The organism is Streptomyces zaomyceticus, from assembly GCF_014656215.1.
In the GTDB taxonomy this organism is placed as follows: Bacteria; Actinomycetota; Actinomycetes; order Streptomycetales; family Streptomycetaceae; genus Streptomyces; species Streptomyces zaomyceticus.
On record NZ_BNBZ01000010.1, the window covers coordinates 115,344 to 228,274 of the forward strand.

Here is a 112,931-nt window from a genome sequence, read left to right on the forward strand (position 1 = left end):
TCGCTCAGCTTGCGCACGATCGTGGCGTTGATGCCGTTGCGCTTGAGGACCTCGGCGGTGCCGGAGGTGGCGAGCAGCTCGAAGCCGTGGGCGACGAGCTCGCGCGCCGGGAAGATCATCGAGCGCTTGTCGCGGTTGGCGACCGAGATGAACGCGCGGCCCTTGGTGGGCAGCGGGCCGTAGGCGCCGGCCTGCGACTTGGCGTACGCCGTGCCGAAGACCGCGTCGATGCCCATGACCTCGCCAGTGGAGCGCATCTCCGGGCCGAGGACGGTGTCGACGCCGCGGCCGTGCACGTCGCGGAAGCGCGACCACGGCATCACGGCCTCCTTGACGGAGATCGGCGCGTCGAGCGGCAGGGTGCCGCCGTCGCCGGTCTTCGGCAGCAGGCCCTCGGCGCGCAGCTCGGCGATGGTGGCGCCGAGCGAGATGCGGGCGGCGGCCTTCGCGAGCGGGACGGCGGTCGCCTTCGAGGTGAAGGGGACGGTCCGGGAGGCGCGCGGGTTGGCCTCCAGGACGTAGAGGATGTCGCCGGCCATCGCGAACTGGATGTTGATCAGACCGCGCACGCCGACGCCCTTGGCGATGGCCTCGGTGGAGGCGCGCAGGCGCTTGATGTCGAAGCCGCCGAGGGTGATCGGGGGCAGGGCGCAGGCCGAGTCGCCGGAGTGGATGCCGGCCTCCTCGATGTGCTCCATGACGCCGCCGAGGTACAGCTCGTGGCCGTCGTAGAGCGCGTCGACGTCGATCTCGATGGCGTCGTCGAGGAAGCGGTCGACCAGGACCGGCCGGGTAGGGCTGATCTCGGTGGACTCGGCGATGTACGACTCCAGGCGGGTCTCGTCGTAGACGATCTCCATGCCGCGGCCGCCGAGCACGTACGAGGGGCGCACGAGGACGGGGTAGCCGATCTCGTCGGCGATGGCCTTGGCGCCGGCGAAGGTGGTCGCGGTGCCGTGCTTGGGGGCGGGGAGGCCGGCCTCGGCGAGGACCTGGCCGAAGGCGCCGCGGTCCTCGGCGGCGTGGATGGCCTCCGGGGAGGTGCCGACGACCGGTACGCCGTTGTCCTTGAGCGCCTGCGACAGACCCAGCGGGGTCTGGCCGCCGAGCTGGACGACGACACCGGCGACGGGGCCGGCCAGCGTCTCGGCGTGCACGATCTCCAGCACGTCTTCCAGCGTCAGCGGCTCGAAGTACAGGCGGTCGGAGGTGTCGTAGTCCGTGGAGACGGTCTCCGGGTTGCAGTTGACCATCACGGTCTCGTAGCCGGCCTCGCTGAGGGCGAAGGAGGCGTGGACGCAGGAGTAGTCGAACTCGATGCCCTGGCCGATGCGGTTCGGGCCGGAGCCCAGGATGATCACCGCGGGCTTGGTGCGGGGCGCGACCTCGCTCTCCTCGTCGTACGAGGAGTAGAAGTACGGGGTCTTGGCGGCGAACTCGGCGGCGCAGGTGTCGACCGTCTTGTAGACCGGGCGGACGCCGAGGGCGTGCCGGACCTCGCGGACGACGTCCTCGCGCAGCCCGCGGATCTCGGCGATCTGGGCGTCGGAGAAGCCGTGGCGCTTGGCTTCGGCGAGGATGCCGGGCTCGAGCTTCTCGGCGGCGGCCAGCTCGTCGGCGATCTCCTTGATCAGGAAGAGCTGGTCGACGAACCACGGGTCGATCTTCGTGGCGTCGAAGACCTCCTGCGGGGTGGCACCGGCGCGGATGGACTGCATGACCGTGTTGATGCGGCCGTCGGTCGGACGGACCGACTCGCGCAGCAGCTCGGCCTTGTCACCGGGCTCTCCGACGAAGGTGAACTGCGAGCCCTTCTTCTCCAGGGAGCGCAGGGCCTTCTGGAGCGCCTCGGTGAAGTTGCGGCCGATCGCCATCGCCTCGCCGACCGACTTCATGGTCGTGGTGAGGGTGGAGTCGGCCTGCGGGAACTTCTCGAAGGCGAAGCGCGGGGCCTTGACGACGACGTAGTCGAGCGTGGGCTCGAAGGACGCCGGGGTCTTCTCCGTGATGTCGTTCGGGATCTCGTCCAGCGTGTAGCCGACGGCGAGACGGGCCGCGATCTTGGCGATCGGGAAGCCGGTCGCCTTGGAGGCGAGCGCCGAGGAGCGGGAGACGCGCGGGTTCATCTCGATGACGATGATGCGGCCGTCGACCGGGTCGATCGCGAACTGGATGTTGCAGCCGCCGGTGTCGACGCCGACCTCGCGGATGATCGCGATGCCGATGTCGCGGAGCCGCTGGTACTCGCGGTCGGTGAGGGTCATCGCCGGGGCGACGGTGATCGAGTCACCGGTGTGGACGCCCATCGGGTCGAAGTTCTCGATGGAGCAGACGACCACGACGTTGTCGTTCTTGTCGCGCATCAGCTCCAGCTCGTACTCCTTCCAGCCGAGGATGGACTCCTCGAGGAGCACCTCGGTGGTGGGCGAGAGCGTCAGGCCCTGGCCGGCGATGCGGCGCAGCTCCTCCTCGTCGTGGGCGAAGCCGGAGCCGGCGCCGCCCATGGTGAAGGAGGGGCGGACGACGACGGGGTAGCCGCCGAGGGTGTCGACGCCCTTGATGACGTCGTCCATGGTGTGGCAGATGACCGAGCGGGCGGACTCGCCGTACCCGATCTTGGCCTTGACGGCCTCGACGACGCCCTTGAAGAGGTCGCGGTCCTCGCCCTTGTTGATGGCCTCGACGTTGGCGCCGATGAGCTCGACGCCGTACTTCTCGAGGACGCCCTGCTCGTGCATGGAGATCGCGGTGTTGAGCGCGGTCTGGCCGCCGAGGGTGGGCAGGAGGGCGTCGGGGCGCTCCTTGGCGATGATCTTCTCGACGAACTCGGGGGTGATCGGCTCGACGTAGGTGGCGTCGGCGATCTCCGGGTCGGTCATGATCGTGGCCGGGTTGGAGTTGACCAGGATCACCCGCAGGCCCTCGGCCTTGAGGATGCGGCAGGCCTGGGTGCCGGAGTAGTCGAACTCGGCGGCCTGGCCGATGACGATCGGGCCGGAGCCGATGACCAGGACGGACTGGATATCGGTGCGCTTAGGCACGCTCGGCCTCCATCAGGGATACGAAGCGGTCGAAGAGGTACGCGGCGTCGTGCGGGCCCGCGGCCGCCTCGGGGTGGTACTGGACGGAGAAGGCCGGCTGGTCGAGCAGCTGGAGGCCTTCGACGACCTGGTCGTTCAGGCAGACGTGGGAGACCTCGGCGCGCCCGAAGGGCGTGTCGGAGACCTTGTCGAGCGGCGCGTCGACGGCGAAGCCGTGGTTGTGCGCGGTGACCTCGACCTTGCCGGTGGTGCGGTCCTGCACCGGCTGGTTGATGCCGCGGTGGCCGTACTTCAGCTTGTACGTGCCGAAGCCGAGGGCGCGGCCGAGGATCTGGTTGCCGAAGCAGATGCCGAAGAGGGGCGTCCTGCGCTCCAGGACGGCGCGCATGACGGCGACGGGGCCGTCGGCGGTGGCCGGGTCGCCGGGGCCGTTGGAGAAGAACACGCCGTCGGGCTCGACGGCGTAGATGTCCTCGGCGGTGGCGGTGGCGGGCAGCACGTGGACCTCGATGCCGCGCTCGGCCATCCGGTGCGGGGTCATGCCCTTGATGCCGAGGTCGACGGCGGCGACGGTGAACTTCTTGGTGCCGATCGCGGGGACGACGTACGTCTCCTTGGTGGCGACCTCGGCGGAGAGGTTCGCGCCCTTCATCTGGGGCTGCGCCTTGACCTTGTCGAGCAGGGCCTCCGCGCGGACGCCCGTCCAGGCGTCGCCGGAGAAGATGCCGACGCGCATGGCGCCGCGCTCGCGCAGGTGGCGTGTGAGGGCGCGGGTGTCGATGCCGGAGATGCCGACGACGCCCTGGCGCTCCAGCTCCTCGTCCAGCGTGCGGGTGGCGCGCCAGTTGGAGGGGACGCGGGCGGGGTCGCGGACGACGTAGCCGGCGACCCAGATGCGGCCCGACTCGGGGTCGTCGTCGTTGACACCGGTGTTGCCGACGTGCGGGGCCGTCATGACGACGACCTGGCGGTGGTACGACGGGTCGGTGAGGGTCTCCTGGTAGCCGGTCATCCCGGTGGAGAACACGGCCTCGCCGAAGGTCTCCCCCACGGCCCCGTAGGCGCGGCCGCTGAAGGTGCGGCCGTCCTCCAGGACGAGTACGGCGGGAACCTTTGAGGCTCCCCTGGTGGAGGTCGTCATCGTGCGATGCCTTCCGTCGTGTTGATCATGGAGTTGATGGCTTCGACCCAGGCGGTGTGCTCGGCCGCCCGGTCGGAGCGGAAGCCCGAGTCGATCAGGGTGTCGCCGTGGGCCCAGGTGACGATCAGCAGACCGCCCTCGGCGAGGACCTTTCCGGCGATGCCCTTGTCGAGGCGGGCCTCGCGCAGGGCCCCGGCCGGGACGAAGAAGTCGTTCGCCCCGGGGCGTACGACCTCGATCCCGGCGTCGGTGAGCGTGAGCTCGACGCGGCTGCGGGTGCCCAGGCCGTGGGCGACGATCCGGTCGAGCCACTGCCCGGCGGTCGTCGAGCCGTGGTACCGGCCGGAGAGCCTCAGTGTCGCCTCGGCGCCGCTCGCGGGCACCTCCGGCAGCTCGGGCAGGTCCGACTGGAGGCTGCCCCGCCACTTCCAGCCCTGGCGCATGAGCCAGTACACGAAGGCGATGAAGAGCAGCAGTCCGGCGACCCAGCCGAGCCGCCCGGCCCAGTCGGTCACCTCCGCCGACTTCTGATCGGCAGCCTCTGCGGCGATTGCGATGAGTGGTGTCACGCCAGCTTCCCGTCCACGACCGTTGCCCGGCCCCGCAGGAGGGTGTGGGTGACGCGTCCCGGCAGCTCACGGCCCTCGTAGGGGGTGTTTCGGCTGCGGGAGGCGAAGTCCGCGGGGTCCACGACACCACGGTAAGCCGGATCGACCAGCGTCAGGTTCGCGGGCTCACCTGCCGAGACGGGTCGTCCGTGGCCCTTGGCCCGTCCGATGCGGGCGGGGGCGAAGGACATCCGGTCGGCGACGCCGGCCCAGTCGAGGAGACCGGTCTCGACCATCGTCTGCTGGACGACGGAGAGGGCGGTCTCCAGGCCGACCATGCCCATGGCCGCCGCGGCCCACTCGCAGTCCTTGTCCTCGTGCGGGTGCGGGGCGTGGTCGGTGGCGACGATGTCGATCGTGCCGTCGGCCAGCGCCTCGCGGAGCGCGAGGACGTCCTTCTCGGTGCGCAGCGGCGGGTTGACCTTGTAGACCGGGTTGTACGAGCGGACCAGCTCGTCCGTGAGGAGGAGGTGGTGGGGGGTGACCTCGGCGGTGACGTCGATCCCGCGGGACTTGGCCCAGCGGACGATCTCGACGGAGCCGGCGGTGGAGAGGTGGCAGATGTGGACGCGGGAGCCGACGTGCTCGGCGAGGAGCACGTCGCGGGCGATGATCGACTCCTCGGCGACGGCGGGCCAGCCGCCGAGTCCGAGCTCGGCCGAGACGATGCCCTCGTTCATCTGGGCGCCCTCGGTGAGGCGGGGCTCCTGGGCGTGCTGGGCGACGACGCCGTCGAAGGCCTTCACGTACTCCAGGGCGCGGCGCATGATCACGGCGTCGTCGACGCACTTGCCGTCGTCGGAGAAGACGGTGACGCCGGCGGCGGAGTCGTGCATGGCGCCGAGCTCGGCGAGCTTCTTGCCCTCCAGGCCGACGGTGACGGCGCCGATGGGCTGCACGTCGCAGTAGCCGGACTCCTTGCCGAGTCGGTAGACCTGCTCGACGACACCGGCGGTGTCGGCGACCGGGTGGGTGTTGGCCATGGCGAAGACGGCCGTGTAGCCGCCGGAGGCGGCGGCGCGGGTGCCGGTGAGGACGGTCTCGGAGTCCTCGCGGCCGGGCTCGCGCAGATGGGTGTGGAGGTCGACGAGGCCGGGCAGCAGGATCTGTCCCTCGGCCTCGATCACCGTGGCGCCCTCGGCGGACAGGCCGGTGCCCACCTCGGCGATGGTCTCGCCGTCGACGAGGACGTCCTGGATCTCGCCGCCCAGCACCTGTGCACCGCGGATAAGGATCTTGCTCATGGTTACTTGTTCTCCTCGGTACGGGTGGTGTGGGTGGCGGAGTCGTTGCCGCCCAGAAGCAGGTAGAGGACCGCCATCCGGACGGAGACGCCGTTGGCGACCTGCTCGACGACCGTGCAGCGGTCGGAGTCGGCGACCTCGGCGGTGATCTCCATGCCGCGGACCATGGGGCCGGGGTGCATCACGATGGCGTGCTCGGGCATCTTCGCCATCCGCTCGCCGTCGAGCCCGTACCGGCGCGAGTACTCGCGCTCGGTGGGGAAGAAGGCGGCGTTCATCCGCTCTCGCTGCACACGCAGCATCATGACCGCGTCGGACTTCGGCAGCACCCGGTCGATGTCGTACGAGACCTCGCAGGGCCAGGTCTCCACGCCGACGGGGACCAGGGTGGGCGGGGCCACCAGGGTGACCTCGGCGCCGAGGGTGTGCAGCAGGTCGACGTTGGAGCGGGCGACGCGGCTGTGCAGGACGTCGCCGACGAGCGTGATCCGCTTGCCCGCGAGGTCCTGGCCGAGTCCGGCGTCCCGGCCGACCAGGCGGCGGCGCATGGTGAAGGCGTCGAGGAGGGCCTGGGTGGGGTGCTGGTGGGTGCCGTCGCCGGCGTTGATGACGGGGGCGTCGATCCAGCCGGAGGTGGCGAGGCGGAACGGGGCTCCGGAGGCGCCGTGCCGGATGACGACGGCGTCGACGCCCATGGCCTCCAGGGTCTGCGCGGTGTCCTTGAGGGACTCGCCCTTGGAGACGCTGGAGCCCTTGGCCGCGAAGTTGATGACGTCGGCGGAGAGCCGCTTCTCGGCGGCCTCGAAGGAGATCCGGGTCCGGGTGGAGTCCTCGAAGAAGAGGTTGCAGACGGTCCGGCCGCGCAGCGTCGGCAGCTTCCTGATGGGCCGGTCGGCCACCCGGGCCATCTCCTCGGCGGTGTCGAGGATCAGGACGGCGTCGTCGCGGGTGAGGTCGGCGGCCGAGATGAGGTGACGCATCATCCGTGTGTCTCTCCGTGGTGGGGAGGGGTGAGGGCATGCGGGGGCGCAGGAGGGTGCCCCGACCCCGCGGGGGAAAGCCGGTCCGGCTAGGCGGAGGGCCTGGAACCGAGCAGGACGGTGTCGCGGCCGTCCTCCTCGGCGAGCTGGACCTTGACCGTCTCCCGCAGCGACGTGGGGAGGTTCTTGCCGACGTAGTCGGCGCGGATCGGGAGCTCGCGGTGGCCGCGGTCGACGAGGACGGCGAGCTGGACCGCGCGGGGGCGGCCGATGTCGCCGAGGGCGTCGAGGGCGGCGCGGATGGTGCGGCCGGAGAAGAGCACGTCGTCGACGAGGACGACCAGGCGTCCGTCGACGCCGTCACCGGGGATCTCGGTGCGGCCGAGGGCGCGCGCCGGCTTCATCCGCAGGTCGTCCCGGTACATGGTGATGTCGAGGGAGCCGACCGGGATCTTGGTGCCGGTGATCGATTCGAGCTTCTCGGCGAGCCGGCGGGCGAGATACACACCGCGGGTGGGAATGCCGAGGAGAACCACGTCGTCCGCGCCCTTGGCGCGCTCGACGATCTCGTGTGCGATGCGGGTGAGGACCCGCGCGATGTCCGGGGCCTCGAGAACGGGCCGCGCGTCGTCGCTGTACTGCAGCTGGGTGTCCATGAAGAAACGGACCTCCTTCTCCGCCTCACGGGACGGTTCTTAAAGGACGTCGGATTTGCGACGTCAACGATACCAGGGGCGGACGGGGACCTTCCTCGCACCCCGGTCGCCACTCCGGGCGCCGTCCCCCGGGAGGAGTCGGTACGGACCATTCGGCTTGACGGGAAAGAGTAACGCTGCGTAACCTCACAGTGAGTTACCAGCCGCGCGGCGCAGCCGCATGTCGTCACAGCGTCCGGGAGCGTTATGTCCAGCGAATACGCAAAGCAGCTCGGGGCCAAACTCCGTGCCATCCGCACCCAGCAGGGTCTCTCGCTCCACGGAGTGGAGGAGAAGTCCCAGGGCCGCTGGAAGGCCGTCGTGGTCGGTTCGTACGAGCGTGGCGACCGCGCGGTGACCGTGCAGCGCCTTGCCGAGCTGGCCGACTTCTACGGCGTGCCGGTGCAGGAGCTCCTGCCGGGCACGACCCCGGGCGGCGCCGCCGAGCCGCCGCCGAAGCTGGTCCTGGATCTGGAGCGCCTGGCGCACGTCCCCCAGGAGAAGGCCGGCCCGCTCCAGCGCTACGCGGCGACGATCCAGTCGCAGCGTGGCGACTACAACGGCAAGGTGCTGTCGATCCGTCAGGACGACCTGCGCACCCTCGCCGTGATCTACGACCAGTCCCCCTCGGTCCTCACCGAGCAGCTGATCAGCTGGGGCGTGCTGGACGCGGACGCGCGCCGCGCCGTCGCCCACGAGGAGAACTGACCCCTTCCGGGGACCCAGCAGAAACGTACCGCCGGGCCCGTGGACGTCATCCGACGTCCACGGGCCCTGCGCTTTTCTCCGCACCCGGCCCGGCCCGGACGGCCCGGAGGCCGGCCCAGGGGCGTCCGAGGGGGCCCGGGGCTCCCGTGTGCCGTCGCACACGCGGCAGGGAAACGCCGAAGGGGCCCGCAGCACGCGTGCTGCGGGCCCCTTCGACTGCCGGTGACGTCTACGGACTCAGGCGTCCGCGTCCCGGCGCAGACGCGGCTTCAAGTCCTTGAAGCGCGCCAGCAGACCGTTGACGAAGGTCGGGGACTCGTCCGTGGAGAACTCCTTGGCGAGCTGCACCGCCTCGTCGATCGCGACCGCGTCCGGCGTGCCGTCCTCCCAGATCAGCTCGTACGCACCGAGGCGCACGATGTTCCGGTCGGCGACGGGCATCCGGTCGAGGTCCCAGTCCACCGCGTAGGTCGCGATGAGCTCGTCGATCCGAGCCACGTGGGACGCGTAGCCCTCGACCAGCTGCATGGTGAAGTCGTTCACCGGCGGCTGGCGGTCGTCCGACCGCGCGTGCCGGACCTGGTCCGCGAGAACCTCCTGGACGGAGGCACCGCGCTGGTCCGCCTCGAAGAGGATCTGGAAGGCGCGCTTGCGGGCCTTGCTCCGAGCGGCCACGGTTACTTGTTCACCCGGCCGAGGTAGTCGCTGGTGCGGGTGTCGACCTTGACCTTCTCGCCGGTGGTGACGAAGAGCGGGACCTGGATCTCGTGGCCGGTCTCCAGCGTGGCGGGCTTGGTGCCGCCGGTGGAGCGGTCGCCCTGGACGCCCGGGTCGGTGTGCTTGATCGTCAGCTCGACGGCAGCCGGGAGCTCGACGTAGAGCACCTCGCCCTCGTGCTGGGCGACGGAGGCGGTGAAGCCCTCGATCAGGAAGTTGGCGGCGTCGCCGACGGACTTGCGGTCGACCATCAGCTGGTCGTAGGTCTGCTCGTCCATGAAGACGAAGTAGTCGCCGTCCATGTAGGAGAACTGCATGTCACGGCGGTCGATGGTGGCCGTCTCGACCTTCACGCCGGCGTTGAAGGTCTTGTCGACGACCTTGCCGGACAGCACGTTCTTGAGCTTGGTGCGCACGAAGGCCGGGCCCTTGCCGGGCTTGACGTGCTGGAACTCGACGACGGACCAGAGCTGGCCCCCGTCGAGCTTGAGCACCATGCCGTTCTTGAGGTCGTTCGTGGAAGCCACGGTTGCGGAATCTCCTGGACTGACGTGGGACCGCGGATGCGCACGCGCCCTACAGCGCGAGCAGCTCCTTGGTCGTGATGGTGAGTAGCTCGGGTCCGCCGTCCGCCTCCTGGCGCACGACGAGCGTGTCATCGATCCGGACCCCGCCCCGTCCCGGGAGGTGAACCCCCGGTTCGACGGTGACCGGCACACAAGCGTCCAGTTTACCCATGGCGGAGGGTGAGAGCTGCGGGTCCTCGTCGATTTCGAGCCCCACCCCGTGCCCGGTGAGCGGCACGGCGGCCTCCGCGTGCCCCGCAGCGTCCAGGATCTGGCGGGCCGCGCGGTCCACGTCCCGGTATTCGGCGCCGGGCGCGAGGGACTCGCGTCCGGCCCGCTGAGCGGCGAAGACGAGTTCGTACAGCTCGATCTGCCAGTCGGCGGGCGTGGTGCCGATGACGAAGGTCCGGCCGATCTCGCACCGGTAGCCGCGGTAGTCGGCGCCGAGGCAGACGGAGAGGAAATCGCCCTCCTCGACCCGGCGGTCGGTGGGCTTGTGCCCCCGGCGTCCGGAGTGCGGGCCGGTCGCCACCGAGGTGGGGAAGGCGGCCCCGTCGGCACCGTGGTCGACGAGCCGCCGTTCCAGCTCCAGGGCGAGGTGCCGTTCGGTCCGCCCGACCAGGATCGACTCCAGGAGTTCGCCGAGCGCCTGGTCGGCGATCTCCGCGGCGATCCTGAGACAGGCGATCTCGTCCTCGTCCTTGACGATCCTGAGCTGTTCCACGGCGCAGGCGAGGTCGGCCAGACGCAGTCCGGGGGCGACGGAGCCCATGGCCCGGTGCCGGGTCACGGTCAGGTCGTGTTCCTCGACGGCCAGCGCGTCGGCGCCCGCCCGGCGGGCGAGATCGACGGCGGCGACGGCCGGATCGCCGCCACCGGCGGGCAGAACCTGCCGGCGGAGCACTTCGTCGAGCCGTCCGTCGGCCGGTTCGCCGCCGGGCGCGACGGGACAGAGCAGGACGTCCGCGTCGGGTTCGGGGCCGACGAGGAGGACGGCACCCGGGGGCGAGCCGCCCGCGAGATAGCGGACGTTGGCTGGGCGGGAGACCAGGGCCGCCGGGCTGCCCGCGGCCGCGCAGCGATCGCGCAGCCGTACACGGCGGTCCGCATACACCTCAGACATGCTCCGAGCCTACGAGCAGCGCGGCGCGGTGGCCTGTTCTGCACGGCCGACCGGGCGGAAGGCCCACCGGGGCCCGCCGGGCCTTCCGGAGGACGCCCTCGCGGACCCTCGCGGTCGCCGGGCTCCCCCGGGGGTCACCAGGTGGGCGGGCTCGCGATCGCGCGGGCGAGGACGTCGTCGAGGACCCGGGCGGTGGTCTCGACGTCGTACGTGGAGTTGTCGATGATGGGCAGGCCCGAGCCGTACCAACCGGCCATCCGGCCGTGGATCGCGGCGACCTCCTCGTCCGAAAGCCGCCTGTTGCCGCTGCGCTCGGCGTTGCGCTCCAGGACGACCTCCAGACCGGGCAGGAGCACGACGGGCAGCAGACCGGGGCCGACATGGCGCTTCCAGCCGCCGAGGCCCACGACGGGCCGGTCGGGGAAGACCGCGTCGTCGACGATGCAGGAGATGCCGTTCGCGAGGAAGTTGCGCGCGGCGAAGCCGCAGGTGCGGCGGGCGAGCCGGTACTGCGCCTCGGAGTGCTCGTTCCAGCCGGACTGGGGGTCGGCGAAGCCGGAGCAGACCCATTCGCGGACGTCGTCGAGGCTGATGTGCGCGGTGGGCACCCGGCGGCGCTGCGCCCAGTGCCGGGCGACGGTCGTCTTGCCGGCGCCGGCGGGACCGATGAGCAGCACGGCGAGGGTCGCACCGCCGGTGCCCGCGCCGTGCTCCGCGGCGGGCGCGAGCGGAGCGGCGACGGGCGGCAGCGGGACATGACCGCTGAGGTCCGCGCGCTGGGGCGGACCGCTCGGGTAGGCCCCGGGGTGCGAGCCACCGGGATGCTGCGGACCGCCCGGGTGCTGCGGTACGGCGCCGGAGCGGCCCCAGCCGGGCGTCCCGGGCCCCGAGGGGGGCGCGGGATGCGGAGGCGGTGCCGCGTGCCCCGGCGCCGCCTGCGGGGGCCTGGGGGCTCCGCTCCCGACGCTCGGGTGCACACCGAGCCGGGGCCCGGCGGGCGGAGCGGGGTACGGGGCGCCCGCCGGAGGCGGGGGCACCGGCGGGTGGGCACCCTGGGGGCCGCCCCCCGCTCCCGAGGCGGAGGCGGGTACGGCGCCGGGGCCGGGCGCCTGGCCCGGTCGCTCGGGCGGTGGCAGCGGACCCCCCACTGCGTGCTGCATCCGGTCCCACTCCGTCTCGTACGCCTGATGTATCCGGTGCGCCGGAACGTTACCGCCCCCGGCCCCCACGAGGGGAACGGCCGGGGACTCCCCCTGGTGCCCCGTCGGACCGGTGACCGTTCACGGCCCCACCGGTCCCCCGGGATCCTGTCAGTCCGTCAGTTCCTCGGCCAGTGCCCGCAGGGCCAGCCGGTAGGAACCGATCCCGAAACCGGCGACCGTGCCGGTCGCCACGGCCGCGACGACCGAGGTGTGCCGGAACTCCTCGCGGGCGTACGGGTTCGAGATGTGAACCTCGATCAGCGGGGCGGTCCGCTGGGCGGCCGCGTCCCGCATCCCGTAGGAGTAGTGCGTGAACGCCCCGGGGTTGATCACCACCGGGATCGAGCCGTCCGCCGCCTCGTGCAGCCAGCGGATCATCTCGCCCTCGTCGTTCGTCTCCCGCACCTCGACGTCGAAGCCGAGCTCCGTGCCGAGGGTCCGGCAGGACTCGACGAGCCCCTTGTACGACGTGGCGCCGTAGATGTCGGGCTCGCGGGAGCCGAGCCGGCCCAGGTTGGGGCCGTTGAGCACCAGAACCGGACGCGGCTCGCTCACGCGGACACCTCGCCGTACGCCGCGATCAGGACCGCCGGGTCGGGGCCCTCCAGGACGGTCGGCCTGCCGATCCCGTCGAGGACGATGAAGCGGAGCAGGTCGCCGCGGGACTTCTTGTCCACCCGCATGGTCTCCAGGAGCTTGGGCCACTGGTCACCGCGGTAGGTGAGCGGCAGTCCGACGGACTCCAGGATCGCGCGGTGCCGGTCGGCGGTGGCGTCGTCGAGCCGCCCGGCGAGACGGCCGAGCTCGGCGGCGAAGACCATGCCGACGGAGACGGCGGCGCCGTGGCGCCACTTGTACCGCTCGTTCTTCTCGATGGCGTGGGCGAGGGTGTGGCCGTAGTTGAGGATCTCGCGCCGGCCCGCCTCCTTGAGGTCGCCGGAGACGACCTCGGCCTTGACCTTGATCGAGCGGACGAGCAGCTCGGCGGTGTGCGGACCGGCCGGGGTGCGGGCGGCCTGCGGGTCCTCCTCGATGAGGTCGAGGATCACCGGGTCGACGATGAAGCCGGCCTTGATGATCTCCGCCAGGCCGCTGACATAGTCGTGGACCGGCAGCGAGTCGAGCGCCGCGAGGTCGCACAGGACGCCGGCGGGCGGGTGGAAGGCGCCGACGAGGTTCTTGCCCTCGGCGGTGTTGATGCCCGTCTTGCCGCCGACGGCCGCGTCGACCATGGCCAGGACCGTGGTGGGGACGGCGATCCAGCGGACGCCCCGCAGCCAGGTCGCGGCCACGAAGCCGGCCAGGTCGGTGGTGGCGCCGCCGCCGACGCCCACGACGACGTCGCTGCGGGTGAAGCCGGTCTGCCCCAGCGCCTTCCAGCAGTAGGCGGCGACCTCGACGGTCTTCGCCTCCTCGGCGTTCGGCACCTGGATGGCGACCGCCTCGTAGCCCTGCTCGGCGAGGTCGGCGCGGAGCGCCTCACCCGTGTCGGCGAGCGCCTCCGGGTGGATGACGGCGACCCGCTTGGCCTGGGTGCCGATCAGCGTCGGGAGCTCACCGAGCAGCTGCCTGCCGACCAGCACCTCGTACGGATCCGTGCCGGCGCTGCCCGCGACGTGGATACGGGTGACTTCCTGGTCCGTCGTCATGCGTCCTTCTTCAGATCCAGTGCCGCGAGGACCGCGTCCGCGACCTCTTCGGGGGTGCGGTCGTCGGTGGTGACGACGGCCCGGGCGACTTCGGTGTACAGGTGGCGGCGCGCCTCCATCAGCTCGCGCCACTGGCGGCGCGGGTTGACGGCGAGCAGCGGCCGCGCAGTGTTGAGGCCGACGCGCCGGACCGCCTCTTCGACGTCCATCGAGAGGTACGCGACGGGCAGCCCGGCGAGCAGGGCACGGGTACCGGCGTCGAGGATCGCGCCGCCGCCGAGGGCGAGGACGCCCTCGTGCTCGGCGACGGCCGCGGCGACGGCGTCCCGCTCCAGGGCGCGGAAGTACTCCTCACCGTCCTCGACGAAGATGTCGGAGATCTCGCGTCCCTCGGCGACGACGATGTCGGCGTCGGTGTCCCGGTAGGGCGCGCCAAGCCGTTCGGCCAGGAGCGCGCCCACCGTGGACTTGCCGGAGCCCATGGGTCCGACGAGGACGACCAGCGGGCCGGCGGTCACCGGATGCGCAGGTTCTCGAGGTACGACCGCACGTTGCGGCGGGTCTCGGGCACGCTGTCGCCGCCGAACTTCTCGACGACGGCGTCCGCCAGGACGAGCGCGACCATGGCCTCGGCGACGATGCCGGCCGCGGGGACGGCACACACGTCGGAGCGCTGGTGGTGGGCCTGGGTGGCCTCGCCGGTGGCGACGTCGACGGTGGCGAGCGCGCGCGGCACGGTCGCGATGGGCTTCATCGCGGCGCGGACCCGCAGCAGCTCACCGGTGGTCAGACCGCCCTCGGTGCCGCCGGAGCGGCCGGAGGTGCGCCTGATGCCCTCGTCGGTGTTCACGATCTCGTCGTGGGCCTGGGAGCCGGGCACGCGGGCCAGGTCGAAGCCGTCGCCGACCTCGACACCCTTGATGGCCTGGATGCCCATGAGGGCGGCGGCGAGCCGGGCGTCGAGGCGCCGGTCCCAGTGGACGTGCGAGCCGAGGCCGACGGGCACGCCGTACGCGAGGACCTCGACGACACCGCCGAGGGTGTCGCCGTCCTTGTGGGCCTGGTCGATCTCGGCGACCATCGCCTTCGACGCGTCGGCGTCGAGGCAGCGGACCGGGTCGGCGTCGAGCTTCTCCACGTCGGCCGGGGTCGGGTAGACGCCGTACGGCGCCTTGGCGGCGGCCAGCTCGACGACGTGGGAGACGATCTCGATGCCCGCGGCCTCCTTGATGAAGGAGCGGGCGACGGCACCGAGGGCGACGCGGGCGGCGGTCTCCCGGGCGCTGGCGCGCTCCAGGATCGGCCGGGCCTCGTCGAAGCCGTACTTCTGCATGCCGGCGAGATCGGCGTGGCCGGGCCGGGGCCGGGTCAGGGGGGCGTTGCGGCCCGTCTCCTTGAGCTCCGAGGGGTCGACCGGGTCGGCCGACATGACCTTCTCCCACTTGGGCCACTCGGTGTTGCCGACCATGACGGCGATCGGGGAGCCGAGGGAGAGTCCGTGCCGGACACCGCCCAGGAAGGTGATCTCGTCCTGCTCGAACTTCATCCGGGCGCCACGCCCATAGCCGAGGCGTCGCCGCGCGAGGTGGTCCGCCACCAGCTCTGTGGTGACCGGGACGCCGGCGGGAAGGCCCTCCAACGTCGCGACCAGCGCGGGTCCGTGGGATTCCCCAGCGGTCAGCCAACGCAACCTGCTCAACGATGCTCCTCATGCTCGCGCCTGGCACTGCGACGGCGCGACCGGGTGCGCGGCCCTGGCCCGCCATCCCCGATCCTCCCACGTCCGGGGCGCTGCCTCGGCCCCCGGTCCAGCTATCGGACGCGGGTCCCGCTCGCGGGGAGCGCCTCGTCCGTCGGACCGGCCGTGTCGTCGGCCGTGTCGCCGGTCTTCTCGCCGGTCGTCCCGCCGGTCCGGGTGTCCGTCCGCGTGTCCGTCTGCCCGTCTGCCTTCGGCGCGCCGCGGAGGCGTCCGCGGAGCCGGACCACCGCGAGCCCGCCGAAGCCGGCGGCCGCGATGCCGAGCACCGTGTACCGCGCCCACGCGGGCAGGTCGCTGAAGAACCCCACATACAGAAAACGCAGGACGTCGAAGGCCGCGTCCCACTTCGACGCCAGCACCAGTTCCTCGCCCATGCCCCCGTGCTCCCCCGTACTCTCTCGTTCCCCCGTGGCCGGAATCCGGCCCGGGGCCTATCGGGCGGCCAGCGCCCGCTCCCCCGCCGCGCGCATCGCGGCCAGCGGCGCCCTCGCGACGCCCGTCATCTGTTCGACCTGCAGAACGGCCTGGTGGACGAGGAGGTCGAGGCCGCCGACCACCTTGCCGCCGCGGTCGGACCAGGCCGCGGCGAGCGCCGTCGGCCAGGGGTCGTACAGCACGTCGAAGAGAGTGCCGACCGTGTCGGGCACGGCGCCCGCCAGTTCGTTCGTCGTGCCGGCCGGGGTGGTCGCGACGACCAGCGGAGCCGCGAAGGCCTCCGCCGCGTCGTCCCAGGCGGCGGTACGGACGTCCACGCCGAGCCGCTCGCCCCAGCCCCGCATCTCCTCGGCGCGCGCCTCGCTGCGTACGTACGCGGTGACGGGCCCGGCGCAGATCCGGGCGAGCGCGGCGAGCGCGGAGGAGGCGGTGGCGCCGGCCCCGAGGACCGCCGCCGACTCCACCTTCTCGACGCCCCGCTCGCGCAGGGCGGCGATCATGCCGGGGATGTCGGTGTTGTCGCCGACCCGGCGGCCGTCCTCCCGGAAGACGACCGTGTTAACGGCCTCCACGGACGAGGCCGTGTCGCTGATCCCGTCGAGCAGCGGGATGATCGCCCGCTTGAGCGGCATGGTCAGCGAAAGGCCGGCCCAGCTGCCGTCCAGTCCGCCCACGAACCCGGGCAGTCCCGCCTCGTCGATCTCGAAACGGTCGTACGACCAGTCGTCGAGGCCGAGCTCGGCGTACGCGGCCCGGTGCAGGACCGGGGAGAGCGAGTGGGCGATCGGCGAACCGAGGACGGCCGCGCGGTGTGCTGGCGCCATCAGCTCTTCCTCGATTCGTTGAACTGGTCGACGAGCTTCTGGTGCTCGGCGTTCGTCTTCGTGAACTTGGAACTCTTTCCGTCGAGCGAGATGAAGTAGTACCACCCGTCGCTCGTCGGGTTCAGAGCACCCTGGAGGGCCTCAAGACCGGGGTTGCCGATCGGACCGGGCGGCAGGCCCTTGACGAAGTACGTGTTGTACGGGTTGTTGTACTTTCGGACCTCGGCGAGCGAGAGGTCGAGCTTGCTCTGGTTCTTGATGTAGTTGTACGTCGAGTCGAACTCGAGCCCGCCGTAGGTCTGCGGATTCGACGGCTTGAGCCGGTTGTAGACGACCTCGCCCATCTTCCGGAAGTCGTCGTGCGAGGTTCCCTCCGCCTGAACGAGGCTGGCGATGGTGACGAGCTCCCAGGGGCTGTCGACGCCGAGCTGCTTCGCCTTGGCGTCCAGTTCGAGCTTGGCGTACTCCTGGTTCGCGCGGCTCACCATCTTGCGCAGCGCGTCCTCGGGCTTGGAGCCCTTGGCCACGGGATAACTCGCGGGGAAGAGGAAGCCCTCCAGTGGGTCCTTTACGTTCTTGTGGTTGGCGGCCCATTCCGGCAGTCCGAGGGTGCTTGCCTTCGCCTTCGCGATGCCCTTGGTCGTACCGGGCTCGAGTCCGAGTTTCTTGTCGATCTGCTCGTACACCCAAACGTTCCGCCGCCCCTCGGGGATGACGAAATTACTCTGGCTCGCCGGGTCGAGCATCATGGTGACCGCGCTCTCGGCCGACATCTCCTTCTTCAGCGTGTAGACGCCGGCCTGGATCGAGATGCCCTTGGGGTTCTTCTGCTGCGCCGAGACGAAGGCGTCGACGCTCTTGACGACGCCGGCCTTCTTCAGGATGTTGCCGATCTCGTTGCCGAGCGCGCCCTTGGGGATCTCGACCTGCACGTCGCCCGAGCCCGAGCCCGCGTAGTCCTCGGCCGCGCCGAACTGACCCTGCCAGAACTGGTAGCCGAAGTAGCCGACGCCGCCGACGCCGCCCGCGAGGACGACCGCGACGACGAGGCAGGCCACGCCGTTCTTGCCTTTGCGTTTATTGGCTTTGCTCCGGCGTTCACGGTCGTCGCCGCGGGAGTCGCGGCCGCGCCCCGGCTCCTCGTCGTCGTACTCGTCCTCCGGGTCGTCCTCACCGGTGAAGAAGGGATGCTTCTCCTCCTCCGGCTCGGGGCGCGCCTCTTCCTCCGGCTCCCAGTCGATCACCGGCTCCGGCGGGTTCTGCCGGCGGCCGGGAGGCTGGGGCGGCGGGTACGCCTCGGGGGTGCCGTAGAGGTCGGGGTTCTGACCGCCGTACGGATCGGCCGGAGTCGCGCCGTACGGCATCGCCGCCTGGCCCGTCTCCCAGCTGCCGTCGTACTGCTGTCCGAGGTGCCCGGGCGTGTCGTAACCGCCCGGGTACCCCGTCCCGTACTGCTGCTGCTCGTACGACTGCTCGTATCGCTGGGGCTGCTGAGGCTGGTGGGGCTGCTGCTGCTCGTACTGCTGCTGCGGCTGCTGCTGGTACTGCTGATCGTGCTGCTGCGGCTGGTACTGCTGCTGAGCCTGCTGGTACTGCTGATACTGCGGGTCGACGTACTCCTGCGGCTGCTGCTGGTACTGCTGCTGCTGCGCATGCTGCTGCTGGTACGGGTCGCCCTCGTACCCCTGACCGGCCTGGCCGCCCTGCCCGTACGGGTCCTGGTAGCCGTGGCCGGCCTGGTCGTACTGGCTCGCCTGCTGCGGGTGCGGGTAGTGCTGCTGCTGGCCCTCCCACCCCTGGTCCCCGTAAAGCGGGTCCCCGGGGTGCCACGGTTCGGAGCCGGGGCTCCGGCCATACTCAGTCATCGATCCCCAAAACAGCCGCGAGGCTTCCGGACGATCCGCCTCTACGTAGTGCGGCAGTTGTTCGAACACCGCCGTATCGCGCGGAACGTTACCGTATCGCGATCAGATGACCACTTCGACGCCCTCGCCAGGAGGATTACCTGATACCCGTTCGGACTCAAGAGCGTTCTGAAGGATGATCACAGCGGCGGCCTGGTCGATCACGGACCGCCCCTTCTTGGCCTTCACACCGGAGGCCCGCAGCCCCTGGGTCGCGGTGACGGTGGTCATCCGCTCGTCGACCAGCCGGACCGGCACCGGGGCGATGCCCTTGGCCATCTCCCCCGCGAAGGCGCGGACCTTGGTCGCGGCCGGACCCTCCCGCCCGCTGAGCGAGCGGGGCAGGCCCACGACGACCTCGATCGGCTCGTACTCCGCGACGATCTGGCGGAGCCGCCGGTGGGCGGCCGGGACGTCACGTCCCGGCACGGTCTCCACCGGCGTGGCGAGGACCCCGTCGGGGTCGCACGAGGCGACCCCGATCCGGGCGTCCCCGACGTCCACCGCGATACGGCGGCCGCGACGCATCGTCACGCCGTCTCCACCACGAGACGCTCGACGGCGGCGATGGCCTCGCCGACGGCCTCCGGGTTCGTACCGCCGCCCTGGGCGACGTCCGGCTTGCCGCCGCCACCGCCACCGAGGGTCTTGGCGGCCGTGCGGACCAGCTCGCCGGCCTTGAGACCGCGCTCACGGGCGGCCTCGTTGGTGGCGATGACCGTGAGCGGCTTGCCATTGGCCGTGGTGAACAGGGCGACGACGACCGGACGGTCGGACGGGAAGCGGCCACGGACGTCGAGGACCAGCTTGCGCAGGTCGTCGGCGCCGGTGCCGTCCTGGACCCGGCCGGTGACCAGGGCGAGGCCGCGGACGTCCTGGGCGGAGTCGACGAGACCGGCGGCGGCCTGGAGGACCTTCTCCGCGCGGAACTTCTCGATCTCCTTCTCGGCGTCCTTCAGCTTGCCGAGCATGGAGGAGATCTTCTCCGGAAGCTCCTCCGGACGGCCCTTGACCAGCTCCTGGAGCTGGGCGACGACCGTGTGCTCCTTGGCGAGGAAGTTGTACGCGTCGACGCCGACGAGGGCCTCGATACGGCGCACACCGGAGCCGATGGAGGACTCGCCGAGCAGCTTCACCAGGCCCAGCTGGGCGGTGTTGCCGACGTGCGTGCCGCCGCACAGCTCCTTGGAGAAGTCGCCGATGGTGACGACGCGGACCTGCTCACCGTACTTCTCGCCGAACTCGGCGATGGCGCCCTGACGCTTGGCCTCGTTGATCGGCATGACCTCGGCGTGGACCTCCAGCTCGCGCGAGAGGACCTCGTTGATCTTCTGCTCGACGTCCGTGAGGACCGTGCCGGGGACGGCGTTCGGCGAACCGAAGTCGAAGCGGAAGCGACCGGGCTGGTTCTCGGAACCGGCCTGGGCGGCCGTCGGGCCGAGGGCGTCGCGCAGCGCCTGGTGGGTCAGGTGGGTGGCCGAGTGGGCGCGGGCGATGGCCCGGCGGCGGCTCACGTCGATGGTGGCGTAGGCGGTGGCGCCCACGGTCACCTCGCCGACCTGCACGGAACCCTTGTGCACGGAGACACCCGGGACCGGCTGCTGGACGTCACGGATCTCGATGACCGCGCCGCTGTGGAGCTTGATCCGGCCCTGGTCGGCGATCTGGCCGCCGCCCTCGGCGTAGAAGGGGGTCCGGTCGAGGACGACCTCGACCTCGTCGCCCTCGGAGGCGGCCGGCGAGGAGACACCGTTGACGAGGAGACCGACGACCGTGGTCTCGCCCTCCAGGTTGGTGTAGCCGGTGAACTCGGTGGCGCCGTTGCCGTCGGCGATCTCCCGGTAGGCGGTCATGTCGGCGTGACCGGTCTTCTTCGCCTTGGCGTCGGCCTTGGCGCGCTCCCGCTGCTCCTTCATCAGGCGGCGGAAGCCGTCCTCGTCCACGGAGAGGCCCTGCTCGGAGGCCATCTCCAGGGTGAGGTCGATCGGGAAGCCCCAGGTGTCGTGGAGCAGGAACGCCTTGTCGCCGGAGAGGATCGTGCCGCCGGCTGCCTTGGTCTCGGTCACGGCGGTGTCGAGGATGTTCGTGCCGCCCTTGAGGGCCTTCAGGAAGGCGGCCTCTTCGGCGAGGGCGACGGTCTCGATGCGCTTGCGGTCGGTGACCAGCTCCGGGTACTGCTCGCCCATCGTGTTGATCACGGTGTCGACGAGGTCCTGGACGACCGGACCGGTGGCGCCGAGCAGGCGCATGTTGCGGACGGCGCGGCGCATGATGCGGCGCAGCACGTAGCCGCGGCCCTCGTTGCCGGGAGTGACGCCGTCGCCGATGAGCATGACGGACGTCCGCATGTGGTCGGCGACCACGCGGAGCGAGACGTCGCTGTCCTTGGCCTTGCCGTAGGCGACGCCGGTGAGCTCGGTGGCCTTGTCGATGACGACCTGGAGGGTGTCCGTCTCGTACATGTTCTGGACGCCCTGGAGGATCATCGCCAGGCGCTCCAGGCCGAGGCCCGTGTCGATGTTCTTCGACGGCAGCTCGCCGAGGATCGGGAAGTCGTCCTTGCCGGAGCCCTCACCGCGCTCGTACTGCATGAAGACCAGGTTCCAGATCTCCACGTAGCGCTCGTCGTTGACGGCCGGGCCGCCCTCGACGCCGAACTCGGGGCCGCGGTCGTAGTTGATCTCGGAGCACGGGCCACAGGGTCCGGGGACGCCCATGGACCAGTAGTTGTCCTTCTTGCCGAGGCGCTGGATGCGCTCGGCGGGGACGCCGACGACGTCACGCCAGATCTGCTCGGCCTCGTCGTCCTCCTGGTAGACGGTGATCCAGAGCTTCTCCGGCTCCAGCCCGTAGCCGCCGTGCTCCACCGCGGTGGTCAGCAGCTCCCAGGCGAGCTTGATGGCGCCTTCCTTGAAGTAGTCGCCGAAGGAGAAGTTGCCGCACATCTGGAAGAACGTGCCGTGGCGGGTGGTCTTGCCGACCTCTTCGATGTCCGGCGTGCGCACGCACTTCTGCACGCTGGAGGCGCGCGTGAAGGGCGGCTTGACCTCGCCCAGGAAGTAGGGCTTGAACGGCACCATGCCGGCGGGGACGAGCAGCAGAGTCGGGTCGTCCGCGATGAGCGACGCCGAAGGGACGACGGTGTGCCCGCGCTCCTCGAAGAAGCTCAGCCAGCGGCGGCGGATTTCAGCCGACTCCATCAGTGGTCCTCATTCCGGTTGTACGAGATCGTGGGAATTGATTGCGTGGTCGGGTACGGGGTGGAGCCGAGCGCGGTCCTGCGGCGCGGCTCCGGCAGCTCCCGGCCCTGGGCCGGACCCGGGTCGACGGGTGCGTCGAGGCCGAGTGCCTCCTCCAGTTCGGCCTCCCGCTGGACCATGCCCGCCCTCACGTCGAGGGCGAAGTCCTTGAGGCGGTGGCCGGTCTCGATCGCCTTGTTCGTGGCCTGGGCCGCGAGGCTCTCGGGGGTCAGCTGCTTCAGCTTCCGGTTGACCTTGGTGGTGGCCCACACGCCGGCGGCTGCGCCGGCCGTGAACCAGAACGTGCGGCGGAACATCGCGGCTCAGCCCTTCTGCTTCCGGCGTCGCGAGGACGGCACGGTACGGCCGACGATCACAGTACGTCGCGCGGAGGCCCGCGGGACGTCCTCGCCGTCCCCGCCCCGGCCGAGGGCCTTGCGCACCCCGTATCCGAAGGCGGCGACCTTGACGAGGGGGCCGCCGAAGGTCGAGGCGACCGTGGAGGAGAGCGCCGAGGCGTTGGAGGTGACCTCCTGGACGTCCGAGGCGATGGCGTCGACCCGGTCGAGCTGGGTCTGCGCCGAGCGCACGGTCGCGGAGGCGTCGGCCAGCAGGGGAACGGCCTGCTCGGTCACCTCGGCCACCATTCTGGTGGTGGCCCTGAGCGTCTGCGCCAGCCTCACCAGCACCACGGCGAGGAAGGAGACGAGGATCGCCCAGAACACGGCCACCAGGATCCCGGCAACCTCTCCACCGGTCACTCTGCACCGCTCTCTGCTGTCGTTGGCCCTTGTGAAAAGTCGTCCCCCGACCCTATCGCGCCCGGGCTCTCCCGCCGTACCGCATTACCGCCCGTGGGACGGCGGTCACGGGGATCCGATTGTACGGAGCGCGTGGGGATGAGTACGCTCCGTGTCCCATGCGACGGAGCAATCTCCCGGCGGAGCTGAACCGGTTCGTCGGACGGGCCGCCGAGCAGGCCGCACTGACGGCGCTCCTCGAGGCGTCCCGCCTGGTCACGGTCGTGGGCGTGGGCGGGGTCGGCAAGACCCGGCTCGCGCTGAGGGCTGCCTCGGGAGTGCAGAAACGCTACGGCGACGGGGTCCGGCTCGCCGAGCTCGCGCCCCTGCGCGACCCCGACCTGATCGAGTACGCCCTGGCCGAGGCCCTCGGCCTGACCGACCACACCCCCAAGCCCCCGCGCGAGGTGCTCGTCGAGCACCTCGCGGAGCGGCGGACGCTGCTGGTCGTGGACGGTTTCGAGCACCTCGTGGAGAGCTGCGCGCCGCTCGTGCGGGAGCTCCTGGAGCAGGCTCCGGGGCTCACCGTCCTCGCGGTCGGCCGCCGTCCCCTGCGGGTGGCGGGCGAGGCGGTGTTCCCGCTGGCGCCGCTGGGTGAGGCGGACGCGATGACCCTGCTCACGGAACGGGCGGCGGAGGCGGGCGCGCCCGCCCTGCCGGAGGCCGGAGCTCCCGCCCCGTCCGGGGCGGGAGCGGGAGCCCTTCCCGGTCGTCCCGCCCCGACGGGCGCTGCCGTGTGCCCGGGAGGGCGGGCCGGGACACGGAGCCTCCCCGGTGCCACGGCCCACGTCCGCGGTTCGGACGCCGTGCGGGAGCTGTGCCGGCGGCTCGACGGGATTCCGCTCGCGCTCGAACTGGCGGCCGGCCGGCTCCCCCTCCTCTCCGTCGAGCAGATGCTGTTCCGCCTCGACGACCGTTTCCGGCTCCTCACCGACGGCGCGCGCGGGGCGCTCCCCCGGCATCAGACGCTGCGCACCGCCATGGGCTGGAGCCATGAGCTGTGCACCCCCGAGGAGCGGCTGCTCTGGGCCCGGCTCTCGGTGTTCCCCGGCCCCTTCGACCTGGAGGCGGTGGAGTACGTGTGCGGCGGCCCCGAGCTGCCGCCGGAACGGATCCTGGAGCTGCTCGGCGGTCTGCTGGCGCAGTCGCTGCTCACCCGGGAGGACGCCCCCCTGGGCCCGGTCTACCGGATGCTCGACACGGTCGCCGCGTACGGGGCGGAGTGGCTCGCGGCGCTCGGCGACACGGAGCGGATGCGGCGGCGGCACCGCGACTGGTACATGGGCCTCGCCACCTGGTGCGAGCTGGAATGGTTCAGCCCGCGTCAGGCCGAGGTCGCGGCCCTGACGGAGGCGGCCCTGCCGCATCTGCGGGCCGCCCTCGACCTGTGTCTGGAACTCCCGGAGGACACGCACCTCGCCCAACACCTGGCGGGCACGCTCTGGTTCGCGTGGGTGGGCTGCGGGCGCCTGTCGGAGGGCCGGCACTGGCTGGAGCGGGCGCTCGCGGTGGAGTCCGGTCACGAGGAGGCGCGGCTGAAGGCGCTCTGGGTGCTCGGGTACGTGGCGGTGCTCCAGGGGGACGGTACGGCGGCGGTGGCGGCGCTCCACGAGTGCGGGGAGCGGGCCAGGTCCTCGCGGAACGCGCTGGCGGAGGCGTACGCGACGCACCGGATGGGATGTCTGGCGCTGCTCACGGACGACATGCCGCGGGCCGAGGAGCTGATCGGGCGGGCGCTCGACGCGTACCGGGAGCTCGGCGAGCTGAACAGCAATGTGCTGATGGGGCAGATCGAGGTGGCCCTGGCGCGGGCGTTCCGGGGCGACGTGGACGGGGCGGTCGCCCTCTGCCGCGAGGTCAGGGACATCTGCGAGGAGCGGGGCGAGCTCTGGGCCCGGGCGTACGCCCTCTACGTCCTGGGGTACGCGGCCTGGACCGGGGGCGTGTACGGGGAGGCGCGGGAGCTGCTCGCCGAGTGCGTGTCCATCAACCACGCCTTCCGCGATCTGGTCGGGACCGTGCTGGCGATCGAGATGCTCGCCCTGGTGTCGGTGAGCGAGGGCGATCCGACGGAGGCCGCCGTCCTCCAGGGGGCCGCGGTGCCGCTGTGGGACACGGTGGGTGTCCGGCTCTTCGGGTCGGAGGCGTTCGACGCGCCGAGGACGCTGTGCCAGCAGCGGGCCGAGGAGGCGCTGGGCGCGGAGGCCTACGGCATCGCCTTCCGGCAGGGTCTGGGGCTGTCGGCGGCGGAGGCGGTGGAGCGCGCACTCGCGGCCCGGGGCAATCCGGCCGTCGGCGGCGCGGCGGAGGCGTCGGCTCCTCGTCCCTTCCGTACGGCCGGGTCGGCGGCGGTCCCGGGAACGCGGAAGCCCGCCGGCTCCCCCACCGGCAAGGGCGGGGAAGCGGCGGGCTGAACACCGCGAGGGTGTGAACACCGCGAGGGTGGTACTACGTCCCCCGGCTCGCGCCGGGGGCCCGGATCAGCGGGCGTAGTACTCGACGACCAGCTGCTCGTCGCAGATGACCGGGATTTCCTTGCGGTTCGGGTCGCGGTCGAGGCGGAAGGCCAGGGCCTTCAGGTTGACCTGCAGGTAGCGCGGGGTCTCACCGTCGGCGGCGAAGCCACCCTCACGGGCAACCTCGAACAGCGGCTTGGTGCGGCTGCGCTCGCGGACCATCACGACGTCGTCGGGACGGACGCGGAACGACGGCTTGTCGACCTTGCCACCGTTGACCTGGATGTGGCCGTGGACGACCATCTGGCGGGCCTGGTAGATGGTGCGGGCGATGCCCGAACGCAGGACCAGGGCGTCGAGGCGACGCTCGAGCTCGACGACCAGCGCCTCGCCCGTCTTGCCTTCGGCCTTCTTGGCGCGGTCGTAGGCGCGCGCCATCTGGCGCTCGCTGATGTCGTACTGGGCGCGCAGACGCTGCTTCTCGAGCAGACGGACCTTGTAGTCCGAGTTCTGCTTGCGGCCACGGCCGTGCTCGCCCGGCGGGTAGGGGCGGGCCTCGAAGTACTTGACGGCCTTCGGGGTCAGCGCGATGCCGAGGGCACGCGACTTCTTGACCTTGGGACGGGACTGGTTCGGCATGAACCAACCTCTCTACTGTGTACGAAACGGCTTCACCAGGGTTAGGGGAGGTCGCATCCGCAGCCGGGAAACCCGTCGGGTCCGTACGAGACGGGCCTGTCGGGCAGCCGCTCCCAGGTCTGGGCACATACGTGCAGCACGCGAACGACCCACCGCCGATCCCGGGATCCGGGTGGTGGTGGGTTGCCAGCGACACCTTCGAAGGTGCGCGACGCTCCTGGAAACCCCGCCCGAGGGCCGGGTCTCCGGCTGACTGTCCCGTTCTGGTGGTGCCGACCGGAGCCGGGCACGGGACGCAGCAATCCCGACCAGTGTACCGGGTCCGCGGCGCACTCTCGCACGGGGTCCCTTGCCGGTGGACGGGGAACGGCGGAGGTGCCGGGCGAGGCCGGGCCGTCGCTTCCGGATCCTGCCCGACCCGCGCCGCCCGGATGGGACGACCGACAGGTGCGGCGCGTCAGCCGCCCTCGCCCTTCAGACGCTCGCGCACCCGGTCCACCACGTCCGCGTACCGCGCTTCCGCGCCGTAGCGGGTGGGGGCGTAGTACTGGCGGCCCCGGATCTCGTCCGGGGCGTACTGCTGGGCCGCGATGCCGCCCGGCACGTCGTGCGGGTAGACGTAGCCCTGCGCGTGGCCGAGCTTGGCCGCTCCCTTGTAGTGCCCGTCGCGCAGATGCGCCGGGACCGATCCCGCGAGGCCGTTCCGTACGTCCGCCAGGGCGGCGCCGATCGCGGTGGTCGCCGCGTTCGACTTCGGGGCCAGGGCGAGGGCGATGGTGGCGTGGCTCAGGGTGAGGGCCGCCTCGGGGAAACCGATCATGGCGACCGCCTGCGCGGCGGCGACGGCGATCGGCAGCGCGTTCGGATCGGCGAGTCCGATGTCCTCGCTCGCGGAGATCATCAGGCGGCGGGCGATGAACCGCGGGTCCTCCCCCGCCTCGATCATCCGCGCCAGGTAGTGCAGGGCCGCGTCCACGTCCGAGCCGCGGATCGACTTGATGAGCGCGCTGGCCACGTCGTAGTGCTGGTCGCCGTCCCGGTCGTACTTCACGGCCGCCCGGTCGACGGTCTCCTCGACCGTCTGCAGGCTGATCTCCGGCTCGCCCTTGGCGATGGCGGCGCCCGCGGCCGCCTCCAGGGCGGTCAGGGCGCGCCGGGCGTCGCCGCCGGCGACGCGCAGGAGGTGGGACTCGGCGTCCTCCGGCAGGGTCACGGCCCCGCCGAGTCCGCGCTCGCCGGTGAGGGCCCGCGCCATCAGCCCCCGCAGGTCCTCGTCGGTGAGCGGCTCCAGGGTGAGGAGCAGCGAGCGGGAGAGGAGCGGGGAGATGATCGAGAAGTAGGGGTTCTCGGTGGTGGCGGCGATGAGCGTCACCCAGCGGTTCTCCACGGCGGGCAGCAGCGAGTCCTGCTGGGCCTTGGAGAAGCGGTGGATCTCGTCGAGGAAGAGGACGGTCTCCTTGCCGTAGCCGCCGACGGCGCGCCGGGCTCCGTCGATGACGGCCCGGACCTCCTTGACGCCCGCGGTGATCGCCGACAGTTCCACGAAGCGCTTGTTGGTCGCCTTGGAGACGACGTACGCGAGGGTGGTCTTGCCGATGCCCGGCGGGCCCCAGAGGATCACCGAGGAGGCGCCGGCCGGGCCGCCGTCCCCGTCGCCCACGAGCCGGCGCAGCGGCGATCCGGGCTTGAGCAGGTGCTTCTGGCCCACCACCTCGTCGAGGGTGCGGGGGCGCATCCGGACGGCCAGCGGGCTGCTGGCCGGGTCCTTCTCCTGCCGGTCTTCGGCTGCTGCGGTAAAGAGGTCGGGCTCCACAGTCATGAAGCCTAGGTCACCGGTGTGACAGCGCGGCCGGCGCCGGCCGGTCCGGCGGCCGCCGTCAGCCGGTCCAGAAGTCCCACCAGCGGGTCAGGATCAGCATGCCGATGATCCCGACGTGCAGGACGGGGAGGATCCAGGTGAACTCGTCGAAGAAGGTCCTGAGGCCACGGGGGGCGGGGATGACGCCGTGGCGGACGTTGTGCGAGGTCACGTACCAGAACATGACGATGGTGGCGACCCAGGCCAGGCAGCACCAGAGGCAGAGCGAGTTGATCTCGTACAGCGACTGGTACATCAGCCAGGTGCAGAATCCGACGCCGAAGAGGGTGCCGGCGTTGAGGCCGAGCCAGTACCAGCGGCGGTAGCGGGCCCCGGCCAGCAGAGCCAGGCCGATGGCGATCACCATGGCGTAGGTGACCAGGCCGAGCATCGGGTTGGGGAAGCCGAAGACCGAGGCCTGCTCGCTCTTCATGATGTTGCCGCAGGAGACGATCGGGTTGAGGCTGCACCCGGGGACGAAGTTCGGGTCCTCCAGCAGCTTGAACTTGTCGATCGTGATGACCCAGGCGGCGAGCACTCCGGCCGCTCCGGTGATGACGAGCAGCCAGGCGAAGGCCCTGCTCGCCCCGATCGTGCCGTCGTCGTGCCGGCCGGACGTGGCCTCGTCCACCGCTGCCTTGCTCATGTCGCCTTTTCCCTCGCTCGCCGGCCTTGTGGGCACGGTCATTCTGCCGTACGGGCGACGGCGCCCACCGTTCGCCGGAGATAAGTGAGGGGCGCGTAAGGACCACGCGGAGGGGCCCGGACCACGCGCGCGTGGTCCGGGCCCCTCCGTCCGTACGGTCCGTCAGGCCAGCTTGGCCCGCACCGCGTCCAGCAGCTCCTCCACGGCGACCGCCTGCTGCTCGCCGGACTCCATGTCCTTGAGCTGGACGACACCCTCGGCGAGGTCGCGCTCACCGGCGACGACGGCGAGGCGGGCGCCCGAGCGGTTGGCGTCCTTCATCGCGCCCTTGAGGCCCTTCCCGCCGAACGAGAAGTCCGCGGAGACGCCCTCCCTGCGCAGCTCGGTGACCTTGCCGAAGAGGACGCGACGCGCCTCCTCGCCGATGGCCACCGCGAAGACGCTGGTGACGGCCGGGAGGTCGAGCTCGACGCCCTCCGCCTCCAGGGCGAGGACCGTGCGGTCCACACCGAGCGCCCAGCCCACGGACGGCAGCGCGGGGCCGCCGATCATCTCGGAGAGGCCGTCGTAGCGGCCGCCGCCGCCGACCGCCGACTGCGAGCCGAGACCGCCGTGGACGAACTCGAAGGTCGTGCGGGTGTAGTAGTCCAGGCCGCGCACCAGCTTGGCGTCGTCCTCGAAGGTCACGCCCGCCGCGGTGATCAGGGCGCGCACCTCCTCGTGGTACGTCTTGCACGCGTCGCACAGGTAGTCGCGCAGCAGCGGGGCGCCGTCGAGCTGCTTCTGCACGGACTCGCGCTTGTCGTCGAGGACGCGCAGCGGGTTGATCTCGGCGCGGCGCAGGGTCTCCTCGTCGAGGTCGAGCCCGCGCAGGAAGGTCTGGAGCGCCTCGCGGTAGACGGGACGGCACTCCTTGTCGCCCAGCGAGTTGAGCAGGATGCGGAAGTTCCGCAGCCCGAGGGAGCGGTACGCCTGGTCGGCCAGGATGATCAGCTCGGCGTCGAGGGCCGGGTCCTCGGAGCCGATCGCCTCGGCACCGACCTGGGAGAAGTGGCGGTAGCGGCCCGCCTGGGCCCGCTCGTAGCGGTAGTACGAGCCGGAGTACCAGAGCTTCACCGGCAGGTTGCCCTGCTTGTGCAGGTTGGCCTGGAGCGCCGCACGCAGCACGGACGCGGTGCCCTCGGGGCGGAGGGCGAGGTGGTCGTTGCCCTTCGTGGTGAGGGTGTACATCTCCTTGGTCACGATGTCGGTGGACTCACCGACACCGCGGGAGAACAGCTCGACGTTCTCGAAACCGGGCGTCTCGATGTAGCCGTAGCCGGAGTTCCTCAGCGGCGTGGAGATCGCGTCCCGGACCGCCAGGAACGTGGCGGAGCGGGGCGGGGTCAGGTCGTACGTGCCCTTGGGGGCCTGAAAGGTGCTCACGAAAGTCTCGTCACATTCCTCGTCGGGGAGCCTTCGTGCTCCCGAGGCCGGCGGCCACGTCCCGCAGATAGGGGTTCGTGGCGCGCTCCTGGCCGATGGTCGTCTGGGGACCGTGTCCCGACAGCACCACGGTCGAGTTGTCGAGCGGCAGGCACACACGGGCCAGCGAAGCGAGCATCTCGTCCATGTCACCGCCGGGAAGGTCGGTGCGTCCGACGGAGCCGGCGAACAGCAGGTCCCCGGAGAAGAACACGGAGGGGATCTCCGTGGTCTCCGGCATCCTGAAGGTCACCGACCCCTTGGTATGACCGGGCGCGTGGGCGACGGAGAAGTCCAGACCGGCCAGCTTCAGCTCGGCGCCGTCGGTGAGTTCTCGCACGTCGTCGGGCTCTCCCACGGTCAGCTCGCCCATGAGGGGCATCCCGATGGAGCGGCCGAGGGCCTTCTCCGGGTCGCTCATCATGTAGCGGTCGGACGGGTGGATCCACGCGGGGACGTCATGGGCGCCGCACACCGGGACGACGGAGGCGACGTGGTCGATGTGTCCATGGGTGAGGACGACGGCGACGGGCTTGAGCCGATGCTTCTTCAGCGTCTCCTCGACACCCTGGGCGGCCTGGTGGCCCGGGTCGATGATGACGCACTCCTCGCCTGCGGCGGGGGCGACCAGATAGCAGTTGGTCCCCCAGGCCCCGGCGGGGAACCCGGCAATCAGCACGTTCGTCCTTAGATGTCGTCCGGCAGGGGGCCGCGGAATTCGCGGAACTCGCAGAAAACACGGAATGCGGCAGATCAGAGCCTACCGGCGGTGCCGGTTCCACAGCCAACCCGTATACGGTACGGGCACACCCGGCCAGGACAGGAACAGACGAGCGACAGGAGCGGAACCGGTGGTCACCAGCGATCAGCGGCGGCGGCAGCTTGCCAGGGAGAAGTACGCGCGGCAGCAGCAGCGGCGGGAGGAGAACCGGCGCAAGGCGAAGCGCCGCAACACCGTCGTCGCGGCCGCCCTCGCGGTGGTCCTCGCGGCGGGCGGCGCGGTGTACGCGTCCGTGGCACTGACGGACGACGGCTCGGACAAGGGCTCGGACAACGCCGCGAGCGGCTCGCCCACCCCGACGCCCTCGCAGAGCGAGTCGGCGAACCCGGAGCCGAAGCTGTCGGTGGACGCGAAGGCCTCGTACGCCATGGCGCTCAGGACGAACGAGGGCGACGTCACGATCACCATGGACGCGGCGAAGACCCCGCGCACGGTGAACTCCTTCTCGCACCTCGCCGCGAAGAAGTACTTCGACGGGACGAAGTGCCACCGGCTCACCACCAAGGGCATCTTCGTGCTCCAGTGCGGTGACCCGAAGGGCGACGGCACCGGCGGCCCGGGCTACACCATCCCGGACGAGAACCTGGGCGCGCTCGGCAAGGCGGGCGCGGACGGCACGGTGACCTACCCGGCCGGCACCGTCGCCATGGCCAACACCGGGCAGCCGGGCAGCGGCGGCTCGCAGTTCTTCCTCGTCTACAAGGACACCAAGCTGCCGCCGAGCTACACGCCGTTCGGGAAGATCGACGCGGCCGGCCTCGAGGTGGTCGAGAAGGTGGCCGGGGCCGGGGTCACCGGCGGTGCCACCGACGGCGCCCCGAAGAAGGCCGTCACCATCGAGAAGGCGACCGTCACGAAGAAGTGAGCCGGACGTCCGCACCCACGCCCGACCGTCGAATCTCGGTCGCGCTGAGTGCGGACAGCCGGGCCGCCGTTCGCCTAGATTGGCGTTGTGCAGCGTTGGGCCGTCGGCCGCGCTGCGGAAGGCGGGCGAGGCCCGCCGGGAAACTGTGGACGATGCCCGGGGGGTACGACCCCGCGACGGCATCATGGTGAGGAGGCGCTGTGAGCAGCGACCCGTGGGGCCGCGTCGACGAGACGGGCACCGTGTACGTGCGGACGGCCGAGGGCGAGAAGGTCGTCGGATCGTGGCAGGCCGGCACCCCTGAGGAGGCCCTGGCCTACTTCGAGCGCAAGTACGAGGGCTTGGTTGTCGAGATCGGCCTCCTCGAGAAGCGGGTGAGGACCACCGACCTCTCGGCGAAGGACGCCACCGCGGCGATCGAGCACATCCGCCAGCAGATCGACGAGCACCACGCCGTCGGTGACCTGGCCGCGCTCGCGACCCGTCTCGACAAGCTCGTCGAGACGGTCGACTCGCGCCGCGAGGAGCGCAAGGCCCAGAAGGCCAAGCAGACCGACGAGGCGCGCGTCGCCAAGGAGAAGCTCGTCACCGAGGCCGAGGAGCTGGCCCAGAGCGAGCAGTGGCGCTCCGCCGGCGAGCGGCTGCGGGCGCTCGTCGACACCTGGAAGGGCCTCCCCCGGCTCGACCGCAAGTCCGACGACGAGCTGTGGCACCGCTTCTCGCACGCCCGTTCGGCGTTCTCGAAGCGCCGCAAGGCCCACTTCGCCTCGCTGGACGCCCAGCGTGAGGACGCCCGCAAGGCCAAGGAGCGTCTGGTCGCCGAGGCGGAGTCGCTGTCGAACTCCACCGACTGGGGCACCACGGCGGCCCGCTACCGCGACCTCATGGCGGAGTGGAAGGCGGCCGGCCGCGCCCAGCGCGAGCACGAGGACGATCTGTGGAACCGCTTCCGCGGCGCCCAGGACGTCTTCTTCGCGGCGCGCGGCGAGGTCTTCGCCGAGCGGGACGCGGAGCAGACCGAGAACCTCAAGCTGAAGGAGGAGCTCGCGACCGAGGCCGAGAAGCTGCTGCCGGTGTCGGACCTGAAGGCGGCGCGTGCGGCCTTCCGTTCCCTCAACGAGCGGTGGGAGGCCGTCGGCCACGTCCCGCGTGACGCCCGCCCCAAGGTCGAGGGCCGGATGCACACGGTGGAGCGGGCGATCCAGGAGGCCGAGGAGTCGGAGTGGCGCCGGACGAACCCGGAGGCGCGTGCGCGTGCCGCCGGTCTCACCGGTCAGCTCCAGGACGCGGTCGAGAAGTTGCGCAAGCAGATCGACGCGGCCCGCGCGGCGGGCAACGACGCCAAGGCCGACAAGCTGGCCCGTGAGCTGGAGGGCCGTCAGGCCCTGCTCGACCAGGCGCTGAAGGGCCTGGAGGAGTTCGGCGGCTGATCCCCCGCCCGACCGTACGAGGAAGGCCCCCCGGCGCACTGCCGGGGGGCCTTCCTCGTAGGTGCCGTACGGCGTGGTCCGTGCCGTACGGCGTCGCGTTACGGCCTGCGGGCCGAGGTGACGCGGTAGACGTCGTAGACGCCCTCCACACCGCGTACGGCCTTCAGGACGTGCCCCAGATGCTTCGGGTCGCCCATCTCGAAGGTGAAGCGCGAGGTGGCCACCCGGTCGCGGGAGGTCTGGACGGCCGCCGAGAGGATGTTGACGTGCTGGTCCGACAGGACCCGGGTGACGTCCGAGAGGAGTCGCGAGCGGTCCAGCGCCTCGACCTGGATGGCGACGAGGAAGACGGAGGACTGGGTGGGTGCCCACTCGACCTCCAGGATCCGCTCCGGCTCCCGGGAGAGCGACTCCACGTTGACGCAGTCGCTGCGGTGAACCGATACGCCACTGCCCCGGGTGACGAAGCCGATGATCGGGTCGCCGGGGACCGGAGTACAACAGCGGGCCAGCTTCACCCAGACGTCCTCGACGCCCTTGACGACGACACCGGGGTCGGCGTTGGAGCGGCGCTTGGACCGCCCGCGGGCGGGCGGGGCCGTCTCGTCGATCTCCTCGGTGGCCGCCTCTTCGCCGCCGAGTGCCTGGACCAGCTTCTGCACGATGGACTGGGCGGTGACATGCCCCTCGCCGATCGCCGCGTACAGCGAGGAGATGTCGGTGTAGCGCAGCTCGTGGGCGAGGGTGACGAGGGAGTCGCCGGTGAGGATCCGCTGGATCGGCAGGTTCTGCTTGCGCATGGCCCGCGCGATGGCGTCCTTGCCCTGCTCGATGGCCTCGTCGCGGCGCTCCTTGGAGAACCACGCGCGGATCTTGTTGCGGGCGCGCGGCGACTTGACGAATCCCAGCCAGTCACGGGAGGGACCGGCGCCGGTGGCCTTGGAGGTGAAGACCTCGACCAGGTCGCCGTTGTCGAGGGTCGATTCGAGCGGCACGAGACGCCCGTTGACCCGCGCTCCTATGGTGCGGTGGCCGACCTCGGTGTGGACGGCGTAGGAGAAGTCGACGGGGGTGGCGCCGGCGGGCAGCGCGATGACATCGCCCTTGGGCGTGAAGACGAAGACCTCGTTGCGGGAGAGGTCGAAGCGCAGGGACTCCAGGAACTCGCCGGGGTCCTCGGTCTCCTTCTGCCAGTCGAGGAGCTGGCGCAGCCAGGCCATGTCGTTGAGGTGGTCGTCCTTGCCGGCCTTCCTCGGCACCTCGGCGCGCACCTTGGAGGCACCGGCGACGGCCTCCTGCTTGTACTTCCAGTGCGCGGCGATGCCGTACTCGGCCCGCCGGTGCATGTCGAAGGTGCGGATCTGGAGCTCGACGGGCTTGCCGTTGGGTCCGATGACCGTCGTGTGCAGCGACTGGTACATGTTGAACTTCGGCATCGCGATGTAGTCCTTGAACCGGCCGGGGACCGGGTTCCATCGCGCGTGGACGGTGCCGAGGGCGGCGTAGCAGTCCCTGACCGTGTCGACGAGGACACGGATGCCGACCAGGTCGTAGATCTCCGCGAAGTCACGGCCGCGGACGATCATCTTCTGGTAGACGCTGTAGTAGTGCTTGGGGCGCCCGGTGACGGTGGCCTTGATACGGGCGGCGCGCAGGTCCGTCTGGACCTCGTCGGTCACTATGGCGAGGTACTCGTCCCGCTTGGGGGCGCGCTCGGCCACGAGCCGGACGATCTCGTCGTACATCTTGGGGTAGAGGATCGCGAAGGCGAGGTCCTCCAGCTCCCACTTGATGGTGTTCATGCCCAGGCGGTGGGCCAGGGGCGCGTAGATCTCGAGGGTCTCGCGGGCCTTCTTCTCCTGCTTCTCCCGCTTGAGGTAGCGCATGGTGCGCATGTTGTGCAGGCGGTCGGCGAGCTTGATGACCAGGACGCGCGGGTCCTTGGCCATGGCGACGACCATCTTGCGGACCGTCTCGGCCTGCGCGGCCTCGCCGAACCTGACCTTGTCGAGCTTGGTGACGCCGTCGACGAGCAGGGTGACCTGGTCGCCGAAGTCGCGGCGCAGGTCCTCCAGGCCGTACTCGGTGTCCTCGACGGTGTCGTGCAGGAGACCGGCCATCAGGGTCGCCGGGTCCATGCCGAGCTCGGCGAGGATCGTGGTGACGGCGAGCGGGTGCGTGATGTACGGGTCGCCGCTCTTGCGCTTCTGGCCGCGGTGCCAGCGCTCGGCGACCTGGTAGGCCCGCTCGACCTGACGGAGTGTGGCCGTCTCGATCTTGGGGTCGTTGGAGCGGACGATCCGCAGCAGCGGTTCGAGGACCGGGTTGTACGGGGAGGAGCGCTGGACGCCGAGCCGGGCGAGGCGGGCGCGGACGCGGTTGGACGAGCCGCCGGAGCGGGCGGGCGTGGCCGCGGGCCGCGGGGACGCCGGGGCCTCGGGGGCCGGTCGCGCGGGCGCGGCAGGCGGGGGCCCGGTCTCCGCGGGCTTGTTCTGGGGCGTGTCCTTCCCCTGCGCGGCCTTGTCGGCCTTCGGGTCGGGCTGCGCGGCGGAGAGTGACTGGGCCTCGTCTGGCAAGAGCGCTCCTCTGGGGTCCCCCCGGACGGAGTCTGGGGGAGGTACCGGGTCCCCCGGTCAGGCCCGGAAAGGCCATGGTATCGAGCCCTGACACGCACTGCTCACGCGGCCGGGGGCCGGGCACGGGCCCGACGCGGACGCGACGCGCCCCTCGGGCCCCGGACCGGGACACTCCGGAAAAACCGACGGGGCGCCCCGGGGATTCCCCGGAGCGCCCCGTGCGGGGTGAAGCCCGATGTCAGACGGTGATCAGCGCCGTGAGCGGAGCGCCGTTCAGGGCGGGCTCCAGCCGGGCGCGGCCCGGCAGGAAGCCCAGTTCCATGAGGACCGCGACGCCCGCGACCTCGGCGCCCGCCCGGCGGATGAGCTCGATGGAGGCCTCGGCCGTGCCACCGGTGGCGAGGACGTCGTCGATGACCATGACGCGGTCGCCCGCGACCAGGTCCTCGGCGTGCACCTCGATCTCGGCGGTGCCGTACTCCAGCTCGTACGCCTGGCTGAGCGTGGCTCCGGGGAGCTTGCCGGCCTTGCGGACCGGGATGAAGCCCAGGCCCGCGCGGACGGCCACCGGGGCGGCCAGGATGAAGCCGCGCGCCTCCAGGCCGACGATCTTCGTCGCGCCGTGCGCGGAGCACAGCCCGGCGAGGGCGTCGGTGAGCGCCGTGAACGCCTCCGGGTCCGCGAGCAGCGGCGTGATGTCCTTGAACAGCACGCCAGGCTTCGGGTAGTCCGGTACGTCGCGGATACGGCTGAGCAGGAGGTCGGTGACGCCCTGGGCCTCGGCGGTCATCCTCGGTGCTCCGGGGCGCGGCCCCGACGGCTCGCCCGGGGACCGACGACGGCGGTCTCCGGCGCGTCCGGACCGTCGAACGACTCGCCCTTGGCGGCCTCACCGGCCCGCTTGGCCATGATGCGCTTCTTGAGTGCCCTGATCGCCGGCTCGCGCTCCTTGAGGTCGGCGACGAGCGGGGTGGCGATGAAGATCGAGGAGTACGCACCGGCGGCGAGACCGACGAACAGCGACAGCGAGATGTCGTTGAGCATGCCGGCGCCGAGGACGCCACCACCGATGAAGAGCAGGCCGGCGACCGGCAGCAGCGCGACGACGGTGGTGTTGATCGAACGGACCAGCGTGCCGTTGATCGAGCGGTTGGCCAGCTCGCTGTACGTGAAGCGGGTCTGCTTCGTGATGTCCTTCGTCTGTTCCTTGAGGGAGTCGAAGACGACGACTGTGTCGTACAGCGAATAACCGAGGATCGTCAGCAGACCGATGACCGTACCGACGGTGACCTCGAAGCCGACCAGCGAGTAGATGCCGACCGTGATCGTGAGGTCGTGGATCAGCGCGATGAGCGCCGCGACCGCCATTCTCCACTCGAAGGCGATGGCCAGATAGATCACCACGAGGATCATGAAGACCCCCAGACCGGTCCAGGCCTTGGTGGCGATCTGCTCACCCCAGCTGGGACCGACGAGCTCCGCCGCGATCTTGTCCTCGGCGACGTTCAGGTCCTTGGCGAGCTCCGTCCGGACCTTGTCGGACTGGGCGGTGTCGAGGCCGCCGACCTGGATGCGCAGGGAGCCGTTGCCGAGCTGCTGGACGATCGCGTCGTGGCCGGAGGCCTCTTCCGCGTACTCCTGCGCCTGGCTGACGGAGACTTCCGACTTCGGGGTGGTGAAGACCGCGCCGCCCTGGAACTCGATGCCCATGTTGAGGCCGCGGACGGCCAGGGCGACGATGGCGGTGATGGTGATCAGGATGGACAGGCCATACCAGATCTTGCGGTTGCCGATGAAGTCGTAGCCGACCTCACCGCGGTGGAGCCGGGCGCCGAGATCGCCGAGCTTCGACATCTCACGCCTCCTTCGGGTCGACAGGGCCAGCGGCAGAGGCATGGGCACGGCGGGAGCTGCGCAGCGGCGGCTTGGCGCCGAGTCGCTTCGGGTCGAGACCGGACCACGCGTGGCCCTCGCCGAAGAACTTGGTCCGCGCGAGGAGCGTCATGACCGGCTTGGTGAAGAGGAACACCACGACGACGTCGAGCAGGGTGGTCAGGCCGAGCGTGAACGCGAAGCCCTGGACCTTGCCGACGGTGACGATGAAGAGCACGGCCGCGGCCAGGAACGACACGAAGTCGGAGACCAGGATGGTGCGGCGGGCGCGCGGCCAGGCGCGCTCGACGGCCGGGCGCAGCGTGCGGCCCTCGCGGAGCTCGTCACGGATGCGCTCGAAGTACACGATGAACGAGTCCGCGGTGATACCGATGGCCACGATGGCTCCGCAGACGGCCGGAAGGTTCAGCGCGAAGCCGATGGCCGGGCCGAGCAGGGCCATGATCACGTAGGTGAGCAGGGCGGAGACGCCGAGGCTGAGGATGGCGATCAGCGACAGGCCGCGGTAGTAGGCCACCAGGTAGATGATGACCAGTCCGAGACCGATGGCGCCGGCGATCAGACCGGCCTCCAGCTGGTCGCCGCCGAGCGCGGCGGTGACCGTGTCGACGCTCTGCGTCTCGAAGGTCAGCGGCAGGGCACCGTAGGACAGGATGTTGCCGAGGTCCTGGGCCGACTGCTGGTTGAAGTTGCCGGAGATCTCGGCGCTGGCGCTCAGCGTCTGGCGCACCGACGGGGCCGAGACGACCTCGCCGTCCAGGACGATCGCGAAGCGGTTCTGCGGGTCGGCCTGCGAGGACAGCTTGCCGGTGATCGCCTGGAACTTCTTCGAACCCGCGTCCGTGAAGTCCATGGTGACGATCCACATGCCGCGCTGCTGGTCGAGCTGGCCCTTGGCGTCGTCGACGTCACGGCCCTCGACCTCGGCCGGGCCGAGGAGGTACTTCGACCAGACGCCGGGGGCGTCCTCGCCACAGGCGACGGCGGGCTCGCTGGGCTTGACACCCTGGCCCGCGGCGGAGCGCTGCTTGGGGTCGAGGCAGTTCAGGGAGGTGTACTTCTTCTCCAGCGCCGCGGTGGCGGCGTCGGGAGTCGGAGTCGCCGTGGGGGTTCCGGTGGCCTTCGGCGTCGCGGTGGACGAGGCCTTGCCGGTGGGGGTCGGGCTCGGGGCCTTGAGGGCCTCGGTGAGCGCGCGGCCCTGGGCGGAGCCGGTGGCCGTCGGGGTGGCCGACTTCTCGCCCACGGTCGAGCCGGAGGCGGAGGAGGACGGCTTCGGCGTGGCGGAGGGAGAACCGGAGGAGCCGGCGCTGGGCGCCACGGCGGGTCCGCCGTTCGTCACCGCGAGAACCGGCCGGAAGTAGAGCTGGGCGGTGGTACCGACCTGCTCCCGGGCCTGCTTCTCGTTCGTCCCGCGAGGGATGTTGACGATGATGTTCTCTTTGCCCTGCGTCTGGACCTCGGCCTCGGAGACACCGAGACCGTTGACCCGGCGCTCGATGATGCCGACGGCGGTGTTCATGTTGGTCTCATTGACCGCCGACTCCTGGCCCGGCTCGGCCTTGGCCTTGAGCGTGATCGACGTACCGCCGGCGAGGTCGATGCCCAGGCGCGGGGTGGTGTGCCCCGACCAGAACATGCCGCCGGTGAGCGCGACCATGGCGATCAGGATGAGTGCCAGGGCGCGGCCCGGCCGGCTCTGTCCCCCCGCCGGCCTTCGGCCCTTCTTCGGTGCTGCCACCTGTCGTATCTCCCTGTCCAACCGTCTCGCGCCGGGTATGCGTGAGACGGCCACGAAGTGTGTGTGGGGACCTTCCCCCTCAGACGTGGAACCGTTCCGGGGACCGCGCGCGCCGGTGGGCGTGCGCGGTGTCCCCGGCCGCGACTACTTCGCGTCGGTCTCGCCGTCGGTCTTGCCGTCCTTCTGGCCCTCGGCGGCGGCCTCGGCCGCGTCCGCCTTCTTCGTCAGGTCGGCCTTCGGCGCGTCCTCGACCTCGGCGGTCTCCGTGTCCTTGGCCTCGGCGGCCTCGGTCAGCGAGGAGGCGTCGTCCGGGACGACGGTGTCGGAGTCCGACTCCTCCACGTCACCGTGGACGATGCGGTTGTACTCGGAGTCCTCGAGTACGGCGCCGATCGCGTTCTTGGCGTAGACGGCGTGCACGCCGGGCGCTACCTCGAGGAGAACGGTCTCGTCGCCGATCTCCTTGACGGTGGCGTACATCCCCCCGATCGTCCGTACGCCGGTGCCGGGCTGCATCTCGTTGCGCATCTGCGCCGCCGCCTGCTGCTTCTTCTTGGCAGAGCGGGTCATCAGGAACATGGCCCCGATGAGGACGATGAAGGGGAGGAGGGTCACGATGCTCACGGGACGGGTTTCCTTCGCACGGTCGCGGAGAACCCGCGGCCTGATCTTCGGGGGTGGGCGCGCCGACCAGAAAGGGCGGCATCGGCGGAGTCTAGGCGAGTCCGCATCGATGGAACAACGTCCAGCATCGCACCCTGGTTCCTGTCCGGGCGAGTGTCGGCACCGTCACGCCCCGAAGAGCCCCTGTTGTCCGCTTCCTGGCGTCCCCGGGCCCGCTGCCTGCGGCGGAACGAGTCCGAGGTGCGCCCATGCCGCGGGAGTGGCGACCCGGCCACGGGGTGTGCGGGCGAGCAGACCTTCGCGTACGAGGAAGGGTTCGGCGACCTCCTCGACGGTCTCGCGCTCCTCCCCCACCGCGACCGCGAGGGTCGACAGGCCGACCGGGCCGCCGCCGAAGAGCTTGAGCAGGGCCTCCAGGACGGCGCGGTCGAGCCGGTCCAGGCCGCGGCCGTCGACCTCGTACACGCTGAGCGCGGCCTCGGCGATCTCCCGGGTGATGTGTCCGTCGGCCCTGACCTGCGCGTAGTCGCGGACGCGGCGCAGCAGGCGGTTGGCGATGCGGGGGGTGCCGCGGGAGCGGCCGGCGATCTCGGCGGCGCCGGCCGGGTCGATCTCGACGTCGAGGAGTCCGGCGGAACGGTGGATCACTCGCTGGAGCTCGGCCGGGTCGTAGAACTCCATGTGGCCGGTGAAGCCGAAGCGGTCGCGCAGCGGGGGCGGCAGGAGTCCGGCCCTGGTGGTGGCGCCGACCAGGGTGAAGGGCGGGAGCTCCAGGGGGATGGCGGTGGCGCCGGGTCCCTTGCCGACGATGACGTCGACACGGAAGTCCTCCATCGCCATGTAGAGCATCTCCTCGGCGGGCCGGGACATGCGGTGGATCTCGTCGAGGAAGAGGATCTCGCCCTCCTGGAGGGAGGAGAGGATCGCGGCGAGGTCTCCGGCGTGCTGGATGGCGGGGCCGGAGGTGATGCGGATCGGGGCGTTCATCTCGGCCGCGATGATCATCGACAGGGTCGTCTTGCCGAGGCCCGGGGCGCCCGAGAGGAGCACGTGGTCGGCGGTGGCGCCGCGCTGACGGGCGGCCTTGAGGACCAGGTCGAGCTGCTGGCGGACCTTCTCCTGGCCGACGAACTCACTGAGGTCCTTGGGGCGCAGGGCCGCCTCGACGGCCTGGTCGTCGCCCTCGGCGGAGGCACCGACGATGCGCGCCTCGCCGTCGCCGGTGGTCTCGTCGTCCCAGTTCACGGATGTCTGCCTTCTCGGTGGTGGTGCGGTGGTCGGGTGGGCGGGGGCGGGTGGTGGGGGCCGGTGCGCCGGCCCCCGCGGGGCGATCAGCCCGGCCCGCCCCTTCCCGGTCGTCGTCAGCGGGCGCGGTTCAGGGACTGCAGGGCCGCCCTCAGCAGCTGCGGCACCGGCGCCGACCCGCCCGCGGCGATCGCCTCCTCGGCCTGCGGTGCCACCGCGGCGACCGCCTCCTCCGCCTCGCGGCTCGCGTACCCGAGCCCGATCAGCGCGGCCGACAGCTGCTCCGTCCACGGTGCCGGTCCGGAGGCCGCCGCGCGCTGGGCGCCGACCATGCCGCTGCTGCCCAGCGGGGCGCCGAGCTTGTCCTTCAGTTCGAGGAGGAGTTTCTGGGCGCCCTTCTTGCCGATGCCCGGCACGGCCATGAGGGCCTTCTCGTCTCCCGTGGAGACGGCGAGGCGCAGGGCGTCGGGGCTGTGCACCCCGAGCATGGCCTGCGCGAGGCGGGGTCCGACGCCGCTGGCGGTCTGCAGCAGCTCGAAGACCTGCCGCTCGTCGTCGTCGGCGAAGCCGTACAGCGTGAGGGAGTCCTCCCGGACGACCAGGGAGGTCGCGAGCCGGGCGTCCTCACCGAGCCGCAGTCCCGCGAGGGTCCCCGGGGTGCACTGGACTGCCATGCCCACGCCGCCGACCTCGATGACGGCCGTGGTGGGGGCGAGTGCGGCGACCGGGCCGCTGACGAAGGCGATCATCGGGTTCGGCCTTTCACTGCGGCCGCCTGCCGGGCGACCGCCTGCTGGAGACGGTTCTCGGCGACGGCCTGCTGGAGACGGTTCTGGGCGGGGGCCCGCCAGATGTGGCAGATGGCGAGGGCGAGGGCGTCGGCGGCGTCGGCCGGCTTGGGCGGGGCGGAGAGCCGCAGGAGCCGGGTCACCATGGCTCCGACCTGGGCCTTGTCGGCACGGCCGCTGCCGGTGACGGCGGCCTTGACCTCGCTGGGGGTGTGCAGGGCGACGGGGATGCCGCGGCGCGAGGCGCAGAGCATGGCGACGGCACTGGCCTGTGCGGTGCCCATCACCGTGCGCACGTTGTGCTGGCTGAACACCCGCTCCACGGCGACGAGTTCGGGCGAGAAGCGGTCGAGCCACTCCTCGATGCCGCGCTCGATGCCGACCAGACGCACGCCGATGTCGTCGTCCGCGGCCGTCCGCACCACGCCCACGCCGAGCATGGTGAGCGGCCTGCCCGCGACGCCCTCGACGACACCGACGCCGCAGCGGGTCAGGCCGGGGTCCACCCCCAGTACACGCACGCCGCGCCCCCTTCGGCCGAATCCGTCGATCACCTGTTTGTGCAGGCTATCCGCTGCCACTGACAACGCCGTACGAACGACAGCGGGCCGACGGGGGTGTGTCCCCCGTCGGCCCGTTGCGGAAAGCGGCCGCGATCAGGCGTCGACCTTCTCCATGACCTCGTCGCTCACGTCGAAGTTGGCGAAGACGTTCTGCACGTCGTCGCTGTCCTCCAGCGCGTCGATCAGCTTGAACATCTTGCGCGCGCCCTCTTCGTCGAGCTCGACCTGCATGGTCGGAACGAAGCTGGACTCGGCGGAGTCGTAGTCGATGCCGGCCTCCTGGAGGGCGGTACGGACCGCGACCAGGTCGGTGGCCTCGCTGATGATCTCGAAGGACTCACCGAGGTCGTTGACCTCCTCGGCACCGGCCTCGAGCACCGTCTCCAGGACGTCGTCCTCGGACAGCTCACCCTTGGGGAGCACGACGACACCCTTGCGGTTGAACAGGTACGAGACCGAGCCCGGGTCGGCCATGGAGCCGCCGTTGCGGGTCATGGCCACGCGCACGTCGGAGGCGGCGCGGTTCCGGTTGTCGGTGAGGCACTCGATGAGCACCGCGACACCGTTCGGGCCGTAGCCCTCGTACATGATCGTGGCGTAGTCGGCGCCGCCGGCCTCGAGACCCGCACCGCGCTTGAGCGCGGAGTCGATGTTCTTGTTCGGGACCGACTGCTTCTTCGCCTTCTGGACGGCGTCGAACAGCGTCGGGTTGCCGTCCAGGTCGGCGCCGCCCGTACGGGCCGCGACCTCGATGTTCTTGATCAGCTTCGCGAAGAGCTTGCCGCGCTTGGCATCGATCACGGCCTTCTTGTGCTTCGTCGTAGCCCATTTAGAGTGGCCGGACATCTGCCTGTCTCCTTCGCGTAACCCATTTCTGAACGAACCCCAGAGATCCTACCGGGATCCGATCAGCGTGCCGCGCGCACCATGTCGACGAACAGGGCGTGAATACGGTGATCCCCGGTGAGCTCGGGGTGGAACGAGGTCGCGAGCACCCGGCCCTGCCGTACGGCCACGATGTGGCCCTCGTGCTCGGCGAGGATCTCGACCTCGGCGCCGACGGACTCCACCCAGGGGGCCCGGATGAAGACGCCCTCGACGGGGCCGTCCTCGATGCCCGCGACGGTGACGCCGGCCTCGAAGGACTCGTTCTGCCGCCCGAAGGCGTTGCGGCGGACGATCATGTCGATGCCGCCGAAGGTCTCCTGGCCCGAACGCGGGTCGAGGATCTTCTCGGCGAGCATGATCAGACCGGCGCAGGTGCCGTAGACCGGCAGGCCGGCGGCGATGCGCTCGCGCAGCGGCTCCGCCATGCCGAACAGGTCGGCCAGCTTGGAGATGGTGGTGGACTCCCCACCGGGGATGACCAGGCCGTCGATCTCGGCCAGCTCCTCGGGGCGCCGGACCGGCCTGGCCACGGCGTCAGCCGCGGCCAGGGCGATCAGGTGCTCCCGTACGTCGCCCTGGAGTGCCAGGACACCGATCACGGGTGTGCTCATGGGTGATTACCAGCCGCGGTTGGCGTAGCGCTCGGACTCGGGGAGGGTGTCGCAGTTGATGCCGACCATGGCCTCGCCCAGGTTGCGGGAGGCGTCCGCGATGATCTTCGGGTCGTCGTAGAAGGTGGTGGCCTTCACGATGGCGGCGGCGCGCTTGGCCGGGTCGCCCGACTTGAAGATGCCGGAGCCGACGAAGACGCCCTCGGCACCGAGCTGGCGCATGAGCGCGGCGTCGGCGGGGGTGGCCACACCACCGGCGGAGAACAGCACGACCGGCAGCTTGCCGAGCTCGGCGACCTCCTTGACGAGCTCGTAGGGGGCGCGCAGGTCCTTGGCGGCGGCGAACAGCTCGTTGTTGTCGAAGCCGCGCAGCTTGGCGATCTCGTTCTTGATCTGGCGCAGGTGGCGGACGGCCTCGACGACGTTGCCGGTGCCGGCCTCGCCCTTGGAGCGGATCATGGCCGCGCCCTCGGCGATGCGGCGGAGGGCCTCGCCCAGGTTGGTGGCACCACAGACGAAGGGGGTCGTGAAGGCCCACTTGTCGGAGTGGTTGACCTCGTCGGCCGGGGTGAGGACCTCGGACTCGTCGATGTAGTCGACACCGAGGGACTGCAGGACCTGGGCCTCGACGAAGTGGCCGATGCGGGACTTGGCCATGACCGGGATGGAGACGGCGCCGATGATCTCTTCGATCATGTTCGGGTCGGACATACGGGCCACGCCGCCGTCCTTGCGGATGTCCGCGGGGACCCGCTCCAGGGCCATGACGGCCACGGCGCCGGCGTCCTCGGCGATCTTCGCCTGCTCGGCGTTGACCACGTCCATGATCACGCCACCCTTGAGCTGCTCGGCCATGCCGCGCTTCACACGGGCGGTGCCGGTCTCGGGGGACTGGGGGGAGGGGGAAGGCGTGGTGGACACGGGTACCTCACTCGTGACAACGGGGTTGACGACTACGTCGAGGAAACAGTCCACCTGGGGTCCACAGCAAGGGCCAATGTGGACCCGGTGGATCGTTTTCGCAGGCCGTGGGCGTCAGGCCGGACGATCAGCAAGGGCCACCGGCGGCTCGTCGTCCATTTCGAAGGCCAGCGGGAAGGGGGCGTGACCCGCGAGCCGGAACCAGCGGACCGTGCGGTGGCGGCGCAGGGCGCGGGCGGCCCGTACGGCGTCGTTGTGGAAACGGCGCGCCATCGGCACCCGCCGGACGGCCTGGGCCAGCTCGCCCGCGGCCTCCTCACCACCGGGCGCCTCCCGAACGAGCTCCATCTGCTCCGGCTCGCCGAACACGGCCCGCAGCGCCTGGCTGAGCTCGCTCTCGGCGACCTCCCGGTGGTCCTCCTCGGCCTGCCGCGCGGCGTGCGCGGCCTCGTACAGCACGATCGAGGCGGCCGGGTCGAGCACACCGGAGGTGGCCAGCTCCTGGGTGACCGAGGCCCGGCGCAGCAACTGCGCGTCCAGGGCCGCGCGAGCGGCGTCGATACGGGAGTGCAGCCGGTCGAGGCGGCCGGCGGTCCAGCTGAGGTAGACGCCGATGAGGATCAGCGCGACGACGGTCCAGATCAGGGTTTCGGTCACGGGCGGAAAGGCTACCGGGGCGGCGGCAGCACCCCTTCCCGAAGGTCGCGGTCGTGCGCGAACAGGACACGCGCGGGGCGGCCGGCGGCGAGTTCGGCGAGCCGGTCGAGCCAGGGGCGGTACGGGAGGCCGAACTCGGCCGCGAAGTCGTACGCCTGACCGGCGAGGACGGTCACGCGGTCGCCGTGGTCGAGGAACAGCGACTGGTGGCCCTCGGTGTGGCCGGGCGTCGGCACGATCCGTACACCGGGCGCGATCTCGTGCTCGCCGTCGAGCTCCTCGTACCGGACTCCGGGCAGGAGGGAGTCGATGGTGTACCCGCCGGCGCGCGCCGTGGCGAGCTCCTTGCGCTGGACGAGGACGGGGGTGTCGGGGAAGCGCTGGTTGCCGCCGATGTGGTCGAAGTGCAGGTGGCAGTTGACGACGAGGTCCACGTCGGCGGGACCGAGGGTGAGCGGGTGCCGGACGGGCCGGTAGTGGGCGTCCGTCTCCGGGGAACCGGTGCCCATCCCGGTGTCGAAGACCAGGCTCCCGCGCGCGTGCCGCACGAGATACCCGAGTACGGGCTCCACGCGCGGGTGGGAGCCGCCCCACTCGGCGGCGGGACGGGTGAAGTGCCCGAGGTCGAGCTGTCGCACAGAGATCATGGAGGGTGCCTGCCCGCGGCACGGCGTGGCAATCACGTGGGCGGCGGGGGTGGCCTCGCAAGCGCCGACCCGGCCGCGGCGGAACGGAACGGCGCCCCGGACCGGGCAGGGACCCGCGCCCCTCGGGTGCGGGTCCGGGCACGAGGGGCGGAACGCCGCCGGGCGCGTCGTCCCGTGTGCCCGCCGTTCCGCGCTGCGGGACGGTGGGCACACGAGGGGGCGGTCGGCGCGGCCCCACCGCGGGGGCCGCGCCGATCGTCACAGCCCCAGCCGCGCCCGCAGCCCCACGCGTTCGTCCGTGTCCACGGCCGCCGCGCCGTCCGTCACCGTCTCGTAGACCGCGAGGATGTCCGCGCCGACCGTCGACCAGTCGAAGCGCCGCACATGGGCCGAGCCCCGGGCGCTCAGTCCCGCGCGGCGCTCCTCGTCGCCGAGGAGGCGGATCGCCGCGTCGGCGAGCGCGTCGGCGTCCTCGTTGGCGAAGAGGTCGCCCGCCGCTCCCTGGTCGAGGACCTGCGCGAAGGCGTCCAGGTCGGAGGCGAGGACCGGCGCACCGGCCGACAGCGCCTCGACGAGGATGATGCCGAAGCTCTCACCGCCGGTGTTGGGCGCCACGTACACGTCGACGCTCCGCAGCAGCCGCGCCTTGTCCTCGTCGCTGACCATGCCGAGGAACTCGACCCGGGAGCGCATCTCGCGCGGCAGCGAGGCGACCGCCTCCTCCTCGTCCCCGCGCCCGGCGACGAGGAGCCGTGCTCCGGGCCGCTCGGTGAAGATCCTGGGCAGCGCCCGCATGAGGACGGGCAGGCCCTTCCTCGGCTCGTCGATCCGGCCGATGAAGCCGAGGGTCTCGCCCTGCCACTCCTTCTTCGGCTCGGCGCGCGCGAAGAAGTCCACGTCGACGCCGTTGGGGATGACGACGGCGTCTCCGCCGAGGTGCTCGACGAGCGTGCGGCGCGCGTACTCGCTGACCGCGATCCGGGCGCTGATCTTCTCCAGGGCGGGCTGGAGGATCGGGTACGCGGCGATCATGGCCCGGGAGCGCGGGTTCGAGGTGTGGAAGGTGGCCACGATCGGCCCCTGCGCCGCCCAGCACGTCAGCAGCCCCAGGGACGGGGAGGTCGGCTCGTGGATGTGGACGACGTCGAAGGTGCCGTCGTGCAGCCAGCGGCGGACCCGCGCGGCCGAGAGGAAACCGAAGTTGAGCCGCGCGACCGAGCCGTTGTACGGCACGGGGACGGCCCGGCCGGCCGAGACGACGTACGGCGGCAGCGGGGTCTCCTCGTCGGCGGGCGCGAGGACGGACACCTCGTGGCCGAGCCGGACGAGATGCTCGGCGAGGTCCCGGATGTGGAACTGGACGCCGCCCGGCACGTCCCACGAGTACGGGCAGACGATCCCGATCTTCACTCGACGCGCTCCCCGCCCGGCTCGGCGCCCACGGCGGGTTCCGGGCGCTCCTCGAGATCCGCGAGCCACAGTCGTTGCAGCATGTGCCAGTCCTCCGGATGGTCCGCGATGCCACCGGCGAACGCGTCGGCCAGCGCCTGGGTCATCACGGACGTCTTCTCGTCCCGCGTACCCGACTCGGGTACGTCCACGGGGGCGTGGATGCGCCCTCTCATGACCGTCGTGTCGTCGTACCAGAGCGTCACCGGCAGGAGCAGCGCACCGGTCTGCTGGGCGAGTATCGCGGGGCCGGCCGGCATCCTCGTGGTGTCGCCGAAGAACGTGACCTCGGTACCGGAGGCCGACAGGTCGCGGTCGGCGACCAGGCAGATCAGACCGCCCGCCCGCAGCCGGCGCGCCAGCGTGCCGAAGGCGGAGCCCCCGGTGTGCGGGAGGACCTCCATGCCGAGGGACTCGCGGTAGGCGACGAAACGGTCGTACAGCGTCTCCGGCTTGAGCCGCTCCGCGACGGTCGTGAACGGCACGCCGAGACAGCGGGTCACCCACACCCCGGCCAGGTCCCAGTTCGCCAGGTGCGGCAGTGCCAGGATGACGCCGCGCCCGGCGGCGAGGCCGTCCTGGAGATGGTGGACGCCCTTGATGTCCACCCCGCGCTCGACCTGCTCCGTGCTCCAGGTCGGCAGCCTGAACGATTCCATCCAGTACCGCATGTACGAGCGCATGCCGGCCTTCGACAGCTCGGCGAGCCGCTCGGGGCCGGCGTCCGGCACCACGCGCGCGAGGTTGGACTCCAGGCGCAGGACGCTCTTGCCTCGCCGCTTCCACGCGAAGTCGGCGATCCGCCGGCCGAGGCCGGCGGCCACCGGCTCGGGCAGCTTCTTGACGGTCGCCCAGCCGGCGCCGTACAGCCCGTCGCTCAGTCTGTCCTTGAGTGTGCTCACGTCGTCGCCCCGCTCCCCCCGGCCGCGGCGGCGTCCGCCTCGGCCGATTCACGCCGTACGGTCACCACGCGCTGCCCCAGGGTCACGGCGCTGCCGACGGCCACGATCCACAGGGCGATCGGGAGCAGGATCTCGACCCCGGGCACCCCGAAGGTGTGGAGGCCGGCGAGTCCGGCGGCCACCAGCGAGATCACGAGCCGTTCGGCGCGTTCGATCAGACCGTTGACGGCGACGGGCAGGCCAATCGATTCGCCACGGGCCTTGGTGTACGACACGACCTGACCGCTCGCCAGGCAGAAGATCGCCACGGCGCACAGCACGTTGTCGTCGCCCTTGCCCGCGTACCAGAGGGCGAAGCCGCCGAAGATGGCGCCGTCGGCGACCCGGTCGAGCGTCGAGTCGAGGAAGGCGCCCCAGCGGCTGGAGATCCCCGCCTGCCGGGCCATGTTGCCGTCGACGAGGTCGGAGAAGACGAAGAGCGTGATGACGATGGTGCCCCAGAAGAATTCCCCGCGGGGGAAGAAGACCAGCGCACCGGCCATCACTCCCGCCGTGCCGATGAGCGTGACCGCGTCGGGGCTGACGCCCCTGCGGAGCAGAAACGCGGCGAACGGTGTGAGGACACGCGTAAAAAATGCACGCGCGTACTTGTTCAGCATGGCCTTCCCGAGGTTCGGTGGGCCGCGCGGCCCCTACGACCACCGGCTCACCCATCGTAGCCACGCGCGCCCCGGCGTACGGGCGGGCACCCGCCCCGCCGCGTCGGCGTCCCCCCGAGGACCCTCCCGAGTACGACGGATGGACGTGCCGGCGCGGCGGAGGCGACCCGGCGCCGTACGACGTATGGACGGGTCCTGGCGTCGGTGCAAAGCTCGAAGAACACCGCGGGCACCGCCGGAGCCGTACCGCGACACGCCACTCCCCCGCGCCCGCATCCCGCCGCACCGTGCGAGCAGCCGGGAGGAACACATCATGGGTGACAAGGCGAACACGGCCGCCGGGGCCGCCGGCAGGGCCTTGACGGCCGACCGGCCCGCGGCCGTGCGGAACGTGGTGCTGGTCGGCCACAGCGGATCCGGCAAGACGACCCTGGTGGAGGCGCTCGCGCAGACCGCCGGGGCGCTGAACCGGGCGGGTCGGGTCGAGGACGGCGGCACCGTCTCCGACTACGACGAGATCGAGCACCGTCAGCATCGCTCCGTACAGCTCTCCCTCGTTCCGGTCGACTGGGACGGGTACAAGATCAATCTGCTGGACACCCCCGGGTACGCCGACTTCGTCGGGGAACTGAGGGCCGGTCTGCGCGCCGCGGACGCGGCCCTCTTCGTCGTCTCTGCCGCCCAGGAGGCCGACGCGATCGCCGCCTCCACCCGGATGATCTGGGAGGAGTGCGCCGCCGTCGGCATGCCCCGCGCCATCGTCGTCACCCACCTCGACACCGCTCGCACCGACTTCGGCGAACTCACCGCCGTCTGCGGCTCCCTCTTCGGCCACGACGACCCGGACGCCGTCCTCCCCCTCTACCTCCCGGTGCGCGGCGACGAGGGCGCCGACGGGCACGCGCCCACCACCGGTCTGATCGGCCTGCTCTCGGAACAGGTCTTCGACTACTCCACGGGGGTACGCCGGGAGGGCCCGCCCGACGAGGGCCTGCGAGAACTCGTCGCCGACGCCCGCGCCCGGCTGATCGAGGGGATCATCGCCGAGAGCGAGGACGAGACCCTCATGGACCGCTACCTCGGCGGCGGGACGATCGACGCGAAGACGCTCGTCGACGACCTGGAGAAGGCCGTCGCCCGGGGCGCCTTCCACCCGGTCCTCGCCGCCGCCCCCGCCGCGGGCGGGGGCACCCAGGGCCTGGGCACCCTGGAGCTCCTGGAGCTGATCACCGGCGGTTTCCCGTCCCCCCTGGAACACGAGCCGCCCGCCGTGACCACCCCGGACGGGCGACCCCGGCCCCCGATCACCTGCGACCCCGAGGGGCCGCTGGTCGCCGAGATCGTCAAGACCACCTCGGACCCCTATGTGGGCCGGGTGTCCCTGGTCCGGGTCTTCTCCGGCACCCTCCGCCCCGACGAGACCGTCCACGTCTCCGGCCACGGCCTGACCGACCGGGGCCACGAGGACCATGACGTCGACGAGCGGCTCGGCGGCCTCACCTCCCCCTTCGGCAAGCAGCAGCGCCCCATGGCGGAGTGCATCGCCGGGGACCTGGCCTGTGTGGCCAGGCTCGGCCGCGCCGAGACCGGCGACACCCTCTCCGCCAAGGACGATCCGCTGCTGATCGCGCCGTGGACCATGCCGGAACCACTGCTGCCGCTCGCCGTCCAGGCCCACGGCAAGGCCGACGAGGACCGGCTCTCGCAGGGTCTGGCGCGGCTGGTCGCCGAGGACCCGACCCTGCGTCTCGAACAGAACCAGGACACCCGGCAGGTGGTGCTGTGGTGTCTGGGCGAGGCCCACCAGGACGTCGTCCTCGAACGCCTCCGGGGCCGGTACGGCGTGCAGGTCGACGCCGTGCCCTACAAGGTGGCGCTGCGCGAGACCTTCGGCAGCGCCTCGGCGGGCCGGGGACGGCACGTCAAACAGTCCGGCGGCCACGGCCAGTACGCCATCTGCGAGATCGAGGTGGAGCCGCTCCCGCCGGGCAGCGGCATCGAGTTCGTCGACAAGGTCGTCGGCGGGGCGGTCCCCCGCCAGTTCGTGCCCTCCGTCGAGAAGGGCGTACGGGCCCAGGCCGCGCGGGGGGTCGCCGCGGGCTATCCGCTCGTCGACATCCGGGTCACCCTGAAGGACGGCAAGGCCCACTCGGTGGACTCCTCCGACGCCGCCTTCCAGACGGCCGGGGCGCTCGCGCTCCGCGAGGCGGCCGCCGAGGTCGCGGTCCATCTCCTGGAGCCGGTCGCCGAGGTCCAGGTGCTGGTGCCGGACGAGTACGTGGGTCCGGTGATGAGCGATCTGTCGGGTCGGCGGGGCCGGGTCGTCGGTACCGAACAGGCGGGTCCGGGGCGGACCCTGGTCCGGGCCGAGGTGCCGGAGATCGAGATCGGGCGGTACGCGATCGACCTGCGGTCGGTCTCGCACGGCACCGGCCGGTTCGACCGTGCGTACGTACGGCACGAGCCGATGCCCTCGCACCTCGCCGGGAAGGTCCGCGAACAGGCCTGAAAGCGCTCCTGATTGACGGAGCGACAGCGGTGACCGTCCGCCCGGCACACGCCGGGCGGACGGCATTCGGCCGCGATATCCACAGGCGGTGACGCAGACGACGGTCCCCGGTTACGCTGTGGTGCCCAGCTCAGAAGGTGTGCGGGGCACGGCAGTTGGGAACAGCCCGCACAGATACTCGCGCGCGATGGGGGCGGCAGTGGCGATCGATGGCTTCGGACCCGGGGCGCAGGTTCCCCTCATGGGTACGGGCGGTGGTACGGGCGCGACGAACGCGCTCGCGTCCGCCGCGTACCGGGACAGCCCGCTCAAGACGATTCAGGAGGCCGACAACGACCTCTACAAGACGGCCGTCAAGGGCGGGAAGTGGGAGAAGCTCTTCCGTCCCGACCTCGGTGAGGCCTTCTCCCGTGCCGTCCAGGTGCGGATGCTCGGCGGCGGCCGCAAGGCCCTCATCCAGTCCTTCGGCGCCGAACCCCAGCCCGTCGTCGAGCACTGCCTCGCGGCCACCCACATCCGCCGGCAGCGGGACGCCAGGCTGACCCTGGTCACCTTCGTCTGCGGTGTCCTGTTCCTGCCCGGCCTGCTGATCTGGCTCGGTGTCGTCCACCTCCGCCGGGTCGCGGCCGGCTCCGAGAACAAGCGGACCAGCCTCATCGGCACCGTCGTCCTGTGGGCGGCCGGGATCCTCGCCGCCCTCGTCCTGCTCAAGCTGCCCTTCGACGGACTCCTGCCGAACTACGTGCGCGCGATGATCGTGGCCCCGGTCGTCGGCTGGTTCCTCGCCCGCAGGATCTGCGAGACCTCCGCCGTCGACCTGCGGGAGCGCTGGACCGGCCTGCTCAGCGGCGGCGGCGCCGGCCCCCAGGTCCCCAAGTCCGTGCCCCAGGACCCCGGCGAGAAGTCGGCGGAGGAGCTCCGGGTGAACCTGGAGAAGCTCTCGGCCGAGCAGCAGTCCAACATCGCCTTCTACGCCGGCTCCAAGGGCGTCCTCGGTCTGGGCACCAGATGGGGCAGCTGGACCCTGGCGGAGGAGCTCATCCCCCAGGCCGGCCGGGAGATCCACGACTTCCGCGCCTGGGACGTCGTCCGCAAGATCCACGACCAGCTCACGCTGCTCGAGCGCGGCTCCCTCAAGACCGGCTTCCCGAAGCCGACCGTCAAGCACTGGATCGTCTCCGCGGTCGGCGAGGGCGCCGACGAGGTCACCCGCCCCGAGGGCGACAGCATCGTCCACTTCCAGGTCAAGCCGCACGAGATACAGCGCATCTGCAACGACCAGCAGTTCGGCGCGGGCAACCGCCACTACCTCGGGGTGCAGTTCACCCTCTGGGACGGGAACCTCGTCCTCACGATGATGGTGACGGTGACCTCGCTCCACCACACGCTCAGGATCGAGGTCACCGGCCACGCGCTGGGCCCGGTGCACGGCCTCTTCACGACGAAGCCGAAGGCCAAGACGAAGGAGGTCTCCAAGACCGTCCGCTTCTGGGAGACCAGGGAGATCCAGCAGCCGCTGCTGGAGACCGACGACATCGTGCGGCTCGCGGTGCGCGCCCCGCTCACCTGGTACCCGCCGGTCCTGGAGTTCCTCGGCGGCAAGATGGTCCTGCCCGAGCCCTTCGGGCTGCGGCACGTCTGGGCCGGTCCGCTCTGGAAGAACCGCTTCATGGCCGACGACGCCATAAGGATGGCGACGCCGGTCCTCCGGGCGGTCCACTCCGCCACCCTCAAGATGCTCGACGAGCACGGTGTGGACACGGAGCGCTTCACCAACCGCTCGCTGATCCTCAGTGGCGGCGTCCAGGAGCCGGCCCCCCGGAAGGCCGACGTCTACGACGCCTGACGCGGACCGCGCGCACGACCCGGCCGTATGACGAGGGGCCCGGGCCACGATCGTGGCCCGGGCCCCTCGTCGTACCGCTCACATACGGATCAGACGGCGGCCGGCCAGGCGTCGGCCAGCATCTTCCGGGTGTCGGCGAGGAGCTGGGGCAGCACCTTGGTGTGCCCGACGACCGGCATGAAGTTGGTGTCCCCGCCCCAGCGCGGCACCACGTGCTGGTGCAGGTGGGCGGCGATGCCGGCGCCCGCGACGGCGCCCTGGTTCATGCCGATGTTGAAGCCGTGGGCACCGGAGGCCGCGCGCAGGGCGACCATCGCGCGCTTGGTGAAGTCGGCGAGCTCGGCCGTCTCCGCCGCGTCCAGGTCCGTGTAGTCGGCGACATGGCGGTAGGGGACGACCATGAGGTGGCCACCGTTGTACGGGTACAGGTTGAGCACCGTGTACACGCTCTCGCCCCGTGCGACGACCAGACCGTCCTCGTCCGACTTCGACGGAATCGAGCAGAACGGACAGCCGTCCTCGGCGCCCGGACCGGTCGGCTTGTTCTCGCCCTGGATGTACGCCATCCGGTGAGGCGTCCACAGGCGCTGGAACGCGTCCCGCGTCCCGACTCCGATCTGCTGCTCCGGCTCAGTCGTCATGCTGTGCAGCATATTGCGTCGCCCGTTCGGAACGTGTCGCCGGGGCAAAGCTTCCCCGCTCCCGGCGATGCTGATCCGATGGACGTGAGGCCGGAGGAGCAGGAGCGCTGGGACCGTCGCATGGAGGTGCCGCTCGCGGTGGCATCCCTGCTCTTCCTCGTCGGGTACACGGTACGGGTGCTCGCCAACGGCATGGACCAGGTCTGGCTGGACCTCTGCCTGGCGGTCACGCTCGGGTCGTGGGGCGTCTTCGTCGTCGACTACGTGGTGCGGCTCCGGCTCAGCGGCCTCGGTCCGCTGCGCTTCGTCCGCTCGCACCTCCTGGGCACGATGGTGCTGCTGCTGCCGCTGCTGCGGCCGCTGCAGATGGTGACGATCTACGAGCGGATCCAGCGCCGCCGCGACAAGCCGCGCCTGACCCTCTACGCCCGTGTCATGGCCTACTCCAGTCTCACGGTCGCCCTGCTCGGTTTCGCGGGCGCGCTCGCCGTCTACCAGCACGAGCGCGGCGCCTCGGGGGCCACGATCCGCACCTTCGGCGACGCCCTCTGGTGGGCCGCCGAGACGCTGACGACGGTGGGGTACGGCGACGTCACCCCGGTGACCCCGATCGGACGGTTCATCGCGGTGGGCATGATGGCCTGCGGTGTCGCCCTGATCGGGGCCGTCACGGGTTCGTTCTCGTCCTGGCTGATCCAGGCGTTCAGGCGGGAGGACGAGAAGAGGCCCCCGGGTGGTACCCCGGGGGCCTCCTGAGCCCGTGCGATCGGCGGGTCAGACCTGGACGCGGTCCTCGACGATCTTGGCGATCTTGGCGATGGCCTCGTCGGCGGGGATGCCGTTCTCCTGCGAACCGTCGCGGTAGCGGAAGGAGACCGCGCCGGCGGCCATGTCCTCGTCGCCCGCGATGATCATGAACGGGACCTTCTGCTTCTGCGCGTTGCGGATCTTCTTCTGCATCCGGTCCGAGGAGGAGTCGACCTCGACCCGCAGGCCCTGCTTCTTCGCCTTGGCGGCGAACTCGTGCAGGTAGTCGACGTGCGCGTCGCCGATCGGGATGCCGGTCGCCTGGACGGGGGCCAGCCACGGCGGCATCGCGCCCGCGTAGTGCTCCAGGAGCACCGCGAAGAAGCGCTCGATCGAGCCGAACAGCGCGCGGTGGATCATGACCGGGCGCTGCTTGGTGCCGTCCGGGGAGGTGTACTCCAGGTCGAAGCGCTCCGGCAGGTTGAAGTCGAGCTGCACGGTCGACATCTGCCAGGTGCGGCCGATGGCGTCGCGCGCCTGCACCGAGATCTTCGGGCCGTAGAACGCGGCGCCGCCCGGGTCGGGGGTGAGCGGGAGGCCCTGCTTCTCGGCGACCTGCTGGAGGACCGCGGTGGCCTCCTCCCAGATCTCGTCCGAGCCGACGAACTTCTCCGGGTCCTTGGTGGACAGCTCCAGGTAGAAGTCGGTCAGGCCGTAGTCGCGCAGCAGGTTCAGGACGAAGGTGAGGGTCTTGTCGAGCTCCTCCGCCATCTGCTCCTTGGTGCAGTAGATGTGCGCGTCGTCCTGGGTGAAGCCGCGGGCGCGGGTCAGGCCGTGCACGACGCCCGACTTCTCGTACCGGTACACGGTGCCGAACTCGAACAGGCGCAGCGGCAGTTCACGGTACGAGCGGCCGCGCGCGTCGAAGATCAGGTTGTGCATCGGACAGTTCATGGGCTTGAGGTAGTAGTCCACGCCCTCGTCGAGCTGCATGGGGGGGTACATGCCCTCGGCGTACCAGTCGAGGTGACCGGACTTCTCGAACAGCTTGCCCTTGGTGGCGTGCGGCGAGTAGACGAACTCGTAGCCCTCCTCCTCGTGGCGCTTGCGCGAGTAGTCCTCCATGACCCGGCGGATGATGCCGCCCTTGGGGTGGAAGACCGCGAGGCCGGAGCCGATCTCGTCCGGGATGGAGAAGAGGTCGAGCTCGTTGCCGAGCTTGCGGTGGTCGCGCTTCTCGGCCTCGGCGAGGAAGTCGAGATGGGCCTTCAGCTCCTCCTTCGACGGCCAGGCGGTGCCGTAGATGCGCTGGAGCATCGGGTTCTTCTCGCTGCCGCGCCAGTAGGCGGCGGCGTTGCGCATCAGCTTGAACGCCGGGATGTTCCGGGTGGTGGGCAGGTGCGGACCGCGGCAGAGGTCCTTCCAGCACAGGTCGCCGGTCTTGGCGTCGATGTTGTCGTAGATGGTCAGCTCGCCGCCGCCCACCTCGACGCTGGCACCGTCGTCGGTGGACGCGGAGCCCTTGATGCCGATGAGCTCCAGCTTGTACGGCTCGTCCGCCAGCTCGGCGCGGGCGTCCTCGTCGGTCACCACGCGGCGGGCGAAGCGCTGGCCGCGCTTCTGGATCTCCTGCATCTTCTTCTCGATGACCTTGAGGTCCTCGGGAGTGAAGGGCTTCTCGACGTCGAAGTCGTAGTAGAAGCCGTCCCGGACCGGCGGGCCGATGCCCAGCTTGGCCTCGGGGAAGAGCTCCTGCACGGCCTGGGCCATGACGTGCGCGGTCGAGTGGCGCAGGATGTCGAGACCGTCCGGGGAGGAGATCTCGACGCCCTCGACGACATCGCCCTCGGCGAGCTCGTACGACAGGTCCTTCAGCTCGCCGGCCACGCGGGCGGCGATGACGGTGCGGTCGTCGGCGAACAGGGCGCCGGCGGTGGTGCCCGCGCTCACCGCCCTCTCCTCTGCTTCCGAGGCGGACTGGACGGTCACACGGACTTCAGACACGGGTACTCCGTACATAGGGGCGCAAGCAGACACGAGGTGCCGGCGCCGGCGGTGCGCGACAGAGACGAGGTGCCGCGCACCGCTGATCCTACCGAGGCGACCGAGCCGCCCGCGAAACGGTTTCTCCCTGCTCGTCGCAGGTCCCCGGCTATCCCTCGTCCGGCTCGCACTCCTCCTCGAAGAAGTCCGCGCTGTCGGCGTTCCCCTGGATCGACTTCATCAGCCGGTCCCGTTCCGTCTCGTCGACCTGCACGGGGACGACCCCGGACGCGTCGGTGAGGCGGCGGAATCCGCCCCGGCTCTCCAGCCGGCCGACCACTCGGATCGGGAGACCGACGAGATGGGCGTGGCCCGCGGTGCGGTACGCCTCCTCGTCGAGGCGGACCCGGACGTGCGGGACCTCCGCACCGCCGAGCACCCGCAGCCGGACGGTGCCCTCGCCGCGCGGCCCGGAACGGCGCATGCGGACGACGGCGCCGGTGAGCCGGACCGGCACGGAGGGCTCGTCGGTCAGGTACCGGGCGCTCGCCTCGCGCAGGGCGGGCAGGTCGCCCGGTGAGAACTCGACCGGTTCGGGCCGGGCGGCGCAGCCCTGGGGCGACCCGGCGGACGGGGACCAGGCCAGGCCGATGCGGGCGCCCTCGGTCCCGCGGACCAGCGCGACGAGGGCCTCGGTGAGTTCGCGGCTGACGCCCGCCTCGACGGCGGCGTCGAAGGCCTCCATGCCACCGGTGGCCCGCTGGTAGTCGGTGGCCTCGCGGGCCGCGTGGAGCGCGTGGTAGAGCCGGACGGCGATCGGGCGTCCCGGCTCGACGGGCAGGAAGGCGGTGAGGCCGCGCCCGCCGGGGGCCGCGCCGACGACGACGGTCTCCAGGGAGGCCTGGGCGGGGCGCCGGTGTCTGGCGCCGTAGTAGCCGGCCCGGCCCCGGACGGCGAGGGCGCCGGCGAGGAGGAGCTGGCGGGCGGCGGACCTGAGCTGTTCCTGCACGGTCCAGGGGACGGTGCCGGCGGGGCCCGGGGGCACGTCGCGCCACCAGCGGATCTCGTCGCTGGGCACGGCGAGGCCGGTGAGGACCTCGCGGGCGGAGGGCGTGCCGCTGCGGGCGAGGGCGGTGAGTGCCTCGCCGATCAGGTCCTCGCAGTCCGGGAAGGCGCGGCTCTCCGGGACGAGGAGGCTGGTGCCGGTGCCGCTGCCCGGCGGGGTCCAGCGGCTGTAGCGGCCGGCCGCCCCGCCGCGCCGGCGCCACCCGTGGCGGGCGAGGAGGGCGCCGAGGACGCGCGGGTCGACCCGGCCGGGGTCGGGTGCGCCCTGGCTCTCGGCCCAGGGTCCGGCGGGCGGGGCGGGCACCCCCGTCCAGGGGCCGGGGGTGTCGCCGGGTGCCGGATGGGGCCGGTAGGGCGGGGGGACGGGGGCGGGGCCGCGCCCGGCCCTGCCCCCGTCCTCCCCGTATCCCGGTTCGTCGATCGGTCGGTGCATCAAGGTCTCCCTCCCACGCCGACCCGGGTCATGATCTCGCAGAGCGCCCGGTCGTCGAAGATCCGTGTCGTCGGGATGCGCACGGTGGTCCGGCGGCGTCCCGTGACCGGGTGTCCGGCCAGGTTGGTCCAGTAGCAGCAGTGCCGCAGGTCGAGCCGGTCGTGGCTCGCTCGCAGCCAGTCGTCCTGCGACCTCGGGGCGAGCATCACGACCAGGATCTTGTGCACGGCCACCGGGGTCCTGGCGAGTTTCACCAGGTGGTCGTTGTCGAGGGTGAACGAGAAGGTGCTTCCGGGCGGTCGCGGCGGTATCTGGTAGGTGCACTTGAGCTGCACCTTGACGGTCACCTCGTCGTCGACGGTGTGGCCGGGAGAGCCGTGACTCACGTGCCAGTCGATGCCGTTGTCCGGAAAGGGCTGGGACAGCGAGCAGCCGGCCGCGGCGGCGACGGCGTGCAGGTATCCCACCTGAAGGGTCTCCATGCAGGCGGTGGTGGCGAGTGAGCCGCGCGTCGGTGCCAGCCGCTGGGGCGGCAGCCCTCCCGACTCGGGCTGGGCGAGCGCCATGTCGTTTTCCTTCCCCGTCCCTTGTGTTGTGACCGGTCCGCGTACGACGCAAACAGTCCGGGTATCACCGTTTCGGGGCAGGGGGTTGGCCATCTGCCGCACGTGTGCGAGGAGTTCAGGGATGACGATGCACTGGTACGAAGGGCCCCTGGCCGCTTTCGACACGGAGACCACGGGAGTCGACGTCGAGGGCGACCGGATCGTGTCCGCCGCACTCGTCGTACAGGACACGGCGGGGGCGCGGCCGCGCGTGACGCGCTGGCTGGTCAACCCGGGCATACCGGTGCCCGAGGGGGCCACGGCCGTGCACGGACTGACGGACGATCACCTCCAGCGCAACGGCCGGTGGCCCGCTCCGGTGATGGAGGAGCTGGCGCGCGCGCTGGCGGAGCAGATCGCGGCGGGGCGTCCGCTGGTGGTGATGAACGCCCCGTTCGATCTGACGATCCTCGACCGCGAGCTGCGCAGGCACCGGGCGTCCACGCTCGGCGACTATCTGGCGAGCACCCCGCTGTGCGTCCTCGACCCGCGGGTCCTGGACAAGCATCTGGACCGCTACCGGAAGGGCCGTCGCACGCTGACGGACCTGTGCGCGCACTACGAGGTGGAGCTGGCCGGGGCGCACGACGCGGCGGCGGACGCGACGGCGGCGCTCGACGTCGTACGGGCGGTGGCGCGGCGTTTCTCGTCCCGGCTCGAGCGGCTGACGCCGGCGGAGCTCCACACGCTTCAGGCGGTGTGGCACGCGGCACAGGCGCGGGGGCTCCAGGCGTGGTTCAGCCGGCAGGGGACGCCGGAGACGGTGGACCCGTCGTGGCCGCTGCGACTGGAACTGGGCACGGCGGCCTGACACATGACAGAGGCCGGTCCGTCTTTCGACGGACCGGCCTCTACCCGGTGGGCGATACTGGGATCGAACCAGTGACCCCTTCGGTGTGAACGAAGTGCTCTCCCGCTGAGCTAATCGCCCGGGAACGGGTTGAACCATACAGGGCTTCGAGCCCTCTCTTCAAACCGATCGCAGGTAGGTGGCGAGTCCCCGTCTCCCTGCCCGCATCATCAGGGCGTGGTTGGCGCGGAAGACGGGCCGTCCGGGGACGGCGAGGAGCCTCAGGAGGCGGGCGCGTACCTCGACCTCCTGCTCGTACACGGCGCGGGCACCGGCGCCTTCCGGCACGACGGTCCAGCGGGCCCAGCCCTCCAGGTCCCCTTCCAGTCCGACCTCCAGGACCCGGGCGGCGGGGTCGCCGCGCAGGGCGCGGACCGTGACGTCGATGTCGTACGGGAGCAGGGAGCGGAAGCGGGCGGTGCCGGTGGTGCCGTCGACGGGCACGACCCGGCGGACCTGGGGCCACCAGCGGGGGTACTCCTCGGCGCGTTCGAGCACGGCGTAGACGGCGTCCGGCGGGGCGGCGATCCGCCAGACGCTCCGGAAGCGGTACCGGCACCAGTCCATGCCCCCAGTGTGGGGGTACTCAGGCCGGGGGGAACCGGAAGATGAGTACGGGGACGCATTCCCGCCGGATGTGTGCGGGGCCACACTCCGGACATGGACAACTCCCTGCCGCCCGCGGACGAGCTGGTGCTCGTCGACCGTGAGCTGGCCCAACTCGACGCACGCCGGTCCCAGTTGCTGGCCCGGCGGGCCTGGCTGATCCGGGTCCTCCACGCGCCGGCCGCGTCGGCGGCGCTTCCCCCGCGCCCGCCGGTGGCGGACTCCACGCCCCGCGGCGCGCAGAACGTGCTGCTGACGCTCGGCGGCACCCTGCTGACGATCGCGGCGATCGCCTTCACCCTGGTGAGCTGGGGGTCGATGGGGATCGGCGGCCGCGCGGCGGTGCTGTCCGCGGTGACCGCGGCGGCGCTGGTGGCGCCGGTGGCGCTGCTGCGCCGGAGCCTGGTGTCGACGGCCGAGGCGGTGGCGGCGCTCGGCATGGTCCTGATGGTGCTCGACGCGTACGCGCTGCACCGGGTCGCGCTGCCGGAAACGGACGGGCTCGGGTACGCGGCGGTGGCCGCCGCGGTCCTCGCGGCCGCGTGGACGGCGTACGGCTCGGCGTTGTCCCGGCTGCGCGTCCCGCTGCCGGTGGCCGTGGTCGCGGGGCAGCTGCCGCTGCCGCTCGGCGTGCTCGCGGCCGGCGGCGGGTCGACCGCCTTCGCGTGGGCGGCGCTGCTCACGGCCGCGGCCGACGGTGCGGTGGTGCTGTGGGCCCGGCCCGCTCCGGTCCGGATCACGGCGGTCACCGGTGCGGTGGCCCTCGGCGGCTGGGCGCTCCTGACGGGCGGGCTGCTCTCGCTCACCTCGCCGTGGGACGGAGCGCCGCTGCTCCTGGCGGGCGCGGCGGTGACGCTGTACCTCGCGTGGCGCAGGCCCGCGCTCGCGGTGGCGGCTTCGGCGGTCGCGGGTCTGGCGGCGGTGACGGCCGTCGGCGGCCTGCTGCGCGCCGCCGTCCCGGCGGACTGGGCGGTGCCGGGGTACGTGCTGTGCGGGCTGGCGGCGGCGTCGGTGTGGTGGCTGCGGACGGGGACGGCCGGCACGACCTCGGCGAGCGCTCCGGCGCCGGAGGCGGGGATGCTCCCCGGCGGCTCCACTGCGGACACCGCCGGGGCACGGCTCCCGGCCGGCGTCCGCCTGGGTCTCGCCTGCGCCGGGGCCGCGACGGCGGCCCTCGGGGTCGTGTGGGCGCTGCCGCCGGTGGTGGCGGGGCTCCTCGGGCCGGTGGCCCGGACGACGGAGGTCTGGTCGGGCGAGCACGCCGAACACGCGCCGGCCTCGTACCCGGGGACGGCCGTCCTCGTCCTGGCGGTGGCCGCCGCCGTACTCGCGGCCCTCCCCCGCCTGTGGGCCCGCTGCGGGGCCCTCGCCCTCGTCTGGGCGCTCCTGACCGCGCTGCCGGTCTCCCTCGGCCTGCCGTTCGCGGCGACGCTCGCCCTCCAGCTCCTGACGAGCGCGGCGGCGCTGTGGATCGCCGTCCGTCCGGGCCCGGCGACCCGCGGCCTGCGCACGACCGCGGCACCGGGCGGGCGCTCCGGTGCGCCCGGAGCGGAGTCGGGCCCCGGCGCGCCGACCCCTCCGGTCACCGCCCCCTCCGCCGCTCCCTCCGGTCCGGCGGCCGCCGGTCCTGCCGCCCCTCCGGCCGGCGTGCCCGGGGCCCCCTGGCCCGGCTGGGCGCCCGTCCGGCCCCGGACGCAGGCCCCCGCGGCCGCGCCCGGGACCGTCCTCGGGTGGAGCGCGTACGCCGGGGGGCTCGCCTCCGCCGTGAGCGCGGTCGCCCTGTCCCTGGACGTCCGGGTGGCCACGTTCCTCGCGCTCGGAGTGGTGCTCGGACTCTGTTCCGCCGTCGCCGTGCTCGGTGTGGACGCGCGCCGCGTCGTCTCCGCCTGCGGGGCGGTGCTCACGGCGACGGGCCTCGTCTTCGCGGTGGCGGCCGCCGGCGGGTTCGAGGACCACTGGACGGCGCTCGCCCTCCTGCTCGTCCCGGCGGCCACCGCGGCCGTCGGCGCCCGGGCTCCGCGCCCGGTCGCCCTCGCGACCGAGATCACGGGCGGGGCCGTGGGGCTGCTCGCCCTCGGGATCGCGGCGTCGCGGCCGGCGTTCCTCGCGCTCGCCCTGGCCCTCGGCGGGGTGATCGCGGCGGCGACGGCCGTACGGCCGGAGCGGCGGCGGTTCGCCGCGTGGACGGCGGCCGCGCTGTTCCTGTCGGCCACCTGGGTACGGCTCGCGGTCTGGGAGGTGGCGACCCCGGAGGCGTACACGCTGCCGGTGACCGTGCCGGCCCTCGTGGTCGGGTTCCTGCGGCGGGGCCGGGACCCGGAGGCCTCTTCCTGGACCGCGTACGGCCCCGGTCTCGCGGCGACGCTGCTGCCGAGCCTCTTCGCGGCCTGGACGGACCCGGAGTGGGTGCGCCCGCTGGTCCTGGGGGTCGCGGCCCTGGTGGTGACCCTGCTGGGTGCGCGCTTCCGGCTCCAGGCGCTGCTGGTCCTCGGCGGTACGGTGCTCGCCCTGGACGGGCTGCACGAGCTGGCGCCGTACGTGGTGCAGGCGGTGGGCGCGCTGCCGCGCTGGCTGCCGCCGGCTCTCGCCGGGCTCCTGCTGCTCGCGGTGGGCGCCACGTACGAGCAGCGGCTCCGGGACGCCCGGAGGCTTCGGGACCGGGTGGCGCGGATGCGGTGATCCGCGGCGGGGCGGGACGCCGAAGGCCCGAGACGGTGTTCCGTCTCGGGCCTTCGGACCGGGTGGTGGGCGATACTGGGTTCGAACCAGTGACCCCTTCGGTGTGAACGAAGTGCTCTCCCACTGAGCTAATCGCCCCGGTGCACCGCAAACATTACCGCATGTCAGCGGGGCTCCCGAACCATCCCAGGGTCACTCGTCGATCTTCCACGGCATGACGAAGCCGAACTTCCACAGGTAGACGCCGAGCAGGGCGGCGATGATCACCAGGCCGACGGTGGTGAGGATGATGTTCCTTCGCCGGACCTTGGGGTCGAGGGCGCGCTGGGCGGCCTCGGTGACCTTGCGCTTGGTCCAGCGGAGCACGAGCTGTGCCCAGACGAACTCGGTCGCCCAGATCGCCATGCCGCCGAAGATGACCAGCCAGCCGGGCCCCGGGAGCGGCAGCATGACCACCCCGGCGCCGACCACGGCGAGTCCCACGATGAAGACACCGACCTGCCAGCTCAGATGCAGGCCTCGCCGGGACTTGATGAACTCCGGTGCGCGGGATCCCAGTTCGGCTTCCTGGCCGTCTGCGGACTCCCCGGTGCGCTCGTCACTCTCCGCATTCATGCTCCCCAACCTACCGGACGCGGAGCCCCCACCGGAATGGCGGTATTACCGCAGGTCACACGCACCCGTCCGAGCTACCTGAACGATCACAAAACCGACAGAGGGGTTTACAACGGCACCGGAGGTGGCATGTCGATTTCGCCGACGTGCGAATCCCCGAGCGCACACTGAGCGAAAGGCCCTGGCGCTTATGAACACCACGGTCAGCTGCGAGCTGCACCTGCGCCTCGTTGTGTCGAGCGAGTCCTCACTGCCTGTACCCGCGGGCCTGCGGTATGACACGGCCGATCCCTATGCCGTGCACGCCACCTTCCACACCGGAGCCGAGGAGACGGTCGAGTGGGTCTTCGCCCGCGACCTTCTCGCCGAGGGGCTGCACCGGCCCACCGGCACGGGCGACGTCCGCGTCTGGCCATCCCGTAGTCACGGTCAGGGAGTCGTCTGCATCGCGCTGAGTTCCCCCGAAGGAGAAGCCCTGCTCGAGGCCCCGGCGAGGGCCCTGGAGTCGTTCCTGAAGCGGACCGACGCCGCCGTGCCACCGGGCACCGAGCACCGGCACTTCGATCTCGATACGGAGCTCTCCCACATCCTGGCCGACAGCTGAGCCAGGCCGAGAGCCGCACGGCGCCGTCCGACTCGGGGCGACGGCGCCGCGCGGGCAGTCACATAGGCACGACTCCGGCGCTCCCCACCGCGCAGCCGGCGCGGTGGTGGGCGCCGTTGTCCTTTTCCCGGTCGCGCTAAAGTCAGCGCCATTCCGCGGGCACCCGCCCGCGGCCGGCCAGGGAGCGAATCGTGCTGATCCCTCACGACACCCGGATCGCCCTCGACACCGTCGTCGATCTGATGAACACCGCGCCCCAGGGCGACCGCGTCGACGAGCTCGCGGACATCCCGGGACTGCAGAGCTTCGTGCTCGCGCACAAGATCAGCGGCGTGGGCGAGCTGGGCCCCCACGACCTGCGCGCCGTGCGGGAGGTACGCGAGAAGTTCGCCGCGGTCTTCTCCGCGCCCGAGGCCCGGATCGCGGCCCCCCTGATCAACCAGCTGGTGGCGGGAGCGGGCACCACGCCCCAGCTCACCGACCACGACGGCTACGACTGGCACGTGCACTACTTCGCCCCGGGCGCCTCGGTGGCGGACCATCTCGCGGCCGACTGCGGCATGGCGCTGGCGTTCATCGTGGTGGCGGGCGAGCAGGAGCGGCTGCGGCGCTGCGAGGCGCCGGACTGCGGCCGGGCCTTCGTCGACCTCTCACGCAACCGCTCGCGCCGCTACTGCGACAGCCGCACCTGCGGAAACCGTCTGCACGTGGCCGCGTACCGGGCACGCCGCAAGGAAGCCGCGGGCTGAGGCCGGGGCCGCCGCGGCACGAGGAGTCACAGCACGAGGACTCACAGCACGAAGAGATCGTGCACGGCGGCCATCAGCAGCAGACAGCCGATCACCCCGAGAAAGATCATCAGGGGTGGCTGGGAGAGCGCGAACAGGCAGCCGCGCGGCTCTTCGGCAGGGGCATCGGTGGCGACGGGAGCGACGTCCCGCGAGGTATCCAGCATCTCGGGGGGATGATGGCGCACCCGGGACCCCGGAAATCCCGCAACACGCCCCACCGCAGGGGCAGTTCACCCCTTCCCGTGGATCATGGGAACGGGAATCGCCAGAAGCGGTCAGATTCCGTGCTTCTTCAGAATCGCCTCGATGTCGCTGAAGTCCTCTCCGGCGCCGCTGCCGGCCCCCGGCTTCGCCGTCACGGCCCGGGAGGGCGACGACGCCGACGGCGCCACGGCGCCCCGCTCGGCTCCCCCGGTGGTCTCCTTGCGGCCGCCCCGGCGCCGCTCGACGGCGCGGGTGGACAGGAAGAACAGCAGGGCGAGACCGAGGACGCCGAACCCGGCCCAGGCGACGGGGCTGAAGGCCGTGTCCACGATCCACTCGACGGCCCCCGTCATCACCAGACCGAGCGGCACCAGGGCGTAGGCCGCGGTACGGGCGGCGGACAGGAAGCGCTTCCGGTACGCCATGATCGCGGCGATGCCGAGGCCCGCCACGGACACCGCGGAGCAAATGGTCTCGGCGAGCATGCGGTCCTCCAGGTGCCGGGTGATACGTCCCTTCCATCCTGCACCGCCGATGCCGTCCGGGGCCATGTCCAGGGCCCGGTCTCAGGGAGATCTCCGGGTCGTCCCCTCCGGATCTCCTCCCCAGGTCCCGGTGGCGAGACAGCCGTCCCTCCCCGTGAGGGAGACTGCTGTCATGAGTGACTCCACCACCGCACCCGTCTCCCCCGTCGTCCTGGAGGCGTGGTTCGACCTCCAGTGCCCCGACTGTTTCCAGGCCCTCGACGACGTCCGCGCGCTCCGCGAGAAGTACGGCGACCGGCTCGACGTACAGCTGCGCCACTTCCCGCTCGCGAAGCACAAGCACGCGTACGCGGCCGCGCAGGCCGCCGAGGAGGCCGTCGAGCAGGGCAAGGGCTGGCCGTACGCGGAGGCGCTGCTCGCCAGGACCGCCGAGCTCGGCGAGCGGGGCGAGCCGGTACTGATGGAGGTCGCCACCGAACTGGGCCTGGACGCCGAGGAGTTCGACACCGCCCTGATCGACGGCCGCCATCTGCTGACCGTCGACGCGGACGAGGCCGAGGGCAAGGCGATCAAGGTCACCGGCACGCCGACCTATGTCATCGACGGCGAGCGTCTGGACGGGGGCCAGAGCCAGGACGGCCTGCGCGAGCGCGTCGAGGCGATCGCCGACCGTCTCCTGGGCGCCTGACCGCCCCCTCGCCTACCGCAGCTCCTTGGCGCTGTTGACGTAGGTCGTGCGGTAGCCCAGCGACTCGTAGAGCCGGATCGCCGGGGTGTTGCCCGCGAAGACGTGCAGTCCGAGCAGGGTCTCCCCGGCCGCCCGCGCGACCCGCTCGGCGAGCAGCATCAGCGCCCGGCCGTAGCCGTGGCCGCGCTGCTCCTCGGCGACCTCGATGTCGTACACGTAGGCCGCCCACCGCCCCGGTTCCAGCTCGATCCGGCCGGTCCACAGGTGGCCCGCGGGCCGCCCGTCGCGGACGACCACGTGGATCGCGACCCCGGGGGTGGCCAGGCCCTCCGGGAGGTACTTCGCGTGGCTGCCCTCGGCCTTGGCGCGGGCCTGGTCCTCGGGGACACCGCGGTCGATCCAGCTCTGCGCGTACCCCTCCTTGGACCGCGCCGCCCACGCCCCGTACTCGGCATCGGTCATCGGCCGCACCTCGACGCCCTCCGGCAGGGCCGGCGGCTCGGCGGGCAGCTCCTTGACCATGTTCCGGCTGCGCTCGGTGTAGCCGAGCGAGCGTGCCATCCGCAGCCCCGTCGCCGCCTCGGCGGGCACCGAGATCTGCACCTCGGCACAGCCCCAGCCCCGCAGCACCTCCTCGGAGGCGAGCGCCGCGACGGTGCCCCTGCCCCGCCCCCGGTCCGGCTCGTCGACCCGGAGCAGGCCGATCACTCCGGAGGCGGCTCCGAAGCCGGGGTCGGTGGAGAGGTGGACGGAACCGACACGGCGGCTGTTCACACACACGTCGTAGGTGCGGGAACGGCCACCGTCGGGCCTCTGCTGAAGCGGCTCGGCCGGCCGCAGGGTGGTGGTCATCAGTGGTGTTCTACCCACCCCGGGGCCGTCCGTCATCAGGTTTTACGCGAGGCGCGGATCGCGGTCCCGGGAGGCGTTCTCGTCGAAGATCCGCATGGCCTTGGCGGTGACCGGTCCGGGCGTCGCCGTCAGCTCGCGCCCGTCGACGCGGTGCACGGCCTGGACGTCGCGGAGGGTCGAGGTCAGGAAGATCTCCTCGGCGCTCTCCAGGACGTCCAGCGGCAGATCGGTCTCCTGTGCGCCGGTCCACTCCACGGCGAGGGCGCGGGTGATGCCCGCGAGACAGCCGGAGGAGACGGGCGGGGTGTGGATCCGGCCGTCCAGCACGACGAAGACGTTGGAGCCGGTGCCCTCGCAGAGCCGGCCCACGGTGTTGGCGAAGAGCGCCTCGGTCGCCCCCTGCTCACGCGCCCGGGCGAGGGCGACCACGTTCTCGGCGTACGAGGTGGTCTTGAGGCCGGTGAGGGCGCCTCGCTCGTTACGGGTCCAGGGCACGGTGATCACCGCGGTGGAGTCGGCGCGACGGCCCGTCTCCCCGAGGGCCACCACCAGGCTGGCCCCGGCGTCTCCCCGCTCGGAGCCGAGCGGGGAGAGACCTCCGGTGTACGTGATGCGGAGCCGGCCGAGCTCCATCGGGTTCGTCCCGACGACGGCGGCGCAGGCGCGGCGGACCTCGTCGAGGTCCGGGTCGGGCAGACCGAGACCGCGGGCGGAGCGGGTGAGGCGCTCCAGATGGAGGGTGAGCGCGAAGGTCTCGCCGCGCTCCACCTTGACCGTCTCGAAGATGCCGTCGCCGACGGTCAGACCGTGGTCCAGCACGGAGACCAGGGCGGTCTCCGCTTCGTGCAGCCCGCCGTTGACCCAGAGTTTCATCGAGAAATGGCCTTTCCACTCGCCTCGAGGGCGCCTGACTCATAGGCGCCCGACGCTATCGCGACCAGCCGGGCCGCCTTGAGTTCGGTCTCCTCCCACTCGCGCTCCGGGTCCGAACCCCAGGTGATCCCGGCGCCGGTGCCGAATCGGAGCACGCCTTCGGGGCGGTCGATCCAGAAGGTCCTTATGCCGACGGCCAGCTGCGCGGTGCCCGCGTCGGCGTCGACCCAGCCGACGCCTCCGCAGTAGGGACCGCGGGGGGCGGTCTCCAGGGCCTCGATGATCCGCAGCGCGCTCGACTTGGGCGCGCCGGTGACGGAGCCGGGCGGGAAGGTGGCGTCGAGCAGCTCGGGCCAGCCGGCGTCCTCGCGCAGCAGTCCGGTGACCGTGGAGACGAGGTGGACGAGTCCGGGGTGCTCCTCGACCGCGCAGAGGGCGGGGACGGCGACGGTGCCAGTGTCGCTGACGCGCCCCAGGTCGTTGCGGACCAGGTCGACGATCATCACGTTCTCCGCGTGGTCCTTGGGGAGGAGGTCGGCGGCGGTGCGTCCGGTGCCCTTGATGGGGCCGGAGGAGATCAGCGCCCCTTCCCTGCCGAGGTAGAGCTCGGGGGACGCGGTGGCGACCTCCACTCCGTGGGCGGGCAGGCGGATCGTTCCGGCGTACGGGGCGGGGTTGCCGCGGGCGAGGAGCGCGGTGAGGGCGTCGACGTCGGCCGCGGGCGGGTCCGGCAGCGGCGCGGTCAGCACCCGGCAGAGGTTCGCCTGGTAGACCTCGCCGCGCGCGATGTGCTCGCGCACGCGCCGGACGCCCGCGATGTACGCGGCGCGGTCGAGGGAGGACGTCCAGTCGCCGGCGGAGGGTCCGCGCCAGGCGCCCGGGACGGGCAGGGGGACGGGGTCGGGCCGTACGTCCCCGAAGCGGGCGCAGGTCAGTCGCCCCTCGAAGTCCGCACAGACGGCCCAGAAGCCTGCGGAGTCCAGGGCTTCGGGGTCGTGGGTGACGTCCCGGAGGTCGGTCGCGACGAGGCCGCCGAAGCGGGCCAGGGGAGCAAGGTCGTGCACGCATCGAGTCTAGGTCGGCCGGACGGGGGCCACCGGGTGTGTGCGAGGGAGGCTCCCCGCCACCCGGGGAACACGGCGAGTGAACGTGGCGCGAACCCTCCGGGACGCCCGGCCGGGCACCCGGATCGGCGGGCAGGTCAGCACGCTGCGGAAACGCGTTTTTGTGCTGGCCCAGGAATCCGCTAGAGTTCAACACGTCGCCGGGACGCGCAAGCGAAACGGAAACGACAAGCGGACGTGGCTCAGTTGGTAGAGCATCACCTTGCCAAGGTGAGGGTCGCGAGTTCGAATCTCGTCGTCCGCTCGATGTGGGGGATCTTCCCGAACCCCCGTATTCACTCCTGGTGGAGTGGCCGAGAGGCGAGGCAACGGCCTGCAAAGCCGTCTACACGGGTTCAAATCCCGTCTCCACCTCCAAGCGCGATTAGCTCAGCGGGAGAGCGCTTCCCTGACACGGAAGAGGTCACTGGTTCAATCCCAGTATCGCGCACGCAGAACAACTGAAGATCCGGTCCACATGGATCGACCCGCGCGATTAGCTCAGCGGGAGAGCGCTTCCCTGACACGGAAGAGGTCACTGGTTCAATCCCAGTATCGCGCACGCAGCACGCACTGCCCTCGGGTAATGTTCGTGTGCACCACCCGCGCGATTAGCTCAGCGGGAGAGCGCTTCCCTGACACGGAAGAGGTCACTGGTTCAATCCCAGTATCGCGCACCACCTGAAAAGCCCCCGGCCGCCACTCGCGGCCGGGGGCTTCTTCGTGCACCGGGGAGACCCGGTGCACCTCCGGTCAGGAGGAGAAGAGCATCCGGCCGAAACCGCGCTGACGGTAGTGACCGCCGCCGTGGTGGCCACCGTGGTGCGGGGCACCCCAGGCGGGGGCGGCGGGCTGTGCCGGGTAGGCCTGCGGGGCGGGCGGGGCCGGCGGGGCCGGCTGGACCCACTGGGACTCGAGACGGGTCAGGGACTCCAGCTCGCCGTAGTCCAGGAATATCCCGCGGCAGCCGCTGCACTGCTCGATCTGGACGCCGTTGCGGTTGTACGTGTGCATGGCCGCATGACACTTGGGACACTGCATGCTCGGCTCAACTCCCTGACTTCGCCGTTCGAATGGTCCTTCACCTTACGTGGACGCCGAAGGGGCCGGGTCGGTTCGGTGTCCGGCGATACGCGCACAGGTGTCGATCATCACCTCCTCCACCTCGTCGAGCGGCCGGCGCTCGGCCGTGGACTTGGCGAGGGCGAGGGCGGCCGTCTGGACCGTCAGCGCACGGGCGGGCACATCGAGTTGCACCCATGGATCGGCGCCCACGGCGGGACCGCCCGCCCCCCGGTAGGCGTCGAGGAACCGGGACCAGATCTCCGGGGGGAGGATGCCGGCGGCGAACCAGGCCGCGGGGCGGGCCAGATCCCAGGCCGGGTCGCCGAGGCCGAGGTCGTCGATGTCGATGAGCCGCCAGGGACCCGGGGCCGACGACGGGGAGTTCTGCGGCGGTACGGAGCCCGTCGCCCTGACCAGTTGGCCGAGGTGGAAGTCGCCGTGGCAGAGCAGCCGGGGGCCGCCCGGCGCGACGCGGTCGGGAACCGACCGCCAGGCGGCCAGGACGGTCCGGGCGGCCGGGTGGTCCGGTGCCGTCCGGCGCATCCGCTCCACGGCCAGGGCCGCCTTCACCGGGGCCCGCATCTCCGGGAGCCGGTCGGCCGCCCCGACGGGAGGCGGGGTGCGGTGGAGCAGGGCGAGGAGCCGTGCGGCCTCCTCCCAGGGGGCGGCGTCGGGGTCCGCCGGGTCGACGGGCGGACCGTACGGCCACAGGGTCACCGGCCGGCCGTCGAGCGCGTGGGGTCCGCCGAGTTCGTCGGGCGCGGCCGGCCGGGGCCCGGGGAGCGGCGGGAGGAGGACGGCGCGGACGTCCGGGTGGCCGGCGAGCGCGAGCCGTGCGCAGTGCGCCTCGGGATCGGTGCCGGGGGCGTGCGCCTTCGCGACCAGTCGCCCGTGCCGTACGACCGTCCCGTCGTCCCGGTCCGCCAGCACCCCGACGAGGCCGCCCGGGCAACGGCAGGGCGTGCCGGGCCGGTGGGCGGCGGCGTGCGCGTACGCCGCGAGGCGGTCGAGGAGAGGCCGTTCAGGGAGGTCCACGGGGGCGAGCGTACGGGGTCGGGAACGCGCGAGGGCCGGTCAGCTCCCCAGCTGACCGGCCCCACGCTGCCGTCCGCCGCACCCCCGTCCCCACGGGGCTGATGGCCGGATGTCCCGACCCGGGCCGCTCTCCCGGGTCCGGGGCGCCTGTCAGCGCCCCAGCATCACGGCCACGGACGACGCCTGTGTGACCACTGCCTCCCAGCCGCCGAAGACGACCACGAGCAGGGCCGCGAGAGGGAGGACCATGGCGGTGGCCACCAGGGGGTGGCGCCGGCCCGAAGGCCGGGTGCTCGTCCGCGGTGCCGTGAAAGCCATGGGTCCTCTCCTGTCGTGTCCGGCGCGGCGGGTGCTTGACCTCGGGGGACGAGTGCTGCACCCGCCGCTTGACAACAACTCTAGGGAGCGGGAGGGGCCGGGACGTCATGCCCGCGTACCGACTTACGGGCCTCCCGGAGGATGACGCCCGGCCGTACGGAGTACTCCCCTGGGTGGAGACGCGGGCGCGGAACCCCGGGACTTCCCTGAGGGGTGGCGGCCGGAGGGGCGGAGGGGCGGGTTCGGGGGTGACTTCGCTCACTTCGCGGGGCCTCGCGCGAACGCCCTGGTCCGAAGGCCGCGCGGGGCGCCTCCGGAGCCCTCCCGGCGCCCTCGCGGCCGATCTTCAACTCGGCTGGTGCCACTGGGGGTTGAGAGGGATCCCGGAGCGGGGTCCGCGTCGCGCGTACCCCCCAGCACTGACAATCGATCCCGGTGCGAGGGCGCGGCCTATGAGCGCGTGCGGGCGCCACTACGTAAGCTGTGCCACGTCGAACGGACGAGGGGACGGACATGGCGATGATGCGGCTCCGGCGCGAGGATCCGCGGATCGTCGGGTCGTTCCGGCTCCACCGCAGGCTGGGGGCCGGCGGAATGGGCGTCGTGTACCTGGGGTCCGACCGGCGCGGCCAGCGGGTCGCGCTCAAGGTGATCCGGCCGGATCTGGCCGAGGACCAGGAGTTCCGCTCCCGGTTCGCCCGCGAGGTGTCCGCCGCCCGGCGGATCCGCGGCGGCTGTACGGCCCGGCTCGTCGCCGCCGACCTGGAGGCCGAGCGCCCCTGGTTCGCCACCCAGTACGTCCCCGGGCCCTCCCTGCACGACCGGGTCGCCGAGGAGGGCGCGCTGCGCGCCGCCGACGTGGCCTCCATCGGGGCCGCGCTCTCGGAAGGTCTCGTCGCCGTCCACGAGGCCGGGGTCGTGCACCGGGACCTCAAGCCGTCGAACATCCTGCTCTCCCCCAAGGGCCCCCGCATCATCGACTTCGGCATCGCCTGGGCCACGGGTGCCAGCACCCTGACCCATGTCGGCACGGCCGTCGGCTCCCCCGGCTTCCTCGCCCCCGAACAGGTGCGGGGCGCGGCCGTCACCCCCGCCACGGACGTCTTCTCGCTCGGCGCCACCCTGGCGTACGCGGCGATGGCCGACTCCCCCTTCGGGCACGGCAGTTCCGAGGTCATGCTCTACCGGGTGGTGCACGAGGAACCGCAGCTGCACGGGGTGCCGGACGCGCTGGCGCCCCTCGTCCGGGCCTGTCTGGCCAAGGACCCCGAGGACCGTCCCAGCACCCTTCAGCTGTCGATGCGGCTCAAGGAGATCGCGGCGCGCGAGGCACAGGGGCTGCCAGCCTCGCGGCCGCCCGTGCAGCGGGAACGTGCCGAGGAGCGGAACGCCGCACGGCCCACCGAGCGGTACACCGAGCGGGACGTGCCCGGCCGGACGCCGGAGCGGGCCGCCGAGCGGGGCCAGGGTCGTGGTCCCGGTCCGTCGTCCCGGCCCTCCGCCGGACCGCGCACCGGAGGTCGTCCCGCGACCCGGCCGGGAGCCCGCTCCACGTCCACCGGGCGCCGCCCCGCCAACCCGCGGCTGCTGCGCCAGCGTCTCTTCGTCTTCGTCGTCGTGACCCTGGTCGTGGCCCTGGGCATCGCCGCCGCCCAGGCCCTCCAGGGCTAGGCCGTCTCTTCCGGAAAGACGGCCCGGTGGTCTCAGGACTCCGGGCGGCCCGTCGCGACCGCGTAGAAGGCGACCGCGGCCGCCGCTCCCACGTTCAGCGAGTCGACACCGTGCGCCATCGGGATCCGCACCCATTCGTCGGCGGCGCGCAGCGCCTGCGTGGACAGGCCGTCGCCCTCCGCGCCCAGCATCAGGGCCACCCGCTCCAGACGGTGCGGGGCGGCCTCGTCGATCGACATCGCCTTCTCGGCCGGGGTCAGCGCCAGCAGCTTGAAGCCCGCCTCCCGTACCGCCTCCAGGCCGCGCGGCCAGGTGTCGAGGCGGGCGTACGGGACGGAGAACACCGCGCCCATCGACACCTTCACCGATCGCCGGTACAGCGGGTCGGCGCAGTCCGGCGACAGCAGTACGGCGTCCATGCCGAGGGCCGCGGCGCTGCGGAAGATCGCGCCGATGTTGGTGTGGTCGTTCACCGACTCCATCACGACCACCCGGCGGGCGCCGACGAGCAGGTCCGCCGCCTCCGGAAGCGGCTTGCGCTGCATGGAGGCGAGGGCGCCCCTGTGCACGTGGTAGCCGGTGACGCGCTCCGCGAGGTCAGGCTGGATCGCGTACACCGGCGCCGGGACCTCGTCGATGACGTCCCGCATGACGTCGACCCACTTGGCGGAGAGCAGCATCGACCGCATCTCGTACCCGGCCTGTCTGGCCCGGCGGATGACCTTCTCGCCCTCCGCGATGAACAGGCCCTCGGCCGGCTCCCGTCTACGGCGGAGTTCGACATCGGTCAGACCGATGTAGTCGCGCAGGCGCGGGTCGTCGGGGTCGTCGATCGTGATGAGTTCGGCCACGAGGTGATACTGCCTTGTCCGGGGTGTGGTGCCAATGTGTGCGGCGGGGTTCGGGGAACCCCTCGGGGGTGAGCCCGGGAACGGGTCGCCCCGGCTTCCCCGGAAGGGTCGCCGGGGCTCGCCGGTCGTCGGTCGAGCGGTGTGTCAGGCGAGCAGACGGCCGGGGCCTTCCGCCACCACGTCGCCGATCACGATGACCGCGGGCGGACGGACCTCCTGCGCCTTGACGGTCTCCGCGACCGTCGCGAGCGTGGCGTCCACCCGGCGCTGCGAGGCCGTGGTGCCCTCCTGGATCAGGGCCAGCGGCGTCTCCGGGTTCTTGCCGTGCGCGACGAGCGCCTCGGCGATCTTCCCGATCTTGTCGACGCCCATCAGGATCACCAGGGTGCCGGTCAGCTTCGCGAGCGACGCCCAGTCGACCAGCGAACGCGGGTCGTCCGGGGCCACATGCCCGCTGACCACCGTGAACTCGTGGGCCACGCCCCGGTGCGTGACCGGGATGCCCGCCGCGCCCGGGACCGAGATCGAGCTGGAGATGCCCGGCACCACCGTGCAGGCGATGCCCTCGACGGCGAGCGCCTGTGCCTCCTCCATGCCCCGGCCGAAGACGAACGGGTCGCCGCCCTTGAGTCGTACGACGGACCTGCCCGCCTTCGCGTGCTCGATCAGCGCGTTGTTGATGGCCTCCTGGGCCATGAACCGGCCGTACGGGATCTTCGCCGCGTCGATCACCTCGACGTGCGGGGGCAGCTCGTCCAGCAGGTCACGGGGGCCCAGGCGGTCGGCGATGACCACGTCCGCCTCGGCGAGCAGCCGGCGGCCGCGCACCGTGATCAGGTCCGGGTCGCCGGGGCCGCCGCCGACCAGCGCCACGAAGGGAGTGCGCGCCCGGTGCTGCGGGGCCGCGATCGAACCGTCCCGCAGGCCCTCCACGATCGCGTCGCGCACGGTGGCGGAGCGGCGCGGGTCGTGGCCGGTGAGCACGGCGACGGTCACGCCCTCGCTGCGGCCCGTCGCCGGGGTCCAGGCCGTGGCGGCCTCGGCGTCGTCGGAGCGCACGCACCAGGTCCGGGTCCGCTCGGCCTCTGCGGACGCGGCGGCGTTGGAGGCCGGGTCGGTGGTCGCTACCAGGGCGTACCAGGCGTCGGCGAGGTCACCGTCCTCGTACCGCCGCTTGATCCAGGTGATCTCGCCGGCCTCGGCCATGGCCTCCACGGAGGGGGTGGCGGAGGGGGAGACGAGGGTGATGTCGGCGCCCGCCGCGATCAGCGCGGGGAGCCGGCGCTGGGCGACCTGGCCTCCGCCCAGGACGACGACGCGGCGGCCTGCCAGGCGCAGGCCGACGGGGTAGGCGGGGTGCGTCGTCGCCGGCGCGGTGTGATCGGCGTGCTCGGCCATGGGTGAGCGGCTCCTCGGAGGGCGGGTGCTGGCCGCTGCTGCGGTGAAGCGGCTGGTGGGGCGGCGTCGGGCGCCTGGTGACCACGATATCGGTGGCGCGGGCACGTCACGCTGTGACGGATGTCCCGGGTACGGCCGTGACAGCTCCGCGGCGGGTGTACCGGTGGGTCTGCGGTGGTCTCTCCCCCGGTGGGCGCGGCGGGTCTCCCGTCGGCGGGACGTCACGCCTCGCGTTCCGGAACCGGTCCCGGCGCGTCCCCCACTCCCGTACGGAGGCGGGGGACGCGCCGGGGTGCTACTTCTCGGTGACGCCCGCCGAGTCGAACGTTGCCACCTCGTGCATCGCGCGGGCCGCGCTCTGCACCAGCGGGAGGGCGAGCAGTGCGCCCGTGCCCTCGCCGAGACGGAGGTCCAGGTCGACCAGGGGGCGCAGGCCCAGCTTGTTGAGCGCGGCCACGTGGCCCGGCTCGGCGCTGCGGTGGCCCGCGATGCAGGCCGCGAGCGACTCCGGCGCGATCGCGCGGGCCACGAGGGCCGCCGCGCCGGTGGAGACGCCGTCGAGGATGACCGGGGTGCGCAGGGAGGCCGCGCCCAGGATCAGACCGACCAGGGCCGCGTGCTCCAGGCCGCCGATCGCCGACAGGACGCCGATCGGGTCCGCCGGGTCCGGCTTGTGCAGGTCGAGGGCGCGACGGACCACGTCCACCTTGCGGGCGTGCGTCTCGTCGTTGATGCCCGTGCCGCGGCCCGTGACCTCGGTGGGGTCCACACCGGTGTAGACGGAGATGAGGGCGGCGGACGCGGTGGTGTTCGCGATGCCCATCTCGCCGGTGAGCAGCGCCTTGTTCCCGGCGGCGACCAGGTCCCGGGCGGTTTCGATGCCGACCTCGATCGCGGCCAGGACCTCGTCCCGGGTCATCGCGAGACCCGTGGTGAAGTCGGCCGTGCCGGGGCGGACCTTGCGGGGCAGCAGGCCGGGGGTGGCCGGGAGCTCGGAGGCCACACCCACGTCGATGACGCAGACCTCGGCACCCACCTGGTTGGCGAAGGCGTTGCAGACCGCTCCGCCGCCGAGGAAGTTGGCCACCATCTGGCCGGTGACCTCCTGCGGCCAGGGGGTCACGCCCTGGGCGTGGACGCCGTGGTCGCCCGCGAAGATCGCGACGGCCGCGGGCTCCGGGATCGGCGGCGGGCACAGCCGGGAGAGGCCGGAGAGCTGCGCGGAGATGATCTCCAGCATGCCCAGGGCTCCCGCGGGCTTGGTCATGCGCTTCTGGCGCTCCCAGGCCTCGCCGAGCGCCTTGGCGTCCAGCGGGCGGATGCCGGCGATCGTCTCCTGGAGGAGGTCGTGCGGCTCCTCGCCGGGCAGGGCGCGGCGGCCGTACGTCTCCTCGTGGACGACCCAGGCCAGCGGGCGGCGCTTGGACCAGCCCGCCTGCATCAGTTCGGGCTCCTCGGGGAACTCGTCGACGTAACCCACGCAGAGGTACGCGACCACTTCGAGGTGCTCGGGGAGGCCCAGGGTGCGGACCATCTCGCGCTCGTCGAAGAAGCTGACCCAGCCGACGCCGAGGCCTTCGGCGCGGGCCGCGAGCCAGAGGTTCTCGACGGCGAGCGCCGAGGAGTACGGGGCCATCTGCGGCTGGGTGTAGCGGCCGAGGGTGTGGCGGCCGCCCCGGGTGGGGTCGGCCGTCACCACGATGTTGACCGGGGTGTCGAGGATGGCCTCGATCTTCAGTTCCTTGAACTGCTTCGCCCGGGCCTTCGGCAGCGACTTGGCGTACGCCTCGCGCTGCCGCTGGGCCAGCTCGTGCATCGACTGCCGGGTCTCGGCGGAGCGGATGACGACGAAGTCCCAGGGCTGGGAGTGTCCGACGCTGGGGGCCGTGTGGGCGGCCTCCAGGACGCGGAGCAGCACCTCGTGCGGGATCGGGTCGGAGCGGAAGCCGTTGCGGATGTCACGGCGCTCGCGCATCACGCGGAGGACGGCCTCGCGCTCGGCGTCGTCGTAGCCGGGGGCCGGGGCCGACTCCGCCACCGGGTCGCCGGCTGCCTCGGGGTCGGACTCGGGGTCCGCGTCGGGGGCAGGGGCGGGCTGGGCCTCGGCGTCGGCCTCGGGAAGCGGGGCTTCGTCGTGGGCGGCGGGGGCTTGGGCGATGGGGGCCGGGGCGGTCTCGGTGTCCGCCTCGTCCTCCTGGAGCGCCTCGGGGGCGGCCGTGGGGGCGGTGGCCTCCTCGGCCTCGACCTCCGCGGGCGCGGGCTCCGCCCGCGGAGCCTCGGCGGCGGCCGCTTCGGCTTCGGGGGCCTGCTCGGGGGCCTGACCGGCGGGCTCCTCCGGGGTCTCCTCCGGGACCAGCGGGACCTCCTCGGCCACCGCTTCCACGGGAGCCTCCTCGGGGAGCTCCTCCACCGGGGCCATGGGGGCCGAGATCGCTTCGGCCGGAGCCTCGGCGGCGGGCTCGGGCTCCGCCACGGGCTCGGCCTCCGCGGCGGCGACGGCCTCCGCGGGGACGGGCTCGGTCGACTCCTCGGGCTGTGCCTCGACCGGGGCGACGGCCTCGGGGGCCTGCTCGGGCTCCGGGGCCGCCGCGTCGGCGACGGGCTCCTCGGCGACGGGCTCTCCGGCATCCGCGGCCGGGGGCTCCGGGGTCTCGGCCGAGGGCTCGCCCTCACGCGGGGCGGGGACCATGACCGGGGCCTCGACGATCTCCGCCGGGGGCTCGGGGGCCGTCTCCGTGGCGGCGACCGGGGCCTCGGCGGCCGTCACGGGCTCGGAGGGCTCCTCCGCCCCGGACGACTCCGTGAGGGACGGCTCCGCCTCGGACGTGGCAGCCGGCTCGGAGGGCGCCTGCGGCTCGGCCGCCGGGACCGGGGCCAGGTGGGGGGTCGTGGGGACGTTGCCCTCGACCTGCACGAACTGGCCGCTCCCCGGGACGACCGTTTCTGCGGGGAAGGCCTCGGCCCCGGGGACGACCTGCTCCTGCGGCTGCGCGGCCCACGGCTCGGCGCCCTGCGGCGCCACCTGCTGGTCCTGCGCGATGTCGAAGTACTCGGGGCCGGTGGTCGGCGGGCCCGGGTTCCGTACCGGCATCGGCGCGGGGACCGTGGCCACGAGCGGTTCGGGTACGGGGACGGGCTGCGGGGCCGGGGCGGGCGCCGCGGCGGGGCCGCGGTCGGCCAGCGAGAGCACGACTCCACCGGCCTCGGGCACGGGCGGGCCCATGTGCAGCGGGCGGCGCGCGGGCTGCGGGGCCGGGGCCGCGGCGGGCGGGGGCACCCGGACGCCACCGAGGTCGACGGAGCCGGAGTCGCGGCCCGCGGCCTCGTGCGCACCGGTGTCGAGAATGCCGGGCTCGTAGCCGTGGTCGGTGAGGACCGGCTCCTGCGGCGCCATGGGCACGCCGTGCGCGGGCGTACCCGTCTGCTGGTCGAGCGGGATCCCGTGGGCCGGGGTGCCCGCGAACGCGTCCGCCGGGACGCCGTGCGCCGGAGTACCGGCCGGCTGGGCCGCCGGGACGCCGTGGGCGGGGGTGCCGCCGAGCGGGACGCCGTGGGCCGGGGTGCCCAGGGGCACGCCCTGCGGCGGGGTCTGGTGCTGCGGGGCCGTCAGGACGTCGGCGAGCGCGACCGCGTCCAGCGGGCCCGTGAGCGGGTCCGGCAGGGGGTCGGTCAGCGGGTCGCCCATCGGGGCGGGCGCGTCCTGGGCCGCCGGATGCGGGACGGCCGCGTGCGGCACGCCCTGGTTCGGGACCACGGGTGCCGCCGGCGGCGGCACGGCGACCGGCGGCGCGGGTGCGACGCCCGGCGGGTGCTCGCTCCAGGCGCCCTGGGCGCCCGGCATCAGAAGCAGGTCGTCGTCCTCGGTGGTGTGCTCGGAGGGGTCCAGGAAGGTGTACGCGCCCGGTGCGGGGATGCCCGGCTGCTCGACCATGCCTGCGTTCTCCGGCAGCCCCTCGCCCGGGACCTGGCCGGTGTCCGTCATGCGTACCCCTCGCCCATCGCTTGTGCTCCTTCAGACCTGCGCCCGTCGACAACAACGAGCGCGCGCGCCGCGCGGCACGAAGGACACGCGAACACCCACTCATTGTCGCGGCCCTCGGCCATCGTGGCAGGGAGATTTGCCACGGTGCGCTGTGGACTGCGCCACGTCGCGCGGTCCCCCCTTGTCGCGTACCACATCAGCGGCGCAATGTGGCCACCAATTCAGGACATTGACGAACGAAGCGCCGAACATCCGGATGCGGTACAACAATCGGCCAGCCTACCTGCCCCGGCGGGCGGCACCGTCACGGGTGGGGGTGGTCCGGTTACGCCTGGGGAGCGTCGGTCCTGCGGCCGGACAGCAGGAAGACGACCGAACGCTCGCGTTCCGACCAGTCGTCCGGATCGAGACCCACGGTCTGCAGCAGAAGGCTCTCGACGCTGTAGCCGCCGGCGGCGAGGGCGGCGCCGATCGCCTCGGCCTCGTCGCGGGTGGAGGCGTGGGCGACGATGCGTTCCGGCCGTCGGTCGGTGCAGGCGGTGACGACGGGGACCCCGCCGGACGCGATCCGTACGACATCGGGCTCGGGCAGGTTCTCCAGGACGTGGGGGGCCCGGCCCGGGACGGTCTGGAGCGACACGCCGTAGCGGCGGGCGGCCCTCTCGGTGCGGGCGCAGGCGTCCGGGTCGGTGTCCACGGCGATGACGGCGGCACCGAAGCGGGCGGCCTCGACGGAGAAGGCGCCGCCCGCGCAGCCGATGTCCCAGACGAGATCGCCGGTGCGGGGTCCGAGCCGGGCGAGCTGGGCGGCGCGCAGCGACGGGTCCTCGCCCTCGCCGGTCCGTGCCCGGTCGCGCGGGGCGGAGTCGTATCCCTCGGGGTCGTACTCCTGCTCGGGCAGGGCCCAGCCGCGGACGGCCCGCGCCGCCGGGTCCTGGCCGGACAGCCAGGGGGTGACCGGGGCGCCGCCGGTGCCACCGATGACGAGGACGACGTTCGGGTCGCGCCAGTTGTGGTCGGCGGCCTTGTCGGAGGTGAGGACGGAGACCTGTTCGCGGTCGGTGCCGAGCTCCTCGCAGACGACGAAGGTGCGGTGGACGCCTTCGAGGAGCAGGGCGAGTTCGGCGGGTCCGGCGCCGGGCGAGGTGAGGACGGCGACCTTGGGGTGGGCGCGGCAGACGTTGACGGCACGGCGCAGGGTGCGCTGGTGGGCGACGACGATCCGGGCGTCCTCCCAGGGCATCCCGGCGCGGGCGAAGGCGGCGGCGACCGAGGACACGGCGGGGACGACCTCGACCTCGAGGCCGTGTTCGGGGGCGCGCAGGGTGCGGACGACACCGAAGAAGCCGGGGTCGCCGTCGGCGAGGACGACGGCGGTCCCGCGGTGGCCGGCGATGCGCCGGCCGGCGAGGTCGACGCTGCCGAGGCGGACGCGTTCGGCTCCGGGCGGGACCTCGGGCAGCGCCAGGTGGTGGGCGGCCCCGGCCACCAGGGTGGCGGCGGAGAGCGCGGACCGGGCTGCCTCGGTGAGGGGCGAGCCGTCCCAGCCGATCACCGTGACGCGGTCGGCCATTCGTCGTCTCCTGGTGTCGTCGCAGGTCGGGGGCGTGCCGAGCGTACCCCGGGTGGGGGCGTCGGGCTCAGCTCCAGTCGGTGTACGAGGAGTATCCGGCCTCGGCCATCTGGTCGGCGACGCCGTCGAGGTCCTCGGGGAGGAGGCCCCAGACGATGAAGTCGGTCCGCAGCTCGGTCCAGTTGCCGTCCTCGGTGCGGGTGCGGGCTATGCAGGCGTTGCGCAGGACGCCTTCGCTGATGCAGCCGATCTTCTGGGCCACCTGCTGGGAGGCGGTGTTGTCGGCGGCGGTGCGCAGTTCGAGGCGCTCGAACTTCTGGTCGCCGAAGAGCCACTGGGCGGTGGCGAGGGCGGCTTCGGAGGCGTATCCCTCGCCGCGGGCCCAGGGGGCGACGATGTAGGAGAGTTCGGTGGAGCGGACTCGCCAGTTGGTCCTGCCCAGTTGGATGACGCCGACCAGGCGCTGGGTGAGGAACTCGGTGACACCCAGGTCGATGCCCCGGCCCGCGGCGCGTTCGGCGGGCGCGTACTCGGTGATCCAGCGGCGGGCGGCCGCCTCGGTGAAGGGCTGGGGCACCGCGGTCCAGGCGCCGACGAGTTCGTCGTTCATCATCTCGGTGAGGGCGGGGGCGTCCGCCTCCTCGAGAGCGCGCAGCACCAACCGGTCCGTGTTGATGGAGATGTCCGGAAAGGTGGTAGTCATGCGCAGCTCCATGCCGTGGACCGTCCGAATCGACCGTGAACGCACAGCATGCAGCATGTGGGCGCCGGTGCGCATGGCCGGGTCGGTGTCGGGTGGGGATGTGGCGAAGGCCCCGCGCACCGGACGGGGTGCGGGGGCCTTCTGCTCAAGGACTGTACGGGGGAACCGGTCTGACGGTCCCTCGGACTCCGGAGCCTACTTCGCGGCGCCGAAGGCCGGGATGACCGAACCCTTGTAGGTGTCCTCGATGTACTTCTTCACCTCGGGCGAGTTGAGGAGCTCGGCGAGCTTCTGCACGCGGGCGTCCTTCTCGTTGCCCTCCTTGACGGCGAGGAAGTTGGCGTACGGGTTGCCGTCCGCCTTCTCCAGGGCGATGGCGTCCTTCGCCGGCGAGAGCTTGGCCTCGATGGCGTAGTTGCCGTTGATGACGGCGGCGTCGACGTCGTTCAGGGCGCGGGGCACGGTGGCGGCCTCGAGCTCCTTGAACTCCAGCCCCTTCTTGTCGGTGATGTCGGAGATCTTGGCGTTGGTGCCGACACCCGGCTTGACGGTGATCAGACCGTTCTCGGCGAGCAGCTGGAGCGCGCGGCCGCCGTTGGTGGTGTCGTTCGGGACGGCGATGGTCTGGCCCGCCTTGATGTCCTTCACCGACTTGATGTTCTTGGAGTAGAGGCCCAGCGGCTCCAGGTGGACGTTGACCACCGGGACGATGTGGGTGTCGTTCTTCTTGTTGAAGTCGTCGAGGTACGGCTTGTGCTGGAAGAAGTTGGCGTCGACCTGGCCGGTCTCGGTGGCGGTGTTCGGCAGGACGTAGTCCGTGAACTCCCGCACCTCCAGCTTCAGGCCGGCCTTCTCGGCCAGGTTGTCCTTGACGTAGTTGAGGATGTCGGCGTGCGGCGTCGGGGACGCGGCCACGACGAGCGGCTTGTCGGCGGCGCCGGCCTTGTCCTTGGAGGAGGACGGGTCCGAGGAGGTGCCGCAGGCGCTGAGGCCGAGGGCGAGGGCGGCGGTGGCGGCGATACCGGCGGTGAGCTTGATGTTCTTACGCACGAAGAGTGCCTCTTTCCGGTGGTGCGGTGGACGCCTGGACAACAAGTCCGGGCTGTTCTTCGAGGGGACGAAGTCTGGGTGGCCGGGCGGCCGTTACGCGGTACGGCCCCGGCGGGCGAGGAGTCGTACGACTCCGTCGCCGATGAGCTGGACGACGGTCACGATCAGGACCAGGACGACGACGGTGACCAGCATGAAGGTGGTGTCGAAGCGCTGGTATCCGTAGGTGACGGCCTTGGATCCGAGGCCTTCGCCGCCGACCGCTCCGGCCATCGCGGAGTAGCCGATGAGGACGATGACGGTGGTGGTGACGCCCGAGACCAGCGAGGGCAGGGCCTGCGGGAGCAGCACCTTGCGGACGATGGTGGGGATGCCGCCGCCCATGGCCTGGACGGCCTCGACGAGCCCGTGGTCGACCTCGCGGACGGAGGTCTCGACGAGGCGCGCGAAGAAGGGGATGGCGCCGATGGCGAGGGGCACGATCATCGCGGTCGGGCCGATGAAGGTGCCGACGACGAGGGTGGTGAAGGGGATCAGGGCGATCAGCAGGATGATGAAGGGCAGCGAACGCCCGATGTTCACGATCGCACCGACGACCTTGTTGACCGGCAGGTTCTGCAGCAGTCCGCCCTTGTCCGTGAGGACGAGGAGGATGCCGAGCGGAAGGCCTCCGAGCACGGTGACGACGGTGGCCCACAGGACCATGTAGAGCGTGTCGAGGGTGCCCTGCTCCAGCAGGGGCTGCATCTCGGCCCAGGTCACTTGGCACCTTCCTTCACGAGCAGGGTCGCCGCGTCCTGGACAACCGTTTCTTCGGTGAGCGATTCCTCGACGACCTCGACCTGGAGGCCCTGCTCGCGCAGGAAGCCGACCGGGACGACGTTGTCCTCGTACCGCCCGGGCAGTTCGATCCGCATCCGGCCGATCTGCTTGCCGCCGACCGTGTCCATCGCCGCCCCGAGGATCGAGATGTCGATGTTGTACGTGCGGGAGAGCTGCGAGATGACGGGCTGGGTCGCGGCGTCGCCGTGGAAGGTGACGTCGACGACCGTGCGGTCGGGGCCGGTGTGGGTGCCGCTGACCGGGAAGAGCTCGGCGGCCAGCTGGGAGCCGGGGGTGGCGAGCAGTTCGCCGACGGTGCCGGACTCGACGACGCGGCCGTGCTGCATCAGCGCCGCGGAGTCGCAGATCGTCTTCACGACGTCCATCTCGTGCGTGATGAGCAGGACGGTGAGGCCGAGCTGCTGGTTGAGGTCGCGCAGCAGCTGGAGGATGGAGCGGGTGGTCTCCGGGTCGAGGGCGCTGGTGGCCTCGTCGGAGAGCAGGACCTTGGGCTCGCCGGCCAGGGCGCGGGCGATGCCGACACGCTGCTTCTGGCCGCCGGACAGCTGGCCCGGGTAGGACTTGGCCTTGTCGGCGAGGCCGACCAGGTCGAGGAGTTCGAGGGCGCGGCGGGAGCGCTCGGCGCCGGAGACGCCGAGGATCTCCAGGGGAAGTTCGATGTTGTCCTTCACCGTGCGGGAGGACAGCAGGTTGAAGTGCTGGAAGACCATGCCGATGCTGCTGCGCGCCCGGCGCAGGTCCTTGCCCGCGCGGCGGCCCTTCCCGGCGAGGGCGGTGAGGTCGACTCCGTCGACGGTCACGGTGCCGGAGGTGGGGCGCTCCAGGAGGTTGACGCAGCGGATGAGCGAGGACTTGCCGGCGCCGCTCTGGCCGATCACGCCGAACACCTCGCCCTCGCGGACGTGGAGGTCGACGCCGTCCAGAGCGGTGACCTGCCGGCCGCGCGACTCGTAGACCTTGGTCAGGCCCGAAGTGGTGATCACAGGGGTTTCCGTCACTGTCGAGTGCACGACGCGGGGTCCGTCGTGCACGGGGCATTCGTCTTCGGACAGTCAGGCGCACGGAAGCCGTTCCGGCGGATGGGCCGGGTTCGGCGGTGCGCGGGGCGGGCACGCTCCGCCGCCGGTCGGCGGGGGGAACGGCACAGCCGTCGGGTCTCGCTTCGGGGCGCGAAACTCAGGCGGGGGCCCTCAGAAGGCGCACATTCGACACATACAACGAGCACCGGGCGTAAGGATCGCCTCGGTCGCAAGGATGCGGCTGCTCGTCGTGGTCATGTCTGCAAGTAAAGCATGCGCAGCTGCGAACGAAAGGGGGCTGTCCGAATAGCGGACGTCATTGAGACGCCATGCGGACACCCCGGAAGCCACCCCTCCGCTCTTACCGCCCCGTGTGGCCTGCGGGGAAGGGGCCCCTCCGACGGCGGCCGCGAGGGGTGTGCCGGGGGCGGCGCGGGCACCGGTTGTGGTCAAGGCCACGGTCCTCGCGGGCGCCACCGGCGAAGGCGCGGGGGGCGAGCGCATCGGGCCTTTCGGACCGTAATACCCTCGGGCGCATGCTTGACGCCCTGACGGTCGCGGTCTCCGTGGCCGCGCTCGCCCTCGCCGCCTGGTGCGGCTTCGCCGCCTTCCGCGACCAGTCGACCAAGGACTGGCACTTCATCGGCATGGCCGTGGTGACCTTCCTCGTCCTGGTCCAGCTGATCGTCGGGATCGTGCAGCTGGTGCGCGGCGAGAAGGCCGAGGAGGGCACGACGATCTTCGTCGCCTATCTCCTCGGGGCGCTGTGCGCGGTGCCCATCGCCGGCTTCATGTCGCTCGCCGAGCGCAGCCGGTGGGGTTCGGCCACGGTGGCCGCCGGCGCGGTCGTCCTGGCCGTGCTCGAAGTGCGTCTCTACGACATCTGGACGGTGGGCTGACCATGACCGCGACACAGGAGACTCGGGGAACCGAGGAGCCGGCCGGTGACGGCACGCGGACCCGCCTGGTCTCGGGCCCGGGCATCCTGCTCGTCTGGCTGTACGGAGTGATGTCGGTCGGAGCGGTCTCCCGCTCGATCTACCAGATCGCGACCGAGTTCGACCGTGCGCCGCTCGCCTACGCCCTGTCGGCGGTGGCGGCGGTCGTCTACGCCTTCATCACCTACACGCTGGTGCGGGGCGGGGAGACGGCCCGCAGGGCGGCGCTGGTGTGCTGCGCCGCCGAGCTCGCGGGCGTGGTGATCGTCGGGACCTGGACGCTGGTCGAGCCGTCCGCCTTCCCGGACGCGACGGTCTGGTCGGACTACGGCTACGGCTATCTCTTCATTCCGGTCCTGCTTCCGCTGACCGGCATCTGGTGGCTGCGCCGGTCGCGTACCGCGGTGGCCGCCTGAGTCAGGCGGCGTCCTTCTCCAGGGTCACCAGGGTGAGTCCGGGGCCCACGTCACGGGTCGAGACCTGGGCGTAGCCCTTGCGGCGGTAGAGGCGCAGATTGCCCTCGCTGCGGTGACCGGTGAAGAGCTGGAAGCGCTTGGCGGACGGCGCCGGCCTCTCGGCGGTGTCGGCGGTGTCGGCGAAGTGACGCTCGATGCCGTCGAGGAGCCGGCCGCCGAGACCGTGCCGCCGCATGCGGGGGTGGACGATCAGCTTGGCGATCCGCACCGTGCCGTCCTCGTCGAGGCGGGCCCGTACGGAGGCCACGACCTCGTCACCGAGGCGCGCCACCAGCCCGTGTCCCTCGTCCAGTTCGGCGCGCAGGGCGTCGAGCGACTGGGTGAGCGGTTCGATGGACCAGTCCCCGTACAGCTCCGCCTCGCTCTGGTAGCAGAGGTACTGCAGCTTCAGGATGTGCTCCGCGTCCTGTGCGTCCGCCGCTGAGATGGTCACACTCAGGCCCATGTGTGCACGCCTCCCGCTCATCTGGTCGATCATCGGTTTACCGCACCCTTCCCCGTCGGCCGGGGGCGGGAACCTCTGCAGCCAGCATTCTGCGCAGGCATCCCAGGCAACGGGAACGCATCGGCCCCAGACTGCCCTGTGAGATACCCAACTCTCCTGCGATTTCCCGGTAGGTGTGGTCCTCGGGGTCGAGCATCGCGGTCAGCACCCGGGGGCAGCGGCCGGGTGTCCGGGTGACCGCGGCGCGCAGGGTGCGGCGCCCCTCGGCGGCCATCAGGGAGTGCTCCGGGGAACCCTGGGGTTCCGCCCCGCCGGCGTCGTGGGCGGGCTCGTCGCGGTAGGGGCGTTCGCGGTCGCTGGTCCTGCGGGCGCGGCGGGCCTCCGCGCGGACGGCCCGGCGCAGCCATTCGGCGGGCCGCTCGGGCGCGGCGCCGGTCTCCCGGAGCTGCTCGAGGAGGCGGAGCCAGACGGCCTGTTCCAGATCGCCGGGGTCCATGCCGGCGGCCGGCGCCTCGGCGTCCGACTCGGCGGCGAGCAGCGGGGCGAGCGCGGCGAGAAGCCCGGGGGTGGCGGCCGCGTGGACGCTCTCGGGAGTGGCGGAAGCGGCGGGAGTGGTGGTGCCGGGGGTGGTCATGACCGGCACGATGCCGGGGCACGCGTGCGTGGTTGCGGTGCGGGGCGTAAACCACCCGGGAGGACGGTGTGCGGACCCGGCGACCGGGTCCGCACACCCGCCCGGCTCAGTCGCGGGCGGTGAAGTCCGCCGCGCCGAGCAGGGCCGTGTCGGGGTTGTCGGAGAAGATGCCGTCGATCCCCGTCTCCAGGTACCGCTTCAGGGCGCCGAAGGAGTCGCCGTACGCCGTCGGATCGGTCCCCCTGCGGAAGTCCGCGGGCAGGAAGCTGTTCTCGTTGCGGTGGGTGTAGGGGTGGAGGATCAGGCCCTGCGCGTGCGCGTCGCGGACCAGGGTGGTCGGGTCGCCGAGCCGGCCGCTCGCGTCCTTGGGGATCACCAGGTCGAGGGTGGGGCCGATGCCCCACGCGTACGAGGCGATCCAGCGCAGGCCCTCGGGCGTGACCAGATCGGCGACCGTCCGCGGGTCCCCGGCCCGGACGAAGTCCCAGGGGCGGCTGTTCGCACCGGAGAGCAGGACCACGCCGGGAGAGCCGACCAGCTTCGCGAGGCGCTGGATGCTGCTGGGCTCGAAGGACTGGAGGAAGACCGGGGAGTTCGCGCGGTGGCGGCCGTAGCGGCGCAGCAGTCCGGCGAGCCGCTCCTCCAGGCCGAGGCCGAGGGAGCGGAAGTAGGTGGGGTGCTTGGTCTCGACGTGGAGCCAGATCTCGCGGCCCCGGCGGCGGCCCTCCTCGTCGGCCCAGCGCAGCACCTCCTCGAAGGTGGGGATCGTCCAGCGGCCGTCGTAGAGGGTGTTCTCCTGGCGGACGGCGGGGATGCGCTCCTTGGCCCGCAGGGTCTTGAGCTCGGCGAGTGTGAAGTCCTCGGTGAACCAGCCGGTGATCGCGGTGCCGTCGACGCTCTTGGTGGTCTTCCGCGAGGTGAACTCGGGGTGGTCGGCGACGTCGGTGGTGCCGGTGATGTCGTTCTCGTGGCGGCAGACGAGGTGTCCGTCCTTGGTGGGGACGAGGTCCTGCTCGATGACATGGGCGCCGAGGTCGAGGGCGTGCCGGTAGGAGCCGAGGGTGTGCTCGGGGCGGTATCCGCTGGCGCCGCGGTGGGCGATGACGGTGGGGACGGGGAGGGAACGGTAGCCGCCGTGACCGTGTCCCCGGCCGGCGGTGGGCCGGGCCCCGGCCGCCTGCGCGGTGCCGGCGCCGGCCGCGAGGGCCGTGGAGGCTCCGAGGACGGTGGCGCCCGCCGCTCCGAGAACCGTGCGCCGGGCCGGGATCCGGCGTTCGCCCTGGGTCATGAGGTGTCCTCCTGTGTCATGTCCCGCACCTGTCGACGGGTGCCCCCGACGCTAGGCACCGGGCCCCTACGGATGGCAGACCTCCGCCGAACATGGCGGAAACACACGTCAACACTGCGTATCCACTCGGTGAACCCGATGTGCGCGCGGACGTGACCCGCGAGTATCGTCGCCACCTGCACCGTCAGCTCGACTGACCCGCGTCCCACCGGAGGAACCGTTGTCCCGTCTCGCGATCATCAAGGCAGTGCTCGGGCCGGTCATGCGCCTGATGTTCCGCCCCCGCGTGGAGGGCGCCGAGAACATTCCGGGGACCGGTCCCGTCATCCTCGCGGGCAACCACCTGACCTTCATCGACTCGATGATCATGCCGATCTGCCTGGACCGTCCGGTCTACTTCATCGGCAAGGACGAGTACGTGACGGGCAAGGGCCTCAAGGGCCGGGCGATGGCCTGGTTCTTCACCAGCGTCGGCATGATCCCGGTGGACCGGGACGGCGGCCGCGGTGGTGTGGCGGCCCTGATGACGGGTCGCCGGGTCCTCGAGGAGGGCAAGATCTTCTCGATCTACCCGGAGGGCACCCGCTCCCCCGACGGCCGTCTGTACCGGGGCCGTACGGGCATCGCCCGGCTCACCCTGATGACGGGCGCGCCGGTGATCCCGTTCGCGATGATCGGCACCGACAAGATCCAGCCCGGCGGGGCGGGCTTCCCGCGGCCGGGCCGGGTGACGGTCCGCTTCGGCGAGGCGATGGAGTTCTCCCGGTACGACGGGATGGACCGCGACCGCTATGTGCTGCGCGCGGTGACGGACTCCGTGATGGCCGAGGTCATGCGTCTCTCCGGCCAGGAGTACGTGGACATGTACGCCACCAAGGCGAAGGCCGCGTAGTCCCGTGGGGCCGGACGGTCCCGTACACACGTGAAGGTGCCCCGTACAGTCCTCGCTGTACGGGGCACCCTCATGTGCGGGATCGTGTTCCCGGGCGTCAGTGCTCGACGCCGTCCTCCAGCTTCTGGCCCTTGAGCAGGAACCAGGCCGCGACCGCCGTCGCGAGGAGGACCGCCGCGCCGACACCGGCCGCGATCCGCAGACCGTCGACGAAGGCCTCCTGGGCGGCCGACACCAGGGCCGTCGCCGTGTCGGGGGCGAGACCGCCGGAGGCCTCGACCGCTCCGCCGAGCGATTCGTGGGCGGCGGACGCGACGTCGGAGGGGACTCCGGCCGGGGTGGCGAAGCCGCGGTAGACGCCCGTCACGATCGAACCGAGGACGGCGATGCCGAGCGCGGCGCCCAGTTCGTATGCGGTCTCGGAGACCGCGGAGGCGGATCCGGCCTGGTCCTTCGGGACGGTCGAGAGGATGACGTCCGCGGTGACGGTGAAGGCGAAACCGGCGCCCACACCGACGACGAGCAGGGCGGCACCGAGCAGCGGGTAGCCGGTGTGCTGGTCCAGCGTCGTCAGGACCGCGAGGGAGAGGCCGACCGCGGCGAGGCCGCCGGCCACCACGGACCGGACCGAGAAGCGTCGGGCCACGAGGCCCGCGATCAGACCGGCCGTGACGGCGCCGACCGCCGCCGGGAGTTCGGCGAGTCCGGCCTCCAGGGGCTGGCGGCCCTGGACCAGTTGGAAGAACTGGGACAGGAAGAACACCAGGCCGGAGAGGCCGAGGATGGTCAGCAGGTCGGCGAGGACGGCGCCCGAGAAACCGCGGTGACGGAACAGGCGCATGTCCAGGAGCGGCGCGGGCAGGGTCAGCTGCCTGCGGACGAACCAGGTCAGGGCCGCGGCACCGGCGAGGGCGGCGACGCCCGCGTCGAGGGAGAGGCCGTGCGAGGCCAGCTCCTTGATCGCGTAGACGATGCCGATCAGGCCGACGAGGGAGAGTGTGACGCTCGGCAGGTCCCACGGGCCCGGGTTCGGGTTCTTGGACTCGGGGATCAGCTTGATGCCGACGAAGACGAGGACCGCCATGACGGGCAGGTTGATGAGGAAGACCGAGCCCCACCAGAAGTGCTCCAGGAGGAAACCGCCGACGACCGGTCCGACGGCGGCGCCGGCCGAGGCCATGGCGCCCCAGACACCGATGGCGAGGCTGCGTTCGCGCGGGTCGTGGAAGAGGTTGCGGATCAGCGCCAGGGTGGACGGCATCAGGGTCGCGCCGGCGACACCGAGCAGCGCACGGGCCACGATCATCATCTCGGGGCTGGTCGCGTAGGCGTTCAGCACGGAGACGGCGCCGAAGGCGGTGGCACCGATCAGGAGCAGCTTCTTGCGGCCGATGCGGTCACCGAGGCTGCCCATGGAGACCAGGAGTCCGGCGATGACGAAGGAGTAGACGTCACCGATCCAGAGCAGCTGGGTGCCGGAGGGCTTCAGGTCCTCGGAGAGGAAGGGGGTGGCGAGTCCCAGCACCGTGGCGTCGACCGCCACGAGGAGGACGGCCAGGACGAGAACGGAGAGGGCGAGCCACCGGCCGGGGCGGCGCACGCCCTCGGTATGGCCCGTGGTCTCGAGGGTGCTGGTGGTCACTTCTCCACGCTCCTGCGCGCTCCGCCGAGCAGCAGCTCGGCGATCATGTACTGGAAGTCCTTGGCGGCGACCCGGCCGTCCTGCACGGCCCAGGCGCCGGAACCGATGAGCCCGTAGAGGGCCTCGGTGAGCCAGGCGGGGGTCAGGTCGATCCGGAAGGTGCCCTCTTCCTGGCCGCGCCGGAAGAGGTCGGAGACCCGGGCGTCGAGGCGGGCCCAGCCTTCGTTCTGCTGGTCGCCCTCGAAGAGCTGGTTCTCGGTCACGAGGAACGACAGCAGGGGCGCGACGGGCTCCACCTCGGCGACGAGCCTTCGTACGGCCTCGTCCGCGGGACCTTCGTCGGTCCGGGCCCGGTCGTGGGCCGCCTCCAGCTCCTGGATCCCGAGCTCTTCGAGCGCCCGCACGAGGGCGTCCCGCCCGGCGAACTGCCGGTGCAGCGTGGCCCTGCCGATTCCGGCGGCCCGCGCGACCTCGTCCATGGTGGCGGTCGCCCTGCGGGAGAGCAGGGCGGCGGCGGCACGGAGCACCTGGGTGCGATCGACTGACATGAGACGACCATACACCAGATGAGACATCAATGTCTCATTCGATATTCGAATGCCTCACTGGGGGCAAGGACGGAATGCTGTGAACATGACCAAGCCACTGCTCCTGATCGACGTCGACGGACCGCTCAACCCGTACGCGGCCAAGCCCGAGCGACGTCCTGCGGGATACGGCACGCACAGGATGCACCCCACGGGCTGGACGGGGGCGAAGCCTCTCCGGGTGTGGCTCAATCCGGACCACGGCGACGAACTGCTCGCGCTCGCCGAGGCGTACGAGCTGGTGTGGGCGACGACCTGGAAGGGCGAGGCGAACGCCTGGATCGGGCCGCGGCTCGGGCTTCCGGAGCTGCCGTTCGTCGACTGGCCCCAGATGCACGGAAAGGCCCCTCGCGGGACCTTCTGGAAGACGCAGTACATCCTGGAGTACGCGGCCGGGCGGCCGTTCGCCTGGGTCGACGACGACATCACCCCGTTCGACCACGAGTACGTGGAGCAGAACCACCTCGCCGCCGCCCTGCTGCTGCGCATCGACGAACGGATCGGGCTGATCCGTGCGGACTTCGACGCGCTCGCGGAGTGGGCGGCGGCGCTGTGACGCGTTGAGGGGTGCTCCTGCGTGGCTACTTCCGCTTGGCGGTGGCCCATGCGTGCTGGATCACCAGGTCCGCCTTGACCTCGACCAGCTGGGTGGCGACCGCCGAGGGGGCGGTGCCGCCGCGGCCGTCGCGGGAGGCGAGGGCGCCCGGGACGTCGAGGACCGTGCGGACCTCGGGGGTGAGGTGCTCGGAGATCTTGGCGAACTGCTCGTCCGTGAGCTCGTCGAGCTCCTTGCCCTCGGACTCGGCGACCTTCACGCACTCGCCGGCGACCTCGTGCGCCACCCGGAACGGCACGCCCTGCTTGACCAGCCACTCCGCGATGTCCGTCGCGAGGGAGAAGCCAGCGGGGGCCAGCTCCTCCATGCGCTCGCGGTTGACCGTGAGCGTGGCCATCATGCCGGTGAAGGCCGGCAGCAGGACCTCCAGCTGGTCGCAGGAGTCGAAGACCGGCTCCTTGTCCTCCTGGAGGTCGCGGTTGTACGCGAGCGGGAGGGCCTTGAGGGTGGCGAGCAGGCCCGTCAGGTTGCCGATGAGCCGGCCCGACTTGCCCCGCGCCAGCTCGGCGATGTCCGGGTTCTTCTTCTGCGGCATGATCGACGAGCCGGTGGAGAAGGCGTCGTGGAGGGTCACGAAGGAGAACTCCTTCGTGTTCCAGATGATGATCTCCTCCGCGATCCGCGAGAGGTTGATGCCGATCATCGCGGTGATGAAGGCGAACTCGGCGACGAAGTCACGGGAGGCCGTGCCGTCGATCGAGTTGCCGACCGAGCCGCGTTCGAAGCCCAGGTCCTTGGCGACGGCCTCGGGGTCGAGCCCGAGGGAGGAGCCGGCGAGGGCACCGGAGCCGTACGGGGAGACCGCCGTCCGGGTGTCCCACTGCCGCAGCCGCTCCGCGTCCCGGGAGAGGGACTGGGCGTGGGCCAGGACATGGTGGGCGAAGAGCACGGGCTGGGCGTGCTGGAGGTGCGTCCGGCCGGGCATGGCGACGTCCGCGTGCGCCTCGGCGAGGCCGACGAGCGCGTCCTGGAGGTCGGCGACGAGGCCGCCGATGATCCGGGCGTGGTCGCGCAGGTACATCCGGAAGAGAGTGGCGACCTGGTCGTTGCGGGACCGGCCGGCGCGCAGCTTGCCGCCGAGGTCCGGGCCGACGCGCTCCAGGAGACCCCGCTCCAGGGCGGTGTGGACGTCCTCGTCGGCGATGGTTCCGACGAGGGTGCCGTCGGCGACGTCCGCCTCCAGCCGGTCGAGGCCGGCGAGCATGCCGGTCAGCTCGTCGTCGGTGAGCAGCCCGGCCTTGTGCAGCACGCGCGCGTGGGCACGGGAGCCGGCGATGTCGTACGGCGCGAGACGCCAGTCGAAGTGGACCGACGCGGAGAGCTTCGCCAGGGCCTCGGCGGGGCCGTCGGCGAACCGTCCGCCCCAGAGCCGGACATCACCGTTGTTGCTGCTCACTGCTGCTCCTCAGTCTTCGCGACCATCGATATGCATGAGTATGCAGAACTCCGCATGATTCGTCAATCTGAGCGGGGTCCGGTCCGTCTGGAGGCGGAATAATCGCAGGTGGACGGCGTGCGGCAGCGCCACAGTCCGGCGCATGACACCGCCCGAACCCCTGCCGCCCCTGCTCCCCGCTCAGTACCGCTCCCCCGGAGAACGACTGCTGCACGGAAAGGGCATCGCCGCGGCCGCGGGAGCGGGCCGCGCCGAGGACTGGGCGAGGCTCGACCAGGGCGTCGCGACGTACACCTGGCGGCGCGGCCGGGCCCGCGCTGGTCGAGGGGCCGCGTCCGGGTCGGCTTCCACTGGTTCGACGACCGGGAACTGGCGGACTGGACCACAGCCCCGCACTGGCACGAGACCGGACCGGACGGCGGACCCGGCGGGGTCGCCGCCTGGTCCCTGCCACCCACCGAATCCGAGATCGCGCTGGCCCTCTGCCACGCCGACCCCCGGCTCCGCGCGGCCGCGCTCCGGATCGCCGAGCTGCCCGCCGCCGCGCTGCCGCTCGTCCTGGTCCGGTGCGCCGACACGGACGGAACGGTCCGCGAGCCCGCCCGCGCGACCCTGAGCGGGGCACTCGCCGGGACCGGCGCCGCGGCGGACGAAGCCGTACGGGCCCTGGTGCCGCTCGCCCTGCTGCTGGACCTGCGTCGGCACGGGCGCTGGGCGCGCGAGGCGGTCCTCGCCCGGACCGACCGGGACGGCGAGACGGTGGCGGAGGCCGTGGCCGAGCTGCTGACGAGCCGCCGGTACGACATCCGCAGGGCCGGGGTACGGGCCGCTGTCTCGGCGGGACTGCTGGACGCCGCCGGGGCCTGCGCCACGGCCGAGCGGGACACCGACGTGGGCGTCGCCGGAGAGGCGGTGCGCGCGGCGGTCCGGCTCAGCCGGCGGGCCCTGGACGCCGACGGCGCGGCCCGCGAACACCTCATCGCCCGGTTCCACGCCTTCATGGGACCCCGCCGGGACCCCGCACTCGGACGCACGGCTCTCGCCACCGCCCTCGAGGTGGGCCTCCTCGGGCCCGAGGACCTGGTGCGGCTGGCCGTCTCCCACCCCGAGCGCATCGCCCGGCGCACGGCCCTCGCCGCGCTGCTGGACGCGCACGACCCGAGCCCCTTCCTCGACGAGCCGGCCACCGCGCGGGACGCCGCCGTACGGATCGCGGCCGTGGAACGGCTGCGGTCCGCCGGGCGGGACGACGACCTCGCCCGGCATCTGACGGACTCGCACGCCCCGGTGCGCGCCCTCGCGCGCCGGGAGCTGCGGGCGGCGGGAGTCGATCCGTATCCGGTGTACCGCGCCCTGTGCGCCGACCCGGCGACCGTCACCCCGGCGGCGGTCAGCGGGCTCGCCGGGCGACGGGACCCCGAGGACCTCCCGCTCTTCCACGAGCTGACCCGGCACGCCCGGGGGCCGGTACGCGCGCGGGCGCTCGGCGTGCTGCGCATGCTGGGCGCCCTGCCCGGCGACGGGACGGTGGCCTTCGCCGACGACCCGGACCGGACCGTGCGGAAGACCGTCCTCAGGGCCGTACGCCATCACCCCGAGGCCTTGCGCGTCCTTCTTCTCACCGCGGCGCACGGGGACGTACGGGCGGCGGCGCTGGACCTGCTCCGGTCACGGCACGGACTCGACTGGCGGGAGACCGTGCCCTTCCTGGAGGACCCCGCGCCGAGCGTGACACGTGTGGCGAGGGCCGCGGTGGGGTGGAACAGGTCCGAGCTCCCGCTCTCCTTCCTGCTCGATCTGGCGGCGCCCGGCCGGCTCATGCCCAGCGCGCCGCCGGTCTCGCCCTGATGCACGACGACGGAGCGAGGCTCCTCGCCGCACTGCGGCCGGCCGACGACCCCGACGTCACCCTGCGCCGGACGGCACGCCGCGACGCCGTCCGGGTGCTGCACCGGCTGGACGAAGAGGTCAGCGGCCCTTACGGGGACGAGATCCGGCGGCTCGTCGCACGCCACGCCGCCGAACTCCCCGGCTGGCAGGACGGGATACGGCGGCGGAACCGGGCGGCGTCCCGCTGATGGAGCACCAGGAGGACCGGACCCCGCACGCCGCGTACGTCGACCGGAAGACGGACGAGGAGTTCAACACCTGCTGCGAGGGCAGGGACCACATCGCCGGCAGCCTCGACGGACCGCCCGCCCTTCCGCTGCCCCCGCCGCCGCAGCCCGCCGGACAACCGGCGCCCCCGACCGGCCCCGCCATCCACGCCCGGCAGGCCCCCACGCCCTAGCCTCACCGCCATGCGCACCCTTCTGCTGCTCGGCGCCGCCGCCCTGCTCTCCCTGGGCGCCGCGCCCGTGCCCGCGCCGCCCGCGCCCCTGCCGCTGCCCGCGCGGATGGCCGACACGGGTGGCGGCTCCCAGCTGATCACCGCCGAGGCCGCGGACACCCGCGCCACCACCGGCACCCTGAGCTGGTGGGACCGGCGCGACGGCCGGTGGGTGAAGGCGGGCTCCGCGCCGGCCCGGTTCGGGGCGAAGGGGCTCGCCGAGGGCGAGCGGCGACGGCAGGGTACGAACACCACGCCCACCGGGCTCTACCGGCTGCCGTACGCCTTCGGGATCGAGGCCGCGCCCCCGGGGACCTCGTACCGCTACGCGCGCGTGACCGACCGGTCCTGGTGGTGTCAGGACAACGACTCGCGCGCGTACAACCGCTGGGTCGAGGGACTGCCCCGGGACTGCCGGGCCGCCGAGGCCGAGCACATGATCACGTACCGCCGCCAGTACGCGTACGGGCTCGTCGTCGGCTTCAACTACGACCGCCCCGTGCGCGGGCGCGGGGCGGGGATCTTCCTGCACGTCAACGGGCGCGGGGCGACCGCGGGTTGTGTCTCCGTCCCGGCCGACGCGATGCGCGCGGTGCTCGCCTGGGCCGATCCCGCGCACCGACCGCACATCGCCGTCGGAACGCGGGGCGGTCCGACGGCGATCACGCGCTACTGAGCTCCGGGGCTCACTTCTGCGCCAGCTTCAGCAAATGGTCCGCGAGCGCCTGGCCGCCCGACGGATCACGGCTGATGAGCAGCAGGGTGTCGTCACCCGCGATCGTGCCGAGGATCGCGCGGAGTTCGGCCTGGTCGATGGCCGACGCGAGGAACTGGGCGGCGCCCGGCGGGGTCCGCAGGACCACCAGGTTGGCGGACGCCTCGGCGGAGATCAGCAGCTCCCCGGAGAGGCGCCGCATGCGCTCCTCCTTGGCCGACTCGCCCAGCGGGGCCTGCGGGGTGCGGAAACCGCCCTCGCTGGGCACCGCGTAGATCAGCTCGCCGCCGGTGTTGCGGATCTTCACCGCACCCAGCTCGTCGAGGTCGCGGGAGAGCGTCGCCTGGGTGACGCTCAGCCCGTCGTCCGCGAGGAGCTTGGCGAGCTGGCTCTGCGAGCGCACCGGCTGCCGGTTGAGGATGTCGACGATCCTGCGGTGGCGTGCGGTACGGGTCTGCGGAACGGACGGCCCGCCGTGCTCATTTTCCTGCGCGTCGGTCATCGTCGTCTCATTCTCCGGTTCGTCCTTGCCCGTTCGCCACGTCGAGGACTCCGGGCAGCGCCTGGAGGAAGGCGTCCGCCTCGGCGTCGGTGAGGACCAGCGGAGGCATGATCCGTACGACATCGGGGGCGGGCGCGTTCACCAGAAGGCCGGCGTCCTGAGCCGCCTGCTGCACCTGGGGTGCGAGGGACTCCGTGAGCACGATACCCAGCAGGAGGCCCGCACCACGGACGTGGGAGACCAGCGGGTGCCCCAGACCCTCGATTCCCTGCCGCAGCCGCTCGCCGACCGCCTTCACGTGGTCGAGGGCGGCATCGGCGCCGAGGGTGTCCAGGACGGCGAGGCCCGCGGCGCAGGCGACCGGGTTGCCGCCGAAGGTCGTGCCGTGGTGACCCGGCCCGAAGAGCTCCGCGGCCGGCCCGAAGGCGACGGTCGCGCCGATCGGGAGACCACCGCCGAGGCCCTTGGCGAGGGTGACGACATCGGGCTCGACGCCCTCGTGGGCCTGATGCTCGAACCAGTGGCCGCAACGGCCGATGCCGGTCTGCACCTCGTCGAGGACGAGGAGGGTGCCGGTGGCGCGGGTGATCTCCCGGGCGGCCTCGAGGTAGCCCGGCGGCGGGACGACGACGCCGTTCTCGCCCTGGATCGGCTCGATGATCACCAGCGCGGTGTCCTCGGTGACGGCGGCGCGCAGCGCGTCGGCGTCGCCGTACGGGACGTGGGTGACATCGCCGGGCAGCGGCAGGAACGGCTCCTGCTTGCCCGGCTGGCCGGTGAGCGCGAGGGAGCCCATGGTCCGGCCGTGGAAACCGCCCCGGGTGGCGACCATGTGGGAGCGGCCGGTGAGCCGGCCGATCTTGAAGGCGCCTTCGACGGCCTCGGCACCGGAGTTGCAGAAGAAGACCTTGCCGGGCCTGCCGAACAGCCCGAGGAGCCGCTCGGCGAGTGCGACCGGGGGCTCGGCGACGAACAGGTTGGAGACATGGCCGAGGGTCTGGATCTGCCGGGTGACGGCCTCGACGATCGCCGGATGGCCGTGGCCGAGGGCGTTCACGGCGATGCCGCCGACGAAGTCCAGGTACTCGTTGCCGTCGGCGTCCCAGACCTTGGCGCCCTCACCGCGGACGAGGGGCAGCCGGGGGGTGCCGTAGTTGTTCATCAGCGAGCCCTGCCACCGCCGGGTCAGCTGCTCGTTGCCGGGCTCCGTGCTGTCGCTCATCAGTCCCCCTGTCCGTCCGGCACGACCATCGTGCCGATGCCCTCGTCGGTGAAGATCTCCAGCAGGATCGAGTGCTGGACCCGGCCGTCGATCACACGGGCCGTGGTGACCCCGTTCCGTACGGCGTGCAGGCAGCCCTCCATCTTGGGGACCATGCCGCTGGAGAGCTCGGGCAGCAGCTTCTCCAGCTGGCTCGCGGTGAGCCTGCTGATGACCTCGTCGCTGTTCGGCCAGTCCTCGTAGAGGCCCTCGACGTCGGTCAGGACCATCAGCGTCTCGGCGCCCAGCGCCGCAGCGAGTGCCGCAGCCGCCGTATCAGCATTGACGTTGTAGACATGACCGTCGTCCTGGGAACGGGCGATGGAGGAGATGACCGGGATCCGGCCGTCCTCCAGGAGCGCCTGGATGGCGCCGGTGTCGATGGCGGTGATCTCACCGACCCGGCCGATGTCGATCTGCTCGCCGGCGATGACCGGCCGGTGCCTGGTGGCGGTGATCGTGTGGGCGTCCTCGCCGGTGAGACCGACGGCGAGCGGGCCGTGCTGGTTGAGCAGCCCGACGAGCTCGCGCTGGACCTGGCCGGCGAGGACCATCCGTACGACGTCCATGGCGTCCTCGGTGGTGACCCGCAGGCCCGCCTTGAACTCGCTCACGATGCCGTGCCGGTCGAGGGCGGCGCTGATCTGGGGGCCTCCGCCGTGCACGACGACCGGCTTGAGGCCGGCCTGGCGCAGGAAGACGACGTCCTGGGCGAAGGCGGCCTTGAGGTCCTCGTCGATCATGGCGTTGCCGCCGAACTTGATGACGACCGTCTTGCCGTTGTGCCGCGTGAGCCAGGGCAGGGCCTCGATGAGGATCTCGGCCTTGGGGAGGGCGGTGTGCTTCCGGGTCGTGCTCTCGGCCGGCGCGGCCGCGGGGTTCTCGGGCTCGCTCATGACGAGTACGCGCTGTTCTCGTGGACGTAGTCGGCGGTGAGGTCGTTCGCCCAGATGACGGCGGACTCGGTGCCGGCGGCGAGGTCGGCCGTGATGCCGACCTCCCGGAAGCGCATGTCGACGAGGTCGCGGTCCTCGCCCACGGAGCCGTTCTTGCAGACCCAGACGCCGTTGATGGCGACGTTCAGCTCGTCGGGCTCGAAGGCCGCCGACGTCGTGCCGATGGCGGAGAGCACCCGGCCCCAGTTGGGGTCCTCGCCGTGGATGGCGCACTTGAGGAGGTTGTTGCGGGCGATGGACCGGCCCACCTCGACGGCGTCGTCCTCGGTGGCCGCGTTGATCACCTCGATGCGGATGTCCTTGCTGGCTCCCTCGGCGTCGCCGATGAGCTGGCGGGCGAGGTCGTCGCAGACCTCCCGTACGGCCTCGGTGAACGCGTCCTGCGCGGGGGTGATCCCGGAGGAGCCGGAGGCGAGCAGCAGCACGGTGTCGTTGGTGGACATGCATCCGTCGGAGTCGACCCGGTCGAAGGTGACCCGGGTGGCACCCCGCAGGGCGCTGTCCAGGCCCGCGCTGTCGACGTCGGCGTCGGTGGTGAGGACGACGAGCATCGTGGCGAGGCCGGGGGCGAGCATGCCGGCGCCCTTGGCCATGCCGCCGACCGTCCAGCCGCCGTCGGGGCCGTCCTTCGTCACCACGGAGGTCTTGTGGACCGTGTCGGTGGTCTTGATGGCGATGGCGGCCTTCTCGCCGCCGTGCTCGGAGAGCTCGGCCGCGGCCTTCTCGACGCCGGGAAGGAGCTTGTCCATGGGGAGCAGGAGACCGATGAGGCCGGTGGAGGCGACGGCGACCTCGCCCGCGCCGACCTCCGCGCCCTGGGCGCTCAGGACCTCGGCCACCTTCTCGGCGGTGGCGTGGGTGTCCTGGAAGCCCTGGGGGCCGGTGCAGGCGTTGGCGCCGCCGGAGTTGAGGACGACGGCGGTCAGTTCGCCGTCGGCGAGGACCTGCTGGGACCAGACGACGGGGGCGGCCTTGACGCGGTTGGAGGTGAAGACTCCCGCGGCGGCGCGGCGGGGCCCGGTGTTGACCACGAGGGCCAGGTCCGGGTTGCCGTTCTGCTTGATCCCGGCGGCGATGCCCGCCGCCGTGAATCCCTTCGCTGCGGTGACACTCACTGTGTTTCTCCGTTCGCTTCTCCGCCCGCGCTGGGGGTACCGCCCGCCGAAGGCAGGGGGAGCACAGGTGCGGGCTTCGTCGTCGTCTGCGGACCGGTGGCTGCGCGCGCGTCGCTCACGGCGCCACTCCGATCGTGGAAAGTCCGGTGCTCTCGGGGAGGCCGAGGGCGATGTTCATGCTCTGCACCGCGCCGCCGGCGGTGCCCTTGGTGAGATTGTCGATGGCGCTGATCGCGATGACGCGGTTCGCCGCCGCGTCGTACGCGACCTGTACCTGAACGGCGTTGGAGCCGTAGACGGACGCCGTCGCCGGCCACTGCCCCTCGGGCAGCAGATGGACGAAGGGCTCGTCCGCGAAGGCCTTCTCGTACGCGGCCCGCACGGCCTCGGCGGTGACGCCCGGCTTCGCGGTCGCGGTGCAGGTGGCGAGGATGCCGCGGGGCATCGGCGCCAGGGTCGGCGTGAAGGAGACGGTGACCCGCTCCCCCGCCGGTCCGCTGAGGTTCTGGATCATCTCGGGGGTGTGCCGGTGGCCGCCGCCGACGCCGTACGGGGACATGCTGCCCATGACCTCGCTGCCGAGGAGGTGCGGCTTGGCCGCCTTCCCGGCGCCGGAGGTGCCGGAGGCGGCGACGATCACGGCCTCGGGCTCGGCAAGTCCGGCGGCGTACGCGGGGAAGAGCGCGAGCGAGACGGCGGTCGGGTAGCAACCGGGCACCGCGACACGCTTGGACCCCTCCAGCGCGGCGCGGGCGCCCGGCAGTTCGGGGAGCCCGTAAGGCCAGGTCCCGGCGTGCGGGGAGCCGTAGTACGTCTCCCAGTCCGCGGGCTCCACGAGCCGGAAGTCCGCGCCCATGTCGACGACGAGGACGTCCGGGCCGAGCTGCTCGGCGACGGCGGCCGACTGCCCGTGCGGCAGCGCGAGGAACACGACGTCGTGCCCCGAGAGCTCGTCGGCGGTGGTGGGAACGAGGACGCGGTCGGCGAGCGGCAGCAGGTGGGGCTGAAGGGCCCCGAGCCGCTGGCCGGCGTTGGAGTGGCCGGTCAGGGCGCCGATCTCCACGTGGGGGTGGGCGAGGAGAAGACGCAGGAGTTCTCCACCCGCGTATCCGCTCGCACCCGCCACTGCTACTCGTACCGTCATCGAAACCCTCCTCATGGATGGCATGACTATACGTGCCGTCGCACTTTTATGCAACGACATCGCGATCTACGCACCGGGGACACCGGCCCGCGTCCGCGGAACGACGGCCCGCCCCAGGAGCGTCGGGCGGGCCGTCGTTCCGCGGCGGGCCGTACCGGACCACGCCGTGCGGACGTACGCTCCTGCGGGACGTACGGGAGCGATGAACAGGGGATTCCATGGGGGCGGCACATCACGCGGTGGACGGACTCGCGAGCAACCCGGCGGCTCCGGCCGACGTACTGCTGCGGCTCCTCGCGCTGGACGACGGCGACGACTGGATCGCGCGCCGGCTGTCCTGGCGCACGTCGCTGCCCGACAGCGTGGCCGAAGCCATGCTCCACCACCCCCGCCGCCGGGTGCGGGCCCTCCTCGCGGAGAGCGCGGCGGCCGATCCCGAACTGCGCGCCCGTCTCCTCGACGGCCCGGCCTCGGACGCCGTCCTCGTCGCCGTCGGCCCGACCCCCTACCGCACCCAGGCGCCACCCCTGCCCGATCGGGCGTACGAGCGGCTGCTGAACCATGAGCGCGGCATGGTCCGGCACGAGACGGTGGAATCGGCCAGTGTGCCGGTGCACGTACTGGTGCCGCTCGCCGGTCACGAGGACCCGCTGTTCCGGCTGGCCGCCTGCCGTCGGGTCTGGAGCCGGCTCGCCGACGACGTGCGTGCCGCGCTCCTCGCGGACGCCGACCCGGCCGTGCGCACGGCCGCGTCCCTCCAGGTCATGCACGAGGACGAGGAGCGGACGGCCGAGCTCGTCGGGACTCTCGCCGAGGACTGGCGGCTCGGAGAGGTGCTGGAGCGCGGCCGGCTCGGGCGCGCCCTGGCCGAGCGCCTGCTCACGGAAGGAGCGCGGCTCGCACAGCTCGCACGGAACCCCAGCCTCCCCACCGATCTGGCGGCGGGGCTCGCCGCTCACGAGGACCCCGCCGTGCGGCTCGCGGTGTCGGCACGCCCCGAGCTGTCGGAGGAGGAGCGGGCCGCGATCGACTGGGCCGTCGACCCCGAAGACCGGCTCGACACCCTGCGGTGGGTGTGGGACGCGCGTGAGGACGCGGACGTCCTGCGCCGGTGCGCGACGTCCGCGCACACCTGGCTGCGCCGCAGCGCCGCGGTGTGCCCGGCGCTGCCCCGGGACTGCGTGGAGCTTCTGGCGGGAGACGCGGACTTCGCCGTACGCCTGCTGCTCGCCGAGTACCACCCGCTGGCTCCGCCGGAGCTGCTGCTCGACCTGTACCTGAACGGCTCCCACCGGGCCGTCGCCATGCTGACGACCCGGCCGCGATTCCCGGCGGAGGGGCTCGCGGCGCGGTTCGCGGACGCGCCGGAGCCGGAGGCCCGGGCACTGGCCCTGCGCGACCCGGGCGCCACCCCCGCGCTCGTCGAGCGGCTGAGCCGGGACCCGGCGGGGAGGGTGCGGGAGGCGGCAGCCCTCGATCGGCGGCTTCCGGTGGCCCGGCTGGTGGAACTGCTGGAGGATCCGAACGTGGGCTCGGCGGCCGCCTGCAATCGGGCGCTGCCGGTCTCGGAGATGAGGGCGCTGCTCGACCGGGCGGGCGTACCCGGCCTCTGAGCAGCCGAGAGCCGCCTCGGGAAACCCAGCCTTTGCATGACCATGCGCAATGATGCATACTCTTCCTATGTCCAAGGTCCTCACCTCCCTGCCCGCCGGCGAGCGCGTCGGCATCGCCTTCTCCGGCGGCCTCGACACCTCCGTCGCCGTCGCATGGATGCGCGACAAGGGCGCCATCCCGTGCACCTACACCGCCGACATCGGCCAGTACGACGAGCCCGACATCGCCTCGGTGCCCGGCCGCGCCAAGACCTACGGTGCCGAGATCGCGCGCCTGGTCGACTGCCGTGCGGCGCTGGTCGAGGAGGGTCTTGCCGCGCTCACCTGCGGGGCGTTCCACATCCGCTCCGGCGGCCGCGCCTACTTCAACACCACGCCGCTCGGCCGCGCCGTCACCGGCACCCTGCTCGTCCGGGCCATGCTCGAGGACAACGTCCAGATCTGGGGCGACGGCTCGACCTTCAAGGGCAACGACATCGAGCGGTTCTACCGCTACGGCCTCCTCGCCAACCCGCACCTGCGGATCTACAAGCCCTGGCTCGACGCGGACTTCGTGACGGAGCTCGGCGGCCGCAAGGAGATGTCGGAATGGCTGGTCGCCCACGACCTGCCGTACCGCGACAGCACCGAGAAGGCGTACTCCACCGACGCCAACATCTGGGGTGCCACCCACGAGGCCAAGACGCTGGAGCACCTCGACACCGGCGTGGAGACCGTCGAGCCGATCATGGGCGTGCGGTTCTGGGACCCGTCGGTCGAGATCGACACCGAGGACGTCACGATCGGCTTCGCGCAGGGCCGGCCGGTGTCCATCAACGGCAAGGAGTTCGCCTCCGCCGTCGACCTCGTCATGGAGGCCAACGCCATCGGCGGCCGCCACGGCATGGGCATGTCCGACCAGATCGAGAACAGGATCATCGAGGCCAAGAGCCGCGGCATCTACGAGGCGCCCGGCATGGCCCTGCTGCACGCCGCGTACGAGCGGCTGGTCAACGCGATCCACAACGAGGACACCCTCGCCCAGTACCACAACGAGGGACGGCGCCTCGGCCGGCTGATGTACGAGGGCCGCTGGCTGGACCCGCAGGCGCTGATGGTGCGGGAGTCGCTCCAGCGCTGGGTCGGCACGGCCGTCACCGGCGAGGTCACCCTGCGGCTGCGGCGCGGCGAGGACTACTCGATCCTCGACACGACGGGCCCGGCGTTCAGCTACCACCCGGACAAGCTGTCCATGGAGCGCACCGAGGACTCCGCCTTCGGCCCGGTGGACCGGATCGGCCAGCTCACGATGCGCAACCTCGACATCGCCGACTCCCGCGCCAAGCTGGAGCAGTACGCGGGCCTCGGCCTCATCGGCACCTCCGACCCCGCCATCGGTGCCGCCCAGGCGGCCGCGACGGGGCTGATCGGCACCATGACGGAGCTGCCCGAGGGCGGCGCCGAGGCCATCGCCTCCCGTGGTGAGGTCTCCGGCGACGACGAGATGCTGGACCGCGCCGCCATGGAGTTCGGCACCGACTGACCCACCTCCGTCGAGCGACCCGCTCGACACCCCCGGGAAAGGCCGGCTCGAGGTCCCCCGCGTCGAGCCGGCCTTTCCGTCGTTCCACGGGTCGCTCCTCCGGGGCGCGTGGATGGGGTTGTCCCGGGGCCCTCGTACCCGGGTTGTCCCGGGGCGCGTGTACGGGTCGCCCCCGGCGCGTACGGGCGGACGGGGCCGGTTCTGTCACATCCGGGCGGATCCCCGCGTCAAGTCGGTGACGGACCCGACGAGGAGTGAGGCGCCATGTACGACGACACCTTCCCGAACGCCCTGACCGGGCGCTTCGACGCCGACGAGGAGCGGCTGCGGCGCGTGGCCCTGCGGATGATGGGGTCGCGGGGCGCGGCGGAGGACGTACTCGCGACGGTACGGGCGGGGCTGGGGCGGCACGACGGGGCGTCGGTACGGGTCTGGCTCACGGCGCTCGTGGGGCAGGAGTGCGTGCGGGGGCTTCAGGAGCGGCGTTCGGGCGGCGCGGGCGGGCCGGGCCCGGCGACCCGCGGGGCGGGAGCGGAAGGCGGGGCGGCCGGGGGGACGGCCGGCCGGACGGGCGCCGGGGAGGTCGGCCGGGTCGATGTCGGGGAGGTCGGCCGGGTCGAGGATCCGGCGGACGGGGCCGCGATCGAGGCCGTGTGGCTCGCGCTGTTCTTCGTGCTCGAATCGCTCGGGGCCGAGGAACGGCTCGCCTTCGTACTCCACGACGTGTTCGGGCTGCCGTCGTACGAGACGGCGCGGATCACCGGCGGCTCCCCCGGGAAGGTGGCACGGCTCGCGGGGCGGGCCCGGGGGCGGGTACGGGGCGCCGGGGCGGACCGTACCGAGGGTGACGTGGGACGACAGCGGGCGGTCGTGGAGCGCTTCCTGGCGGCGGCACGCGCGCGTGACGCCCCCGGGCTCGCGGCCGTCCTCGACCCGGACGTCGTGGCCTGGTCCGAGCAGGGTCCGGTGCACGGCGCCCCGGCCGTCGCCGAGGGCGCGGCGGCCTTCGCCCGGCTGGCGGACGTGTCCCGACCCGCGCTGGTCGACGGAGCTGTCGGAGCGGTCGCCTTCGTGGACGGCCGACCGGTCTCCGCGGTGGCGTTCACCCTCCGCCGGGACCGGATCGTCACCCTCTCCCTCACGACCGGGGAAGAGCGGGTACGCGCCCTGGACCTGGCCTTTCCCGACTGGTGAGGGATGGGGCCGGGGAGTGGGGGACGGGCGCGCCGGAGTGGGGCGGGAGGGGCGGGTGCGGACGGGGCGCCCGGGGCGGGGCGAAAACAGGGTGCGCCGGGTCCGGCCCGCTCGTTAGCCTCGACGGCATGTCCACGCCCCGAATCTCCTAGCCGAGGACCCACTCCCACGCCACCCGTGTGTCCTCGATTCCTTTCGGAGCGTTACCCCATGATCACCGTTCGTGGTGCCGACGTGCGCGTCGGCGCCCGGCTCCTGCTGTCCGGCGTCTCCTTCCACATCGCCCCCGGCGACCGGATCGGCCTCGTCGGCCGCAACGGCGCCGGCAAGACCACCCTCCTCGACACCCTTGCCGGGCTGCGTGCCCCTGCCGCGGGCACCGTCACCCGTACCGGCTCCGTCGGTCGTCTCGCCCAGGATTCACGGGCCGCCGACCCGGCGGTGACCGTCACCGACCGGATCCTCTCGGCGCGCGGCCTGGACCGGGCCGTCCGGCGGCTCGCCGAGGCCGCCCGCCGGCTCGGGGAGACGGACGACGCGCGGGCGCTCGCCGCGTACGACCGCGCCGAAGCCGCGTTCGAGGCCGGCGGCGGATACGCGGCCGAGGCCGAGGCCGCCCGTGTCGCCGCGGGCCTCGGCCTGCCCACCGAGGTCATGGACCGGCCCGTCGGGCTGCTGTCCGGCGGCCAGAAGCGCCGGGTCGAACTGGCCAGGATCCTCTTCGCCGGTCACGGCCGGGAGGACACCCTGCTGCTCGACGAGCCGACCAACCACCTGGACGCCGACTCGATCGGCTGGCTGCGCGGCCATCTCGCCGCCCACCGCGGCGGTCTCGTACTCATCAGCCATGACGTACGGCTCCTCGCCGACACGGTCAACCGGGTGTTCCGCCTCGACCCGGAACGGGCCGCGCTCGACGTCCACAACACCGGCTGGGACGCGTACCTCGCCCAGCGGGAGAGCGACGAGCGGCGGCGGGTCCGCGAGCGCGCCAACGCCGAACGCAAGGCAGCGGCGCTGCACGCGCAGGCGGACCGTATGAAGTCCCGGGTGGCGACGGCGACGACGGCCCGCAGCATGGCGCGGCGGGCCGACCGGATGCTCGCCGGGCTCGACCCGGTGCGGCGGGCCGAGCGGGTCGCCCGCATCCGGCTGCCCGAGCCCGCGCCCTGCGGCCGGACGCCGTTGGGCGCGGTCTCGCTCACCAAGACGTACGGGAAGCGGCCGGTGCTCGACGGCGTCGATCTCGCGGTGGACCGGGGCAGCCGGATGGTCGTGCTCGGTCTCAACGGGGCGGGCAAGACCACCCTGCTGAAGCTTCTCGCCGGCCGGGAGAGCCCCGACGCCGGGCGGGTGGTGCGCGGGCACGGGCTGCGGCTCGGCTACTTCGCCCAGGAGCACGACACGCTCGACCCGGGTCGCACGGTCCGGGAGAACCTCGCCGACGCGGCTCCTCACCTGACGGACGGTGAGGTACGGGCGGTCCTGGGCACGTTCCTCTTCCGGGGCGACGACGCGGAGAAGCGGGCGGGGGTGCTCTCGGGAGGCGAGAAGACCCGGCTCGCGCTGGCCGCCCTGGTCCACTCGGGGGCGAACGTGTTGCTTCTGGACGAGCCCACGAACAACCTGGACCCCGCCTCCCGCGACGAGGTCCTGGCCGCCGTGGGCACGTATCCGGGCGCGATCGTGATGGTCACCCACGACGAGGGCGCGATCGACGCACTGGGCCCCGAGCGGGTCCTGTTGCTGCCGGAGGCGGACGAGGACCTGTGGAGCGAGGAGTACCGGGGGCTCGTCGGCCTGGCCTGACGGTTCCGCCGGGCCGGGCGGCCCGCGGGGGGCCGTGCGGCGCTCCGGGAGGTGGGGCGGCCGGGTCGGCCGGACCGTGGGCCCCGACCCTCGCGTCGGGGTCGGGCCCGGGAGGGCGGGCCCGGGCCCGGCTCGGAGTCGGGATCGGGGGTCGGGGTCTTCATCAGGGCCGGGATCGGGGGCGAGTCCGTGGGAAGCGAGGGGAATCCCGGAGGACGGTCGGAGGCGGCGCCGCCTAGCCTGGAGACATGATCATCAATGCGCAGACCCGAGTACGCATCGCCCGGCCCTCACGGGACCTCGCCGCCGCCGAGAGGTTCTATGTCGACGGGCTCGGGCTCGAGGTGCAGTGGCGGAGCACCGAGCGGGTGTCCGGCAAGCACGACCTGCTCATGGTCGGGCCCGGGGACGGCAGCTGGCATTTCGAGCTGACCCGTGATCCCGAGCGTCCGGTGGAGCCGGTGCCCACCGTGGAGGACCTGTTCGTCGTCTACCTCGGGGCGCCCGTCGAGGAGGAGCAGGTGGAGCGGCTGCTCGCCGCCGGAGGGACGCGGGTCGCCGCGCACAATCCGTACTGGGACGAGTACGGCGTCACCGTCGCCGATCCGGACGGGTACCGGCTCGTGCTGTGTTCCCGCACCTGGGAGATATGAAGAGGGGGCGGGGCCGGAGAGTCCCCTCCGGCCCCGCCCACCCGTCCTCCGTCCGGTGCGCCTAGGCGGTGCGCACCGCTCGCAGGACCACGAACTTCGGGTCGCTCGCGACCAGTTCGCTGTTGCCGAAGATCCGGCGCAGGGTGACGTGGTAGCCGAGGTGCCGGTTGCCGATGACCCACAGTTCGCCACCCGGTCGCAGCGCGCGCCGCGCGTCCGCGAACATGCGGCGGGCCGTGCGGTCGGTGGTGGCCTGGTGCGTGTGGAACGGCGGGTTGTTGAGGACGAGGTCCACCGAGCCGGCGGGCAGGTCGGAGAGACCGTCGCCGACGATGAACTCGGCCTTGCGCCCCTCGCCCACATGGGTGCGGAAGTTCTCCTCGGCCGAGGCGACGGCCTGGTAGGACTCGTCGGTGAAGACGAGCTCCGCCTCGGGCTCGGAGAGCGCGATGGCGAGGCCGACCACGCCGTTGCCGCAGCCGAGGTCGGCGACGCGGGCGCGGCCGAAGCCGCCGGGCAGGTTCGCGAGGAGGAAGCGGGTGCCGACGTCGAGGCGGTCGGCGCAGAAGACGCCGGCGTGGTTGGTGACGTTCAGTCCGGGGAGGCCGGGCGCGGGGGTGTCCGCCGGGAGGTCGTACCGGTGCGGCCAGGGGTTCGACCGCGGCGCGACCGCCGGGTCGGGCGTGGTGTGGATCAGCCGCGCCTTCTTCACCGCGAGCGAGGTGCGGGTGGGCCCGAGGATCCGCTCGAAGAGCCGGAGGGTGGAGGTGTGGATCTCCTTGACCATGCCGGCGCCGATGACGACGGTGCCCTCGTGGACCGCGGGTGCGAGCCGGTGCAGCTGGTCCTCCAGGAGCGCGAGGCTCTTGGGGACACGGACGAGGAGGACGTCGATCCGCCCGGGCGGCGGGTCCTGGGTGGTGAGCAGCCGGACGGCCTCGGGGGCGGCACCGGCGCGCTCGAGGTTGGCGCGCGTGGCCTGCCGGCCGAGGTACGAGTCGGAGATCTGGACGAGCTCGCCGGGCCCGGCGGCCTGGAGGGCGGTGACGAGGGCTCCCCAGCGGTCGCCGAGGACGGCGACGGTGCCGGACAGGTCGGTACCGCTCTCGGCCAGATGGCTCAGGAGGTACTCGTCGGACGCGTCCCAGGCGCGCAGCTGATCGCGCGGGTCCTCGGGATGGCGGGTCAGCGTGAAGGCGCCCCATGACGTGGTCAAACGGTTCATCGTGCTCTCAGGCTAGCCGGTCGCGGGCGTCCTCTCCTCCCGCGACGTGCTCGCCGGCCGCCGTGGCGGGACGGGCGCGGGGCTCGGCGAAGCGGCCGGGGGCGTGTGTGGCCCCGGGAGGAGTGCCGCGGAAGTACCGCGGGAGGGAGGAGCCGTTCAGCGCAGGGCGGTGTCGAGCTGGAGGTGCCAGAGGCCGGGGCGACCGGTGAGGGTGACGGTGGAGAGGGGGCGGACGTCGACGTTCCAGTACGTGGCCGGCGGTGCTTTGAGGGCGTACACCAGGGCGGCGCGTACGACGGAGGGTTCGGCGACGGCCACGATGGTGCCGTCGTCGGCGGGACGGGTGTCGAGCCAGTTCCCTATCCGGGTGATGAAGGCGAGGAGGGGTTCGCCGCCGTGCGGGGCGGTGCGGGCGTCGGTGAGCCAGGCGTCGACGGCCGCGGGTTCGAGGGCGGCGACCTCGGCGAGGGTCAGACCGCGCCAGCGGCCCATGTCGCAGTCGCGGAGCGCGGGCTGGGCGAGCGGCGCGTAGCCGAGGGCGGTGCCGGTGGCCCGGCTGCGCGGGGTCGGCGAGCAGTAGCGCAGTTCGGCCGCGCCGAGCGGGACGAGCGCGGGCGCGGCCTGCTGCACCTCGTACCAGCCGGTCTCGTCGAGCGGCCGGTCGTCGTCGAAGCGTTCGGCGAGCAGGGAGGAGCTGCGTGCCGCCGTGACGAGCGTCACCCGAAGACCCGTGGCCGCGATCGTGAGGCCGAAGGCTCCGCAGGTCAAGGGGTCATTCCCCGCGGCCGCGGGGGCGCCGGTTCACTGCTGCCCGAGAGCCATCCACTTGTCCGGATTCTGCAGTGGCGTGAAACCGACCTTCTCGTACACACCGTGCGCGTCGGCGGTGGCGAGCATGATGCGGCGCAGCCCGTAGGGCGCGAGGTGGTCGCGGACGGCGACGACGAGCGCGGTGCCGAGGCCGGTGGCTCGGGCGGTGCGGTCGACATAGACGTCGCAGAGCCAGGCGAAGGTGGCGTAGTCGGTGACGACGCGCGCGTAGGCGGCCATCTCACCGGTCTCCCGGTGATAGGCGCCGAAGTTGAGGGACCCCGCGATGGCGCTGTCCTGCTTCGCCCGAGGTCGACCGAGGGCCCAGTAGGCGTCCGTGGACAGCCAGTGGTGGACACGTGCGGCGTCGATCCGGGCGATGTCGGCTGAGATCTCGTACGACCCGTGCATGACGGGGGTGCCGGTGGCCGTGCTCTCGCTCATGTCCGAAGACTTCCAGTGACGCCGGCGCTTGTCAGGCGAATTTGCCGGGGCCGGAGTCCCGCGGCGGCTGGCGGGGGGGCGGTGCCCGCTCCTGCCCGGCCCGCCCCCGCGGCTCAGGCGGTGAGTTCCTCGACCGCCGCCCGCAGGCGGCGTACGCCCTCGACGATCTCCGTGGGGCCCGCGACACCCGCGAAACTCAGCCGGATGTGCCCGGCGGGAGGTTCGGCGCAGAAGTACGGGCGGCCCGGGGCGGCGGCCACACCGGTCCGCAGGGCGGTGGCGAGGAGGGCGGCCTCGGGGACGGCGTCGGGGAGACGGAGCCAGAGGTGGTGGCCGCCGTGGGGGACCTGGGGCAGGGCGAGCGCGGGCAGCTGCCGGGCGACGGCGCCGGCCAGCATGTCACGGCGGCTCCTGAGCTCCTGGGCTACGGCCCGCAGATGGCGGTGCCACGCGGGCGAGCCGACGAGTTCGAGCGCGGCCTCCTGGAGCGGGCGGGGAACGAAGAAGCTGTCGACGACCTGGATCGCGCGCAGGCGCTCCAGGACGGGCCCGCGGGCGGCGAGGGCGCCGACCCGCAGGCTGGGCGAGGTGGCCTTGGTGAGGGAGCAGACGTGGACGACGACCCCGTCGGGGTCGTCGGCGGCGAGCGGGGCGGGGAGCGGCGGCGCGTCCTCGTGGACGAGACGGCGCGCGAAGTCGTCCTCGACGACGAAGGCTCCCGCGGCGCGGGCGATGCGGACGACCTCGCGGCGCCGCTCGGGCGCCAGTACCGAGCCCGTCGGGTTCTGGAAGAGGGGCTGGCAGACGAAGACGCGCGCGCCGGTGGCACGGAACGCGGCTTCGAGGAGCTCCGGGCGGACCCCGTCGGCGTCGACGGGGACGGGGACGGGGCGCAGTCCAGCGGCGCGGGCGACGGCGAGCATGCCCGGGTAGGTGGGCGACTCGACGAGGACCGGGGTACCGGGTGGGGCGAGCGCGCGCAGCGCGGTGGTGATGGCGGACTGGCCGCCGGCGGTGATGAGGAGATCGGCCGCGGTGACGCTGCCGCCGATCTCGCGGGCGAACCACTCGCGCAGCTCCGGGAGCCCGTCGGTGGGCGGCCTGCCCCAGGCTCCGGGACGGCGTCCGGCGCGGGCCAGGGCGGCGGCGAGGGCCCGTTCCGGCTGGAGGGAGGGGTGGAGGTAGCCGCCGTTGAACTCGATCACGCCCGGCGGCGGCGCGGAGAGGGTGGCGAGGACGCCCGAGGCGTCGACGGCCCGGGGGACGAGTTCGGTGGCGGTGTCGGCACTGAGGGTGACCTCCTGCCAGGAGGTGTCCCCGGTGGCGGGGGTGGCGGCACGCGGCTCCGCACGGAAGGCCCCGGCGCCGGGGCGGGTGACCACCAGCCCTTCGGCGGCGAGCTGGGCGAGGGCCCGGGTGACGGTCACCGGGGAGACCCGATAGCGCTCGACGAGTGCGCGACTCGACGGCAGCTTTCCACCAGGAGAGTAGCGGTCGAGCTCCGCCCGCAGGGAATGCGCCAGTTCCGCGACACTGCTACGCTCATTCATGAGAGCACAGGATAGCGCTACTGGCACCAGGACGATAGCGGTCACCGCTACCGGAGACAGCGGAACCGCCCATGGAGTCCGCGCCGGAAGGGCGCCCACGGCAGGCATCCATCCCGGAGACGCCACCCCCCGGAGTGCCACCCTCCCGACCGGAGCGACCGTCCCGACCGGCGCCGCGAACCCGGCTGGCGCGGCCGAAGCGGGCGACGCGGCCGCAGCGGGTGACACGACCGGCAGCCGGACCGACCCGCTCCCCCGGGGCACTCTGCTCGCCGGCCTCGGTGTGGCCGCCTTCTCGCTCACCTTCCCGTCGACCGTCTGGGGACTGGAGAGCTTCGGCCCCTGGTCGCTGGTGGCCGTGCGCTCCACGCTCGCCGCCCTCGTCGCCGGCGCGTTCCTCCTCGTGGGCCGGGTGCCGCTGCCCGAGCGGCGCCACTGGGCCGGTCTCGCCGTGGTGGCCGGCGGTGTCGTCATCGGCTTCCCGCTCCTGACGACCCTGGCCCTGCAGACCTCCACCACCTCGCACGCCGCCGTCGTCGTCGGCCTGCTGCCG

106 protein-coding genes and 7 tRNA genes (2 of these 113 cut by a window edge) are annotated in these 112,931 nt (G+C 72.2%); 32 read left to right on the forward strand and 81 right to left on the reverse strand.

The window, feature by feature from the left end; all coding sequences use genetic code 11:
* From carB to pyrR, 6 genes are all read right to left on the reverse strand, one after another.
* Positions 1–3,041, reverse strand: the 5' portion of a protein-coding gene (carB, locus tag IE311_RS15785; protein WP_189832312.1) for a carbamoyl-phosphate synthase large subunit. The gene continues 268 nt to the left of window position 1, outside the view; only the first 3,041 of its 3,309 coding nucleotides appear in the window; its start codon is at positions 3,039–3,041; its stop codon lies beyond the left edge, outside the window.
* Positions 3,034–4,182: a glutamine-hydrolyzing carbamoyl-phosphate synthase small subunit gene (gene carA / locus IE311_RS15790; RefSeq protein WP_189832313.1), complete on the reverse strand. Its 1,149-nt coding sequence runs from the start codon at positions 4,180–4,182 to the stop codon at positions 3,034–3,036. The genes carB and carA overlap by 8 nt, the downstream gene beginning before the upstream one ends.
* Positions 4,179–4,751 (reverse strand): PH-like domain-containing protein, encoded by a 573-nt coding sequence (locus IE311_RS15795; RefSeq protein ID WP_189832314.1) that lies wholly within the window; start codon positions 4,749–4,751, stop codon positions 4,179–4,181. Before IE311_RS15795 ends, carA begins: the two co-directional genes overlap by 4 nt.
* Complete coding sequence (locus IE311_RS15800; RefSeq protein WP_189832315.1) at positions 4,748–6,034, reverse strand: dihydroorotase; 1,287 nt, start codon at positions 6,032–6,034, stop codon at positions 4,748–4,750. Before IE311_RS15800 ends, IE311_RS15795 begins: the two co-directional genes overlap by 4 nt.
* 2 nt (positions 6,035–6,036) lie before the next feature.
* A complete protein-coding gene (locus IE311_RS15805; RefSeq protein WP_189832316.1) occupies positions 6,037–7,017 on the reverse strand; it encodes an aspartate carbamoyltransferase catalytic subunit in 981 nt (326 codons plus the stop codon).
* Positions 7,018–7,103: 86 nt separating this feature from the next.
* Entirely contained in the window at positions 7,104–7,670 is a 567-nt protein-coding gene (gene pyrR, locus IE311_RS15810; RefSeq protein ID WP_189832317.1) for a bifunctional pyr operon transcriptional regulator/uracil phosphoribosyltransferase PyrR, read from the reverse strand.
* Positions 7,671–7,916: 246 nt separating this feature from the next.
* Here pyrR and bldD point away from each other — a divergent pair, with 246 nt between their 5' ends.
* Positions 7,917–8,417: a transcriptional regulator BldD gene (gene bldD, locus IE311_RS15815; RefSeq protein ID WP_015032294.1), complete on the forward strand. Its 501-nt coding sequence runs from the start codon at positions 7,917–7,919 to the stop codon at positions 8,415–8,417.
* Between the two features lie 237 nt (positions 8,418–8,654).
* On the opposite strand, the gene nusB is transcribed toward bldD, so the two are convergent.
* From nusB to IE311_RS15890, 15 genes are all read right to left on the reverse strand, one after another.
* Positions 8,655–9,092 carry a transcription antitermination factor NusB gene (nusB, locus tag IE311_RS15820; protein WP_189832318.1) on the reverse strand — a complete coding sequence of 146 codons (438 nt, stop codon included), beginning with the start codon at positions 9,090–9,092 and terminating at the stop codon, positions 8,655–8,657.
* 2 nt (positions 9,093–9,094) lie between these two features.
* Entirely contained in the window at positions 9,095–9,661 is a 567-nt protein-coding gene (gene efp, locus IE311_RS15825; RefSeq protein ID WP_189832319.1) for an elongation factor P, read from the reverse strand.
* A gap of 49 nt (positions 9,662–9,710) precedes the next feature.
* Positions 9,711–10,823 carry an aminopeptidase P family protein gene (locus tag IE311_RS15830; protein ID WP_189832320.1) on the reverse strand — a complete coding sequence of 371 codons (1,113 nt, stop codon included), beginning with the start codon at positions 10,821–10,823 and terminating at the stop codon, positions 9,711–9,713.
* A 134-nt stretch (positions 10,824–10,957) separates the two neighbouring features.
* On the reverse strand, positions 10,958–11,983 hold the full coding sequence (locus IE311_RS15835) for an AAA family ATPase (protein ID WP_189832321.1): 1,026 nt from the start codon (positions 11,981–11,983) through the stop codon (positions 10,958–10,960).
* 150 nt (positions 11,984–12,133) lie between these two features.
* The gene (gene aroQ, locus IE311_RS15840; protein ID WP_189832322.1) at positions 12,134–12,580 is read right to left on the reverse strand and encodes a type II 3-dehydroquinate dehydratase; all 447 of its coding nucleotides are present in this window, start codon (positions 12,578–12,580) and stop codon (positions 12,134–12,136) included.
* Positions 12,577–13,674 (reverse strand): 3-dehydroquinate synthase, encoded by a 1,098-nt coding sequence (aroB, locus tag IE311_RS15845; RefSeq protein WP_189832323.1) that lies wholly within the window; start codon positions 13,672–13,674, stop codon positions 12,577–12,579. The genes aroQ and aroB overlap by 4 nt, the downstream gene beginning before the upstream one ends.
* Positions 13,671–14,192, reverse strand: coding sequence for a shikimate kinase (locus IE311_RS15850; RefSeq protein ID WP_189832324.1), 522 nt, complete (start codon positions 14,190–14,192; stop codon positions 13,671–13,673). Before IE311_RS15850 ends, aroB begins: the two co-directional genes overlap by 4 nt.
* On the reverse strand, positions 14,189–15,373 hold the full coding sequence (aroC, locus tag IE311_RS15855; RefSeq protein WP_189832325.1) for a chorismate synthase: 1,185 nt from the start codon (positions 15,371–15,373) through the stop codon (positions 14,189–14,191). Before aroC ends, IE311_RS15850 begins: the two co-directional genes overlap by 4 nt.
* Positions 15,374–15,486: 113 nt before the next feature.
* A complete protein-coding gene (locus tag IE311_RS15860; protein WP_189832326.1) occupies positions 15,487–15,807 on the reverse strand; it encodes a hypothetical protein in 321 nt (106 codons plus the stop codon).
* A 57-nt stretch (positions 15,808–15,864) separates the two neighbouring features.
* Entirely contained in the window at positions 15,865–16,692 is an 828-nt protein-coding gene (locus IE311_RS15865; RefSeq protein WP_189832327.1) for a shikimate dehydrogenase, read from the reverse strand.
* Complete coding sequence (mltG, locus tag IE311_RS15870) at positions 16,692–18,557, reverse strand: endolytic transglycosylase MltG (RefSeq protein WP_189832328.1); 1,866 nt, start codon at positions 18,555–18,557, stop codon at positions 16,692–16,694. The genes IE311_RS15865 and mltG overlap by 1 nt, the downstream gene beginning before the upstream one ends.
* Positions 18,558–18,659: 102 nt before the next feature.
* Entirely contained in the window at positions 18,660–19,124 is a 465-nt protein-coding gene (gene ruvX, locus IE311_RS15875) for a Holliday junction resolvase RuvX (RefSeq protein WP_189832423.1), read from the reverse strand.
* Between the two features lie 2 nt (positions 19,125–19,126).
* A complete protein-coding gene (alaS, locus tag IE311_RS15880) occupies positions 19,127–21,796 on the reverse strand; it encodes an alanine--tRNA ligase (RefSeq protein ID WP_189832329.1) in 2,670 nt (889 codons plus the stop codon).
* Positions 21,796–22,152 carry a DUF6167 family protein gene (locus tag IE311_RS15885; RefSeq protein WP_189832330.1) on the reverse strand — a complete coding sequence of 119 codons (357 nt, stop codon included), beginning with the start codon at positions 22,150–22,152 and terminating at the stop codon, positions 21,796–21,798. The genes alaS and IE311_RS15885 overlap by 1 nt, the downstream gene beginning before the upstream one ends.
* 6 nt (positions 22,153–22,158) lie before the next feature.
* Positions 22,159–22,596 (reverse strand): DUF948 domain-containing protein, encoded by a 438-nt coding sequence (locus IE311_RS15890; protein WP_189832331.1) that lies wholly within the window; start codon positions 22,594–22,596, stop codon positions 22,159–22,161.
* A 158-nt stretch (positions 22,597–22,754) separates the two neighbouring features.
* Here IE311_RS15890 and IE311_RS15895 point away from each other — a divergent pair, with 158 nt between their 5' ends.
* A complete protein-coding gene (locus IE311_RS15895) occupies positions 22,755–25,049 on the forward strand; it encodes an AAA family ATPase (protein ID WP_229901944.1) in 2,295 nt (764 codons plus the stop codon).
* 66 nt (positions 25,050–25,115) lie between these two features.
* Here the strand turns inward: IE311_RS15895 and rpsD are convergent, their stop codons facing one another.
* The 5 genes from rpsD to IE311_RS15920 all read right to left on the reverse strand — a co-directional run bounded on the left by rpsD (position 25,116) and on the right by IE311_RS15920 (position 30,377).
* Positions 25,116–25,730 carry a 30S ribosomal protein S4 gene (gene rpsD, locus IE311_RS15900; protein ID WP_024758279.1) on the reverse strand — a complete coding sequence of 205 codons (615 nt, stop codon included), beginning with the start codon at positions 25,728–25,730 and terminating at the stop codon, positions 25,116–25,118.
* Positions 25,731–26,187: 457 nt separating this feature from the next.
* The gene (locus tag IE311_RS15905; RefSeq protein ID WP_189832425.1) at positions 26,188–27,543 is read right to left on the reverse strand and encodes a replication-associated recombination protein A; all 1,356 of its coding nucleotides are present in this window, start codon (positions 27,541–27,543) and stop codon (positions 26,188–26,190) included.
* Positions 27,544–27,607: 64 nt separating this feature from the next.
* On the reverse strand, positions 27,608–28,234 hold the full coding sequence (locus tag IE311_RS15910; RefSeq protein WP_189832332.1) for a vitamin K epoxide reductase family protein: 627 nt from the start codon (positions 28,232–28,234) through the stop codon (positions 27,608–27,610).
* Between the two features lie 162 nt (positions 28,235–28,396).
* The gene (gene hisS / locus IE311_RS15915) at positions 28,397–29,659 is read right to left on the reverse strand and encodes a histidine--tRNA ligase (RefSeq protein ID WP_189832333.1); all 1,263 of its coding nucleotides are present in this window, start codon (positions 29,657–29,659) and stop codon (positions 28,397–28,399) included.
* A 10-nt stretch (positions 29,660–29,669) separates the two neighbouring features.
* Positions 29,670–30,377, reverse strand: coding sequence for an MBL fold metallo-hydrolase (locus IE311_RS15920; protein ID WP_189832334.1), 708 nt, complete (start codon positions 30,375–30,377; stop codon positions 29,670–29,672).
* A 172-nt stretch (positions 30,378–30,549) separates the two neighbouring features.
* Between IE311_RS15920 and IE311_RS15925 the strand changes: the two genes are divergently transcribed.
* The gene (locus tag IE311_RS15925; RefSeq protein WP_189832335.1) at positions 30,550–31,344 is read left to right on the forward strand and encodes a peptidylprolyl isomerase; all 795 of its coding nucleotides are present in this window, start codon (positions 30,550–30,552) and stop codon (positions 31,342–31,344) included.
* 200 nt (positions 31,345–31,544) lie between these two features.
* The gene (locus IE311_RS15930; protein ID WP_189832336.1) at positions 31,545–32,774 is read left to right on the forward strand and encodes a DUF349 domain-containing protein; all 1,230 of its coding nucleotides are present in this window, start codon (positions 31,545–31,547) and stop codon (positions 32,772–32,774) included.
* A gap of 98 nt (positions 32,775–32,872) precedes the next feature.
* Here IE311_RS15930 and IE311_RS15935 read toward each other — a convergent pair whose 3' ends face one another.
* The 16 genes from IE311_RS15935 to pgsA form a co-directional block, all read right to left on the reverse strand.
* Positions 32,873–35,350 (reverse strand): RelA/SpoT family protein, encoded by a 2,478-nt coding sequence (locus IE311_RS15935; RefSeq protein WP_189832337.1) that lies wholly within the window; start codon positions 35,348–35,350, stop codon positions 32,873–32,875.
* 238 nt (positions 35,351–35,588) lie between these two features.
* The gene (locus IE311_RS15940) at positions 35,589–36,140 is read right to left on the reverse strand and encodes an adenine phosphoribosyltransferase (protein ID WP_189832338.1); all 552 of its coding nucleotides are present in this window, start codon (positions 36,138–36,140) and stop codon (positions 35,589–35,591) included.
* Entirely contained in the window at positions 36,137–37,204 is a 1,068-nt protein-coding gene (gene secF, locus IE311_RS15945; protein ID WP_189832339.1) for a protein translocase subunit SecF, read from the reverse strand. Before secF ends, IE311_RS15940 begins: the two co-directional genes overlap by 4 nt.
* A gap of 1 nt (position 37,205) precedes the next feature.
* On the reverse strand, positions 37,206–38,981 hold the full coding sequence (gene secD / locus IE311_RS15950; protein WP_189832340.1) for a protein translocase subunit SecD: 1,776 nt from the start codon (positions 38,979–38,981) through the stop codon (positions 37,206–37,208).
* 144 nt (positions 38,982–39,125) lie between these two features.
* Complete coding sequence (gene yajC, locus IE311_RS15955; protein ID WP_189832341.1) at positions 39,126–39,605, reverse strand: preprotein translocase subunit YajC; 480 nt, start codon at positions 39,603–39,605, stop codon at positions 39,126–39,128.
* Positions 39,606–39,770: 165 nt separating this feature from the next.
* On the reverse strand, positions 39,771–40,850 hold the full coding sequence (gene ruvB / locus IE311_RS15960; protein ID WP_189832342.1) for a Holliday junction branch migration DNA helicase RuvB: 1,080 nt from the start codon (positions 40,848–40,850) through the stop codon (positions 39,771–39,773).
* Positions 40,851–40,966: 116 nt separating this feature from the next.
* Entirely contained in the window at positions 40,967–41,599 is a 633-nt protein-coding gene (gene ruvA / locus IE311_RS15965; RefSeq protein WP_189832343.1) for a Holliday junction branch migration protein RuvA, read from the reverse strand.
* Positions 41,596–42,159, reverse strand: coding sequence for a crossover junction endodeoxyribonuclease RuvC (gene ruvC / locus IE311_RS15970; RefSeq protein ID WP_073914711.1), 564 nt, complete (start codon positions 42,157–42,159; stop codon positions 41,596–41,598). The genes ruvA and ruvC overlap by 4 nt, the downstream gene beginning before the upstream one ends.
* A 135-nt stretch (positions 42,160–42,294) precedes the next feature.
* A complete protein-coding gene (locus IE311_RS15975) occupies positions 42,295–43,047 on the reverse strand; it encodes a YebC/PmpR family DNA-binding transcriptional regulator (RefSeq protein ID WP_030204558.1) in 753 nt (250 codons plus the stop codon).
* A 62-nt stretch (positions 43,048–43,109) separates the two neighbouring features.
* Positions 43,110–43,700: a pyridoxal 5'-phosphate synthase glutaminase subunit PdxT gene (gene pdxT, locus IE311_RS15980; protein WP_189832344.1), complete on the reverse strand. Its 591-nt coding sequence runs from the start codon at positions 43,698–43,700 to the stop codon at positions 43,110–43,112.
* A gap of 6 nt (positions 43,701–43,706) precedes the next feature.
* Positions 43,707–44,621, reverse strand: a complete 915-nt coding sequence (gene pdxS, locus IE311_RS15985; protein ID WP_189832345.1) for a pyridoxal 5'-phosphate synthase lyase subunit PdxS — start codon at positions 44,619–44,621, stop codon at positions 43,707–43,709.
* 114 nt (positions 44,622–44,735) lie between these two features.
* Positions 44,736–45,278 carry a hypothetical protein gene (locus IE311_RS15990; protein ID WP_189832346.1) on the reverse strand — a complete coding sequence of 181 codons (543 nt, stop codon included), beginning with the start codon at positions 45,276–45,278 and terminating at the stop codon, positions 44,736–44,738.
* Between the two features lie 11 nt (positions 45,279–45,289).
* Complete coding sequence (locus IE311_RS15995) at positions 45,290–45,925, reverse strand: N-acyl homoserine lactonase family protein (protein ID WP_189832347.1); 636 nt, start codon at positions 45,923–45,925, stop codon at positions 45,290–45,292.
* Positions 45,926–46,183: 258 nt separating this feature from the next.
* On the reverse strand, positions 46,184–47,335 hold the full coding sequence (locus IE311_RS16000; protein WP_189832348.1) for a glycosyltransferase family 4 protein: 1,152 nt from the start codon (positions 47,333–47,335) through the stop codon (positions 46,184–46,186).
* A complete protein-coding gene (locus IE311_RS16005; RefSeq protein ID WP_189832349.1) occupies positions 47,332–48,276 on the reverse strand; it encodes a phosphatidylinositol mannoside acyltransferase in 945 nt (314 codons plus the stop codon). Before IE311_RS16005 ends, IE311_RS16000 begins: the two co-directional genes overlap by 4 nt.
* Entirely contained in the window at positions 48,273–48,935 is a 663-nt protein-coding gene (gene pgsA, locus IE311_RS16010) for a phosphatidylinositol phosphate synthase (protein ID WP_073914727.1), read from the reverse strand. Before pgsA ends, IE311_RS16005 begins: the two co-directional genes overlap by 4 nt.
* 313 nt (positions 48,936–49,248) lie before the next feature.
* Here pgsA and IE311_RS16015 point away from each other — a divergent pair, with 313 nt between their 5' ends.
* Positions 49,249–51,444, forward strand: a complete 2,196-nt coding sequence (locus IE311_RS16015; RefSeq protein WP_189832350.1) for an elongation factor G-like protein EF-G2 — start codon at positions 49,249–49,251, stop codon at positions 51,442–51,444.
* A gap of 187 nt (positions 51,445–51,631) precedes the next feature.
* Positions 51,632–53,290, forward strand: coding sequence for a hypothetical protein (locus IE311_RS16020; protein ID WP_189832351.1), 1,659 nt, complete (start codon positions 51,632–51,634; stop codon positions 53,288–53,290).
* An 89-nt stretch (positions 53,291–53,379) separates the two neighbouring features.
* On the opposite strand, the gene IE311_RS16025 is transcribed toward IE311_RS16020, so the two are convergent.
* Positions 53,380–53,943, reverse strand: a complete 564-nt coding sequence (locus tag IE311_RS16025) for an HIT family protein (RefSeq protein ID WP_189832352.1) — start codon at positions 53,941–53,943, stop codon at positions 53,380–53,382.
* A 66-nt stretch (positions 53,944–54,009) separates the two neighbouring features.
* On the opposite strand from IE311_RS16025, the gene IE311_RS16030 reads away from it, so the two are divergent.
* On the forward strand, positions 54,010–54,687 hold the full coding sequence (locus tag IE311_RS16030) for a potassium channel family protein (protein WP_189832353.1): 678 nt from the start codon (positions 54,010–54,012) through the stop codon (positions 54,685–54,687).
* 18 nt (positions 54,688–54,705) lie between these two features.
* Here the strand turns inward: IE311_RS16030 and thrS are convergent, their stop codons facing one another.
* The 3 genes from thrS to IE311_RS16045 form a co-directional block, all read right to left on the reverse strand.
* Positions 54,706–56,682, reverse strand: coding sequence for a threonine--tRNA ligase (gene thrS / locus IE311_RS16035; RefSeq protein WP_189832354.1), 1,977 nt, complete (start codon positions 56,680–56,682; stop codon positions 54,706–54,708).
* A gap of 148 nt (positions 56,683–56,830) precedes the next feature.
* Positions 56,831–58,159, reverse strand: a complete 1,329-nt coding sequence (locus tag IE311_RS16040; protein ID WP_189832355.1) for a serine/threonine-protein kinase — start codon at positions 58,157–58,159, stop codon at positions 56,831–56,833.
* The gene (locus IE311_RS16045) at positions 58,159–58,725 is read right to left on the reverse strand and encodes a DUF4365 domain-containing protein (protein WP_189832356.1); all 567 of its coding nucleotides are present in this window, start codon (positions 58,723–58,725) and stop codon (positions 58,159–58,161) included. Before IE311_RS16045 ends, IE311_RS16040 begins: the two co-directional genes overlap by 1 nt.
* 121 nt (positions 58,726–58,846) lie before the next feature.
* On the opposite strand from IE311_RS16045, the gene IE311_RS16050 reads away from it, so the two are divergent.
* Complete coding sequence (locus IE311_RS16050) at positions 58,847–59,575, forward strand: 3'-5' exonuclease (protein ID WP_189832357.1); 729 nt, start codon at positions 58,847–58,849, stop codon at positions 59,573–59,575.
* 48 nt (positions 59,576–59,623) lie between these two features.
* On the opposite strand, the gene IE311_RS16055 is transcribed toward IE311_RS16050, so the two are convergent.
* Positions 59,624–59,695, reverse strand: a tRNA-Val gene (locus IE311_RS16055).
* A 39-nt stretch (positions 59,696–59,734) separates the two neighbouring features.
* Entirely contained in the window at positions 59,735–60,181 is a 447-nt protein-coding gene (locus tag IE311_RS16060) for an SRPBCC family protein (RefSeq protein WP_189832358.1), read from the reverse strand.
* A gap of 93 nt (positions 60,182–60,274) precedes the next feature.
* Here IE311_RS16060 and IE311_RS16065 point away from each other — a divergent pair, with 93 nt between their 5' ends.
* Positions 60,275–62,899: an SCO7613 C-terminal domain-containing membrane protein gene (locus IE311_RS16065; protein WP_189832359.1), complete on the forward strand. Its 2,625-nt coding sequence runs from the start codon at positions 60,275–60,277 to the stop codon at positions 62,897–62,899.
* Between the two features lie 63 nt (positions 62,900–62,962).
* On the opposite strand, the gene IE311_RS16070 is transcribed toward IE311_RS16065, so the two are convergent.
* Positions 62,963–63,037: transfer RNA gene (locus tag IE311_RS16070), tRNA-Val, on the reverse strand.
* A 54-nt stretch (positions 63,038–63,091) separates the two neighbouring features.
* Entirely contained in the window at positions 63,092–63,514 is a 423-nt protein-coding gene (locus IE311_RS16075; protein WP_073914771.1) for a TIGR02611 family protein, read from the reverse strand.
* Between the two features lie 190 nt (positions 63,515–63,704).
* Here IE311_RS16075 and IE311_RS16080 point away from each other — a divergent pair, with 190 nt between their 5' ends.
* Together IE311_RS16080 and IE311_RS16085 are read left to right on the forward strand one after the other, a co-directional pair.
* Positions 63,705–64,118, forward strand: a complete 414-nt coding sequence (locus tag IE311_RS16080) for an SsgA family sporulation/cell division regulator (RefSeq protein WP_015032345.1) — start codon at positions 63,705–63,707, stop codon at positions 64,116–64,118.
* A 191-nt stretch (positions 64,119–64,309) separates the two neighbouring features.
* Positions 64,310–64,867, forward strand: a complete 558-nt coding sequence (locus tag IE311_RS16085) for a CGNR zinc finger domain-containing protein (protein WP_189832360.1) — start codon at positions 64,310–64,312, stop codon at positions 64,865–64,867.
* Positions 64,868–64,908: 41 nt separating this feature from the next.
* On the opposite strand, the gene IE311_RS16090 is transcribed toward IE311_RS16085, so the two are convergent.
* Entirely contained in the window at positions 64,909–65,073 is a 165-nt protein-coding gene (locus IE311_RS16090; protein ID WP_189832361.1) for a hypothetical protein, read from the reverse strand.
* A 111-nt stretch (positions 65,074–65,184) separates the two neighbouring features.
* Entirely contained in the window at positions 65,185–65,598 is a 414-nt protein-coding gene (locus IE311_RS16095) for a hypothetical protein (RefSeq protein WP_189832362.1), read from the reverse strand.
* Positions 65,599–65,770: 172 nt separating this feature from the next.
* On the opposite strand from IE311_RS16095, the gene IE311_RS16100 reads away from it, so the two are divergent.
* The gene (locus IE311_RS16100) at positions 65,771–66,286 is read left to right on the forward strand and encodes a DsbA family protein (protein ID WP_189832363.1); all 516 of its coding nucleotides are present in this window, start codon (positions 65,771–65,773) and stop codon (positions 66,284–66,286) included.
* Between the two features lie 12 nt (positions 66,287–66,298).
* Here the strand turns inward: IE311_RS16100 and IE311_RS16105 are convergent, their stop codons facing one another.
* Genes IE311_RS16105 through IE311_RS16115 form a run of 3 tightly spaced genes read right to left on the reverse strand, consistent with a single transcriptional unit; the run spans position 66,299 to position 69,075 of the window.
* Positions 66,299–67,138, reverse strand: a complete 840-nt coding sequence (locus IE311_RS16105; protein WP_189832364.1) for a GNAT family N-acetyltransferase — start codon at positions 67,136–67,138, stop codon at positions 66,299–66,301.
* 42 nt (positions 67,139–67,180) lie between these two features.
* The gene (locus IE311_RS16110) at positions 67,181–68,011 is read right to left on the reverse strand and encodes an aminotransferase class IV (protein ID WP_189832365.1); all 831 of its coding nucleotides are present in this window, start codon (positions 68,009–68,011) and stop codon (positions 67,181–67,183) included.
* On the reverse strand, positions 68,008–69,075 hold the full coding sequence (locus IE311_RS16115) for a chorismate-binding protein (RefSeq protein ID WP_189832366.1): 1,068 nt from the start codon (positions 69,073–69,075) through the stop codon (positions 68,008–68,010). The genes IE311_RS16110 and IE311_RS16115 overlap by 4 nt, the downstream gene beginning before the upstream one ends.
* 231 nt (positions 69,076–69,306) lie before the next feature.
* On the opposite strand from IE311_RS16115, the gene IE311_RS16120 reads away from it, so the two are divergent.
* The 5 genes from IE311_RS16120 (at position 69,307) to IE311_RS16140 (ending at position 69,794) form a co-directional block, all read left to right on the forward strand.
* Positions 69,307–69,379, forward strand: a tRNA-Gly gene (locus tag IE311_RS16120).
* 39 nt (positions 69,380–69,418) lie between these two features.
* Positions 69,419–69,492: transfer RNA gene (locus IE311_RS16125), tRNA-Cys, on the forward strand.
* A 1-nt stretch (position 69,493) separates the two neighbouring features.
* A tRNA-Val gene (locus IE311_RS16130) sits at positions 69,494–69,565 on the forward strand.
* Between the two features lie 39 nt (positions 69,566–69,604).
* Positions 69,605–69,676, forward strand: a tRNA-Val gene (locus tag IE311_RS16135).
* A 43-nt stretch (positions 69,677–69,719) separates the two neighbouring features.
* Positions 69,720–69,794 (forward strand) — tRNA-Val (locus IE311_RS16140).
* Between the two features lie 73 nt (positions 69,795–69,867).
* Here IE311_RS16140 and IE311_RS16145 read toward each other — a convergent pair.
* From IE311_RS16145 to IE311_RS16155, 3 genes are all read right to left on the reverse strand, one after another.
* Positions 69,868–70,155: a TFIIB-type zinc ribbon-containing protein gene (locus IE311_RS16145; RefSeq protein WP_189832367.1), complete on the reverse strand. Its 288-nt coding sequence runs from the start codon at positions 70,153–70,155 to the stop codon at positions 69,868–69,870.
* Positions 70,156–70,200: 45 nt separating this feature from the next.
* Positions 70,201–71,214: a phosphotransferase gene (locus IE311_RS16150; protein ID WP_189832368.1), complete on the reverse strand. Its 1,014-nt coding sequence runs from the start codon at positions 71,212–71,214 to the stop codon at positions 70,201–70,203.
* 150 nt (positions 71,215–71,364) lie between these two features.
* Positions 71,365–71,532 carry a hypothetical protein gene (locus tag IE311_RS16155; RefSeq protein WP_189832369.1) on the reverse strand — a complete coding sequence of 56 codons (168 nt, stop codon included), beginning with the start codon at positions 71,530–71,532 and terminating at the stop codon, positions 71,365–71,367.
* Between the two features lie 513 nt (positions 71,533–72,045).
* On the opposite strand from IE311_RS16155, the gene IE311_RS16160 reads away from it, so the two are divergent.
* Positions 72,046–73,203, forward strand: a complete 1,158-nt coding sequence (locus tag IE311_RS16160; protein ID WP_189832370.1) for a serine/threonine-protein kinase — start codon at positions 72,046–72,048, stop codon at positions 73,201–73,203.
* Positions 73,204–73,235: 32 nt separating this feature from the next.
* On the opposite strand, the gene IE311_RS16165 is transcribed toward IE311_RS16160, so the two are convergent.
* From IE311_RS16165 to IE311_RS16200, 8 genes are all read right to left on the reverse strand, one after another.
* Positions 73,236–74,054, reverse strand: a complete 819-nt coding sequence (locus IE311_RS16165; protein WP_189832371.1) for a TrmH family RNA methyltransferase — start codon at positions 74,052–74,054, stop codon at positions 73,236–73,238.
* Between the two features lie 144 nt (positions 74,055–74,198).
* Positions 74,199–75,452 (reverse strand): uroporphyrinogen-III C-methyltransferase, encoded by a 1,254-nt coding sequence (cobA, locus tag IE311_RS16170; protein ID WP_189832372.1) that lies wholly within the window; start codon positions 75,450–75,452, stop codon positions 74,199–74,201.
* A gap of 295 nt (positions 75,453–75,747) precedes the next feature.
* Positions 75,748–79,434: a nicotinate-nucleotide--dimethylbenzimidazole phosphoribosyltransferase gene (gene cobT, locus IE311_RS16175; protein ID WP_189832373.1), complete on the reverse strand. Its 3,687-nt coding sequence runs from the start codon at positions 79,432–79,434 to the stop codon at positions 75,748–75,750.
* A 325-nt stretch (positions 79,435–79,759) separates the two neighbouring features.
* A complete protein-coding gene (gene cbiE / locus IE311_RS16180) occupies positions 79,760–81,007 on the reverse strand; it encodes a precorrin-6y C5,15-methyltransferase (decarboxylating) subunit CbiE (RefSeq protein ID WP_189832374.1) in 1,248 nt (415 codons plus the stop codon).
* Positions 81,008–81,074: 67 nt separating this feature from the next.
* Positions 81,075–81,710: a GNAT family N-acetyltransferase gene (locus IE311_RS16185; RefSeq protein WP_189832375.1), complete on the reverse strand. Its 636-nt coding sequence runs from the start codon at positions 81,708–81,710 to the stop codon at positions 81,075–81,077.
* Between the two features lie 195 nt (positions 81,711–81,905).
* On the reverse strand, positions 81,906–82,760 hold the full coding sequence (locus IE311_RS16190; protein ID WP_189832376.1) for a MetQ/NlpA family ABC transporter substrate-binding protein: 855 nt from the start codon (positions 82,758–82,760) through the stop codon (positions 81,906–81,908).
* Between the two features lie 93 nt (positions 82,761–82,853).
* Positions 82,854–83,522: a methionine ABC transporter permease gene (locus IE311_RS16195; protein ID WP_189832377.1), complete on the reverse strand. Its 669-nt coding sequence runs from the start codon at positions 83,520–83,522 to the stop codon at positions 82,854–82,856.
* Positions 83,519–84,586 carry a methionine ABC transporter ATP-binding protein gene (locus tag IE311_RS16200; protein WP_189832378.1) on the reverse strand — a complete coding sequence of 356 codons (1,068 nt, stop codon included), beginning with the start codon at positions 84,584–84,586 and terminating at the stop codon, positions 83,519–83,521. The genes IE311_RS16195 and IE311_RS16200 overlap by 4 nt, the downstream gene beginning before the upstream one ends.
* Before the next feature lie 572 nt (positions 84,587–85,158).
* Between IE311_RS16200 and IE311_RS16205 the strand changes: the two genes are divergently transcribed.
* Both IE311_RS16205 and IE311_RS16210 read left to right on the forward strand, forming a co-directional pair.
* Positions 85,159–85,521, forward strand: a complete 363-nt coding sequence (locus tag IE311_RS16205) for a hypothetical protein (protein ID WP_189832379.1) — start codon at positions 85,159–85,161, stop codon at positions 85,519–85,521.
* Between the two features lie 2 nt (positions 85,522–85,523).
* Entirely contained in the window at positions 85,524–85,976 is a 453-nt protein-coding gene (locus IE311_RS16210; protein WP_189832380.1) for a hypothetical protein, read from the forward strand.
* A 1-nt stretch (position 85,977) separates the two neighbouring features.
* On the opposite strand, the gene IE311_RS16215 is transcribed toward IE311_RS16210, so the two are convergent.
* The 3 genes from IE311_RS16215 to IE311_RS16225 form a co-directional block, all read right to left on the reverse strand.
* Positions 85,978–86,481: a GNAT family N-acetyltransferase gene (locus tag IE311_RS16215; protein ID WP_189832426.1), complete on the reverse strand. Its 504-nt coding sequence runs from the start codon at positions 86,479–86,481 to the stop codon at positions 85,978–85,980.
* Between the two features lie 37 nt (positions 86,482–86,518).
* Positions 86,519–87,115, reverse strand: coding sequence for a sigma-70 family RNA polymerase sigma factor (locus tag IE311_RS16220; RefSeq protein WP_229901946.1), 597 nt, complete (start codon positions 87,113–87,115; stop codon positions 86,519–86,521).
* 106 nt (positions 87,116–87,221) lie between these two features.
* Positions 87,222–88,403: a glycerophosphodiester phosphodiesterase gene (locus tag IE311_RS16225; protein WP_189832381.1), complete on the reverse strand. Its 1,182-nt coding sequence runs from the start codon at positions 88,401–88,403 to the stop codon at positions 87,222–87,224.
* 220 nt (positions 88,404–88,623) lie between these two features.
* On the opposite strand from IE311_RS16225, the gene IE311_RS16230 reads away from it, so the two are divergent.
* Positions 88,624–89,295, forward strand: coding sequence for a lysophospholipid acyltransferase family protein (locus tag IE311_RS16230; protein ID WP_189832382.1), 672 nt, complete (start codon positions 88,624–88,626; stop codon positions 89,293–89,295).
* 97 nt (positions 89,296–89,392) lie between these two features.
* Here IE311_RS16230 and IE311_RS16235 read toward each other — a convergent pair whose 3' ends face one another.
* Positions 89,393–90,937: an MFS transporter gene (locus tag IE311_RS16235; RefSeq protein ID WP_189832383.1), complete on the reverse strand. Its 1,545-nt coding sequence runs from the start codon at positions 90,935–90,937 to the stop codon at positions 89,393–89,395.
* The gene (locus IE311_RS16240) at positions 90,934–91,485 is read right to left on the reverse strand and encodes a TetR/AcrR family transcriptional regulator (protein WP_229901947.1); all 552 of its coding nucleotides are present in this window, start codon (positions 91,483–91,485) and stop codon (positions 90,934–90,936) included. The genes IE311_RS16235 and IE311_RS16240 overlap by 4 nt, the downstream gene beginning before the upstream one ends.
* An 85-nt stretch (positions 91,486–91,570) precedes the next feature.
* Between IE311_RS16240 and IE311_RS16245 the strand changes: the two genes are divergently transcribed.
* Positions 91,571–92,080: an HAD domain-containing protein gene (locus IE311_RS16245; protein ID WP_189832385.1), complete on the forward strand. Its 510-nt coding sequence runs from the start codon at positions 91,571–91,573 to the stop codon at positions 92,078–92,080.
* Between the two features lie 25 nt (positions 92,081–92,105).
* Here the strand turns inward: IE311_RS16245 and argH are convergent, their stop codons facing one another.
* Entirely contained in the window at positions 92,106–93,536 is a 1,431-nt protein-coding gene (gene argH / locus IE311_RS16250) for an argininosuccinate lyase (RefSeq protein WP_189832386.1), read from the reverse strand.
* 117 nt (positions 93,537–93,653) lie between these two features.
* Between argH and IE311_RS16255 the strand changes: the two genes are divergently transcribed.
* The 4 genes from IE311_RS16255 to IE311_RS16270 are packed head-to-tail and all read left to right on the forward strand — an operon-like array spanning position 93,654 to position 96,541.
* Entirely contained in the window at positions 93,654–95,384 is a 1,731-nt protein-coding gene (locus IE311_RS16255; RefSeq protein ID WP_189832387.1) for a hypothetical protein, read from the forward strand.
* Complete coding sequence (locus IE311_RS16260) at positions 95,384–95,614, forward strand: hypothetical protein (protein WP_189832388.1); 231 nt, start codon at positions 95,384–95,386, stop codon at positions 95,612–95,614. Before IE311_RS16255 ends, IE311_RS16260 begins: the two co-directional genes overlap by 1 nt.
* Positions 95,614–95,826, forward strand: coding sequence for a hypothetical protein (locus IE311_RS16265; RefSeq protein ID WP_189832389.1), 213 nt, complete (start codon positions 95,614–95,616; stop codon positions 95,824–95,826). The genes IE311_RS16260 and IE311_RS16265 overlap by 1 nt, the downstream gene beginning before the upstream one ends.
* A 10-nt stretch (positions 95,827–95,836) precedes the next feature.
* Positions 95,837–96,541: a L,D-transpeptidase family protein gene (locus tag IE311_RS16270; protein WP_189832390.1), complete on the forward strand. Its 705-nt coding sequence runs from the start codon at positions 95,837–95,839 to the stop codon at positions 96,539–96,541.
* Positions 96,542–96,551: 10 nt separating this feature from the next.
* On the opposite strand, the gene IE311_RS16275 is transcribed toward IE311_RS16270, so the two are convergent.
* The 5 genes from IE311_RS16275 to argC form a co-directional block, all read right to left on the reverse strand.
* Positions 96,552–97,082 carry an arginine repressor gene (locus IE311_RS16275; RefSeq protein WP_189832391.1) on the reverse strand — a complete coding sequence of 177 codons (531 nt, stop codon included), beginning with the start codon at positions 97,080–97,082 and terminating at the stop codon, positions 96,552–96,554.
* Between the two features lie 7 nt (positions 97,083–97,089).
* Complete coding sequence (locus IE311_RS16280; RefSeq protein WP_189832392.1) at positions 97,090–98,304, reverse strand: acetylornithine transaminase; 1,215 nt, start codon at positions 98,302–98,304, stop codon at positions 97,090–97,092.
* On the reverse strand, positions 98,304–99,239 hold the full coding sequence (argB, locus tag IE311_RS16285; RefSeq protein WP_189832393.1) for an acetylglutamate kinase: 936 nt from the start codon (positions 99,237–99,239) through the stop codon (positions 98,304–98,306). The genes IE311_RS16280 and argB overlap by 1 nt, the downstream gene beginning before the upstream one ends.
* Positions 99,236–100,414 (reverse strand): bifunctional glutamate N-acetyltransferase/amino-acid acetyltransferase ArgJ, encoded by a 1,179-nt coding sequence (gene argJ / locus IE311_RS16290; protein ID WP_189832394.1) that lies wholly within the window; start codon positions 100,412–100,414, stop codon positions 99,236–99,238. The genes argB and argJ overlap by 4 nt, the downstream gene beginning before the upstream one ends.
* Positions 100,415–100,529: 115 nt before the next feature.
* Positions 100,530–101,558 (reverse strand): N-acetyl-gamma-glutamyl-phosphate reductase, encoded by a 1,029-nt coding sequence (gene argC / locus IE311_RS16295; protein ID WP_189832395.1) that lies wholly within the window; start codon positions 101,556–101,558, stop codon positions 100,530–100,532.
* Positions 101,559–101,776: 218 nt separating this feature from the next.
* Between argC and IE311_RS16300 the strand changes: the two genes are divergently transcribed.
* From IE311_RS16300 to IE311_RS16320, 5 genes are all read left to right on the forward strand, one after another.
* Positions 101,777–103,171, forward strand: coding sequence for a Rossmann-fold NAD(P)-binding domain-containing protein (locus IE311_RS16300; RefSeq protein ID WP_189832396.1), 1,395 nt, complete (start codon positions 101,777–101,779; stop codon positions 103,169–103,171).
* 67 nt (positions 103,172–103,238) lie between these two features.
* Entirely contained in the window at positions 103,239–104,693 is a 1,455-nt protein-coding gene (gene argG, locus IE311_RS16305; protein WP_189832397.1) for an argininosuccinate synthase, read from the forward strand.
* A gap of 264 nt (positions 104,694–104,957) precedes the next feature.
* The gene (locus IE311_RS16310; protein WP_189832398.1) at positions 104,958–105,887 is read left to right on the forward strand and encodes a sigma factor-like helix-turn-helix DNA-binding protein; all 930 of its coding nucleotides are present in this window, start codon (positions 104,958–104,960) and stop codon (positions 105,885–105,887) included.
* Between the two features lie 210 nt (positions 105,888–106,097).
* Complete coding sequence (locus IE311_RS16315; RefSeq protein WP_189832399.1) at positions 106,098–107,696, forward strand: ABC-F family ATP-binding cassette domain-containing protein; 1,599 nt, start codon at positions 106,098–106,100, stop codon at positions 107,694–107,696.
* A 248-nt stretch (positions 107,697–107,944) separates the two neighbouring features.
* Positions 107,945–108,349, forward strand: coding sequence for a VOC family protein (locus tag IE311_RS16320; protein ID WP_189832400.1), 405 nt, complete (start codon positions 107,945–107,947; stop codon positions 108,347–108,349).
* 61 nt (positions 108,350–108,410) lie between these two features.
* Here the strand turns inward: IE311_RS16320 and IE311_RS16325 are convergent, their stop codons facing one another.
* The 4 genes from IE311_RS16325 to IE311_RS16340 form a co-directional block, all read right to left on the reverse strand.
* The gene (locus IE311_RS16325; RefSeq protein WP_189832401.1) at positions 108,411–109,574 is read right to left on the reverse strand and encodes a methyltransferase; all 1,164 of its coding nucleotides are present in this window, start codon (positions 109,572–109,574) and stop codon (positions 108,411–108,413) included.
* A gap of 156 nt (positions 109,575–109,730) precedes the next feature.
* Positions 109,731–110,342, reverse strand: a complete 612-nt coding sequence (locus tag IE311_RS16330) for a histidine phosphatase family protein (RefSeq protein WP_189832402.1) — start codon at positions 110,340–110,342, stop codon at positions 109,731–109,733.
* 33 nt (positions 110,343–110,375) lie between these two features.
* A complete protein-coding gene (locus tag IE311_RS16335; protein WP_189832403.1) occupies positions 110,376–110,828 on the reverse strand; it encodes a GNAT family N-acetyltransferase in 453 nt (150 codons plus the stop codon).
* A gap of 113 nt (positions 110,829–110,941) precedes the next feature.
* A complete protein-coding gene (locus tag IE311_RS16340) occupies positions 110,942–112,378 on the reverse strand; it encodes an aminotransferase-like domain-containing protein (protein ID WP_189832404.1) in 1,437 nt (478 codons plus the stop codon).
* On the opposite strand from IE311_RS16340, the gene IE311_RS16345 reads away from it, so the two are divergent.
* Positions 112,377–112,931, forward strand: partial view of a DMT family transporter gene (locus IE311_RS16345; protein WP_229901948.1) — the 5' portion only. The gene runs 552 nt beyond the window's last position; 555 of the gene's 1,107 nt are visible here — the first part of the coding sequence; it begins with the start codon at positions 112,377–112,379; the stop codon falls past the right edge of the window. The two genes, IE311_RS16340 and IE311_RS16345, sit on opposite strands and share 2 nt — an antisense overlap.

Excerpts from the sequence above, each read along its gene's own strand:
- carA (WP_189832313.1), bottom strand. The coding sequence starts at position 4,182 with ATGACGACCTCCACCAGGGGAGCCTCAAAGGTTCCCGCCGTACTCGTC.
- IE311_RS15800 (WP_189832315.1), bottom strand. The coding sequence starts at position 6,034 with ATGAGCAAGATCCTTATCCGCGGTGCACAGGTGCTGGGCGGCGAGATC.
- IE311_RS15805 (WP_189832316.1), bottom strand. The coding sequence starts at position 7,017 with ATGATGCGTCACCTCATCTCGGCCGCCGACCTCACCCGCGACGACGCC.
- pyrR (WP_189832317.1), bottom strand. The coding sequence starts at position 7,670 with ATGGACACCCAGCTGCAGTACAGCGACGACGCGCGGCCCGTTCTCGAG.
- bldD (WP_015032294.1), top strand. The coding sequence starts at position 7,917 with ATGTCCAGCGAATACGCAAAGCAGCTCGGGGCCAAACTCCGTGCCATC.
- IE311_RS15830 (WP_189832320.1), bottom strand. The coding sequence starts at position 10,823 with ATGTCTGAGGTGTATGCGGACCGCCGTGTACGGCTGCGCGATCGCTGC.
- IE311_RS15835 (WP_189832321.1), bottom strand. The coding sequence starts at position 11,983 with ATGCAGCACGCAGTGGGGGGTCCGCTGCCACCGCCCGAGCGACCGGGC.
- aroB (WP_189832323.1), bottom strand. The coding sequence starts at position 13,674 with ATGACGACGGACCAGGAAGTCACCCGTATCCACGTCGCGGGCAGCGCC.
- IE311_RS15860 (WP_189832326.1), bottom strand. The coding sequence starts at position 15,807 with ATGGGCGAGGAACTGGTGCTGGCGTCGAAGTGGGACGCGGCCTTCGAC.
- IE311_RS15865 (WP_189832327.1), bottom strand. The coding sequence starts at position 16,692 with ATGGCGCCAGCACACCGCGCGGCCGTCCTCGGTTCGCCGATCGCCCAC.
- mltG (WP_189832328.1), bottom strand. The coding sequence starts at position 18,557 with ATGACTGAGTATGGCCGGAGCCCCGGCTCCGAACCGTGGCACCCCGGG.
- ruvX (WP_189832423.1), bottom strand. The coding sequence starts at position 19,124 with ATGCGTCGCGGCCGCCGTATCGCGGTGGACGTCGGGGACGCCCGGATC.
- alaS (WP_189832329.1), bottom strand. The coding sequence starts at position 21,796 with ATGGAGTCGGCTGAAATCCGCCGCCGCTGGCTGAGCTTCTTCGAGGAG.
- IE311_RS15885 (WP_189832330.1), bottom strand. The coding sequence starts at position 22,152 with ATGTTCCGCCGCACGTTCTGGTTCACGGCCGGCGCAGCCGCCGGCGTG.
- IE311_RS15895 (WP_229901944.1), top strand. The coding sequence starts at position 22,755 with ATGCGACGGAGCAATCTCCCGGCGGAGCTGAACCGGTTCGTCGGACGG.
- rpsD (WP_024758279.1), bottom strand. The coding sequence starts at position 25,730 with ATGCCGAACCAGTCCCGTCCCAAGGTCAAGAAGTCGCGTGCCCTCGGC.
- IE311_RS15910 (WP_189832332.1), bottom strand. The coding sequence starts at position 28,234 with ATGAGCAAGGCAGCGGTGGACGAGGCCACGTCCGGCCGGCACGACGAC.
- IE311_RS15940 (WP_189832338.1), bottom strand. The coding sequence starts at position 36,140 with ATGACCGCCGAGGCCCAGGGCGTCACCGACCTCCTGCTCAGCCGTATC.
- secF (WP_189832339.1), bottom strand. The coding sequence starts at position 37,204 with ATGTCGAAGCTCGGCGATCTCGGCGCCCGGCTCCACCGCGGTGAGGTC.
- ruvA (WP_189832343.1), bottom strand. The coding sequence starts at position 41,599 with ATGATCGCCTTCGTCAGCGGCCCGGTCGCCGCACTCGCCCCCACCACG.
- IE311_RS15975 (WP_030204558.1), bottom strand. The coding sequence starts at position 43,047 with ATGTCCGGCCACTCTAAATGGGCTACGACGAAGCACAAGAAGGCCGTG.
- pdxT (WP_189832344.1), bottom strand. The coding sequence starts at position 43,700 with ATGAGCACACCCGTGATCGGTGTCCTGGCACTCCAGGGCGACGTACGG.
- IE311_RS15995 (WP_189832347.1), bottom strand. The coding sequence starts at position 45,925 with ATGATCTCTGTGCGACAGCTCGACCTCGGGCACTTCACCCGTCCCGCC.
- pgsA (WP_073914727.1), bottom strand. The coding sequence starts at position 48,935 with ATGCTGAACAAGTACGCGCGTGCATTTTTTACGCGTGTCCTCACACCG.
- IE311_RS16015 (WP_189832350.1), top strand. The coding sequence starts at position 49,249 with ATGGGTGACAAGGCGAACACGGCCGCCGGGGCCGCCGGCAGGGCCTTG.
- IE311_RS16020 (WP_189832351.1), top strand. The coding sequence starts at position 51,632 with ATGGGGGCGGCAGTGGCGATCGATGGCTTCGGACCCGGGGCGCAGGTT.
- IE311_RS16025 (WP_189832352.1), bottom strand. The coding sequence starts at position 53,943 with ATGCTGCACAGCATGACGACTGAGCCGGAGCAGCAGATCGGAGTCGGG.
- IE311_RS16030 (WP_189832353.1), top strand. The coding sequence starts at position 54,010 with ATGGACGTGAGGCCGGAGGAGCAGGAGCGCTGGGACCGTCGCATGGAG.
- IE311_RS16040 (WP_189832355.1), bottom strand. The coding sequence starts at position 58,159 with ATGCACCGACCGATCGACGAACCGGGATACGGGGAGGACGGGGGCAGG.
- IE311_RS16045 (WP_189832356.1), bottom strand. The coding sequence starts at position 58,725 with ATGGCGCTCGCCCAGCCCGAGTCGGGAGGGCTGCCGCCCCAGCGGCTG.
- IE311_RS16050 (WP_189832357.1), top strand. The coding sequence starts at position 58,847 with ATGACGATGCACTGGTACGAAGGGCCCCTGGCCGCTTTCGACACGGAG.
- IE311_RS16060 (WP_189832358.1), bottom strand. The coding sequence starts at position 60,181 with ATGGACTGGTGCCGGTACCGCTTCCGGAGCGTCTGGCGGATCGCCGCC.
- IE311_RS16065 (WP_189832359.1), top strand. The coding sequence starts at position 60,275 with ATGGACAACTCCCTGCCGCCCGCGGACGAGCTGGTGCTCGTCGACCGT.
- IE311_RS16075 (WP_073914771.1), bottom strand. The coding sequence starts at position 63,514 with ATGAATGCGGAGAGTGACGAGCGCACCGGGGAGTCCGCAGACGGCCAG.
- IE311_RS16080 (WP_015032345.1), top strand. The coding sequence starts at position 63,705 with ATGAACACCACGGTCAGCTGCGAGCTGCACCTGCGCCTCGTTGTGTCG.
- IE311_RS16090 (WP_189832361.1), bottom strand. The coding sequence starts at position 65,073 with ATGCTGGATACCTCGCGGGACGTCGCTCCCGTCGCCACCGATGCCCCT.
- IE311_RS16095 (WP_189832362.1), bottom strand. The coding sequence starts at position 65,598 with ATGCTCGCCGAGACCATTTGCTCCGCGGTGTCCGTGGCGGGCCTCGGC.
- IE311_RS16100 (WP_189832363.1), top strand. The coding sequence starts at position 65,771 with ATGAGTGACTCCACCACCGCACCCGTCTCCCCCGTCGTCCTGGAGGCG.
- IE311_RS16105 (WP_189832364.1), bottom strand. The coding sequence starts at position 67,138 with ATGACCACCACCCTGCGGCCGGCCGAGCCGCTTCAGCAGAGGCCCGAC.
- IE311_RS16110 (WP_189832365.1), bottom strand. The coding sequence starts at position 68,011 with ATGAAACTCTGGGTCAACGGCGGGCTGCACGAAGCGGAGACCGCCCTG.
- IE311_RS16145 (WP_189832367.1), bottom strand. The coding sequence starts at position 70,155 with ATGCAGTGTCCCAAGTGTCATGCGGCCATGCACACGTACAACCGCAAC.
- IE311_RS16155 (WP_189832369.1), bottom strand. The coding sequence starts at position 71,532 with ATGGCTTTCACGGCACCGCGGACGAGCACCCGGCCTTCGGGCCGGCGC.
- IE311_RS16160 (WP_189832370.1), top strand. The coding sequence starts at position 72,046 with ATGGCGATGATGCGGCTCCGGCGCGAGGATCCGCGGATCGTCGGGTCG.
- cobA (WP_189832372.1), bottom strand. The coding sequence starts at position 75,452 with ATGGCCGAGCACGCCGATCACACCGCGCCGGCGACGACGCACCCCGCC.
- cobT (WP_189832373.1), bottom strand. The coding sequence starts at position 79,434 with ATGACGGACACCGGCCAGGTCCCGGGCGAGGGGCTGCCGGAGAACGCA.
- cbiE (WP_189832374.1), bottom strand. The coding sequence starts at position 81,007 with ATGGCCGACCGCGTCACGGTGATCGGCTGGGACGGCTCGCCCCTCACC.
- IE311_RS16185 (WP_189832375.1), bottom strand. The coding sequence starts at position 81,710 with ATGACTACCACCTTTCCGGACATCTCCATCAACACGGACCGGTTGGTG.
- IE311_RS16205 (WP_189832379.1), top strand. The coding sequence starts at position 85,159 with ATGCTTGACGCCCTGACGGTCGCGGTCTCCGTGGCCGCGCTCGCCCTC.
- IE311_RS16210 (WP_189832380.1), top strand. The coding sequence starts at position 85,524 with ATGACCGCGACACAGGAGACTCGGGGAACCGAGGAGCCGGCCGGTGAC.
- IE311_RS16215 (WP_189832426.1), bottom strand. The coding sequence starts at position 86,481 with ATGGGCCTGAGTGTGACCATCTCAGCGGCGGACGCACAGGACGCGGAG.
- IE311_RS16220 (WP_229901946.1), bottom strand. The coding sequence starts at position 87,115 with ATGACCACCCCCGGCACCACCACTCCCGCCGCTTCCGCCACTCCCGAG.
- IE311_RS16225 (WP_189832381.1), bottom strand. The coding sequence starts at position 88,403 with ATGACCCAGGGCGAACGCCGGATCCCGGCCCGGCGCACGGTTCTCGGA.
- IE311_RS16240 (WP_229901947.1), bottom strand. The coding sequence starts at position 91,485 with ATGTCAGTCGATCGCACCCAGGTGCTCCGTGCCGCCGCCGCCCTGCTC.
- IE311_RS16245 (WP_189832385.1), top strand. The coding sequence starts at position 91,571 with ATGACCAAGCCACTGCTCCTGATCGACGTCGACGGACCGCTCAACCCG.
- IE311_RS16260 (WP_189832388.1), top strand. The coding sequence starts at position 95,384 with ATGCACGACGACGGAGCGAGGCTCCTCGCCGCACTGCGGCCGGCCGAC.
- IE311_RS16265 (WP_189832389.1), top strand. The coding sequence starts at position 95,614 with ATGGAGCACCAGGAGGACCGGACCCCGCACGCCGCGTACGTCGACCGG.
- IE311_RS16270 (WP_189832390.1), top strand. The coding sequence starts at position 95,837 with ATGCGCACCCTTCTGCTGCTCGGCGCCGCCGCCCTGCTCTCCCTGGGC.
- IE311_RS16275 (WP_189832391.1), bottom strand. The coding sequence starts at position 97,082 with ATGACCGACGCGCAGGAAAATGAGCACGGCGGGCCGTCCGTTCCGCAG.
- IE311_RS16280 (WP_189832392.1), bottom strand. The coding sequence starts at position 98,304 with ATGAGCGACAGCACGGAGCCCGGCAACGAGCAGCTGACCCGGCGGTGG.
- argB (WP_189832393.1), bottom strand. The coding sequence starts at position 99,239 with ATGAGCGAGCCCGAGAACCCCGCGGCCGCGCCGGCCGAGAGCACGACC.
- argC (WP_189832395.1), bottom strand. The coding sequence starts at position 101,558 with ATGACGGTACGAGTAGCAGTGGCGGGTGCGAGCGGATACGCGGGTGGA.
- IE311_RS16300 (WP_189832396.1), top strand. The coding sequence starts at position 101,777 with ATGGGGGCGGCACATCACGCGGTGGACGGACTCGCGAGCAACCCGGCG.
- argG (WP_189832397.1), top strand. The coding sequence starts at position 103,239 with ATGTCCAAGGTCCTCACCTCCCTGCCCGCCGGCGAGCGCGTCGGCATC.
- IE311_RS16310 (WP_189832398.1), top strand. The coding sequence starts at position 104,958 with ATGTACGACGACACCTTCCCGAACGCCCTGACCGGGCGCTTCGACGCC.
- IE311_RS16315 (WP_189832399.1), top strand. The coding sequence starts at position 106,098 with ATGATCACCGTTCGTGGTGCCGACGTGCGCGTCGGCGCCCGGCTCCTG.
- IE311_RS16320 (WP_189832400.1), top strand. The coding sequence starts at position 107,945 with ATGATCATCAATGCGCAGACCCGAGTACGCATCGCCCGGCCCTCACGG.
- IE311_RS16325 (WP_189832401.1), bottom strand. The coding sequence starts at position 109,574 with ATGAACCGTTTGACCACGTCATGGGGCGCCTTCACGCTGACCCGCCAT.
- IE311_RS16335 (WP_189832403.1), bottom strand. The coding sequence starts at position 110,828 with ATGAGCGAGAGCACGGCCACCGGCACCCCCGTCATGCACGGGTCGTAC.
- IE311_RS16340 (WP_189832404.1), bottom strand. The coding sequence starts at position 112,378 with ATGAATGAGCGTAGCAGTGTCGCGGAACTGGCGCATTCCCTGCGGGCG.